The organism is Nocardiopsis sp. NPDC050513, assembly GCF_044457925.1.
Lineage (GTDB): Bacteria > Actinomycetota > Actinomycetes > Streptosporangiales > Streptosporangiaceae > Nocardiopsis.
On the sequence record NZ_JBITHK010000004.1, the window covers coordinates 172238 to 285544 of the forward strand.

At 73.6% G+C, this 113307-nt stretch carries 99 protein-coding genes and 2 pseudogenes (2 of these 101 only partly in view); 62 read left to right on the forward strand and 39 right to left on the reverse strand.

Annotated features, from left to right (window positions below):
• On the forward strand, positions 1-314 hold the end of the coding sequence (locus ACIBFB_RS08685; protein WP_397227823.1) for a cupin domain-containing protein. 547 nt of this gene lie to the left of the window's left edge; 314 of the gene's 861 nt are visible here — the last part of the coding sequence; its start codon lies off the left edge, out of view; its stop codon occupies positions 312-314.
• Between the two features lie 26 nt (positions 315-340).
• On the opposite strand, the gene ACIBFB_RS08690 is transcribed toward ACIBFB_RS08685, so the two are convergent.
• Positions 341-1702, reverse strand: a complete 1362-nt coding sequence (locus tag ACIBFB_RS08690; RefSeq protein WP_397227825.1) for an acyltransferase — start codon at positions 1700-1702, stop codon at positions 341-343.
• Positions 1703-1930: 228 nt separating this feature from the next.
• Here ACIBFB_RS08690 and ACIBFB_RS08695 point away from each other — a divergent pair, with 228 nt between their 5' ends.
• The 3 genes from ACIBFB_RS08695 to ACIBFB_RS08705 are packed head-to-tail and all read left to right on the forward strand — an operon-like array spanning position 1931 to position 5671.
• Positions 1931-3088, forward strand: coding sequence for a CdaR family transcriptional regulator (locus ACIBFB_RS08695; RefSeq protein WP_397227827.1), 1158 nt, complete (start codon positions 1931-1933; stop codon positions 3086-3088).
• A gap of 10 nt (positions 3089-3098) precedes the next feature.
• Entirely contained in the window at positions 3099-4313 is a 1215-nt protein-coding gene (locus tag ACIBFB_RS08700) for a glycerate kinase (protein WP_397227829.1), read from the forward strand.
• Positions 4310-5671 carry a GntP family permease gene (locus ACIBFB_RS08705; RefSeq protein WP_397227831.1) on the forward strand — a complete coding sequence of 454 codons (1362 nt, stop codon included), beginning with the start codon at positions 4310-4312 and terminating at the stop codon, positions 5669-5671. The genes ACIBFB_RS08700 and ACIBFB_RS08705 overlap by 4 nt, the downstream gene beginning before the upstream one ends.
• Positions 5672-5794: 123 nt before the next feature.
• Here ACIBFB_RS08705 and ACIBFB_RS08710 read toward each other — a convergent pair whose 3' ends face one another.
• On the reverse strand, positions 5795-6397 hold the full coding sequence (locus tag ACIBFB_RS08710) for an isochorismatase family protein (RefSeq protein WP_397227833.1): 603 nt from the start codon (positions 6395-6397) through the stop codon (positions 5795-5797).
• A 66-nt stretch (positions 6398-6463) separates the two neighbouring features.
• Positions 6464-7447, reverse strand: coding sequence for a GlxA family transcriptional regulator (locus ACIBFB_RS08715; protein ID WP_397227835.1), 984 nt, complete (start codon positions 7445-7447; stop codon positions 6464-6466).
• A 98-nt stretch (positions 7448-7545) separates the two neighbouring features.
• Between ACIBFB_RS08715 and ACIBFB_RS08720 the strand changes: the two genes are divergently transcribed.
• Positions 7546-7908 carry a VOC family protein gene (locus ACIBFB_RS08720; protein ID WP_397227837.1) on the forward strand — a complete coding sequence of 121 codons (363 nt, stop codon included), beginning with the start codon at positions 7546-7548 and terminating at the stop codon, positions 7906-7908.
• Between the two features lie 43 nt (positions 7909-7951).
• Here ACIBFB_RS08720 and ACIBFB_RS08725 read toward each other — a convergent pair whose 3' ends face one another.
• The 9 genes from ACIBFB_RS08725 to ACIBFB_RS08765 form a co-directional block, all read right to left on the reverse strand.
• Positions 7952-9379 carry a glutamine synthetase family protein gene (locus tag ACIBFB_RS08725; RefSeq protein ID WP_397227839.1) on the reverse strand — a complete coding sequence of 476 codons (1428 nt, stop codon included), beginning with the start codon at positions 9377-9379 and terminating at the stop codon, positions 7952-7954.
• Positions 9376-11211 carry an IucA/IucC family protein gene (locus tag ACIBFB_RS08730; RefSeq protein ID WP_397227841.1) on the reverse strand — a complete coding sequence of 612 codons (1836 nt, stop codon included), beginning with the start codon at positions 11209-11211 and terminating at the stop codon, positions 9376-9378. The genes ACIBFB_RS08725 and ACIBFB_RS08730 overlap by 4 nt, the downstream gene beginning before the upstream one ends.
• 26 nt (positions 11212-11237) lie before the next feature.
• Positions 11238-13061 carry an IucA/IucC family protein gene (locus ACIBFB_RS08735; protein ID WP_397227843.1) on the reverse strand — a complete coding sequence of 608 codons (1824 nt, stop codon included), beginning with the start codon at positions 13059-13061 and terminating at the stop codon, positions 11238-11240.
• The gene (locus tag ACIBFB_RS08740; RefSeq protein WP_397227845.1) at positions 13051-14454 is read right to left on the reverse strand and encodes a hypothetical protein; all 1404 of its coding nucleotides are present in this window, start codon (positions 14452-14454) and stop codon (positions 13051-13053) included. The genes ACIBFB_RS08735 and ACIBFB_RS08740 overlap by 11 nt, the downstream gene beginning before the upstream one ends.
• Positions 14451-15797 carry a lysine N(6)-hydroxylase/L-ornithine N(5)-oxygenase family protein gene (locus tag ACIBFB_RS08745; RefSeq protein ID WP_397227847.1) on the reverse strand — a complete coding sequence of 449 codons (1347 nt, stop codon included), beginning with the start codon at positions 15795-15797 and terminating at the stop codon, positions 14451-14453. The genes ACIBFB_RS08740 and ACIBFB_RS08745 overlap by 4 nt, the downstream gene beginning before the upstream one ends.
• Complete coding sequence (locus ACIBFB_RS08750; protein ID WP_397227849.1) at positions 15794-17377, reverse strand: pyridoxal phosphate-dependent decarboxylase family protein; 1584 nt, start codon at positions 17375-17377, stop codon at positions 15794-15796. The genes ACIBFB_RS08745 and ACIBFB_RS08750 overlap by 4 nt, the downstream gene beginning before the upstream one ends.
• 262 nt (positions 17378-17639) lie before the next feature.
• Positions 17640-18212 (reverse strand): GNAT family N-acetyltransferase, encoded by a 573-nt coding sequence (locus ACIBFB_RS08755; protein WP_397227851.1) that lies wholly within the window; start codon positions 18210-18212, stop codon positions 17640-17642.
• Between the two features lie 116 nt (positions 18213-18328).
• Positions 18329-19627: an alanine racemase gene (locus ACIBFB_RS08760; RefSeq protein ID WP_397227853.1), complete on the reverse strand. Its 1299-nt coding sequence runs from the start codon at positions 19625-19627 to the stop codon at positions 18329-18331.
• Between the two features lie 139 nt (positions 19628-19766).
• The gene (locus ACIBFB_RS08765) at positions 19767-20798 is read right to left on the reverse strand and encodes an ABC transporter substrate-binding protein (protein ID WP_397227855.1); all 1032 of its coding nucleotides are present in this window, start codon (positions 20796-20798) and stop codon (positions 19767-19769) included.
• A 174-nt stretch (positions 20799-20972) separates the two neighbouring features.
• Between ACIBFB_RS08765 and ACIBFB_RS08770 the strand changes: the two genes are divergently transcribed.
• From ACIBFB_RS08770 to ACIBFB_RS08780, 3 genes are read left to right on the forward strand one after another with little or no spacing between them, the layout of a single operon-like run.
• On the forward strand, positions 20973-22073 hold the full coding sequence (locus ACIBFB_RS08770) for a FecCD family ABC transporter permease (protein ID WP_397227857.1): 1101 nt from the start codon (positions 20973-20975) through the stop codon (positions 22071-22073).
• Entirely contained in the window at positions 22070-23176 is a 1107-nt protein-coding gene (locus ACIBFB_RS08775; protein WP_397227859.1) for a FecCD family ABC transporter permease, read from the forward strand. Before ACIBFB_RS08770 ends, ACIBFB_RS08775 begins: the two co-directional genes overlap by 4 nt.
• Positions 23173-24033 carry an ABC transporter ATP-binding protein gene (locus ACIBFB_RS08780; protein ID WP_397227861.1) on the forward strand — a complete coding sequence of 287 codons (861 nt, stop codon included), beginning with the start codon at positions 23173-23175 and terminating at the stop codon, positions 24031-24033. Before ACIBFB_RS08775 ends, ACIBFB_RS08780 begins: the two co-directional genes overlap by 4 nt.
• A 29-nt stretch (positions 24034-24062) precedes the next feature.
• On the opposite strand, the gene ACIBFB_RS08785 is transcribed toward ACIBFB_RS08780, so the two are convergent.
• Positions 24063-24971, reverse strand: coding sequence for a LysR family transcriptional regulator (locus ACIBFB_RS08785; RefSeq protein ID WP_397227863.1), 909 nt, complete (start codon positions 24969-24971; stop codon positions 24063-24065).
• 182 nt (positions 24972-25153) lie between these two features.
• On the opposite strand from ACIBFB_RS08785, the gene ACIBFB_RS08790 reads away from it, so the two are divergent.
• The 8 genes from ACIBFB_RS08790 (at position 25154) to ACIBFB_RS08825 (ending at position 38322) form a co-directional block, all read left to right on the forward strand.
• The gene (locus tag ACIBFB_RS08790) at positions 25154-26332 is read left to right on the forward strand and encodes an NAD(P)/FAD-dependent oxidoreductase (RefSeq protein WP_397227865.1); all 1179 of its coding nucleotides are present in this window, start codon (positions 25154-25156) and stop codon (positions 26330-26332) included.
• 57 nt (positions 26333-26389) lie between these two features.
• Complete coding sequence (locus ACIBFB_RS08795) at positions 26390-27790, forward strand: 2-oxoadipate dioxygenase/decarboxylase family protein (RefSeq protein ID WP_397227867.1); 1401 nt, start codon at positions 26390-26392, stop codon at positions 27788-27790.
• Positions 27791-27816: 26 nt separating this feature from the next.
• Positions 27817-29358, forward strand: a complete 1542-nt coding sequence (locus ACIBFB_RS08800; RefSeq protein WP_397227869.1) for an aldehyde dehydrogenase family protein — start codon at positions 27817-27819, stop codon at positions 29356-29358.
• On the forward strand, positions 29355-30506 hold the full coding sequence (locus ACIBFB_RS08805; protein ID WP_397227871.1) for a Glu/Leu/Phe/Val dehydrogenase: 1152 nt from the start codon (positions 29355-29357) through the stop codon (positions 30504-30506). Before ACIBFB_RS08800 ends, ACIBFB_RS08805 begins: the two co-directional genes overlap by 4 nt.
• A 44-nt stretch (positions 30507-30550) precedes the next feature.
• On the forward strand, positions 30551-32083 hold the full coding sequence (locus tag ACIBFB_RS08810; RefSeq protein WP_397227873.1) for a sodium-dependent transporter: 1533 nt from the start codon (positions 30551-30553) through the stop codon (positions 32081-32083).
• A gap of 39 nt (positions 32084-32122) precedes the next feature.
• The gene (locus ACIBFB_RS08815; RefSeq protein WP_397227875.1) at positions 32123-35050 is read left to right on the forward strand and encodes an FAD-binding and (Fe-S)-binding domain-containing protein; all 2928 of its coding nucleotides are present in this window, start codon (positions 32123-32125) and stop codon (positions 35048-35050) included.
• A gap of 320 nt (positions 35051-35370) precedes the next feature.
• Positions 35371-37392, forward strand: a complete 2022-nt coding sequence (locus tag ACIBFB_RS08820) for a PhoX family protein (RefSeq protein WP_397227877.1) — start codon at positions 35371-35373, stop codon at positions 37390-37392.
• A gap of 96 nt (positions 37393-37488) precedes the next feature.
• A complete protein-coding gene (locus ACIBFB_RS08825) occupies positions 37489-38322 on the forward strand; it encodes a methyltransferase domain-containing protein (protein WP_397227879.1) in 834 nt (277 codons plus the stop codon).
• A 39-nt stretch (positions 38323-38361) separates the two neighbouring features.
• Here ACIBFB_RS08825 and ACIBFB_RS08830 read toward each other — a convergent pair whose 3' ends face one another.
• Together ACIBFB_RS08830 and ACIBFB_RS08835 are read right to left on the reverse strand one after the other, a co-directional pair.
• A complete protein-coding gene (locus ACIBFB_RS08830; RefSeq protein ID WP_397227881.1) occupies positions 38362-39657 on the reverse strand; it encodes a cytochrome P450 in 1296 nt (431 codons plus the stop codon).
• Positions 39658-39738: 81 nt separating this feature from the next.
• Positions 39739-39840 carry a cittilin family RiPP precursor gene (locus ACIBFB_RS08835; RefSeq protein WP_358564091.1) on the reverse strand — a complete coding sequence of 34 codons (102 nt, stop codon included), beginning with the start codon at positions 39838-39840 and terminating at the stop codon, positions 39739-39741.
• A 299-nt stretch (positions 39841-40139) separates the two neighbouring features.
• On the opposite strand from ACIBFB_RS08835, the gene ACIBFB_RS08840 reads away from it, so the two are divergent.
• Positions 40140-41192 (forward strand): DUF2293 domain-containing protein, encoded by a 1053-nt coding sequence (locus ACIBFB_RS08840; RefSeq protein ID WP_397227884.1) that lies wholly within the window; start codon positions 40140-40142, stop codon positions 41190-41192.
• A 71-nt stretch (positions 41193-41263) separates the two neighbouring features.
• Here the strand turns inward: ACIBFB_RS08840 and ACIBFB_RS08845 are convergent, their stop codons facing one another.
• The gene (locus ACIBFB_RS08845) at positions 41264-43720 is read right to left on the reverse strand and encodes a PEP/pyruvate-binding domain-containing protein (protein WP_397227886.1); all 2457 of its coding nucleotides are present in this window, start codon (positions 43718-43720) and stop codon (positions 41264-41266) included.
• Positions 43644-44147, reverse strand: coding sequence for a MarR family transcriptional regulator (locus ACIBFB_RS08850; protein WP_397227888.1), 504 nt, complete (start codon positions 44145-44147; stop codon positions 43644-43646). Before ACIBFB_RS08850 ends, ACIBFB_RS08845 begins: the two co-directional genes overlap by 77 nt.
• Before the next feature lie 157 nt (positions 44148-44304).
• On the opposite strand from ACIBFB_RS08850, the gene ACIBFB_RS08855 reads away from it, so the two are divergent.
• Entirely contained in the window at positions 44305-45531 is a 1227-nt protein-coding gene (locus ACIBFB_RS08855; RefSeq protein WP_397227891.1) for a sulfotransferase family protein, read from the forward strand.
• 3 nt (positions 45532-45534) lie between these two features.
• Here ACIBFB_RS08855 and ACIBFB_RS08860 read toward each other — a convergent pair whose 3' ends face one another.
• The 4 genes from ACIBFB_RS08860 to ACIBFB_RS08875 form a co-directional block, all read right to left on the reverse strand.
• Positions 45535-46464: a ketopantoate reductase family protein gene (locus ACIBFB_RS08860; protein WP_397227893.1), complete on the reverse strand. Its 930-nt coding sequence runs from the start codon at positions 46462-46464 to the stop codon at positions 45535-45537.
• Between the two features lie 91 nt (positions 46465-46555).
• Entirely contained in the window at positions 46556-47596 is a 1041-nt protein-coding gene (locus ACIBFB_RS08865) for a hypothetical protein (protein WP_397227895.1), read from the reverse strand.
• Positions 47597-47764: 168 nt separating this feature from the next.
• A complete protein-coding gene (locus ACIBFB_RS08870) occupies positions 47765-48274 on the reverse strand; it encodes a pyridoxamine 5'-phosphate oxidase family protein (protein ID WP_397227897.1) in 510 nt (169 codons plus the stop codon).
• Between the two features lie 189 nt (positions 48275-48463).
• A complete protein-coding gene (locus ACIBFB_RS08875; protein WP_397227899.1) occupies positions 48464-49063 on the reverse strand; it encodes a helix-turn-helix domain-containing protein in 600 nt (199 codons plus the stop codon).
• Positions 49064-49259: 196 nt separating this feature from the next.
• On the opposite strand from ACIBFB_RS08875, the gene ACIBFB_RS08880 reads away from it, so the two are divergent.
• On the forward strand, positions 49260-50153 hold the full coding sequence (locus ACIBFB_RS08880; RefSeq protein ID WP_397227901.1) for a class I SAM-dependent methyltransferase: 894 nt from the start codon (positions 49260-49262) through the stop codon (positions 50151-50153).
• Between the two features lie 42 nt (positions 50154-50195).
• Here ACIBFB_RS08880 and ACIBFB_RS08885 read toward each other — a convergent pair whose 3' ends face one another.
• A complete protein-coding gene (locus ACIBFB_RS08885; protein WP_397227903.1) occupies positions 50196-50912 on the reverse strand; it encodes a nuclear transport factor 2 family protein in 717 nt (238 codons plus the stop codon).
• Positions 50913-51445: 533 nt separating this feature from the next.
• Here ACIBFB_RS08885 and ACIBFB_RS08890 point away from each other — a divergent pair.
• From ACIBFB_RS08890 to ACIBFB_RS08915, 6 genes are all read left to right on the forward strand, one after another.
• On the forward strand, positions 51446-52213 hold the full coding sequence (locus ACIBFB_RS08890; RefSeq protein WP_397227905.1) for a class I SAM-dependent methyltransferase: 768 nt from the start codon (positions 51446-51448) through the stop codon (positions 52211-52213).
• Between the two features lie 139 nt (positions 52214-52352).
• Positions 52353-52754 (forward strand): molybdopterin-binding protein, encoded by a 402-nt coding sequence (locus ACIBFB_RS08895; RefSeq protein ID WP_397227907.1) that lies wholly within the window; start codon positions 52353-52355, stop codon positions 52752-52754.
• Entirely contained in the window at positions 52747-53589 is an 843-nt protein-coding gene (gene modA / locus ACIBFB_RS08900; RefSeq protein WP_397227909.1) for a molybdate ABC transporter substrate-binding protein, read from the forward strand. Before ACIBFB_RS08895 ends, modA begins: the two co-directional genes overlap by 8 nt.
• Positions 53586-54401, forward strand: coding sequence for an ABC transporter permease (locus tag ACIBFB_RS08905; protein WP_397227911.1), 816 nt, complete (start codon positions 53586-53588; stop codon positions 54399-54401). The genes modA and ACIBFB_RS08905 overlap by 4 nt, the downstream gene beginning before the upstream one ends.
• Positions 54398-55501 carry an ABC transporter ATP-binding protein gene (locus ACIBFB_RS08910; RefSeq protein WP_397227913.1) on the forward strand — a complete coding sequence of 368 codons (1104 nt, stop codon included), beginning with the start codon at positions 54398-54400 and terminating at the stop codon, positions 55499-55501. Before ACIBFB_RS08905 ends, ACIBFB_RS08910 begins: the two co-directional genes overlap by 4 nt.
• A 185-nt stretch (positions 55502-55686) precedes the next feature.
• Positions 55687-56022: a DUF3040 domain-containing protein gene (locus ACIBFB_RS08915; RefSeq protein WP_397227915.1), complete on the forward strand. Its 336-nt coding sequence runs from the start codon at positions 55687-55689 to the stop codon at positions 56020-56022.
• Positions 56023-56046: 24 nt separating this feature from the next.
• On the opposite strand, the gene ACIBFB_RS08920 is transcribed toward ACIBFB_RS08915, so the two are convergent.
• The 3 genes from ACIBFB_RS08920 to ACIBFB_RS08930 form a co-directional block, all read right to left on the reverse strand.
• Positions 56047-58323 carry a penicillin-binding transpeptidase domain-containing protein gene (locus tag ACIBFB_RS08920; protein ID WP_397227917.1) on the reverse strand — a complete coding sequence of 759 codons (2277 nt, stop codon included), beginning with the start codon at positions 58321-58323 and terminating at the stop codon, positions 56047-56049.
• Between the two features lie 850 nt (positions 58324-59173).
• Positions 59174-60520 (reverse strand): FAD-dependent oxidoreductase, encoded by a 1347-nt coding sequence (locus tag ACIBFB_RS08925; RefSeq protein ID WP_397228433.1) that lies wholly within the window; start codon positions 60518-60520, stop codon positions 59174-59176.
• Positions 60521-60855: 335 nt separating this feature from the next.
• Complete coding sequence (locus ACIBFB_RS08930; protein WP_397227919.1) at positions 60856-61542, reverse strand: lysophospholipid acyltransferase family protein; 687 nt, start codon at positions 61540-61542, stop codon at positions 60856-60858.
• Between the two features lie 254 nt (positions 61543-61796).
• Between ACIBFB_RS08930 and ACIBFB_RS08935 the strand changes: the two genes are divergently transcribed.
• Positions 61797-62450 carry a cyclase family protein gene (locus tag ACIBFB_RS08935; protein ID WP_397227921.1) on the forward strand — a complete coding sequence of 218 codons (654 nt, stop codon included), beginning with the start codon at positions 61797-61799 and terminating at the stop codon, positions 62448-62450.
• 64 nt (positions 62451-62514) lie between these two features.
• Here the strand turns inward: ACIBFB_RS08935 and ACIBFB_RS08940 are convergent, their stop codons facing one another.
• Together ACIBFB_RS08940 and ACIBFB_RS08945 are read right to left on the reverse strand one after the other, a co-directional pair.
• Complete coding sequence (locus ACIBFB_RS08940) at positions 62515-64587, reverse strand: FUSC family protein (RefSeq protein WP_397228435.1); 2073 nt, start codon at positions 64585-64587, stop codon at positions 62515-62517.
• Between the two features lie 75 nt (positions 64588-64662).
• Positions 64663-65901: a hypothetical protein gene (locus ACIBFB_RS08945; RefSeq protein WP_397227923.1), complete on the reverse strand. Its 1239-nt coding sequence runs from the start codon at positions 65899-65901 to the stop codon at positions 64663-64665.
• 128 nt (positions 65902-66029) lie between these two features.
• Between ACIBFB_RS08945 and ACIBFB_RS08950 the strand changes: the two genes are divergently transcribed.
• On the forward strand, positions 66030-66884 hold the full coding sequence (locus ACIBFB_RS08950; protein WP_397227925.1) for a S1 family peptidase: 855 nt from the start codon (positions 66030-66032) through the stop codon (positions 66882-66884).
• A gap of 108 nt (positions 66885-66992) precedes the next feature.
• On the opposite strand, the gene ACIBFB_RS08955 is transcribed toward ACIBFB_RS08950, so the two are convergent.
• Entirely contained in the window at positions 66993-67535 is a 543-nt protein-coding gene (locus ACIBFB_RS08955; RefSeq protein WP_397227927.1) for a GNAT family N-acetyltransferase, read from the reverse strand.
• A 314-nt stretch (positions 67536-67849) separates the two neighbouring features.
• Here ACIBFB_RS08955 and ACIBFB_RS08960 point away from each other — a divergent pair, with 314 nt between their 5' ends.
• Positions 67850-68779, forward strand: a complete 930-nt coding sequence (locus ACIBFB_RS08960) for a LysR family transcriptional regulator (protein ID WP_397227929.1) — start codon at positions 67850-67852, stop codon at positions 68777-68779.
• Between the two features lie 146 nt (positions 68780-68925).
• Here ACIBFB_RS08960 and ACIBFB_RS08965 read toward each other — a convergent pair whose 3' ends face one another.
• Positions 68926-69849, reverse strand: coding sequence for a LysR family transcriptional regulator (locus tag ACIBFB_RS08965; protein ID WP_397227931.1), 924 nt, complete (start codon positions 69847-69849; stop codon positions 68926-68928).
• Between the two features lie 71 nt (positions 69850-69920).
• Here ACIBFB_RS08965 and ACIBFB_RS08970 point away from each other — a divergent pair, with 71 nt between their 5' ends.
• The 4 genes from ACIBFB_RS08970 to ACIBFB_RS08985 are packed head-to-tail and all read left to right on the forward strand — an operon-like array spanning position 69921 to position 74445.
• The gene (locus tag ACIBFB_RS08970) at positions 69921-70883 is read left to right on the forward strand and encodes an EamA family transporter (protein WP_397227933.1); all 963 of its coding nucleotides are present in this window, start codon (positions 69921-69923) and stop codon (positions 70881-70883) included.
• A gap of 12 nt (positions 70884-70895) precedes the next feature.
• Complete coding sequence (locus ACIBFB_RS08975; RefSeq protein WP_397227935.1) at positions 70896-72698, forward strand: hypothetical protein; 1803 nt, start codon at positions 70896-70898, stop codon at positions 72696-72698.
• 55 nt (positions 72699-72753) lie between these two features.
• A complete protein-coding gene (locus ACIBFB_RS08980; protein ID WP_397227937.1) occupies positions 72754-73401 on the forward strand; it encodes an alpha-ketoglutarate-dependent dioxygenase AlkB family protein in 648 nt (215 codons plus the stop codon).
• A gap of 30 nt (positions 73402-73431) precedes the next feature.
• Positions 73432-74445, forward strand: a complete 1014-nt coding sequence (locus ACIBFB_RS08985) for a methyltransferase (protein ID WP_397227939.1) — start codon at positions 73432-73434, stop codon at positions 74443-74445.
• A 9-nt stretch (positions 74446-74454) separates the two neighbouring features.
• Here the strand turns inward: ACIBFB_RS08985 and ACIBFB_RS08990 are convergent, their stop codons facing one another.
• Both ACIBFB_RS08990 and ACIBFB_RS08995 read right to left on the reverse strand, forming a co-directional pair.
• The gene (locus ACIBFB_RS08990; RefSeq protein ID WP_397227941.1) at positions 74455-74682 is read right to left on the reverse strand and encodes a hypothetical protein; all 228 of its coding nucleotides are present in this window, start codon (positions 74680-74682) and stop codon (positions 74455-74457) included.
• Positions 74683-75117: 435 nt separating this feature from the next.
• Complete coding sequence (locus tag ACIBFB_RS08995; RefSeq protein WP_397227943.1) at positions 75118-76890, reverse strand: DUF4132 domain-containing protein; 1773 nt, start codon at positions 76888-76890, stop codon at positions 75118-75120.
• A gap of 770 nt (positions 76891-77660) precedes the next feature.
• Between ACIBFB_RS08995 and ACIBFB_RS09000 the strand changes: the two genes are divergently transcribed.
• Complete coding sequence (locus ACIBFB_RS09000) at positions 77661-78467, forward strand: TIGR01458 family HAD-type hydrolase (RefSeq protein WP_397227944.1); 807 nt, start codon at positions 77661-77663, stop codon at positions 78465-78467.
• Here the strand turns inward: ACIBFB_RS09000 and ACIBFB_RS09005 are convergent.
• Positions 78383-78730: pseudogene (locus ACIBFB_RS09005) on the reverse strand (nucleotidyltransferase); the annotation flags it as partial. The gene ACIBFB_RS09000 and the pseudogene ACIBFB_RS09005 sit on opposite strands and share 85 nt — an antisense overlap.
• Positions 78731-78776: 46 nt before the next feature.
• Positions 78777-80090, reverse strand: a complete 1314-nt coding sequence (locus tag ACIBFB_RS09010) for an RNA-guided endonuclease InsQ/TnpB family protein (protein ID WP_397227946.1) — start codon at positions 80088-80090, stop codon at positions 78777-78779.
• 72 nt (positions 80091-80162) lie between these two features.
• Here ACIBFB_RS09010 and ACIBFB_RS09015 point away from each other — a divergent pair, with 72 nt between their 5' ends.
• The gene (locus ACIBFB_RS09015) at positions 80163-80327 is read left to right on the forward strand and encodes a FitA-like ribbon-helix-helix domain-containing protein (RefSeq protein ID WP_397227948.1); all 165 of its coding nucleotides are present in this window, start codon (positions 80163-80165) and stop codon (positions 80325-80327) included.
• A gap of 21 nt (positions 80328-80348) precedes the next feature.
• Here ACIBFB_RS09015 and ACIBFB_RS09020 read toward each other — a convergent pair.
• Positions 80349-80840 (reverse strand): annotated as a pseudogene (locus tag ACIBFB_RS09020) (DNA polymerase beta superfamily protein); the annotation flags it as partial.
• A gap of 212 nt (positions 80841-81052) precedes the next feature.
• On the opposite strand from ACIBFB_RS09020, the gene ACIBFB_RS09025 reads away from it, so the two are divergent.
• Positions 81053-81850, forward strand: coding sequence for an SAM-dependent methyltransferase (locus ACIBFB_RS09025; protein ID WP_397227950.1), 798 nt, complete (start codon positions 81053-81055; stop codon positions 81848-81850).
• A gap of 69 nt (positions 81851-81919) precedes the next feature.
• Here ACIBFB_RS09025 and paaK read toward each other — a convergent pair whose 3' ends face one another.
• Complete coding sequence (gene paaK, locus ACIBFB_RS09030; protein ID WP_397227952.1) at positions 81920-83275, reverse strand: phenylacetate--CoA ligase PaaK; 1356 nt, start codon at positions 83273-83275, stop codon at positions 81920-81922.
• A 235-nt stretch (positions 83276-83510) separates the two neighbouring features.
• Between paaK and ACIBFB_RS09035 the strand changes: the two genes are divergently transcribed.
• From ACIBFB_RS09035 to ACIBFB_RS09115, 17 genes are all read left to right on the forward strand, one after another.
• A complete protein-coding gene (locus ACIBFB_RS09035; protein ID WP_397227954.1) occupies positions 83511-84746 on the forward strand; it encodes a thiolase family protein in 1236 nt (411 codons plus the stop codon).
• Between the two features lie 11 nt (positions 84747-84757).
• On the forward strand, positions 84758-85531 hold the full coding sequence (locus ACIBFB_RS09040) for an enoyl-CoA hydratase/isomerase family protein (protein WP_397227956.1): 774 nt from the start codon (positions 84758-84760) through the stop codon (positions 85529-85531).
• Positions 85528-86409: a 3-hydroxyacyl-CoA dehydrogenase family protein gene (locus tag ACIBFB_RS09045; RefSeq protein WP_397227958.1), complete on the forward strand. Its 882-nt coding sequence runs from the start codon at positions 85528-85530 to the stop codon at positions 86407-86409. The genes ACIBFB_RS09040 and ACIBFB_RS09045 overlap by 4 nt, the downstream gene beginning before the upstream one ends.
• Positions 86406-87194: an enoyl-CoA hydratase-related protein gene (locus ACIBFB_RS09050; protein ID WP_397227960.1), complete on the forward strand. Its 789-nt coding sequence runs from the start codon at positions 86406-86408 to the stop codon at positions 87192-87194. The genes ACIBFB_RS09045 and ACIBFB_RS09050 overlap by 4 nt, the downstream gene beginning before the upstream one ends.
• 96 nt (positions 87195-87290) lie before the next feature.
• Positions 87291-88259, forward strand: a complete 969-nt coding sequence (paaA, locus tag ACIBFB_RS09055; protein WP_397227962.1) for a 1,2-phenylacetyl-CoA epoxidase subunit PaaA — start codon at positions 87291-87293, stop codon at positions 88257-88259.
• Entirely contained in the window at positions 88256-88561 is a 306-nt protein-coding gene (paaB, locus tag ACIBFB_RS09060) for a 1,2-phenylacetyl-CoA epoxidase subunit PaaB (RefSeq protein WP_397227965.1), read from the forward strand. The genes paaA and paaB overlap by 4 nt, the downstream gene beginning before the upstream one ends.
• Before the next feature lie 60 nt (positions 88562-88621).
• A complete protein-coding gene (paaC, locus tag ACIBFB_RS09065; protein ID WP_397227967.1) occupies positions 88622-89500 on the forward strand; it encodes a 1,2-phenylacetyl-CoA epoxidase subunit PaaC in 879 nt (292 codons plus the stop codon).
• Positions 89494-90015, forward strand: a complete 522-nt coding sequence (gene paaD, locus ACIBFB_RS09070) for a 1,2-phenylacetyl-CoA epoxidase subunit PaaD (protein ID WP_397227969.1) — start codon at positions 89494-89496, stop codon at positions 90013-90015. The genes paaC and paaD overlap by 7 nt, the downstream gene beginning before the upstream one ends.
• A complete protein-coding gene (paaE, locus tag ACIBFB_RS09075; protein ID WP_397227971.1) occupies positions 90015-91112 on the forward strand; it encodes a 1,2-phenylacetyl-CoA epoxidase subunit PaaE in 1098 nt (365 codons plus the stop codon). Before paaD ends, paaE begins: the two co-directional genes overlap by 1 nt.
• 44 nt (positions 91113-91156) lie before the next feature.
• The gene (gene paaI, locus ACIBFB_RS09080; protein WP_397228437.1) at positions 91157-91531 is read left to right on the forward strand and encodes a hydroxyphenylacetyl-CoA thioesterase PaaI; all 375 of its coding nucleotides are present in this window, start codon (positions 91157-91159) and stop codon (positions 91529-91531) included.
• 216 nt (positions 91532-91747) lie between these two features.
• Positions 91748-92386, forward strand: coding sequence for a DUF4333 domain-containing protein (locus ACIBFB_RS09085; protein ID WP_397227973.1), 639 nt, complete (start codon positions 91748-91750; stop codon positions 92384-92386).
• A 385-nt stretch (positions 92387-92771) separates the two neighbouring features.
• Positions 92772-93122 (forward strand): ADP-ribosylation/crystallin J1, encoded by a 351-nt coding sequence (locus ACIBFB_RS09090; RefSeq protein ID WP_397227975.1) that lies wholly within the window; start codon positions 92772-92774, stop codon positions 93120-93122.
• A 404-nt stretch (positions 93123-93526) separates the two neighbouring features.
• On the forward strand, positions 93527-94630 hold the full coding sequence (locus ACIBFB_RS09095) for an LLM class flavin-dependent oxidoreductase (RefSeq protein WP_397227977.1): 1104 nt from the start codon (positions 93527-93529) through the stop codon (positions 94628-94630).
• The gene (locus ACIBFB_RS09100) at positions 94627-95247 is read left to right on the forward strand and encodes an FMN reductase (protein ID WP_397227979.1); all 621 of its coding nucleotides are present in this window, start codon (positions 94627-94629) and stop codon (positions 95245-95247) included. Before ACIBFB_RS09095 ends, ACIBFB_RS09100 begins: the two co-directional genes overlap by 4 nt.
• A gap of 406 nt (positions 95248-95653) precedes the next feature.
• Positions 95654-97423: a glycoside hydrolase family 6 protein gene (locus ACIBFB_RS09105; protein ID WP_397227981.1), complete on the forward strand. Its 1770-nt coding sequence runs from the start codon at positions 95654-95656 to the stop codon at positions 97421-97423.
• A 171-nt stretch (positions 97424-97594) separates the two neighbouring features.
• On the forward strand, positions 97595-98953 hold the full coding sequence (locus ACIBFB_RS09110; protein WP_397227983.1) for a cellulase family glycosylhydrolase: 1359 nt from the start codon (positions 97595-97597) through the stop codon (positions 98951-98953).
• A 77-nt stretch (positions 98954-99030) separates the two neighbouring features.
• A complete protein-coding gene (locus ACIBFB_RS09115; RefSeq protein ID WP_397227985.1) occupies positions 99031-99699 on the forward strand; it encodes a maleylpyruvate isomerase family mycothiol-dependent enzyme in 669 nt (222 codons plus the stop codon).
• A gap of 52 nt (positions 99700-99751) precedes the next feature.
• On the opposite strand, the gene ACIBFB_RS09120 is transcribed toward ACIBFB_RS09115, so the two are convergent.
• A complete protein-coding gene (locus tag ACIBFB_RS09120) occupies positions 99752-100345 on the reverse strand; it encodes a flavin reductase family protein (protein WP_397227987.1) in 594 nt (197 codons plus the stop codon).
• 145 nt (positions 100346-100490) lie between these two features.
• Between ACIBFB_RS09120 and ACIBFB_RS09125 the strand changes: the two genes are divergently transcribed.
• Positions 100491-100793 (forward strand): hypothetical protein, encoded by a 303-nt coding sequence (locus ACIBFB_RS09125; protein ID WP_397227989.1) that lies wholly within the window; start codon positions 100491-100493, stop codon positions 100791-100793.
• 63 nt (positions 100794-100856) lie between these two features.
• Positions 100857-101843: a threonine/serine dehydratase gene (locus ACIBFB_RS09130; RefSeq protein WP_397227991.1), complete on the forward strand. Its 987-nt coding sequence runs from the start codon at positions 100857-100859 to the stop codon at positions 101841-101843.
• A gap of 175 nt (positions 101844-102018) precedes the next feature.
• On the opposite strand, the gene ACIBFB_RS09135 is transcribed toward ACIBFB_RS09130, so the two are convergent.
• On the reverse strand, positions 102019-102210 hold the full coding sequence (locus ACIBFB_RS09135; RefSeq protein WP_397227993.1) for a hypothetical protein: 192 nt from the start codon (positions 102208-102210) through the stop codon (positions 102019-102021).
• Between the two features lie 209 nt (positions 102211-102419).
• Here ACIBFB_RS09135 and ACIBFB_RS09140 point away from each other — a divergent pair, with 209 nt between their 5' ends.
• Positions 102420-103625, forward strand: a complete 1206-nt coding sequence (locus ACIBFB_RS09140; protein ID WP_397227995.1) for a S8 family peptidase — start codon at positions 102420-102422, stop codon at positions 103623-103625.
• 111 nt (positions 103626-103736) lie between these two features.
• Here the strand turns inward: ACIBFB_RS09140 and purB are convergent, their stop codons facing one another.
• Positions 103737-105167 (reverse strand): adenylosuccinate lyase, encoded by a 1431-nt coding sequence (gene purB / locus ACIBFB_RS09145; RefSeq protein WP_397227997.1) that lies wholly within the window; start codon positions 105165-105167, stop codon positions 103737-103739.
• Between the two features lie 134 nt (positions 105168-105301).
• Here purB and ACIBFB_RS09150 point away from each other — a divergent pair, with 134 nt between their 5' ends.
• The 4 genes from ACIBFB_RS09150 (at position 105302) to ACIBFB_RS09165 (ending at position 108992) form a co-directional block, all read left to right on the forward strand.
• Entirely contained in the window at positions 105302-106693 is a 1392-nt protein-coding gene (locus ACIBFB_RS09150; protein ID WP_397227999.1) for a sensor histidine kinase, read from the forward strand.
• Positions 106660-107349 (forward strand): response regulator, encoded by a 690-nt coding sequence (locus ACIBFB_RS09155; protein WP_397228001.1) that lies wholly within the window; start codon positions 106660-106662, stop codon positions 107347-107349. Before ACIBFB_RS09150 ends, ACIBFB_RS09155 begins: the two co-directional genes overlap by 34 nt.
• A 128-nt stretch (positions 107350-107477) precedes the next feature.
• Positions 107478-108401: an oxygenase MpaB family protein gene (locus tag ACIBFB_RS09160; protein ID WP_397228003.1), complete on the forward strand. Its 924-nt coding sequence runs from the start codon at positions 107478-107480 to the stop codon at positions 108399-108401.
• Positions 108402-108431: 30 nt separating this feature from the next.
• Positions 108432-108992 (forward strand): GNAT family N-acetyltransferase, encoded by a 561-nt coding sequence (locus ACIBFB_RS09165; RefSeq protein WP_397228005.1) that lies wholly within the window; start codon positions 108432-108434, stop codon positions 108990-108992.
• 18 nt (positions 108993-109010) lie between these two features.
• On the opposite strand, the gene ACIBFB_RS09170 is transcribed toward ACIBFB_RS09165, so the two are convergent.
• Entirely contained in the window at positions 109011-109913 is a 903-nt protein-coding gene (locus ACIBFB_RS09170; RefSeq protein WP_397228007.1) for an intradiol ring-cleavage dioxygenase, read from the reverse strand.
• A gap of 268 nt (positions 109914-110181) precedes the next feature.
• On the opposite strand from ACIBFB_RS09170, the gene ACIBFB_RS09175 reads away from it, so the two are divergent.
• The 3 genes from ACIBFB_RS09175 to ACIBFB_RS09185 all read left to right on the forward strand — a co-directional run.
• Complete coding sequence (locus ACIBFB_RS09175) at positions 110182-111669, forward strand: aminopeptidase P family protein (protein WP_397228009.1); 1488 nt, start codon at positions 110182-110184, stop codon at positions 111667-111669.
• 184 nt (positions 111670-111853) lie between these two features.
• On the forward strand, positions 111854-112489 hold the full coding sequence (locus ACIBFB_RS09180) for a class I SAM-dependent methyltransferase (protein ID WP_397228011.1): 636 nt from the start codon (positions 111854-111856) through the stop codon (positions 112487-112489).
• A gap of 151 nt (positions 112490-112640) precedes the next feature.
• Positions 112641-113307: the 5' portion of an ABC transporter substrate-binding protein gene (locus tag ACIBFB_RS09185; protein ID WP_397228013.1), read on the forward strand. Its footprint extends 818 nt past the window's final position; the window shows 667 of its 1485 coding nt (coding positions 1-667); the start codon lies at positions 112641-112643; its stop codon lies off the right edge, out of view.

The window sequence follows — 113307 nt, forward strand, 5'->3', positions numbered from 1 at the left end:
AGCGGTGCCGGTGGCACCGGCTGCGGTCGGCGCAGATGTGGTCCTTCTGCCGTGGCGGCCCGACCCTGATCGAACTGGGCGGGACCGGGCCCCGACCCGAGGAGCGCGAGAGGTACACGCTGGGACCGCACGCGGAGGCGGGGCAGTCGCTCCAGGTGCTGGTGCCCGCCGGGACCTGGCAGACCGCGCGCACGCTCACGGCGGAGGAGACCCTGGCGACGTGCTTCACGTCGCCCGCGTTCGAGTTCGAGGACCTGGAGGTCGCCGACGCGGGCGGGAGCCTGCGGTTCCCGCTCTTCGACGTCCGTCCCTGACGCGGGCCGTCCGTCCGTCGACGCGCTCAGCCTCCGCACCACCGGTGGCGGGTCAGGCGGAGGACGGAGGCGCCCACCGCGTAGGAGCCCAACACGGCCAGGGTGAACGCGTCCGCCTGGCCCGCTCCGGTGAGGCTGATCCCGGTGAGTCCGGCCAGCGTCGCGGTGAGCGCGAACGCCAGCACGGCGTGCCGGACCGCGGTTCCGGCGGGTGTCGCGGCCAGGATCCGCCCTCCGGCGCCGGAGGGAGCGGTGCGTGCCTCGACGCCGCCGAAGGCGACCACGAGGACCGCCAGCACCAGGGCGACCGAGACCAGCCAGGGCACCCGCTGCAGCAGCCACGCGGCCGATCCCACGGGCCACTGCGCCAGGAGGCCGGTGCCGTACAGGGCGGCGCCGGTGACGACCGCGGCGCTCATGTGCCACAGGAACACGGTCAGCACGACCGAGTTCACCGCCACGACCGCGGTCCAGGGCCGTGGGCGCCGCAGCAGCCGCCGCGCCGGACGCGAGAGCAACAGCACGACCGCGGTCTGGGTCAGGCCGAGGACCAGCAGGGCGAACGTCGGCGGCGAGGTGTTGCCCAGCTCCTGGCCGGGGACGGTCACCATGCTGATCGGGTAGGGGCCCAGCACGGTCAGTCCCAGCAGCAGGGCGAAGCCGCCCAGGGCGGCCGCGGCCGCGACGAGGGGGCGCGGACGCGCCCAGCGGTCCCGCCACACGTACCCGAGTTGGTGCAGGGTCAGCCAGACCAGCAGGTAGTTGGCGACGCCGACGATCGGGACCCCGAGGACCAGCCGTGCGGCGTCCAGGACCAGGACGAGCCCGACGAGCACCAGCGGCACCGCCGCCCCCCACCGGCGGTGCAGCCGGTGGGTCAGGGGGGCGAGGACGACGACGCTCAGGTAGGCGGCCAGGAACCACAGGGGGATGGCGGCGGCCCACACGGCCAGGCCGACGACCTCGGGAGAAGCCCTCAGCAGCAGTGCCGCGAACGCGACCGCCCACACGGCGGCGAGGAACGCCGTGGTCGGTCGCAGCAGGCGGTCCGTGCGCCCCAGCACCCAGCCGAGCGCGTCCCCGCCCCTGTCCCGGTGCGAGGTCAGGGACGCCGCGTTGGCGTACCCGCCGACCAGGAAGAACACCGGCATGACCTGGAAGAGCCAGGTCAGCGGTTGGGTCCAGGCGAGGATGCCGAGGGCGTTGCGCCCGCCGATCCCGTCGTCGGTGCTGACCACCACGGCCAGCCAGTGGCCCAGGACGACCAGCGCGATGGCCAGGGCGCGCAACAGGTCCACGTAGCGGTTGCGGCGCTGCGGGGTCGATCGGGCGGTCTCGCGTATCCGGCGCAGGACCGCCGGTGTTCTGGGACGCCACGTGTGGGGCATGGGACGCGACCACCGATCCGGATCCGAAGGATTGACCCTGTGTAGTCTCACCCATCCGACGGGTGCTCGCCGGTGCGGCCCGCCCGGAGGCCCCGGGTCCGTCGGACGGCACGCTCCGGGGCGGTCCCGGCGGCGTGCGGACCGGGGCGCCAGCTGCGTCGAGGCCGGACGCGCCGCCCCGCCACCGACTGTCCCCCGGGGCTCTGACCAGTCCCTATGCTGTGACGCATGGTCGAACACCCGCGTCGGCCACCGTTGGGCGGTGACCTCGCCCAGCGCGTGGTCGACCTGATCGCGCCCACCATCAGCCACAACATCAATGTCATGGACGAGCACGGCACCATCATCGCCTGCCTCGACCCGTCCCGCCTCGGCACCCTCCACCGGGGCGCCCAGCGGGTGATCGCCGAGGGGCGCGGCGTCCTCGTCACCTCCCCCGAACCCGGCACCTCCGACCGGCCCGGAGCCAACGAACCGCTGATGGTCGACGGGGAGCTGCGCGGCGTGGTCGGCGTGACCGGAGACCCCAACGAGGTCGCCCCGCTCGCCCGCGTCGTCGCGCTCACCGTCCAGCTCCTCATCGCCCAGGAACACGAACAGGACGCCGTCACCCGCCGCCACACCGAGGCCCGCGACCTCATCGCCGCCCTCGGCTCCGGCACCACCGACCCCGACGCCGCGCGGTCCCGCCTGACGTCGGCGGGCCTCGCCCCGCCCTGGTCGCTGGCCCTGTGGGCGGCCGCCGAACCGCGCGCCGACGCCTCCGCCGCTCCGCCCTCCCTCGCCGAGACCGCCGTGGTCCGCATCAACGCCGACGCCGGTCGCCGGGCCGCCGTCCTCCACGGCGCCCTCTGGCTGGTCGGCACCGGCACCGCCCCGCCGCCCCACTCCCTGGGTCTTCCGGCTGACAGCCGCCACCTGGTCACCGCGCCCACCGGCGACGTCGACGTGCTGCTGGCGCACGCCGAGGAGGCCCGCGCGCTGTGCCGGTACGCGGGTCTGATCCCCACCCTGGCCGTCATCGACCCGTGGTCACGGGCGATCGCCGTGGCGGTCGCCCACCTGCCGCCGCGCACCCTCGCGCACCTGGCGGGCCGGGTCGCGTCCCTGACCGAGGCGCAGCGGCGCACCGTCCTGGCGGTGGGCTCCACGACCTCGATGCAGGCCGCCGCCGACTCCGTCTACGTCCACCGCAACACCCTGCTGCAACGGGTGGAACGCATCCGGTCGGCGACGGGGCTGGACCTGCGCCGCGCCGACCACCTGACCACGCTCCTGATGGGGCTGTACGCGCGTGAAGCGGTGGGCACTTCGCACACACGCCGAACACAACCTCACAGGAAGACTGGGCGAAACACCGTCGAAACGCACGAGTGGCGTGCCTAACATCTCCTGCATGTCCCACGCGTTTCCCACAGATGACGAGGTCAGCGCCTTCCGCGTCGCCGTCGTCCCCGACTCGTTCAAGGGCAGCGCCCGTGCCGTGGACGTGGCGGCGGCGATGGCCCGGGGGGTCGAACAGGCCTTCGTCGACGCGGACCGGGAGGTGCGCGTCGACACCCTTCCCTTCGCCGACGGCGGAGAGGGCACCCTCGACGCGCTGCTCGGCGCCTGGGCCACCACCGCGCTCACCGCGGACACCACCGACGCGCTCGGCCGTCCGATCACTGCCCGGTACGGCCTCTCCCCGGACGGCCGTACGGGTGTCGTCGAGGCCGCCGAGGCCAACGGCCTGCCCCTGGTCGCCGACGTCCCGCTCCGGCCGTTGGCCGCGAGCACCCGGGGCGTCGGCCCGCTCGTGACGGCGCTGCTGGACGCGGGCGCCGAGGAGATCCTGCTGTGCATCGGCGGATCCGCCACCACCGACGGCGGCGCCGGCCTGCTCTCCGCGTTGGGCGCCCGGTTCCTGGCCGAGGACGGCTCGGAACTGCCGGACGGGGGAGGCGCCCTCGTCGACCTGGACCGCCTCGACCTCGGCGGACTCGACCCGCGCGCCCGGTCGGCGCGCTGGCGGATCGCCTGCGACGTCACCAACCCGCTCGTCGGCGACGAGGGGGCGGCGGCCGTCTTCGGCCCGCAGAAGGGCGCGACTCCGGACGACGTCCGGGTGCTCGACGCCGGGTTGGACCGCCTGGCCGACGTGCTCTGCCGGGAGACCGGCGTCGACGTCCGCGATCGCTCGGGCACGGGGGCCGCCGGGGGACTCCCCGCACCGCTGATCGCCCTCCTGGACGCCGAGACCGTCCCCGGATCGGAGCTGGTCGCCCAGGTCCTGGACGCCGAGCGGCTGCTCGGCCGGGCCGACCTGGTCCTGACCGGCGAGGGGTCCTTCGACCGCCAGTCGCTGGCGGGCAAGGTCGTCGACGCGGTCCGCCGCCTCACCCCCACGGGCACGCCCGTCGTGGTCATCGCGGGAAGCGTGTCGGTTCCGCCCGAGGACCTTCGGGGATCCGGGATCACCGCGGCCTTCTCCACGGCACGGGGGCCCGCCTCCCTGGAACGTATGAGAAAGGAGGTGCTGCCGAGCATCACCGAGGCGGCGTTCCACTGCTGCCGTCTCGCCGCACACCGCCCCGCACCACCGCACGCTCCGAAGGAACCCCGTCCATGACCTCCCTCATCATCCTCATCCTCCTGGTGGCGGGCATCGTGTTCGTCACCGCCCGCTGGAAGGTCAGCCCCTTCCTGGCGTTGACGGGCGCCGCGCTCCTCGGCGCCTTCGCCTTCCGGCTGCCGCTGGGCGAGATCGTCCCCACGGTGACCACCGCGTTCGGCGGCACCCTGGGCAACATCGGTCTCGTCATCCTCTTCGGCACCATGATCGGCATGATCCTGGAGCGCTCCGGCGCCGCGATCGCGATGGCCGAGGCGCTGATCAGGGTGCTCGGCACCCGGTTCCCGAACCTCACGATGTCGATCATCGGCTGGATCGTCTCCATCCCGGTGTTCTGCGACTCCGGGTACGTCATCCTCAACTCGCTGCGCAAGGCGGTCACCCTGCGCACAGGTGTGTCGGCGCTGGCCACCTCGATCGCGCTGATGACCGGCCTGTACGCGACGCACACGCTGGTGCCGCCGACCCCGGGCCCGCTCGCCGCCGCCGAGAACATCGGCGTCGCCGACAACCTCGGCCTGATCATCGCGGTCGGCGCGCCGGTCTCCGCCGTGGCGGCCCTGGCCGGACTGGCGTACGCACGGCTGTTCGCGCGCAAGGAGTTCACGCCGCTGCCCGCGGAGAGCGAGGAGGACATCTCCACGCAGACCTACGAGGAGCTGCGCGCGAGCTACGGCAGACTGCCCAACGCCTTCCACGCGTTCCTGCCGATCCTGCTGCCGCTGGCGCTCATCTGCGCCTCCTCGATCGTGCAGCTCCCCGCGCGGCCGATCGGCGAGGGCACCGCCTTCGACGCCGTCACGTTCCTGGGCACCCCGCTCATCGCGCTCATCCTCGGTCTGCTGGTCGCGGTGACTCTGCTGCGCGGAGGGGACCGGCTGGCGCTGTTCCACGAGCAGGTGCACGAGTCGATCCGCGTCGCCGCCCCCATCCTGCTGATCACCGGTGCGGGCGCCGCCTTCGGCGCCGTGCTGGCGGCCTCGCCGCTGACCGGCTTCCTCTCCGACCACCTGACCGGCCTGGGCATCGGGCTGGCCGTGCCGTTCCTGATCGCGGCGGCGCTCAAGACGGCGCAGGGGTCGTCGACGGTGTCGATCGTGAGCACGTCCGCGCTGGTCGCGCCGATGCTCGCGGCGCTCGGACTCGGCTCCCCGGAGGGCATGGTCCTGACCGTGCTCGCCATCGGCGCGGGCGCGATGGTGGTCTCGCACGCCAACGACTCCTACTTCTGGGTGGTCTCCCAGATCAGCCGGATCCCGGTGCCGACCGCCTACCGGACCCTGACGGTGGCGACGGCCGTCGAGGGCGCCGCGGCGTTCGCCGCGGTCCAGGTGCTGGGGTTCGTCCTGCTCTGACCTGAGCGGGCGCGTCCCCGGGAGCCCCTCCCGGTTCCGTTCCGTCCTCGGAACCGGGAGGGGCCGTACGCTGTCACCGACCGGGCGTCGCCGCCGACACCGGCCGCTGCTCTGTCGTCCCGGTCAGGCGGTGAGAACGTCGATCGAGCGCGCCACCGTGCCGAACAGGTCGGCGATCGTTGTCAGGCTCGCCGTCTGGAGCGCGGCCGCGGGCACCGTGCTCCCGTCGGGCGCGGGCAGGGAGCGGGTGGCGGTCGCCTCGGCCACGACCGTGGGCCGGTAGCCGAGCTTGAACGCGCCCTGCGCGGTGAACGTGACGCACATGTGCGTCATGAACCCGGCCAGCACCAGGTCGGGCCCGGCGTCCAGGTCGCGCAGCGTCTTCTCCAGGTCGGTGTCGTGGAACGCGTCGGGGAACCGCTTGACCACGACCGGTTCGCCGTCGGCGGGCGCCACCTCGGGGCTGATAGCGCCGATCTCGGCGCGGATGTCGTAGGGAGTGCCCTCCCCTCCGTCGTTGACGACGTGGACGACCGGCGTCCCCGCCGAGCGGGCGGCGGCGAGCAGTCGGGCCCCGGCGGCCAGCGCCGGTTCGGCCCCGTCGAGCGCCATGACGCCGTCGCGGTAGGTGTTCTGGAAGTCGATCATGACCAGGGTGCTCTCGCCGAGGCGGGGCAGTGTGGCGTCGAGGCCGATCACGTCGCGCAGGGTTCTGGAGGCAGGCATGAGGGGTTCCTTTCGTCGGAGGGAATTCGGGCATGGCGAAGCCGCTCTGGGCTCGCGTGCCCGGGATCAGGGGGTGGTGCGGAAGCGCCGTCGGTAGGCCGCCGGGGTGGTGTTGAGCTGCCGGCGGAAGGCGCGGTGCAGGGTCTCCACCGAGCCCATCCCGGTGGTGGCCGCGACCTGTTCGAGTGGCGTGTCGGTGGTCTCCAACAGGCGCCGGGCCGTCTCGACCCGGGCGGCCTGCACGTAGGCGGCCGGACTGGTGCCGGTCTCCTGGCGGAAGACCCGCGCGAAGTGGCGCTCGCTCAGGCACATGCGCTCGGCGAGGGCGGGTGCGGACAGGTCGTCGTCGAGGTGTTCGGCGATGAACGCGCGCAGTTCGTCGATGTCCCTGCGGGCCGTCGCGGGTTGGCTCAACGGCACGCTGAACTGGCTCTGGCCGCCCTGCCGCCGGAGGTACACGACCAGCTGGCGGGCCACGGCCAGGGCGAGGTCCTCGCCGTGGTCCTCGGCGAGCAGGGCGAGCGCCAGATCCATGCAGGCGCTGATGCCCGCGCCGGTCCACACCCGGCCGGAGCGGACGAAGACCGGGTCGGGGTCGACCCGGACCTCGGGGTGGCCGGCCGCCAACTGCGCGGCCGTCGACCAGTGCGTGGTCGCTCGGAGACCGTCCAGCAGCCCGGCCGCCGCGAGCACGTGCGCTCCCACGCAGACGGACGCGATCCGCCGTGCGTGCGGCGCCGTCGCCCTGACCCACTCGACCACGGTGTCGTCGACCAGGGCCACCGGGCCGTCCGGGCGCACGTCCACCGCGCCGGGCACCAGCAGGGTGTCCACCGCCGCGCCCACCTCGGCGAAGGAGAGGTCGGCGACGAGCCGGACACCGGCCGAGGTGAGGACCGGTCCGGGGTCGGGGGCCGCCAGGCGGACCTCGTAGCCCGCCCGGCCACCGCTCTCCCGGTTGGCCAGGGCGAACACCTCGGCCGGGCCGGTGACGTCGAGCAGGTCGACGTCCGGGAAGAGCGCGATGACGACGCGGTGCGGAGTGGGCATGCGTCCATCGTCGCGGCCCCACCTCGTGGCCGCAATGACGGTGTTCTGTCGCATCCGGCCACCGGCCCCGTGTCGTACCGCTGGGGCACAATGCCGCCATGACCCATCGCCACCACGGCATCGACTACGTCGAACTGACCGTCACCGACCTCGACCGGGCCAAGCGCTTCTACACCGAGGCCTTCGGCTGGAGCTTCAACGACTACGGGCCCCAGTACGCGGGCATCCGCAACCCCGCGGGCGGGCAGGCCCCCGAGGTCGGCGGCCTCGCTCTGGGCGAACGGCCCCGACCGGGCGGGCCGTTCGTCCTGCTCTACTCCACCGACCTGGACGCGTCGGCGGAGGCCGTCCGCGAGGCCGGAGGCGAGGTGGTCGACGGCCCCTACGCCTTCCCCGGCGGGCGGCGGTTCCACTTCACCGACCCGAGCGGCAACGAGCTGGGCGTCTGGTCGGAGCGGTGACCCGGGGGCCCCGCCGCGGTCCGCGGCGGGGGCCCGCCTCAGGTCAGCCGCGCTCGAAGTGGCGGCGGCGCTCGAAGTCGGTGACCGACGCCGAGAACGCGGCCAGCTCGGAGCGGGCCGCGGCGGCCTGGTGCCGCACCACGTCCGGGCCGAAGCAGGCGCGGGCGATCCCGCTGCCCTCCCACGCGAGGACGGCCTCCTCCAGGGAGGTGGGCAGCCGGGGCCCGTCCTGGGCGAACGCGTTGCCCACCGTCGGCTCCGGCAGGGGAAGCGCCTGCTCGATCCCGTACAGCCCCGCCGCGACGATCGCCGCCACCGCCAGGTAGGGGTTGGCGTCCCCGCCGGGCACGCGGAACTCGATCCGCGCCGACTCCCCGGAGCCCACCACGCGGACCGGGCACGTCCGGTTGTCCAGCCCCCAGGCGATGCTGCTCGGCGCGAACGCGTCCGGCGCCAGCCGCTTGAACGAGTTCATGTTCGGCGCGTACATCAGCGCGAAGTCGCGCATGCACGCCAGCTGCCCGGCCACGAAGTGCTCCATGTACTTCGACATGCCGTGCCGGCCGGTCCCGTCGTCGGCGAAGACCGGCGTCCCGTCCTCCTCGCGCAGCGACAGGTGCACGTGGCAGGAGTTGCCCTCACCGCCGTCGTACTTGGCCATGAACGTCAGCGCCACCCCGGCCTGGGCGGCCAGCTGCCGGGCGCCCGCCTTGTACACGACGTGGTTGTCGCAGGTGCGCAGCGCGTCGTCGTAGCGGAACACGATCTCGTACTGCCCCGGGTGGCACTCACCGCGCGCCGACTCCACGGTCATCCCCGTGCGCTCCATCGCCGTGCGGATCCGGCGCATGAGCGGGTCGATCCCGGAGACCTCGGGAACCGCGTAGTCGGAGTTGAACCGCGTCGCCGGGGTCAGGCCCCGGTAGTCGGCCTCGAACGCGCTCTGGTAGTCGTCCCGGAACACCAGGAACTCCAGTTCGGTCCCCGCCAGGGCCCGCCACCCGCGCTCGGCCAGCCGCGCGAGCTGGGTCCGGAGCACCTGCCGGGGCGCCACGGCCACGGGCGCGCCGTCGGCGCCGTGCGCGTCGCCCAGGACGAGCGCCGTCCCCGGGTCCCACGGCAGGTACCGCAGGGTGGACAGGTCCGGCACGATGTCGAAGTCGCCCAGGCCGCCGCCCCACGGATCCGTCGCGTACCCCGGGCGCGCCTCCATCTCCACGTCGGTGGCCAGCAGGTACAGGCACGCGCCGAACCCGTCCCGGACGATCCGGTCGGTGAAGTCGCGCGGGTTGACCCGGCTGCCCTGCACCCGGCCCTGCAGGTCCGGCAGGGCGACCAGCACGTCGGCGATCGCCCCCGAGGCCGCGTCCGCGCGCAGCTGCTCCAGCGGGACCGGGAAGGGCGGCGGCGGGGGGGACGGCGGCAGCGTCTCGGTCAGCGGCGGCAGGTCGGCGCCGAATGCGGCGGTCACTTCTCCCCCTCCGCACGGTGCAGCGGGTTGGGGATCGGCGGCGCGTCGAGGTGGAACTCGGCGTCGCGCTCGGCCCGCTCGTGGTACCCGCCGCCCAGCAGGCGCTCCCGGTTCAGGCACACCCGCTCGAACTCCGGCTGGAGCAGGTCGAAGGCGGCGAACCGCTCGGCCAGCTCGGGGAACTCCTCCTGGTAGCGCAGGATCTCGGCGCGCACCAGCCCCCAGAACCGGTCCTCGGCCACGCCCAGCTGCTCCTCGACCAGCGGTGCCAGGTACCGGAAGTGCCCGATGAACAGGGACTTGGCGATCGAGGAGGTCAGCTCCCGGGCGTCGAAGCGCATGAGCACGCCCAGCGCCGCCTCGGGCAGGTCCGCGTACTCCGGCAGGTCGGTGTCCAGCAGCTTCATGTCGTCCACGAAGTCCTTGACCGCGAGCCGGGTCGGGCGGTCGCGGTCGTCGTAGACCACGATCGCGTTCTCCCCGTGCGGGTTGAACGCCAGCCCGTAGCGGTAGAGCAGGTGCAGCACGGGCGGCAGGATCGCGCCGAACAGCGCGCTCAGCCACTCCTCGGCGTCCAGCCCCGAGCGCTCGACCAGCTCGGCGGTCAGCGCGCGCCCGCGGCCGTCCACGTGCAGCAGGGCGGCGAGCGTGCGGGCGGTCTCGTCCTCCCGCAGCCGCTCGGTGACGGGCTCGCGCCACAGCGCGCCCAGCAGCTGGCGGTGCCGGTAGGGCGCGTCGGGGATGTCCTCCAGCACGGGGTGGCGCACGGCGACGGCGGCCACCTCGCCGGGCAGGATGACCTCGCAGCGCTCGGACAGGAAGGCGTCCTTGTCGCGGAGCTGGTGCACCCACGTGGTGCTGGCGGGCGCGGCCCGGCACAGCTCGGTGGGGATGCCGCGGTAGACCATCGTGTTGAGGATGGCCAGCGACAGCTTCACGTTGAGCCGGTCGGGGCGGGTGAGGTTGGTGAAGGTGCGGATCGACTGCTGGGGCAGGTAGGCGTCGGGGGCGGTGCCCAGGGAGACGATCAGCCCGGCGGCCACCTCGGCGGCGAACAGCGGCACGACCACCTCGTCCCACTGCCAGGGGTGGACGGGCATCCACACGTACTCGTCGGCGCGCTCGCCGGTCTGGTCCTCCAGGCGCGCGGTGAACCGCTCCAGGACCTCGGGGTCCAGCTCCTGGGCGCGCAGCTCGGGCTGGGACAGGCCGGGCACGCCGTGGTGTTCGGCCAGCGAGCGGTGGACGGCGATCCACGGCAGGCGCTGGGCGCGGCGCTCCTCCGGCGGGTACAGCGCCCGGTCGCCCGCCGAGAAGCCCACCCGGCCCTTGTTGGCGAAGATCCACGGGTGCCCGCCCTGGTGCCCCTCCAGGTGGGCGTGGTCCAGGTCGGCCAGGTGGGCCGCGGTCGCCCCGTCCTCGGCCAGCCGGGTGTCGGAGGAGAGCGTGGACATCAGCTCGCCGACCGTGAACGCCTCCACGGCCGGGTCGACGACCCCGGCCGCGCCCAGGTCGCGCAGCAGACCGAAGGGCGTGGCCGGGGCCGCCGCGCCGTCGGGGGCGTGCCGCTCGACGCTGCCGGGCTCGACCCGCCAGGCGTCCATGCCGGTCCGGCGGCCGGTGAACGTGTAGGCGGCGCCCGCGCCGGTCTCGGCCCGCCACCGGCCCTCCCCCTCGGGGGCGGGCCGCAGCGCGTACTCGAAGCACAGCTCGGCGACCATCTTGGCGGTCAGGTGCTCGCAGGCGCGGTCCCACCGCTCCCGGGAGAGCTCGGTGGGCGCGGGCAGCGGATCGGGCGGCGTGACGGGCGGCCGGGTGACGTGCGTGTTCATCGTGTTCTCGCTTACGGGAGAGTGGTTCAGGATCGGGCGAGCGGGTTGTCCACCATGCCGTGCATGACGTCGAACTCGGCGTCGCGCTCGGCGCGGTCGTGGAAGCCTCCGCCCATGAGCTGCTCGCGGTTGAGCGCGACCCGCCCCACCCGGGGAGCCAGCAGGTCGAACCACGCGAAGCGCTCGGCCAGCTCGGGGAAGCGCCCGTGGTAGGCGACGACCTGCTCGCGCGCCAGTGCCCACAGGCGCTCCTCGGAGACGCCGAGCTGGCGCTGGGCGATGTCGGCGAGGTAGCGCAGGTGTCCCGCGCAGATCGCCGACAGCACCGAGTGGGCCAGCTCGCCGGGCTCCCAGCGGTGCAGCATCGCGCGCACGTGGTCGGGGATCTCCGCGTACTCGGGCAGGTCGAAGGGGAGCAGTTCGACGTCGGAGCCGAAGTCCTTCAGGGCGATGCGCACCGGCACGTCGGCCTCGTCGAAGATGAGCACGACGTTCTCGCCGTGCGGGGTGAACGACGCGCCGTACCGGTACAGGTAGTGCAGCACGGGCGGGAACAGCGCCGAGACGAAGCGGCGCAGCCACTCCTCGGCGTCCAGCCCCGAGCGCGCGACCAGCTCGGCGACCATCGCCCGCCCGTCGGTGCCCTCCAGCAGCAGGCACGCCATGGTGCGGGCGCGTTCGCCCTCCTCCAGGCTGTTGTGCACCGGCTCGCGCCAGATGGCGCCGAGCAGCTCGTTGAACCGGTAGGGCGCCTGGGGGAGGCGGTCGAAGACCGGGTGCGGGACGGTCGCGGAGGCGGCCTCGCCCAGCATGACGACCCCGCACTCCTCGCGCAGGAAGTCGTCGCGCGCCACCAGGGACTGGAGCCAGGCGCTGGTGTGCGGCGCGCACGCGGTCTGGGTGCCCGACAGCCCCCGCCACACCAGGGTGTTGCGGATCATCAGCGGCACCTTGACGTTGCGCCGGTGCGGCCGGTCCAGGTTCATCAGGGTGCGGATGGACTGGAAGGGGCGGTAGCGGTCCCGGCTGCGGCCGAGTTCGACCACCCGCCCCTGGGCGATCTCGGCAGCGAACAGCGGCGCCACGACCTCGTCCCACTGGAAGGGGTGCACGGGCAGCCACAGGTAGGCGTTCGGGTCGCCGCCGCGGGCGCGCACGGCCTCGGCGAAGTCGGCGCGCTGGTCGGCGTCGAGCTCCTCCTCGACCAGGCGGAGCCGGTCGGTTCCGGGCATGGTCTGGAAGCGGCCCAGGTCGGGGTGGACGGCGATCCACACCAGGTGGAAGGCCCCGCGCGCCTCGGGCGTGTACAGGCCGGCGTCGGAGGCGGAGAAACCGAGCCTGCCCTTGTTGAGGAACATGCACGGGTGCCCGGTCTGGTAGCCCTCCAGGTCCTCGTAGGCCAGGTCGGCCAGGGCGGCGGCGCCCGGGGTGGCGGCCAGCAGGCGGGCGTCGGCGGTGTGGGTCGCCAGAAGGTCGCGGACGACGTCGGCCAGGGAGTCGCCGGGCAGGCCCACGGTCTCCTGGGCGTCGGTGACGAACACGGTCGGGTCCCACGCCCGCGCGGTGCCCTCCGGGGTGGTCCGGGTCAGGGAGCCGGGGTCGACGTGCCAGGAGCCGAACCCGCCCCGGCGGGCGGTGAACCGGTACTCGACGCCGCCGTCGACCGCCAGCGACCACGCGGGGTCGCCGTCGCCGTCCCGCTCGGCGGGGGCGGGCACCACCATCTCCTCGTAGGCGGTCTCGGCGATGACCCGCGCGAGCAGGCGGCGTCCCGCCTCGCGCCAGACGCGCGCGTCGGGGTGGTCGGCGGCTCCGGTCGCCTCGGGCGGCGCGGTGGTGTCAGTGGACATGCTGGTCCTCCTCCTCGCGGTCCCGCGCGGACGGCTGGTGGTCGCGCGGGGCGGCGGGTGCGGGGTCGGCGGCGGTCGGGTGTGCGGGGACGGTCGGGGTCGCGTGGGCGGTGTGGGACGTGCGGTCCCCGTGGGGCACTGGGTCTTCCTCCGGGACCGCGGCCTCCGGTGCTGCGGGGTCGCCTGTCGTCGCAGGGTTGCCGGACGGCCCCTCGGGCAGGGCGATGAGCAGGAGCGACAGGACCGCGAACAGCGCTGCGCCGACGGCCAGCGGCAGCGCGAGTCCGGTGGTGGCCAGTCCGGTCGCCAGCAGCGGGCTGATCAGGGTGGCGCCCACGCGCACGGTCTCCACGGCGGCGAAGGCCGGGCCGCGCGCCCGCGTGACCGCGAACACCCGCAGGTCCAGGGCGACGTGGCCCAGACCGAGTCCGACGCCGAAGACCACCCGGCCCAGGGCGAGGAGGGCGAGGTCCGGCGACAGGAACTGGACGAACAGCCCCAGCGCCGCGATCGCGCACGCGATCGGCAGCAGGGCCCTGCCCAGCAGGGCGTGGACGCGACCGGCGAACGGCAGCACCGCGAGCACGGTCAGCTGCGGCAGGAGGAACAGGGCGGCGGCCACCGCGGGGTCGATCCCCGAGCCCTCGGCGTAGAGGGTGAAGAACGGCCGGACCACCAGGCGGGCCGACTCGGCGGCCAGCACGGCGGCGCACACCGCCACCAGCGGCAGCAGCAGGGCCGGGCGCGCCCGCAGGCGGGCGGGGCGCGCGCCGTCGGCCGACCGGGACGGGGCCGCGCCGTCGGTCCGGGGCTCCGCGTCGTCCCTGATCGCGGGCTCGGCCGCGCGGCCGCGCGGCAGGTGGCGGTGGCACAGCACGGCCAGCGCCACGTACAGCAGCGCGCACGCGGCGATGCCCCAGCGCGGGTTGGGCAGCGCCATGATCCCCGCGCCCAGGACGGTGGCGGTCACCGTCCCGACGTTGATGATGTAGGTGTGCGCCGTGACGTCGCGCATCCGGTCGTTCCCGCTGCCCACGAAGGCCGGGTAGGCCAGCGCGAAGGACATGGTGACCGCCACCTGCACCGCGGACAGCACCGTGAAGACCGTGTAGGTCGGCGCGGCGGCGATCATCAGCTCCAGGGCGGCCGCGACCACCAGACCCCAGGTGACCAGCGACGCCATCGAGAAGCGGCGCGCCACCAGCCCCCACAGCGGCATCGCGGCCAGGGCGGTGACCCGGCACACCCAGATGTAGGTTCCGGTCGCGGACATGTCCGTGACGCCGAACAGCCGCTCGAAGAGCTGGGGGTAGAAGGGGCTCAACGCCACGTCCGACACCAGGTGCAGGACGATGACGAGCAGGTACAGGCGGCGGAAGGCGGGGGCCGTCACTCGCGGTCCTCCGGGGCGTCGGGCGCGCCGAAGGACGTGAAGGCGGTCCTCTCGGGCAGCCGGTACACGGTCCTGCCGGTGACGCTGTTGAGGATGCCGGCGGCCCGCCACGCGCCCAGGCCCAGGTCGGGGGCGCCGACGCCGTGCGTGTGCAGCTCGGCGTTCTGCACGTGGATCGGCGCGGTGATCGCGGGGTCGGTGCGCAGCCGGTGGTCGGCGTCGATCGCGAACCGGCCCCGCCCGTCGGTCTCGATGAGTTTCAGGACCGGCTCCAGGAAGTCCGGTCGGCGCTGGGCGTACCCGGACGCGGCCACGACGCCGTCGGTGCGGGTGGTGAACACCCGGTCCTGCTCGCGGTGGCGGAAGGTCAGCGCCAGGCGGTCGCCGTCCTCGCGGGCCTCCAGCAGTTCGCAGTGGGCGCGCAGGGTCGCGTCGACCGGCGCTCCGGCCACGCCGCGCTCGTACAGCGCGTCGTGGATGTCGGAGATGGTGTCGGCGCTGATGCCCTTGTACAGCTGCCACTGGGAGGGCACCAGGCCGTCCCTCACCGGCTGGGGCAGGGCGTGGAAGTAGCGGGTGTAGTCGGGGGTGAAGTGCTCCAGGCCGAGCTTGGAGTACTCCATCGGCGCGAACGCGGGCGAGCGGGTCAGCCAGTGCACGCGGGTGCCGGCGTGCGCGGGGGAGCGCAGCAGGTCGAGGAAGACCTCGGCGCCGGACTGCCCGGACCCGATCACGGTCAGGTCGCGCGCTCCGGCCAGACCCGGGACCCGGTCCAGGTACTCGGCGGCGTGGAACACCCGCTTGCCCGCCAGGTCGCGCAGCGCCTCGGGCAGGACGGGCTCGGTGCCGATGCCCAGGACCAGGGCGCGGCCGCGCACGGTGTGCACGGCGCCGGAGGAGTCCTCGTGCTCGATGGCGAACACGCCGTCGTCGTGGTGCACCGAGCGCACCCGGGCGTCGAAGCGGCACGAGTCCAGGCTCCCGGCCACCCAGCGGCAGTAGTCGTCGTACTCGCGGCGCGGGACGTGGAAGTTCTCGGTGAAGTAGAAGGGGAAGAGCCGGTCGTGCTCGCGCAGGTAGGACAGGAAGGACCACCGGCTGGTGGGATCGACGAGCGTGACCAGGTCGGCGAGGAACGGAACCTGGAGGCGGGCGCCCTCCAGCAGCAGGCCCGGGTGCCAGGAGAAGCCGGGGCGCGCCTCCAGGAAGCGGGCGGTCAGCCCGGGGACGGCGTCGGCCAGAGCGGCCAGGGCCAGGTTGAACGGGCCCAGGCCGACGCCCACGAGGTCGTGGACCTCCGGCGCGGCGCCGGTTCGGTCGGTGGGGTTCCGGGCGGCGGTCATCGGGCGTCCTCCGGGTTCTGGACGGCCGCGGACTCGGCGTCGCCGGCGGCGACGACGAGGTCGAGCAGGGCGGCGATGTCGTTCGGGGTGGTCTCGGGGTTGAGGAGGGTCAGCTTGAGCCAGACCCGTCCGTCGATGTGGGTGCGGCCCACCACGGCCTGCCCGTGTTCCAGGAGGCGGCGGCGCAGCCGTGCGTTGACCGCGTCGGTGTCGGGGCCCGCGTCGTAGCGGAAGACGACGGTGGTCAGGGAGGGGGCCGCGGCCAGGGTCAGCTTCGGGGCGGCGATCACCTGGGAGCTGGCCGTCAGCGCCAGGGAGCGGCAGGCGTCCACCATGCGGCCCAGGCCCTTCCTGCCCAGGGCGCGCAAGGTGACGGCGATCTTGAACACGTCCGCGCGCCGGGTGGTGCGCAGCGAGTATCCGAGCAGGCTGGGGTAGCCCGCCTCCTCGTCGTCGGTCGGGTTGAGGTAGGACACCGACCGCGACAGCGGCGCGAACGAGGCCCGCTCGCGGGTGAGCAGGACACCCGCCGCCACCGGCTGCCAGCCGAGCTTGTGCAGGTCCAGGCTGACGGAGTCGGCGCGCCCCAGTCCGTCCAGCAGGCCGCGCAGCCGGTCGGAGAACAGGAGGCCGCCACCGTAGGCGGCGTCGACGTGCAGCCACACCCCGTGCTCGGCCGCGATGTGCGCGATCGAGGCCAGCGGGTCGATGCCGCCCAGGTCGGTCGTGCCCGCGGTGGCCACGATCGCGACCGGGAGGTCGCCGTCCTCGCGCAGGCGGCGCAGGGTCCGGCGCAGGGCCTCGGGACGCATGCGGTGCTCGGAGTCGACGGGGACGGTGACGACCGCCTCCTCGCCCAGGCCGAGCAGGGCGGCGGCCCGCTGGACGGAGAAGTGCGCGACCTCGCCGCACAGGATGCGGGGGAGCGCCCCGTTCGCGGCCGCGGCCACGCCCGTGCGGGTGGCGTCGAGGCCGGAGCGGGCGGCCAGCGCGTGGTCGCGTGCCAGCAGCAGCGCGGTCAGGTTGGACTCGGTGCCGCCGGAGGTGACCACGCCGCCGGCCCGCTGCCCGTCGTATCCGGCCAGGTCGGCCAGTTCCGCGATGATCCGAGTCTCCATGGCGGTCGCGGCCGGAGCCTGGTCCCAGGAGTCCAGGGACTGGTTCAGGATCGAGGCGACGGTGTCGGCGGCCACGGCGACGGCGAGCGGGGGGCAGTGCAGGTGGGCCGCGCAGTGCGGGTGGGCCGGGTCGGCGGTGCCCGCGGCGAGGGCGGTGGTGAGGCGGTGCAGTACCTCGGCGGAGCGGTCGGGGCCGTCGGGCTGGACGGTGTCCAGCGCGTCGGCGACCATGGCGGCCACCTGCTGCGGGGTCATGGCCGGCAGGGGGCCGCCGCGGCGGGCCGAGGAGTCGACCAGGGCTCGGGCGGCGGACTCGACGAGGGAGGCGACGGTGGCCGGTCCGCTGGCCGCCCCGGCGTGCCCGAGGGATCCGGCGAGAGCGGAGGGGGTGAGGTCGGGGAGGGGGCGGTCGGCGGCGTCGGTGACGGTCGTCGGGGGCCCGGTCCTGGGCGTGGTGTGCATGAGGCGTCAGAACTCCGTTTCTGTGACGGGTCGGTAACGCGCGGATGGCGGGCACGGACAGGGGCGTCCGCCGTGGACGGAGGCCGGCTGGCGTCGTCGGGATCGGGTTGTCGTGGTCGTGCTGGGGGCGGTCCGCTTCGGGCGGGTGGGCTCGGATGCCTCTGCGGGCTGGCCCACCCTGGCTGGGCGGGTTCGGCCGAGGCGGTCGGCGGGGGCGGGCCGCTGGCCCGGCCGGTTCCGGCCCGGACCCCGAACCGGACGGTCAGCCGCGCAGCGGCATGATCAGGCAGTGGTGGCGCCGCCAGCCGTCGTGCGGGGCCAGGTCGCCCACGTGCCGCCAGCCGCTGCGCAGACTCAGGTTCAGGGCCTGGCTGTTGCCCTCGGCCACCAGGGACGCGGCGCGCTCCTCGGGCCGGCCGGAGAGGAACAGCGGAAGGCCCCGCTCGACGAGTCCGCTGCGCCGGAAGGGGGCGCGGATGAGCGCCTCGCACACGGCCAGGGTGCGGCCGGGGCGCTCGTCGGTCATGTCCTGGGCGTCCACGCCCGGGGCGGGGGTGAAGCCGTCCCACCAGCCGGTGGCGGCGGGGAGGGTGTAGCCGTAGACGAACCCGGCGAGCTCGCCGTCCACGTGTCCGGCGGTCAGCCGGAAGCCCGGTCTGGCGGCGCTGAAGGCCAGCCGTTCGCCGAACGAGGGGTCGTTGTGGTCGGGAAGGTGGAGGGCGTGGGCGTAGACCTCCTCGTAGGCCGCGACCCAGGGGCTGGGATCGGCCAGGACGTCGGCGCCGGCGAGGTTGCTCAGGTCCAGCCGGGTGGCGGTCGGGGCTGAGGTGGCCATGGGGTCTCCTCGTTGGGGGATGGATCGTACGGATACGGGGGGCACGGGCTGGTCCGATGCGGGGTGACCAGCACGTTTATTAGGGCAGGCTTACCTAAGTATGTCAACCCTGTGAACTAGAGGGTGTTCGGCGCCACAGCCCGGACGGGCGCGTTCCGGGTGCTCACCGTCACGCGCGGTGCCCCCGGGTGGGCCAGGAACGCGGGCATCGCGAACTCGTGTCCGTAGGCGCCCGCGTTCGGGAACACCAGCACGTCACCGGCGTGGACGGACTCCACGCGCACGTCGCGCGCCAGCACGTCCTCGGGCGTGCACAGTTCGCCGGAGACGGTCACCGGCGCACCGGCCACCCCCGGTCGGGGCAGTGACGACGGCCATGCCCGGCCGGGCAGCACCGCGAAGTTGTGGCGGATCTCCCAGGAGGTCGGCAGCTGGAAGTGGTTGATCCCACCCCGCACCACCGCGAAGTGGCCGCCGTAGGCCGACTTCACGTCCGTCACACGGGCCACGTACCAGCCGGTCGGCGCGGCGATCCACCGCCCCGGTTCGAACACGACCTCCACGCCCGGGTCGTCCAGCTCCGCGAGCGCGGCGCCGAACGCCGCCAGGTCGAAGTCCGTGTCGCCCTCCTCGAAGGGCACGCCCAGCCCTCCGCCCACGTCCACGACCCGCAGGTCCACGCCGTGCGCCCTCGCCGTCGCGCGCGCCCACTCCAGGCACCAGCGCACGTACGCCGCGTGCGCCACGGCGTCGGTGTTGCCGCTGACCGCGTGCACGTGGAAGCCCACCAGGTCCAGACCGGGCAGCAGGGAGGCCGTGCGCAGCGCCGAGGGCACCAGCGGTTCGGGCACGCCGAAGGGGCCGGGCGTTCCGCCCATGGTCAACGCGCCGCTCACCGGCACCCGCTCCGGGTTCACCCGCAGCGTGACCGGAACGACCGTGCCCGCGTCCCGCGCCGCCGCCGAGATCCGGTGCAGCTCCAGTTCGCTCTCGGCGTTGACGACGACGTCCGCGCCCTCCTCGGCGCGCAGCCCGGCCAGACCGGCCAGCAGTTCGGGCGTCTTGCCCGGGCCGCTCACCGCGATCCGCCCCGGTCGCGGGCCGTGGCGGCGCTCGGCCAGCGAGGCGAGGCAGGCGCGCGCCTCGTACAGCGAGGCGGCCTCGAACCCGTCCACCGCCTCGGCCAGGTGCGCGAGCACGGGGGCGAACCCGTTGGACTTGGCGGCGAAGTACACCCGCGCCCAGCCGGGCAGCGCGGCGCGCAGCGTCCGCGCGCGCTCGGCGGCCAGGGCGGGGTCGTAGACGTAGCCGGAGCCGGGGGAGGCGGCGAGCCCGTGGGCGGCCTCGCGCACCCGCTCGGGGATCCGGTCGGCCGTCAGGCAGGGGGCGTTCTCGAAGGAGCGGGGCGGTTCCACGGCGGATCCTTCCGGTGCGGTGTGCCGTCCCGGACACCCGGGGTGCCCGGGGTCCGACACGACGGAGGGGCCCGTTCGCCGACCGACGGACGGGCCCCGTAGACGGTCTCGTCTGGTGTGCTCTGTCGTTCGGGTGCCGCTAGCGCTGCGGGTCGACCCCGAAGGTCTCGGCCAGGTCGTCGAGCACCGCGTGGGCGGCGATCAGGCCGACGCCGGAGATCCAGTGGGCGTCGTCGACCTCGGTCTTCTCGCCCTCCAGCTCGTCCCACAGCGGGCTGTTCGAGTACTCCTCCTGCTGCTCGGCGACGCCGTCGGCGCCGTCGTCGTCGTAGGCGGCGACGAAGATGCGGTCGGCGTCCAGGTCGAGCAGGCGCTCCTGGCTGTGGTAGGTGACGATGTCGTCGGCGTTGGTGGAGGTGCCCTCGCCGGACGGCAGGCCCAGGTCGTCCAGGATCACGCCGATGTAGGAGTTGCGGGTGTACAGGCGCACGCCCTCCGCGTCGCCGGCGAAGCGCACGATCGAGACGGTCGGCGCCTCGCCGCCCTCGGCCTCGACGATGGCCTCGCCGATCGCGGCGGCCCGCTCCTCGAACTCGGTGATGAGGGCCTCGGCCTCCTCCTCGGCGCCCAGCGACTCGGCGGTCAGACGCAGGTTGTCCTTCCAGGTCGCGCCGGTGGTCTCCGACATGACGGTCGGCGCGACCTCGCTCAGCTGGTCGTAGCCGTCGCCGTGGCGCACCTCGGCGGACAGGATCAGGTCAGGCTCCGTCTGGGCGACCAGCTCGGGGCTGATGTCCCACAGCAGGCCGACCGGCGTGGCCTCGTCGTAGGTACCCGTGTTCCAGTCGCTGTCGACGAGGTAGCCGGGCAGCTCCTGGGTGTCCTCGGAGAAGGTCGTGAAGCCGACGACGTTGCCGCCCAGGGCGAGCGTGGCGTCGACGTAGGTGGAGTCCAGGGGCAGGACCCGCCCGGGGGCGTCCGGGATCTCGGTCGATCCCATGGCGTGCTCGACGGTGCGCGGGAAGCCCTCGGCGGAGCCGCCCTGGGTCGCGCCGTCGTCGGACGCGTCGTCAGCGGGCCCGGCCGCACCGCAGGCGGTGAGCAGGCTGACGGCGGCGGCGACGGCCACGGCGGGAAGTCCCGCGCGGCGCAGGAGGGTGGAGGATGTCATGAGGCAACTCGCAATCGGGGTCGGGACGCGTCCTGGCGACCGTGCGAACGGGGGAGGCACTGCCGCCGACGATGTGTTGTCCCAGGCTGGGACGTGGCAAACTTAGATCATCATCGTATGGCTAGGCAAACCTAAGTTAGGTTTACCTGGCCCTCGTCATGAGGGGAGCAGTGGGTGAGTGACACCCCCGGGGCCGGAACGGTCGGCCCCGTCACCACGGCCGGGGGCCCCTCCGCCTCCGGCGCCGACGACCCTCCGCGCACGGGGGTGATCGGCGCCCGCCGCGCCCGCCGCATCGCCGGTCTGGGCCTGCTCGCCGCGGTGCTCGCGCTCGCGGCGCTGAGCAGCGTCCTGATCGGAGCGCGCACACTCGACCCCGGCACCGTGTGGCTGGCGCTGTCCCACGCGGCCGGTGACGAGGCCGACATCATCGTCAACGAGATCCGCCTGCCCCGCACCGCGCTCGGCCTGCTCGCCGGGATCAGCCTCGGTCTGGGCGGCGCGCTCATGCAGGGGCACACGCGCAACCCCCTGGGCGACCCCAGCATCCTCGGCGTCACCTTCGGCGCGGCCTTCGCGGTGGTCCTCGGGATCTACTTCCTGGGCATCACCGACCTGCGCACCCAGGCGTGGCTGGCGTTCGCGGGCGCCGGAGTCGCGGCCCTGGTCGTCTACCTCATCGGCTCCGTGCCAGGCCGCGGACCCACACCCATCACCCTCGCCCTCGCCGGAACCGCCGTGAGCTGGCTCATGTACTCGCTGGTCTCCGGGATCGTCCTGCTCGACCAGGCCACCATGGACGACTTCCGCTTCTGGCGGGTGGGCTCCCTCACCGGCCGCGACCCCTCGGTCATCCCCCAGATGATCCCGTTCGTGGCCGTCGGCGTCGTCCTGGCACTGGCCAACGCCCGCGCCCTCAACGCCCTGGCCCTGGGAGAGGACACCGCCCGCGCCCTGGGCTTCCGCGTCGGGCGGGCCCGGGCCACCGGCCTGGTCGCCATCACCCTGCTCACCGGCGTGACCGTCGCCGCCTGCGGCCCGATCGCGTTCGTCGGACTCATCGTCCCGCACCTGGCCCGGGCGATGGTCGGCTCCGACCACCGCTGGCTGCTGCCCTACTCCGCCCTCCTCGGCGCCATCCTGCTCATGGCCGCCGACGTGCTCGGCCGTTTCCTGGCCCCGCCCGGGGAACTCCAGGTCGGTGTGGTGCTCGCCCTCCTGGGCGCCCCGTTCTTCGTCTACGTCGTCCGACGCAGGAGACTGCTGACTCTATGAGTTCCACCCTCGTCCCCACCGACCCCCGCACCCAGGCCCCCGCGCGCCTGCGCACGGTACGCGCCCTGCGCGTGGGACCGGTCGCGCTCCCCGTGCGTCCGAGGCTGCTCACCGTCTCCCTCCTGGCCTGCGCGGCCATCCTCGTCCTGGTCAGCCTCAACCTGGCCATGGGCGACACTCCCGTCTCCGTCCCGCAGGTGTGGGCCAACGTCGTCGGCACCAGCAGCGACCAGTACTTCACCATCTGGCGGGTGCGCATGCCCCGCGTCGTGGTCGGTCTGCTCGCCGGAGCCGCCCTCGCCGCCGCCGGCGCGATCACCCAGACGATCATGCGCAACCCGCTGGCCAGCCCCGACCTGCTCGGCGTCACCCACGGCGCGAGCGCGGGCGTGGTCGCGGTCATGGCCTTCGGGGGCAGCTACGGCATCGTCACCGGACCCCTCGCCGACATCGGCGTGCCCGCCGTCGCCCTGGCGAGCGGCCTGGCCGCCGGAGTCCTGTGCTACGCGCTGGCCTGGCGCTCGGGCGTGGACGGCTACCGGCTGCTCCTGGTCGGCGTGGGCATGTCCGCGGTCCTGATGAACATCACCCTGTGGATGCTCACCCTCGGCGAGGTCAGCGACAGCGGTCGCGCCATGGTGTGGATCGCGGGCAGCCTCACCATGCGCACCTGGCCGAACGCGGTCCCCGTCGCCCTGGCCCTGCTCGTGTGCCTGCCCGCCGCCCTGGTCATGGCCCGCACCCTGGACGCCCTGGCCTACGGCGACGACGTCGCCCGGGGACTGGGCGTGCGGGTGGAGCGGAGCCGGACCGCACTCCTGGTCCTGGCGGTGCTGCTCGCCGCCTTCGGCACCTCGGCCGCCGGCCCCATCCTGTTCGTCGCCCTGGCCTCACCGCAGATCGCCCTGCGGCTGGCCCGCGCGCCCCGCCCGCCGGTCCTGCTGTCCGCCCTGGTCGGGGCCGGGCTCGTGTGCGGCGCCGACCTCATCGCCCGGAACCTGTTCGCGACCATCCAGCTCCCCGTGGGCGTGGTCACCGGCAGTCTGGGCGCCCTCTACCTCATCTACCTGCTCGTCCGCGGCAACCGAAAGGTCCAGGCGTGACCACGACCCACGGCAACACCACGCACGTCGACGCCCCCGCCGTCCAGGCCGGCCCCGGCGCCCGGGCCCGGCTCAGCGCCCGCGGCCTGACCCTCGCCTACGACGACCGCACCATCGTCGACGGCCTGGACGCCGACATCGTCGAGGGCACCATCACCTGCGTCATCGGCCCCAACGGATGCGGCAAGTCCACGATGCTGCGCGCCCTCGGGCGGCTCATGCGACCCCGTGCGGGCGTGGTCGAGCTCGACGGACGCGACATCCACCGCGCCCCCACCCGGGAGGTCGCCCAGGTCCTGGGGATCCTGCCGCAGCAGCCGACCGCCCCCGACGGCCTGACCGTCGCCGACCTCGTCGCCCGGGGCCGCCACCCCGCCCAGCGCTGGTACCGGCAGTGGTCGGGGGACGACCACCGCGCCGTCGCCGACGCTCTGGCCCAGACCGGTCTGCTGGAGTTGGCCGACACGCCGCTGGACGAGCTGTCCGGCGGGCAGCGCCAGCGGGCGTGGATCTCGATGGTGCTGGCGCAGGGCACCGACCTCCTGCTGCTGGACGAGCCCACCACCTTCCTGGACCTCGTCCACCAGGTCGACGTGCTGGACCTGGTCCGCGACCTGCACCAGCAGGGCGGGCGGACGATCGTCATGGTGCTGCACGACCTCAACCTGGCCGCCCGCTACGCCGACACCGTCATCGCCATGCGCGAGGGCAGGGTGGTGGCGTGCGGGCCGCCGGCCGAGGTGCTGACGCCGGGGCTGCTGGCGGAGGCGTTCGGGCTGGAGGCCGTGGTCGTGGAGGACCCGGTGACCGGGGGGCCGATGGTCGTGCCCGTGGGCCGGAGCGGCGGCGTGTCCTAGGGCGCCGAGGCGGAGCTGCGTCGCGGGGATCAGGTCCGGGAGGTGCGTTGGCGTACCTCGTGGACGACGGCGGTGAACAGGTCCGTGAGGGCCGCGACGGCCACCGGCTGGACCGGCTGGGTGCGGCGCACGAGCACGATGTGGCGTTCGACGGGGGCGCTCAGCTCGATCCGGCACAGCCCGCTGGGGTGCAGGAGGTCCTCCATCAGGGAGGTGAGGGGGGTGACGCCGAGCCCCTGGGCGGCGAGTTCCAGGGAGGTGCGGGTGTCGGTGACCTCGTGCACCACCCGCGGTTCGAAGCCGGAGAGCCGGCAGGCCGCGTAGATCGCCCGGGCGTACTGGGTCTCCTTCGGCGGCAGGATCCACTGCCACTCGCGCGCCGCCTCCAGCGGGATCTCGCACGGTGAGTGCAGGTGCGCCGTGACGGCCAGGCCGAAGCGCTCCGTGTCGAGCCGGACGATCTCCGTCTGGGAATCCCTGGGTATGGGCGCGTGGGGGTAGTCGATCCCCAGGGCGAGGTCGACCTCGCCGTCGCGCACGGCGGCCGGTGTCGCGTCGACGCTGAACTCCCTGCTGGTGACGGTCAGCTTCGGGTAGTGCGCGAGGGCCTTGGTGATCGTGGGGACGAGCAGGGCGGCTGCGGTCGTGGCGAACGTGCCCACGCGGACGACACCGGCCACCTCCCGCTTCTCGGTGTCCAGCGCCCGCCTGGCGTCGGTCACCGCCTGGAGCACCCGTTCGGCGTGTTCGGCCAGGATCATGCCGCCGCGGGTGAGCTGGACCCCGCGCCCCACCCTGGCCGTCAGCGCGGTGCCGGTCGCCTTCTCCAGATTGGCGAGCTGCTGCGAGACGGCGCCCGTCGTGTAGCCCAGCGACTCGGCGGCCGCCGCCATGGTGCCGCACCGCGCGAGTTCGCGCAGGGCGCGGAGCTGACCCATCGTTACATCCATTGAGGAAACCTAAACAATCAGCCCGAAGAACATTCGATAGACCTGATTCGTCATGGAGCGTAGCTTATGGGGACAGCGGTCGAGTGACCTGGGTCACGAGGGTCCTCACCTGTGAGAACTCCGCCGCCGCTGTGATGGTTCCGGGTGCGGTCGACGCTGAGGGGTGACTCATGCACGCTGACGTTGCTGGTCGGGGCGGGCTTCCGGAGAGCGCGGAGGCCGTCGTGGTCGGCGGAGGGATCATGGGCGCCAGCATCGCCCACCACCTCGCCGAGGCGGGCGTCACCGACGTGGTCGTGGTCGAGCGCGACCGGGTGGCGTCGGGGTCCTCCGGCAAGCCCGTCGGCGGTGTGCGGGCGCAGTTCTCCGACCCGGTCAACGTCGCTCTGGGGGCCCGGAGCCTGGAGGCGTTCGCGCGGCTCCGGGAGACCACCGGCGCGGACATCTCGATGGAGCGGGTGGGATACCTCTTCCTGCTGCGCGACCCGGAGGACGTTCCCCGGTTCGAGCGCAACGTCGCATTGCAGAACGAGTTGGGCGTGCCCACCCGGATGGTCTCCGCGGCCGAGGCGCGGCGCCTGTGCCCCTACGCCACCGGCGAGGGCATCCTCGGCGCGGCGTTCTCCCCCGACGACGGGCACGCCCGGCCGGCGGAGGCCGCCTGGGGCTTCCTGCGCACCGCGGCCAGCCGCGGGGTGCGTCTGTTCGAGAACACCGCCGTCCTCGACATCACGACCACCGGCGCGGGCGACATCCGGGGCGTGGTGACCGACCGGGGCACGGTGCGGACCTCCGCGGTGATCGTGGCGGCGGGGGCCTGGTCGAAGCAGGTGGGCGCGATGGCCGGGGTCGACCTCCCGGTCGAGCCGCTGCGGCGGCAGATCGCGATCACCCGGCCGCTGAGCCCCACACCGCCCCGCGTCCCGTTCACCATCGACTTCACCACGTCGATGTACTTCCACAACCACGAGGACGGGCTGCTGCTGGGCATGTCCGACCCCGCGCAGGAGTACGGCTTCGTCACCGACTACTCCGGGGAGTGGCTCGCCGGATTCGACGACGCGGCCCGTGTCTGCGCCCCGGACCTGGTCGGCCTGCCGGTCGACCACGGCTGGGCGGGGCTGTACGAGATGACCCCGGACTGCAACGCCCTGGTCGGGCGGAGCCGTTCGGTGGACGGCCTGCTCTACGCGACGGGGTTCTCCGGGCACGGCTTCCTCCAGGCGCCCGCGGTCGGTGAGGTGATCCGCGACCTGTACCTGGGCGTGCCGCCGTTCGTGGACGTGGCATCGCTGTCGGTGGAGCGGTTCGACACCAGTCCGCTCCGCCGGGAGTTCAACGTGGTCTGACCGGATCCGCCCGCTTCCGGGCACAGCGGACACGACATGGGGACAGGGAGGAAGCACATGACCGATGCACAGCCATGGCAACTACGCACCGAATTCGCCAGACGACTATCCGTCATGTACGGCACGGAGGTGCCCGCGTACACGACCCTCGTGGACATCTCCCACGAGGTCAACCGGGACCTGCTCGACAAGGACCCCGAGCGGGCCCAGCGGCTGGGCGGCATCGACCGCGTCACCGCCGAGCGCCACGGCGCGATCCGCGTGGGAACCCCGGAGGAACTGCGCCAGGTGGGCCAGGTCTTCGCGGCCCTGGGCATGCACCCGGTCGGTTTCTACGACCTGCGCGAAGCCGCCGCCAGCGCGGTCCCGGTGGTCTCCACCGCGTTCCGGCCCATCGACGAGGACGAGCTCGCCCGCAACCCGTTCCGCGTGTTCACCTCGGTCCTGACGCCCTCGGACCGCCGCTTCTTCGACGCCGATCTCCAGCACCGTCTGGAGGGGTTCCTCGCCCGGCGCCGCCTGTTCCCGCCGGAGCTGATCACCCTGGCCGAACGCGCCGAGCACGACGGAGGGCTGGCGCGGGCCGACGCCGAGCGGTTCCTCGACCTGGCCGTGCGCGCCTTCGAGCTGTCCTCCGCACCCGTGGACCGGGCCTGGTACGCCGAACTCGAACGCGTCTCCAGCGTCGCCGCCGACATCGGCGGAGTGGCGAGCACGCACATCAACCACCTCACGCCGCGCGTGCTCGACATCGACGAACTGTACGAGCGGATGGCGCGGCTCGGCGTCACCATGATCGACGACATCCAGGGTCCGCCCCGCTGGGAGGGGCCGGACGTGCTGCTGCGCCAGACCTCCTTCCGCGCCCTGGCCGAGCCGCGCCGGTTCCGCGAGGCGGACGGCTCCGTGGCCGAGGGGGCGCTGCGGGTCCGGTTCGGCGAGGTCGAGGCGCGGGGGATCGCGCTGACGCCGCAGGGCCGCGCACTCTACGACGAGCTCGTCGACGAGGTGGACCGCCGACGGCGCGGGACGGGACGCGGGCGCGCCGACGTCGCCGTCGAGGTGTGGTCCGAGCGCCTGCCCCGGTCCGAGCACGCGCTGGCCCGGGAGGGCCTGGCCTACTTCACCTACTCCGCCGCCGCCGACCGCCCCGCCTCCCCGGCCCCGCCCCCCGAGTCCCTGTCCGACCTGGTCGACCAGGGCTGGGTGCGGGCCGAGCCGATCGTCTACGAGGACTTCCTGCCCCGCTCCGCGGCCGGGATCTTCCAGTCGAACCTGACCGGCGACGGCGCCAAGGACACCACCCAACGGGCCGCCGCGCTGGACGCCCGGTGGATGTCCGGCGTCCTGGACCGCACCCTGCACGACCCCTACGACCTCTACGCACGACAGCGGGAACGGTCCCTGGAGACCGTACGCGGCGAACTCGCCGCCCCGCGCGCCGGATCACGGCCGTGACCGACGGAGAAAGGACGACGAACTCCATGCCCGACATCCCCGCCCTCACCACCACCGACGAATTGGCCGAACGGGCCCGCAAGGCCCTGAGCGCCTGCGGCGCCTCCGACTACGAGGGCTCCGGCCCGCACTCCCTTCCGGCCCGCTCCCCGATCACCGGCGGCACCCTGTTCACCGTGGCCGGGGCCTCCCGGGACCGCGTACGCGACGCGATCACCGAGGCCGGGGAGGCCTTCCCCGCGTGGCGCGACACCCCCGCGCCGGTGCGCGGCGCCCTGGTCAAGCGCCTGGGAGAACTGCTGGCCGAGCACAAGCAGGACCTGGCGGACCTGGTGACCGTCGAGGCCGGGAAGATCGGCTCCGAGGCACTGGGCGAGGTGCAGGAGATGATCGACATCTGCGACCTCGCCGTGGGCATGTCGCGGCAGCTGGAGGGGCGCACTCTCGCCTCCGAGCGGCCGGGGCACAAGCTGCTGGAGACCTGGCACCCGCTCGGGGTGGTCGGCGTGATCTCGGCCTTCAACTTCCCGGTGGCCGTGTGGGCGTGGAACACGGCGGTGGCGCTGGTGTGCGGCGACACGGTCGTGTGGAAGCCCTCCGAGCTCACCCCGCTGACCGCCCTGGCCTCGGCGGCGCTGCTCGACCGGGCCGTCGCCGACACCGGAGCCCCCGAAGGCGTCCACCGGCTGGTGCTCGCCGGGCCCGCCGACGCCGCGCCCCTGGTGGACAGCCCGGACGTGCCGCTGGTGAGCGCGACCGGCTCCGAGCGGATGGGCCGCGAGATCGCCCCCCGCGTCGCGGCCCGGTTCGGCCGGACCATCCTCGAGTTGGGCGGCAACAACGCCGCGATCGTCACCCCCTCGGCCGACCTGGAACTGGCCGTCCGGGGCATCGTCTTCTCCGCCGCGGGCACCGCCGGGCAGCGGTGCACGACCCTGCGCCGTCTGATCGTGCACGAGGACATCGCCGACGACGTCGTCACCCGGGTGGCCGGTGTGTTCGCGAACCTGGACATCGGGGACCCGTTCTCCCCCGACACGCTCGTCGGGCCGCTGGTCGACGAGCGTGCCCACGCGGCCATGGGCACCGCGCTGGAGCGGGCCGTCGCCGACGGCGGCGAGGTGGTCGCGGGCGGAGGGCGGCGGCTGGCCGACGCGGCGGCCGACGCCTACTACGTCGAACCCGCCATCGTGCGCATGCCCGCCCAGACCGAGGTCGTCAAGCAGGAGACGTTCGCGCCGATCCTCTACGTCCTGACCTACCGGACCTTCGACGAGGCCGTCGCCCTGCACAACGACGTACCCCAGGGCCTGTCGTCGAGCGTGTTCACCACGGACCAGCGGGAGGCCGAGCGCTTCACCGCCTCCTCCGGCTCGGACTGCGGCATCGCCAACGTCAACATCGGCACCTCCGGCGCCGAGATCGGCGGCGCGTTCGGCGGCGAGAAGACCACCGGCGGCGGCCGCGAGTCGGGGTCGGACGCCTGGCGGGGCTACATGCGGCGCGCCACCAACACCGTCAACTACTCCACCGAACTCCCCCTGGCCCAGGGGGTGAACTTCGGATGAGGCTGGACGACTTCTCCCACGCCGACGCGTGGGGGCCGGAGAAGATCGTCACCGTCTCCGACACCCGCACCGGCATGCGCGGCGTCCTGGTGATCGACAACACCGCCCGCGGCATGGGCAAGGGCGGGACCCGGATGAGTCCGACCCTGACCATCACCGAGGTGGCGCGCCTGGCACGGGTCATGACGTGGAAGTGGGCGGCCGTCGACGTGTTCCTCGGCGGCGCCAAGGCCGGCATCAGGTTCGACCCCGCCTCGGCCGACAAGGAGGCGGCCCTGCGCGCCTTCGCGCGGGCCCTGTCCAGCGAGGTGCCCGAGGAGTACGTGTTCGGCCTCGACATGGGGCTCACCGAACACGACGCGGCCGTCGTCCAGGACGAGTTGGGCGACCGCCGCACGGCGGTCGGCAGCCCGCGCGAACTCGGCGGCGTGCCCTACGACCAGTGGGGCGTCACCGGATACGGAGTGGCCGAGGCCGCCGAGGAGGCCGTCCGGCACCGCGGGCTGGACCTGCGCGGCGCGCGCGTCGTGGTCCAGGGGTTCGGGGCCGTGGGGGCCGCGGCGGCCGGGCGCCTGCACGAGCTGGGGGCGCGGGTCGTCGCCGTCTCGACCGCCGAGGGCGCGGTCCACGCCCCCGACGGCCTGGACGTGCCCGCCCTGCTCCGGTCGAGGGACGAGTGGGGCGACGCCCTGGTCCACCACGTCGACGGGGCCGAACTCCTCCGCACCGGCGAGGAGCTCACCCTGCCCGCGGACGTGCTCGTCCCCGCGGCCAGACAGGACGTGGTCGACGTCGGCACGGCCCGCGAGCTGTCGGCGTCGGTCGTCGTCGAGGGCGCCAACCTCGCGCTGACGCCCAAGGCGCAGACCATCCTGGCCGAGCGCGGCGTCAGCGTCGTCCCGGACTTCATCGCCAACGCGGGCGGGGTGGTGGCCGCCGCCTACGCCATGGACGCGCGGTCGTCGGTCTTCCCGGTGGAGCCGGACCCGATCCGCGCCGCGGTGTCGGAGCGGTTGCGGGCCAACACGGCCCAGGTCCTCGACGAGAGCGCGCGCGACGCGCTCACCTCCCACGCGGCGGCCCGACGGCTCGCCGAGCGGCGCGTGCGCGCCGCCATGGAACTCAGCGGGCGCGTCCGGTCCGCCTAGGGCTCCGCACCTCCCATCCCCCTTCACCATCGAAGAGGTTCGCAATGAGCACTGAGAGATTCGGATCGAGGTTCGCCTTCCTGGCGGCGTCCATCGGCATGGCGGTGGGCGCGGGCAACATCTGGCGGTTCCCCCGTGTCGCGGCCGAGTGGGGCGGCGGCACGTTCGTGATCGCCTGCGTCCTCATCAACCTGGTGTGGGCGGTGCCGCTGCTCATGGCGGAGTCCTTCATGGGCTCCAAGAGCCGTTTGGGCACCGTCGGCGCCTTCCGCGACTTCGTGGGCCGGCGGTTCGCGTGGATGGGGGGCTTCATGACCCTCGTCACCCTCGGCATCGCGTTCTACTACTCGGTCGTCTGCGGCTGGGCCCTGCGGTACTTCGTCCACTCGCTCACCGGCGCGTTCGCCGACCCCGCACTGGACACCCAGGCGACCTGGGACTCCTTCACCGCCAGCCCGGCGCAGACCATCGGCTTCCACCTCCTGGCGATCGCGCTGATCGGGGTGATCGTCGCCCGGGGCCTCAAGGGCGGTTTCGAGAGCGTGCTCAAGATCGCGCTGCCCGCGCTGTTCGTCATCATGGCGATCCTGGCGGTCCGCGCGCTCATGCTGCCGGGCGCCGCGGACGGCGTCGCCACCATGTTCGCCGTCGACGGGACCGACTTCCTCGACGTGCGCGTCTGGCTGGAGGCGGCCTCGCAGGTCGCGTTCTCCACCGGTGCGGGCTTCGGCCTCTACCTGACCTACTCCGTCTACTCCCGGCGGAGCGAGAACGCGGCCGGCAACGCCCTGATCGTGGCCGGCGGCAACTACCTCGTGTCGCTCTTCGCCGGTGTGGCGGTGCTGGGCACGCTGTACGCGCTGGGCTCGGCCGCGGCGGCCGAGGAGGCCGTCGCGGGCGGCAACGAGGGGCTGGCGTTCATCTACTTCGCGCGGCTGTTCCCCGAGATGTCGGGCGGGGTGTTCTTCTCCGTGCTGTTCTTCCTGGCCCTGGCCATGGCGGCGCTGTCCTCGCTGATCGCCTTCGTCGAACTCGCCGCGCGCAACCTGATGGACATGGGCGTGCGCCGTCCGGTCGCGGTCGGGTCCGTCGTGGCGGCGTCGGCCCTGGCCGGGATCCCGTCGGCGGTCGACCTCGACTTCCTCGCCAACCAGGACTTCGTCTGGGGCATCGGCCTGCTGGTCAGCGGCATCATGGTCGCCGTCGCCATGCTCAGGTACGGGCTCGGCAGGGCCCGTGCCGAGATCCTCGGCTCCGCTCCCTCCGGAGTCCGCGCGTGGTGGACGGTGTCCATCGTCGGCGCCCCTCTCCTGCTCGCGGTGCTGCTGGGCTTCTGGGTCTACCTGTCGGTCGCGGTGTACGCCCCGGACACCTGGTGGAACCCGTTCGACCCGTTCAGCCTGGCGACCATGCTCGGCCAGTGGGCGCTGGCGCTGGCCGTCGTGCTGGCGCTCAACGGCTTCCTCGCCCGGAGGATCAAGGCCGGTCCCATGTCGGGCGCGCCCGAGCCCGGGGAGACCACCGACGCCTCCGCGGCCCGAGCGGGATCCGTGCCCGAACCCGAGTCCGACCGCTAGACACGCGGTCCGTCACCACCCAGGAGTCGGAGGCAACAGATGCCGATCAGCGGTAGCCAGAGCGAGGCCGTCCACCAGTGCGAACTCGACCTGCGGCGGGAACTCGGTCCCGGTGCCGAGGAGACCGTCGACTTCGGACCGGGACGCCGCGCCCAGTACTCCGGTGACGCGTCCAACTACCGGGTGGTCCCCGCGGGGGTCGTCACCCCGCGTACGGCCGACGAGGTGGTCCGCGCGGTCCGGGTGTGCCACCGCCACGGGGTGCCGCTGGTACCCCGCGGCGGCGGCACCAGCGTCGCGGGGAACGCCGTCACCGAGGGGGTCGTCCTCGACCTGTCACGGCACATGGACCGGATCCTGGAGCTGGACCCCGAGAACGGCCTGGCGCGGGTGGAGCCGGGGGTCGTCCTCGACGACCTGCGGGCGGCGGCCGCTCCCCACGGGCTGACCTTCGGCCCCGATCCCTCCACCCACAGCCGCTGCACCCTCGGCGGCATGATCGGCAACGACGCCTGCGGCTCCCACTCGGTCGCCTGGGGCCGCACCAGCGACAACGTCCTGGAACTGGACGTCGTGCTGGCCGACGGGACGCGGATGACCGTCGGCCGGCACACCCCACAGGAGATCGAGGACGCCGTCGCCGCCGGCGGCGAACGCGGCCGGATCCTCTCCCGGCTTCGCGCCCTCGTGGAGCGGAATCTGGCCGACATCCGACGGGAGCTCGCGCGGTTCCCCCGCCAGGTCTCCGGCTACCCGCTGCACCGCCTCCTCCCCGAGAACCGCTTCGACCTCGCCAAGGCGCTGGTGGGCACCGAGGGCACCTGCGTGATCGTCGTGGCGGCGACCGTCCGACTCGTGCGCCTTCCACCGCACCGCCGCCTCACCGTGGTGGGGTTTCCCGACGCGGTCGCCGCGGCCCGGGCCACCCCCGCGATCCTCCGGGAGCGACCGCTGGCGGTGGAGGGCATGGACGTCGCCCTCGTCGACGCGGCACGAAGGAAGAGCACGGGCCACCTGGACGCCATCGAACGGCTCCCGCCCGGCAAGAGCTGGCTCTACGTCGAGACCGGAGGGCGGACGGCCGAGGAGGCCGAGTCCGCGGCCCGGTCCCTGGCGGACCGGTTCGGCGAGCGTTCCGCGAACGCGGTGATCGTGGCCGAGCCGACGGCCCAGCGGCGGTTGTGGAGCATCCGGGAGGACGGGGCGGGACTCGCCACCCGCCTGCCCGACGGCGGGGAGGCCTGGCCCGGATGGGAGGACGCCGCCGTCCCTCCCGAGAACCTGGCCGACTACCTGGAGGGGTTCGAGGACCTGATGCGGCGCCACGGTCGGCGCGGCGTCGTCTTCGGACACTTCGGCGACGGGTGCCTGCACGTGCGTATCGACTTCCCCTTCGCCTTCGAGGGGGGAGCGCGGGAGTTCCGGGACTTCGTGACGGAGGCCTGCGCGCTCGTCGTCCGCCACGGGGGCTCGTTCTCCGGGGAGCACGGCGACGGCCGGGCCCGCGGGGAGTTCCTCCCACTGATGTACGGTCCCGCGATCATCGAGGCGTTCGCCGAGTTCAAGGCCGTCTTCGACCCGGAGGACCGGCTCAACCCCGGGGTCGTGGTGCGGCCCCGACCCGTCGACGCCGACCTGCGCGTCCGACCGCGTCCGAGGCTGGACGTCACACCGGTGTTCTCCTACGGGGACGACGGCGGCGACATGGCCGCCGCCCTGCGCAGGTGCGTCGGCGTCGGCAAGTGCCGGACGAAGCACTCCGCGGGAGTGATGTGCCCCAGCTACCAGGTCACCCGCGACGAGAAGGACTCCACCCGGGGGCGGGCGCGCGTGCTCGACGAGATGCTGAACGGCGGCGTCATCGAGGACGGATGGCGCTCGACCGAGGTACGCGACGCACTCGACCTGTGCCTGTCCTGCAAGGGGTGCAGCCACGACTGCCCCACCCAGGTGGACATGGCCACCTACAAGTCCGAGTTCCTCCACCACCACTACCGCTGGCGTCCGCGCCCGGCCTCGCACTACTCGATGGGATGGCTGCCCCTGTGGGCCCGGCTGGCCCGCCCCGTGGCCGGGCTGGTGAACCGGGTGACCGGATCCCCGGCCGCGGGCCCGCTCAAGCGCCTCGGCGGGATCGCCCCCGAGCGGTCCATCCCCCCGTTCGCCCCGGAGTCCTTCTCGACCTGGTTCCGCGGGCGCTCCCCGGCGCCCGGCGCGGGTGAGCGCGGCACCGTCCTGCTCTGGGCCGACTCGTTCGGCAACGCCCTCAACCCCGGTCCGCTGCGCGCGGCCACGGAGGTCCTGGAGGACGTCGGCTTCCGCGTGGTCGTGCCCCCGGGCACCCAGTGCTGCGGCCTCACCTGGATCACCACGGGCCAACTCGACGTGGCGCGCCGGGTCCAGCGCCGCACCCTGAGGGCGGTAGCGCCTCACCTCGACGAGGTGTCCGCGGTCGTGGGAGTCGAACCGAGCTGCACGGCCGCGCTGCGCACGGACCTGCCGGACCTGCTCTCCGGCCACCCCGACGCGAAGCGGCTCGCGGGGATGACGAGGACGTTCGCCGAGGCGCTCCGCGAACTCGCGCCGGACTGGGCTCCCCCGGAGCTTCCCGTGAGCACGCTGCGGCAGACGCACTGCCACCAGCACGCGGTCATGGGCGACACGGCCGACGCGTGGCTGCTGGCCCGCATGGGCGCGGACGACACCAGGCTCGACTCCGGCTGCTGCGGCCTCGCCGGGAACTTCGGGTTCGAGAAGGGGCACTACGAGGTCTCCGTCGCCGCCGGGGAACGCGTGCTCCTGCCCGCCGTCCGCGCGGCCGAGGAGGACGTGCGCGTCCTGGCCGACGGCTTCAGCTGCCACACCCAGATCCGGCAGGGGACCGGGAGACGCCCCCTGCACCTGGCCGAACTGGTCCGCGAGGCCCAACTGGGCGCCCGCCGGGCCCGGCCGTCGTCCCCCGGATGACCAGCCCGGAGGACAGGCGGCGGGACGGTGCGCGGAGAACACGGCCTCCGGGGGCCTGGCGCGGGACGTTCGGTTGCGCGAGGATCACGTTCGGTGTCGATCGCGAACGCCCCGGGCACCCTGGGTCCCGCCCACACAGGGATGTGCGGGTGTTGTAGGGGCGTTCATCCTGGTTTCACCGTGGCGTGTGGAATCTCGGACAGGGTCGAGACCGGCCGGTGGCCTCGTCCACCGGTTGACCAGCACCGTCCTCCGCGTCGGCCACCGGATTCCCCGCCCGGTGCGGCTCGGAGGAGCAGTCACGATCCCGAGGAGAACGTGTGTCCGAGTCCGCGCCCCGCCGCCGCACGCTGCCGTTGATCGGCCAGGTCGGAGGCGGGCGTTCCCGCGCCACGTGCAGACTGCGCTGTGGCGACGCCTGCTTCCACCCCGCCCCCAACACGAGCGACAACGCCTACTTCGGCGACATCTTCCAGAACGTGGTCTCGCGCCGCGCCGCGCTCCGGACCAGCGCGGTCACCGCCGGAGCCGGCGCCCTCGGATTCGCCGCCCTGAGCCCCGCCCACGCCGACCGGCGCCCGGGCCGCCCCAAGCGCAATCCCCGTGCCACGTTCCGCAGCGTGCTGCCCAACAACGACGACCAGATCACCGTCCCCCGCGGGTACGAGCAGCACGTCGTCATCCGCTGGGGCGAGCCGGTCGTGCCCGGCGCGCCGGAGTTCGACGTCCACAACCAGTCGGCCGAGGCCCAGGCGCAGCAGTTCGGCTACAACTGCGACTACGTCGGCTTCCACGAGCTCGACGACGACCGCGCGCTCCTGTGGGTGAACCACGAGTACACCAACGAGGACATCATGTTCCCCGGGTACCCCGGCGGCGACGAGGCCGACCCCGAGCTCATCCGGATCGCCATGGCCGCGCACGGCGGCTCCCTGATCGAACTGCGGCGGGTGGGCCGCACCGGTCAGTGGAAGCTCGCCGGGGGCGAGCGCCCCTTCAACCGGCGCGTCACCGCGACCACGCCCTTCCGCATCGCGGGCCCGGCCGCCGGGCACGAACTGCTGCGCACCGAGGCCGACCCGGCGGGCACCGAGGTCCTCGGCATGCTCAACAACTGCTCGGGCGGCATGACGCCGTGGGGCACCTTCCTCAGCGCCGAGGAGAACTTCAACCAGTACTTCAACTCCGCCCCGGGCACCCGCGAGACCAACCGGTACGGGCTGTCCACCGGCGCGTCCGACCGTCGCTGGGACCGGGTCGACGAGCGCTTCGACCTGTCCCAGCACCCCAACGAGGCCAACCGGTTCGGGTACGTCGTCGAGATCGACCCGCTCGACCCGGAGTCCGCCCCCGTCAAGCGCACCATGCTCGGCCGCTTCAAGCACGAGGGCGCCAACACCCGCCTGACCGAGGACGGGCGCGTCGCCGTCTACATGGGCGACGACGAGCGCTTCGACTACATGTACAAGTTCGTCAGCGACGGCCGCTACGTCGAGGGCTCCCGCCGCCGCAACCTCACCCTCCTCGACTCGGGCACGCTGTACGTGGCGCGCCTGGAGGGCAACAGCCCCGCCGAGGAGATCGACGGCTCCGGGGCACTGCCCTCCGACGGCGAGTTCGACGGCACCGGCGCGTGGATCCCGCTGTGCAACGCCACCGAGAGCTTCGTCGACGGGTTCAGCGTCGCCGAGGTGCTCGTGTACACCCGCCTGGCCGCCGACGCCGCGGGCGCGACCAAGATGGACCGGCCCGAGGACTTCGAGGCCAGCCCGGTCACCGGCAAGGTCTACTGCGCGCTGACCAACAACTCCGCCCGCGAGCCCGGCCAGGCAGACGAGCCCAACCCGCGCGGCCCCAACCGCTACGGCCACATCCTGGAGATCGTCGAGGCCTACGACGACGCCGGGGCGACCTCCTTCACCTGGAACGTCCCCATCATCTGCGGCGACCCCGAGGACGACGACACCTACTTCGCGGGCTTCGACAAGTCCAAGGTCATGCCGATCTCCGCCCCGGACAACCTCGCCTTCGACGCCCAGGGCAACCTGTGGATCTCCACGGACGGCCAGCCCGGCAGCCTGGGCCACAACGACGCCCTGCACGTGGTGCCCGTCGAGGGACGCTTCCGCGGCGAGCTCAAGACCTTCGCCACCGTCCCGGTGAGCGCCGAGGCCTGCGGTCCGTTCGTCACCCCGGACAACAAGACCGTCTTCCTGGCGCCGCAGCACCCCGGTGACGACGGCACCTTCGAAGCGCCCACCAGCACCTGGCCCGACGGCGACTTCCCGCGCCCGTCGGTCGTGTGCATCTGGCACTCCCGCCGCCACGACGTCGGCAGGTAGTCCCGGTCACGGGTCCGGCCACCGCACGCCCGGTGGCCGGGCCCGCCCGCGTTCCCGGTGTTGACAACCGTCTCCGCCCTGTCCGCAGAATGGTCCATGGCCACCTACCCCTCAGTCCCCGACGGGGGCGCCGCCCCCGTCGACGCCGCCCCCGTCTCCGACTCCGCCGAGGCGACCGACCGGCTCCTCGCCCGCCTCGACCTCTTCGACCAGCGTCCCGACGCCCGGGCCCTGCGCGCCCGGATCACGGAGCTGCTCGACATCGTGCCCGGCGTCCGCGCGGTCGACGTCGGGTGCGGGTCCGGCCTCGCGGTCGCCGAGCTCGCCGACCTCGGGCTGGCGGCGGTCGGGGTCGACCCGGACCGGAACATGCTCGCCCGCGCCCGCGCCCGCCGCCCCGACCTGGACCTGCGTGAGGCGGGCGCCTACGAGCTGCCCTTCCCTGACGGCTCCGTGCACCGCTACCGGGCGGACAAGGTCTACCACGTCCTCGACGACCCCGCCCGCGCCCTGGCCGAGGCCCACCGGGTGCTCGCTCCGGGCGGCCGCCTGGTCCTGGCGGGACAGGACTGGGACGCCTACGTCATCGACTCCGACCACCCCGGCACCACGCGCGCGATCGTCCGCGCCAGCGCCGACGCCCTGCCCGCACCGCGCGCGCCCCGGAGCCAGCGGGCGCTGCTGCTGGACGCCGGGTTCGAGCGGGTGGGCGTCGAGGGCCGCGTAGTGGCCTTCACCGAGAGCGACGTCCTCGGGATGCTGCTCGGCATGGCCCGGGCCGCCGCGGCCGCCGGGGCGATCAGCGAGGAGCGGGCCGAGGAGTGGACGGTCGACCAGCAGGACCGCGCCGAACGCGGACGGCTGTTCGTCGCCGTCCCGTTCTTCCTGGTCAGCGCTGCGAAGCCGACCGAGGAGGCGCTCGTCTCGTAGTCGGCCTGGCGGGTGGCGGCCGTCCCGGCCCGCCCGCGCTCACGGCACCGGGACCGGGCGGTCCCTGCGCACGACCGCCCGGACGCCCACCGGCTGGAGCGCGAGCGCCGGGCGGGGCCGGACCCGCTCCGCCCCCACCAGCTCCAGGCGGACGCGCGCCCGCAGCGCCGAGGCGATCACCTCGATCTCGCGCAGGGCCATCGCGGCCCCGACGCACCCGCGCTGACCCCCGCCGAACGGGAAGTACGCGTAGCGGTGGGCGGGACCACCGCCGTCCAGCCAGCGCCGCGGCCGGAAGGCGGCGGGTTCGGCGAACCACCGCTCGTCCCGGTGGGTCACCCACTGGCTCAGTCCCAGCACCGTCCCGGCGGGCAGCGTGTAACCGCCCGCCTCGAAGGGGCGCACGGCCTCCCGGCTGATCACCCACGCGGGCGGGTACAGCCGCATCGCCTCCTTGGCGGCCGCCCCGGCGAAGCCCGTCCCCTCTCCGCCGGGGCGCCCGCCCTCGGCCACCCGGCCATCCGCCTCGGCGTCCCCGCCCAGGGCGAAGAACAGCCAGGTCAGAGCGTCGGCGGTGGTCTCGTATCCCGACATCAGCAGTGTCGCCAGTTCGTCGCGGACCTCCGGGAACGGCGCTGGGGGATCGGCTTCCAACAACCGGCCCAGCGCCGTGGCCCCGCCGTCGGGACGGTGCCCGTCGACCAGCTCCGCCAGCACTCCGTCCAACGCCCGCAGCGATCGGCGCAGCTCCAGGTTGACCGGGGTCGGCACCCAGCGGGGCAGGCGCGGGGCCGAGGTCAGCCGCATGATCGCCCCCACCGCGTCGGACAGGGCCCGCCCGCGCGCACCCAGCTCCCTCCCGGCGACGTGCTCGGCGCCGACCCGCATGGCCAGGTCGGACATCGCCTCGTGCACGTCGATCTCCTGACCGTCGCGCCAGGTGTCGGCCAGACGCGCGACCGCCTCGCGCGCCGCCGCCTCCAGATCGCCCAGCCGCCCGCTGCGGAACGCCGGCCGCAGCCGGGCGCGCTTGCGCTCCCAGTCGGCGCCCTCACTGTTCATCGTGGCGAGCGGGAAGCCCGTCCCGCCCCGACGCCGGGCGCCCGGCCGGAGCTTGACGACGGTCTCGCCCCGGTCGACGAGGACGCGGCCGATGTCGTCGGGGTGGGCGAGCAGGACGTTCGAGGGGGTGAGCGCGACCACGTCGCCGTGCTCGCGCGCCGCGCGGGTGAGGAAGCCGAGCGGGTCGAGGGCGTAGTCGGCGACGTTGGCGGTGCCGCGCCCGTCGTGCGGGCCGGGAGGAGTGCGCCCCGGAGCGGTCGGGGAGGCGGTCACGGCGTGCGCCTCCGCCGCGGGGCGGACCCGCGCCGCGGCGGCGGCACGGGTCCCGGAGTCCGATTCGCCAAGGCGTCGGGCCTAGTAGTAGATGTAGGGGGCGGTCAGGCGCTGGTCGTCGACGAGGCCGAGCCTGGCGGCGATGCGGTAGGCGACTCTCTTCACAGGGCGGGTCCCTTCCACGCGGTTCCGGACCCGAGCGGGGCCGGATAACGGCGGAATCTACCGAGCGCCGCTCTGGCGAACAACTGTCCGAGGGGTGAGGCGCATCTGTCGCCGCGGTGGTGTGGACGTGGCGGCAGGGGGCGTACGCCCGGTCTGAATTGCGCCGTCCCGCCACTGGTGGCCGACTGTTCGGAATATCGGAGTCAGAGGTGACACCGTGTTCACACGGCCCGGGCCGTTAGGGCCCTGCGTCCAGGGCGGAGGGCGGCGCTAGGGTGGGTCCGCCGGGACGGACGAGCACGGAGGGACGGACGGACGTGGCCGATCTGGGGACCAGGCTGGGGCGCCGGGTGACGGCGGCCGCCGACGCGGCCGTCGCGCGGCGCGGAGCGGTGTCGGTCCTGGACACCTTCACCGCGCTGGGCTGGGTCACCGACCGGGCGGTGGACACCTGGCGCCAGGGCCGGGTCGACGCGCTCCAGGAGCTGGTCCAGGCGCCGCTGGACACCCAGCGCGCCGCGATCGGACTGCTCACCGCCTGGGCGGGGGAGCGCGGTATAGAACGGCGCGAAGGCGAGTACCTGGCCGCGGCGCGCGACCGCAGGGAACTGCGCTTCACCTCCGACGCCGCCCCGGACGACGAACGCGGGTTCCGCGGCCACTGGGTCTCCCCGACCGCGACCGCCGCCCAGCGGGGCAGGGAGGAGCGGCGTCGTACGAAGGCCCCCGACCTGGAGGTCCAGGAGGCGGAGGGGCCGTGGGAGTGCGCCTCCTGCGGACTGGCCGACGAGGGACCGAAGCTGGTCGAGGACGGCGCGCCGCACTGCCTGACCTGCGTGGACCTGGACCATCTGGAGTTCCTGCCCGCCGGAGACGCCACCCTGACGCGCCGCGCGAGGAAGGAGAGCGTGCTCTCGGCGGTGGTGGTGCGCTGGGTGCCCTCGCGCCGCCGCTTCCGCCGCCTGGGCCTGCTCGTCGAGGAGCGCGCCCTGGCCACGGCCGAGGAGCAGTGCCTGGCCGACGACGACGCCCGCGCCCGCCGCCGCGAACGCGACGCCGTGCGCAGGGCCGCCCGGGACGTGGTCTTCCAGGAGCGCTTCGCGGCCGAGATCACCCGGCTCTTCCCCGGCTGCCCCCACGACCGCTCCCGGCGCATCGCCGAGCACGCGGGGGCACGCGGCAGCGGTCGGGTGGGGCGCTCCGCCGCCGGGCGCGACCTCGACCCCGGGGCGGTGCGCCGCGCGGTCGTGGCCTCCGTCCGGCACGAGGACACGCCCTACGACCGGCTGCTCATGGAGGGGGTGCCCCGGGAGGAGGCCAGGGCCCGGATCGCCGACGGCATCGACCGCGTCCTGGCCGGGTGGGCCTGACCGTCCGGGGCCGGTCGCCGTTCGTGCCCCACCGCGCGGCGGCGAACGATCACCGCCCCGGGCGGTGCGGTCTACTCTTCGGACCCCTCCGACTCGACCGTGACCGTGCCCGCCGTGCCGTCGACCGTGATCACCTGACCGGTCCGGATCTCGCGCGTGGCGTCGCGCACGCAGATCACGGCGGGGATTCCGTACTCGCGCGCCACCGTGGGACCGTGCGCGACCGGCGAGCCGGTCTCGGTCACCAGCCCGGCCGCCGTCATGAACAGCGGCGTCCACCCGGGGTCCGTGGTCGGCGCGACCAGGATCTCCCCGGGCTCGATGTGCGCGCCGGTCGGGTCGCGGACCACCCGTGCGCGCCCGGTGGTCCGACCCGCGGCCGCGGGCATCCCCGGCAGCGTCCCCTCCTCGGCCTCCGGGCGCGGCAGGACCGCCTCCACGTCGGTGCCGTCGGACATCAGCAGGGCCGGAACACGGGGTCGGCGCACCTCCCGGTCGTGGACGGCGCGGCGCGCGGTGACGGCGGAACGGTGGTCCGCCCCGTCGTGCACGGCCGTGCGCACCTCGTCCAGCTTCAGGAACACGACGTCGTCGGCCCGCTCCAACAGGCCCCTGCGGACGAGGTCCCCGCCGATGAGCAGGAGCTGGCGACGCATCTCGGCGAACGGGATCAGCCAGGAGAACTTGGCGAGCTCGCGCGATCCGGTGAGCTCGCGCGAGCGGCGCATGGCGAAGGAGGCGATCCGCCCGCGGACCGGGCGCCTGGCGCGTCCGCGCAGCGACAGCTGGCCGATCGTCCTGCGGGCCCGCAGCGCCGCCCTGTCGAACCTGCGGTCGGGAGCCTGCTCGGGGTCCTCGACCCGCAGGTAGTTGGCGATGGTGGCGAACAGCGGGGAGGGGTCCTCCGCCCAGCGCGGCGTGCCGATGTCGACTTCGGCCGCGGCGCGGTGGCCGTACACGTCCAGGAAGTCAGCCAGCCCGATGTCGGGCAGTGCGCCCCGGCGGTACATGCCGGTGAGCTCGACCGGGTCGGTCTCCAGGAAGAGCGCGCGGTGCTCCCGCGCGTTCCCGGCCACCCGCCACAGGGCCAGGTCCATCTCCGTGGTGACGTTGTGCGGCATCCCGCCGAGGACGGCGTCGAGTTCGTCCTCGGTGGCCACACCGTGGAGGAGGGCCGAGGGGAGCGTGCCGAGGATGATCCCGGCGAAGGTCGGCCAGGTCACCGCCAGCATGGGGGCGCCCAAGATGGGGGCGTAGGCGTCCTCGCCGACGAAGTCGAGCCGCTCGGCGGCGGTGGCCTCCGGGCCGGGGCGGGGCTGGTTCCGGAAGGCGTGGAGCGCGCGGTCCACCCTGGCCCTGGCCCTGTCCGGACGGGCGATCGTCGCGGCGATGTGCGCTGCGGCGGTCGGCAGGATGCGCGCGCCGAACCTCAGGGCGGGGCCCGGGGCGAAGGGCAGGCCGGGGCGCGGGGCGAACCGCGGGTCGTCGAGGAGGTGTTCGATCGCGCGTTTGACCTGCGGCCCGTAGATCTCCATCGCCTGGGGGAGCCGTCCGCGCACCGGCGCGCTGCGCATGAAGTCGGTGAGGTCCAGGTACAGGCGCCCCCCGACGGGTGTGAGGACCGAAGCCCCCTCGCGCGTGTCGACGTCGATGCCGTGGAACGAACACCACTTCACCCAGATGTGCGTCAGGCGGTCCATGCCCATGGGGGTGAACGGCCGGAGCATGCCCTGCATGTGCCCGGCCTCCATGTACAGGCGCGGGCCCGGCTTCCCGGTGTCCGGGGGCAGGGGGAAGAGGGTGGTGATCGGTCGGGACTGGAGCAGCCACAGGACGCCGTCGGCGTCGTAGGCCCACTCCACGTCCTGCGGGGAGCCGAAGTGCCCGGCCAACCGCCTGCCCGCCGCGCGCAGCTCCTCCAGCCGCGCCGCGGTCAGGCACCCGCCCTCGATCGCGGCGGCCGGTTCGCCCTCCACCAGGACGTGGTGGTCGGGGGTGACGCTTCCGTCCACCACGGCCGTGCCCAGCCCGGGGGCGGCGTCCACGACCATCCGGGACCGGCTGCCGGTGAGCGGGTCGGCGGTGAACAGGACCCCCGCGACCGTCGCGTCGACCATGCGCTGCACGACGACCGCCATGCGCGTGTCCGCGCGGTCGATTCCGGCGGCCTCCCGGTAGGCCACCGCGCGTTCGGAGTCCAGCGACGCCCAGCACCGGCGCACGGCCTCGACCAGGGCGTCGGTTCCGCGCACGTCGAGCACGGTGTCCTGCTGCCCGGCGAAACTGGCGTCGGGCAGGTCCTCGGCCGTGGCGCTGGAGCGCACGGCGACCGGTCCGCCGCCCAGCCGCCCGTAGGCGGCGGTGAGCTCGTCGGCGGGAACCGTCCCGGAGGCGTGCGCGGCGGTGGTCAGGCAGAAGCCCGGCGGCACCCGCTCGCCCGACGCGATCATCTCACCGAGACCGGCGGCCTTGCCGCCCACCGTCCCGATCATCCCCGCGTCGATCCGGTCCAGTCCGATCACGTTCATCCCGAAACCTCCTCGCGGCCTTGGCGAACAGCTCCATCGCGTGGAGCACCGCCGCGCGCTCGTCGTCGTCCAGGTGGTCGAGCAGCTCCAGCTGGGTTCCGGCACGGACGGCGTCGATCCGGCGCAGGACGGCGTGGCCGTCGTCGCTGATCCGGACACGCCGCACCCGACGGTCGTCGGCGTCCTCGCGGCGTTCGACGAGGGCCCGGCGGACGAGCTGGTCGACCAGTCGGCTGGTGCGCGACTCCGAGCGGCCGATGAGCGCGGCCAGCTCCTTGACGGTCGGCCCGTCGCGGCGTTGCAGCACCTGGAGCAGGGCCAGGTGCACGATCCGCAGGTCATCGTCCTCGCTCACCCGGAGAGTGGTCGGGAGCAGGTCGCGCCGCATCTCCCCGAGGACGCGCATCAGACGTTCGTGGTCGTTCATGTGCCTCAACGCAGTAGCTGCTGATGAGCAACTAATATACGCCCCCGCCCAGAGCCCGTCCAGGGATGGGCGACCGCCTGAACACGCCCTTTGCGACGCCTGTTCCGGCATGGTCGAATCGTGGTGCCCCGTCCGATCCGAGCGTGGAAGGACCCCCGTGAACGTTCGCCCCCAGTGGTGGGTGCATCCGGTCAACACCCTGATCGCCCCGGCGGCCGGGAGACCGCCACGCTCCCCCGAACGGTCCTTCGACGCCGCGATGCGCGCCGCCTCCCGGCGCAGCGGACTGCCCTGGCTGCCCGACGAGCCCTTCCTCTCCGACCTGCGCGTCCTGCACGAGGCCTGGCACGCGGTGCCCGACCTCACCCCGATCGGCCGGATCAGCGTCCAGGCCGAGATCGTCCGGCGGCTGGAGACCCGCCTGCGCGTTCTCCACCTGCTCGACGTCCACCCGGAGGTCGCCGAGGAGCCGATCGACCGGCCGGTGGTCATCACGGGCCTGCCCAGGACCGGCACCACCTTCGGACACGGCCTCCTCGCCCAGCACGCGGACGTGCGCGCCCCGCAGCTCTGGGAGCTGTGGAGCCCCGTCCCCGACACCGGTCGGCCGGGGGAGCGCACCCTGAGCCGACGCGAGCGCCTGGCCAGGGCGCGCACCCTGGTCCGGTCCATGGACGCGATGATCCCCGGCTTCCAGACCATCCACCCGATGCACCCGCTCGAGCCGGAGGAGTGCGTCTTCGCCCTCCCGCACGGCTTGAGCCACCACGTGCGCGCGCCGGTCCCCGGCTACCGGGCGTGGTTCGAACGTCGCGACGCCGTGCCCGACTACCTCCACCTCAGGCGGCAGCTCCAGGCTCTGCAGTGGAAGAGGCCGCGGCGGCGCTGGGTGCTCAAGTCGCCGTTCCACCTGCTGACGCTGGAGGCCCTGCTCACGGTCTTCCCCGACGCCACCGTGGTGCTGACCGACCGGGACCCGGCGCGCGCGATGGCGTCGTGGGGCAGCCTGGCCGAGGCCGGGATGAGCGTGCACTGCGCCGACGTGGACCCGCGGTGGATCGGCCGGGAATGGCTGGAGATCTGGTCGCGTGGCGCGGAGCGGGCCAGGGCGCTCCGCCGCGCGCACGACCCCGGACGCTTCCTCGACATGCCCTACGGCGAGCTGACCGCCGACCCGGTCGGGACGGCCGAACGGCTCTGGCGGCGGATGGGCGAGGACTTCGACGCCGAGTCCCGCGCGCGGGCGCTCGCCTACACCCGGCGCGACCGCAGGAAGGACCCGGGCGGGCACCGGTACGGCCTCGACCGCTACGGGCTCGCCCCCGACCGGGTGCGCGCCGCGTTCGGGCCCGACCCGGTGGGGGCCGGGGCCGCGCGCGGCTGAGCCTCAGGCGTCCGCTGCGAGGGCGGCGGCGTACACGCTCAGGTGTGTGCGTGCCAGGGAGAACAGGGGAGCGGGCACGCCCAGGTCGCGGGCGCGGTGGACCAGGTCGCCGATGATGTGGTCGGCCTCCACCGGGTTGCCGTGCGTCAGGTCCCAGTACAGCGTGGTGCTGTTGGCGGCGGTGGTGTCGGAGATGACGGACCGGGCCCAGCGCAGGAACTCCTCGCCCGGCGGGAACCCCGACGCGGTGGCGATCGCGACGGCCTCGTCGGTCATCGCGGAGGTGAACTCCGCGCCGCCGGGCGCGCGGTTGACCGGGCCGATCGTGCCGCGCATGAGGCAGGTGCAGGCGCCCAGGGTGGCCAGGAAGACCCACTTCTCCCACATGCGCTGCCGGATCGCGGGGGCGGGTGTCGCGGCGAACCCGGCGCCGTCCAGGGCCGCGTGCACACGTTCCAGGGGTTGGACTGGGGTGTCGGAGAGCGGCCCGTAGACCAGTTCGGCCAGGTCGCCGACCCGCTCGACCTCGCCCTCCGCGCCCAGGCGCGTCTGCACCAGCCCGACCCCGCCGTACACGCGGTCGGCGCCGAACCGCTCGACCAGGGCGTCGACGTGGCGCATGCCGTTGAGGAAGGGCACGACCGCGGTGCGCGGGCCCACGGCGGGGGACAGGTCCTTGATCGCGGCCTCCAGGCCGTAGGACTTCACCGCCAGCAGCACGAGGTCGTAGTCCGCGCCGAGCCGGTCGGCGGTGACCACGGACACCGGCGTGCTCTCCACACCGCCGTCCAGGTCGCGGACGCGCAGGCCGCGTGCGCGCAGCAGCTCGGCGCGCGCGGGACGGACGAGGAAGTCGACGTCGCGACCCGCGCGCGCCAGGCACGCGCCGAAATAGCCTCCGAGCGCACCCGCGCCCACGACCAGAATCCGCATGGTTCTCCCACCCTTCGTCGGCCAGCGCCGCACAACGTATGACGACGGGACGTCTCCCCGCAAGGGAGATCCCCACCGCACCGGGGGACGTTCAGGGCGTGTACCGGCCCACCCGGCGCCCGCGCTCGGCCCGGTGCCGGTCGAGCAGGGCCCCGTTGAGCAGGTGGGCCAGGTCCGCGCGTTCCATCCGGGTGACGAGCCCCGAGCGGTCCGTGCCCAGCGCCCGCGCCGTGTCCTCCAGCGACCAGTCGGCCCCGTCCAGTGCCCTGAGCAGACTGCCGCGGCGCACCTGGGAGTGGGAGAGGCGGAACGTCTTGAGGTAGGCGACGCGGCCGTCCTCGGCGGTGACCACCTCGCCGATGTGGTGGTCGCGGTCGCCCCGGAACGAGGGCAGGAACCGGCTGAGCGTGAACCCCGCTCTCGTGTACAGGTGCTCGAACGCGTAGGCGCCGCCGGTCAGCGACGGGAGCATGAGCTCGTCGTGGCCCCGGACCGAGGCGGCCCGGCTCGCCTCGACCGCACGGCGCAGGTCGGCCAGGTCGCGGACCGAGCGGGGGGCTCTGCTGTGGGCGCGCAGCAGGGGCGAGGCGTAGGGGTGGCGGCGGCGCGCGACGGGCCGCGAGAACAGGAAGTGCGCGACCTCCTCCGGCAGGCGCACGCGTGCGTGGCGGGTGGCCGTGCGCAGCCCGGAGCGGTACTTCAGCGCGTCCAGGGCCAGGTCGGGCCGCGCACCGATCCACGCGCGCATCGTCGCGCGGGTGCGGCGGTTGTTGACGCGCCGCGCGGCCAACCGCGCGAACAGCCTGTAGACGCGCTGGGGCGGCATGAGCGCCAGGCGGCGGCGGATGAGCGCGTTCTCCCGTGCGCGCTCGTGCGCGGGGGCGTCCGGCCGGGGGCGGGCGAGCAGGTTGGCGATGACCAGCGCCGCGTTGTGGTCGTTGACGTGCAGCGCCAGGGTGGCCGGGTACAGGTCGGGGAGCGTCTGGTGGACGTACGCGTGCAGGAAGTCCAGGGACAGCCGCTGCCGCCCCGCCGCTGGGTGGAACTCGTGCTGCCCGGAGGAGGACATGGCCGCACCGGCGAAGAGGAGCAGGTCCTCGCAGGCGAGCAGGTCGGCGTAGGTGCCGGTCACGGAGGCTCCAGGGGACTGACGGGGGGACGGGCCGGGGAGTTGCGGCGCGAACGGCGTGAATGATGCTTGCAGAGCAGTTCTCGGAAGTCGCGGCCTGAGTCCCACGGCCCGTCGGGCGCCGACGGTAGCAGGGGCGACCGACAGCGCGGAAACGGATTTCCCGGACGCTCAGGGGTCGAACCGCCACCGGGTGGGGCCGTGCGGCGCGTCGTCGGAGGGGAAGGCGTAGACCGTCGTCGGCACCACGGTGTACACCGCGTACGGCGGAGGACCCGCGGTCGGCGCCCCCTCGGCCCCGGTCAGCGTTCCGTCGCCGGCCTCCGGAGCCCAGCCGTACCGCTCGGCGTAGGCGCGCGCGACGCGGCGCACGCGGTCGCGGTCGGCCACCCGCTGGGCCGACCCCTCCACCACCAGGTCCATGCCGCCCGCCTGGAAGGCCAGACTCACGTGGGGTGCGGCCGACAGCAGCCCCGCCTTGACCGTGCCCTCGCCCGAGGCGAACCACGGCTGTCCGGACACCCACACCGCGAGCACCGGCCGGGTGTGCGGGCGGTGGTCGGCGCGGGGCACCGACAGCCAGTAGGTGCCGGTGTGGCTCTCCAGCAGGGGCAGGGTCTCGGCCCACGATCCGGGCGCGCCGCCCGTCAGGGCCTCGGCGCGGGGGGTCTGGGGTGTCACGGGGTCTCCTTGTCGGTCGCTCCGGCGTGTGCGGACCACGCTAGTCCGGGGCGCGGACACCTTCGGGGATCCACGCTGGGCGCGTCGGTCAGCGCCCCCGTCGGCGGACGGCGGAGGCGGACAGGACGAAGGCCCCGAGCGCGCCGGGAGACGCCGGGTCCGCGGGGTCGGTGGGGAGTGCCGCCCGGCTCAGTGGCCCCGCGGGCCCCCCTTCCCGGGCCGGGCGCGGACGTGGACGCGTTCGCCCTGTCTGCCGAAGAGGCTGAGGATCTCGGCGGGGCCCTCACCGTCGGTGCCGAACCAGTGGGGGAGGCGGGTGTCGAACTCGGCGGCCTCACCCGCGGTGAGGACCACGTCGTGGTCGGCCAGGACCAGGCGCACGCGCCCGGAGAGCACGTAGAACCATTCGTAGCCCTCGTGCGTGCGGGGCTCGGGCGTGCTGCGCCGGGCGGGCAGGACCATCTTGAAGGCCTGCAACGGCCCGGGGACGGTGGTCAACGGCACCACCGTGCTTCCGTGGACGCGTCTCGGCCGGAGCCGCACGCGCGGATCGCCGACCTCGGGCGCGCCGACCAGCTCGTCCAGGGGGATCTGGTGGGCCTGGGAGATCGGCAGCAGGAGTTCGAGGCTGGGACGGCGTTGGCCCGACTCCAACCGGGACAGGGTGCTCCGGGAGATGCCGGTCGCCTCCGACAGGGCGGCCAGCGTCAGGCCGCGGTCGGTGCGCAGCCGCCGCAGCCGGGGACCGACCTCGGACAGGGCGCGGGTGGTGGTGGCGGGATCGTGCACGCTCCCATCCCACCCGCCCGGCGCGGGAGTGGCAAGCGGGCGTGCCGTTTCCGGGAGAACGGGACGTCGCCGGGCGTGGACGGCGGTCCGCTTCCCGGAAACGGCAACGGAAGTTGCCCCGCTCCGGGTGCCCGCGCACCCTGGTCCCGGCCCCGGCGGTCGGGGCGGCACCGTGCTCCACGAAGGCAGGGCAGACATGAGCGCGCACCACGCACACCACGGCGACGACATCGACTGGGAGGGCATGGCCACGCACCTGGAACGCAAGGCGGAGGTGAACGCCCCCTACCTGCGCGCGGCGGCCGACTGGCTGCACGGCCTCCTCGGCGCCGACGGCCGTTCCGGCGCCGTGGACCGCGTCCTGGACGTGGGCAGCGGACCCGGCGCCGTCACGTGCCTGCTGGCGCGGCGCTTCCCCTCGGCCCGCGTGGTCGCGGTCGACCAGTCGGAGCCGCTGCTGGACCGCACGCGCTCCCGGGCCGAGGCGGAGGGGCTCGGCGGGCGGGTGGAGACCCTGCGGGCGGACCTGCCCGACGACCTGGGGGCGCTGGGGGCCGCGGACGTGATCTGGTCCAGCCAGGCCGTCCACCACCTCGGCGACCAGCAGGGGGCCCTGGACGGGCTCGCCGCGGCGCTGCGCCCCGGCGGGCTGCTCGCGATCGCCGAGACCGGCCTGCCGCCGCGCTTCCTGCCCCGCGACATCGGCATCGGCCGCCCCGGGCTCCAGGCCCGTCTGGACGTGCTGTGGGAGGAGTTCTTCGCGGACATGCGCGCGGGGCTGCCCGGGTCGACGGAGGTCGTGGAGGACTGGCCGGCCATGCTCGCACGGGCCGGTCTGGTCCCGTCGGGGACCAGGACGTTCCTCACCGAACACCAGGCGCCGTTGGACGGCCGGGTGCGGGAGTTCCTGCGGCTCCACCTGACCCACGTGCTCGGCGCGCTCGGCGAGGGGCTCGACGCCGGGGACCGCGCCACGCTGGAGCGCCTGGCGGACCCGGACGCGCCCGCCGGGGTGCTGTGGCGCCCGGACGCGTTCTACCTGTCGGCCACCACGGTGCACACCGCGCGCGCGTGCACCGCGCGCGGCTGACCCGGGCCCGAGGACGGTGGGCGGGGCGCCGCGGACCGGATCCTAGTTCCTCGCCTTCCAGTCGATGACGACCACGGGCTCGTCGCCGAGCACCCGCGCGTCGTGGCCGGGCGGGACGCACGCGATCTGGCCGGCCTCGAACGTGGTCTCGGCGCCGTCCTCCATCCGGCAGAGCAGCGAACCGGAGACGACGTAGCCGCAGTGGTCCAGCATGCACAGGCCGGTGCCCGCGAGCGGGCCGACGTGCTCGGTCCAGTGCCAGCCCGGTTCGAGGGTGAGCCGCATGACGTCCGTCCCGCCGACGTGCACGATGTCGACGCGGCTCAGTTCCATCTCCTCGCTCTCGGCCGGTGCGGCGAAGTCTCCCGTCTCGGCCCGCGTCGCGTGCTCCTCGTCGAAGGCCTGCACGGTGGCCTGGTGGACGATGCGGCCGTCCCTCAGGTCCAGCATCGTCATGCTCATGACCTGGCTGCCGTCGGGGTAGGAGCACCGCTCGGTGTAGGCGGCGTGGTCGCCCTCGACGACGCACTGGAGCACCTCGTGGGTCATGTCCCTGGCGAACAGCTCCCGCACGGTCGCTCCGATGGCCGCCCGGCCGTGCAGCACGGTCGGGGCGCTGGGCGGGGTGCGCCGGTCGAACATCTCCAGCTCCGCGTCGTCGGAGAACTGCGCGAGGAACGTGTCGGCGTCGCGCGTCTCCACGGCCCGCTTGAGCAGGTCGGCGTCGAAGGGGCGGGCGGTTTCGGCTGCGGCGGACATGATCCGCCTCCTTCCGGACGCGGGCGTGTGCGCTTCCACTCCCAGCGTGCGCCCGACGCCGGTACGGGTTCAGCCAAGGCCCGGTCATGTGACGGTCTGCGGCGGTCCGGCGAGTGAGAACGGCCGGGAAATGGTCCGGGGCCTTCCCTTTTTCGGCGGCGTTTCCGCGGTGCGGCGGATCGGTTTCGCCGCGGTCACGCGTTCCCGGGCGCGGTCGTGCGCCGCGGGATTTCCGCGTTCCGAGCCGGTCGTCCCACGGGTCGGAGTTCTCCCCGCCCGCGTGTCCGGATTCGGTCAAATCCCACCGTATAAGTGTGCGGGCTCGGACTTTCCAGACAGAAGGGGCGAACGGGGTCCGCGGATTCGGTACGTGCGGGTGGAGCCGGGGCACCGGTCGGGTACGGTGGTCGTCGTCGAGATGCGTTTCCCGTTCGGTTTTTCGCACATCTGCTGATCGCCGGGTGGGGTCCCGTGGCATTTCCTGTTCGTTCTGGCCAAGGGGCTTCGCCGGCCATTTCGGAAGGTACCTGGGCATGGGGACGAAACAGAAGTTCGACGGCCTGAGTGAAGACTATGACCGGTATAGGCCCCGATACCCGGAGGAATTCTTCAGGACCGTCGCGGCCGAGATCTCGGCCTTTCCCGAGATGACGGTCGTCGACGCGGGCGCGGGCACCGGAATCGCGCTGGAGGGGCTGCGCCCCGTCCTGGGGGAGTCCGCCCGCTACCTGGCCGTCGACGTGTCCGAGGACATGGTCGACCGCGGCCGGGAGAAGTTCCCCGACGTGCGGTGGACGGTCGGCGCGGCCGAACCGTTCATCGAGGGGCTCGACGCGCCCGTCCAGCTCGTCGTGGCCGCGCAGGCCTACCAGTGGATGGACCGGCCCCGGTTCGTCGCGGCCTGCGTACGGGCGCTGGCTCCGGGCGGCCTGCTCGCGGTCATGCAGAACAACCGCGACTACACCCTCAGCGCCTTCCTCGACGCCTACGAGACCCTGCTGGAACTGCACAGCCCCGGCTACACCCGCCGGTACCGCGACTTCGACATCGCCGGTGAACTCGCCTCGGGTTTCGACCCCACGGGCGGCCACGTCGGCGTCTCCGTCCTCACCTGGCGCAAACGCGTGGAGGTCGCCGACTTCGTGCGCATGGCCGCGTCCTCGACCCAGGTGCGGCGGGCGGTCGACCGCGAGGGCGCCGGGTTCCTCGACCGGGTGCGCGCACTGTGCGAGGCCCACGCACGGGACGGCCGCCTGGAGATCGCCTACCGTTCCGAGCTCTTCCTGGGCAACCGCGGCTAGTCCCCGGGGGACCGCGGGGACGGACGAATCCACAAGGAAGCGTCGATCCTGCACATCCGAGTCGAAGATCCATACAAGATCGCAGATGCGACCCTGATTGCCATGGAAGGGTCGCTGAAGCAAGTGCTACGTTGACCCCATGCCCACGTACCAGATCAGTGACGCCGCGGAGCTGCTCGGCGTCAGTGCCGACACAGTCCGGCGCATGGTCGACTCCGGTCGGCTGCCCGCCACGCGCGACGAGTCGGGCCGGCGGCTCCTCGACGGCGCCGCGCTCGCCCAGCACCTGCGCGCCGCCCCCGAGGACGACCCCGCCCGCGCTTTCTCCTCCGCGCGCAACCGCTTCCGGGGACTGGTCACCGGTGTCACCCGCGACGGCGTCATGGCCAGCGTGGAGATCCAGGCCGGACCCCACCGCGTGGTCTCCCTGATGAGCCGTGAGGCCGCCGACGAGCTCGGTCTCCAGGTCGGCGGCCTGGCCACGGCGATCGTCAAGTCCACCAACGTCGTCGTCGAGACCGGCGGAGGCCGCCATGCCTGAGACCCCCGTCCCCCGACGCCCCCGCGCCGCGGCCCTCCGCTGGGGCGCGCCCCTCATGGCCGGAACCCTCGCCCTGACGGCCTGCTCCCCGGCCGGGGACACCGGCCAGGCCGCTTCGGGCGCCGACGCGCAAGGCGCGGTCTCCGGCACCCTCACCGTCCTGGCCGCGGCCTCCCTCACCGACGTCTTCACCGACCTCGCCGAGGAGTTCGAGGCCCGCAACCCCGGCGTCGACGTCGAGCTGAGCTTCGCGGGCAGCAGCGCCCTGGCCACCCAGATCAACTCCGGCGCCCCCGCCGACGTCTTCGCCGCCGCCAACACCGACACCATGGCCCTGGTCGTCGACGGATCGGGGCTGGACGCCGCCTGGGCCGCCGACCACACCGGGGACGGCGCGGTCTTCGCCACCAACACGCTGCGCATCGCCGTGCCCCCGGGCAACCCCGCGGGGGTCGAGGACCTGGCCGACCTCGCCGACGTGGCCACCGCCCTGTGCGCGCCGGAGGTCCCGTGCGGCGCGGCCACCGCCGCCGTCACCGACGCGGCGGGCGTCGAGATCGCGGCGGTCACCCTGGAGGAGGACGTCCGCGCCGTCCTGACCAAGGTCGAACTCGGCGAGGTGGACGCCGGGCTGGTCTACGCCACGGACGTCGCCGCGGCCGGGGACGGCGTCGAGGGCGTCGACTTCCCCGAGTCCGCCTCCGCGGTCAACGAGTACCCCATCGGCGTCCTGGCCGACGCCCCCGAACCCGAGCTGGCCGCCGCCTGGGTCGACCTCGTCCTGTCCGGCACCGGCGCCGACGTGCTCACCGCCGCCGGTTTCGGAGCGCCGTGACCACCCCCACCCCCACCCGCGGGCGCGCGCTGCGCGCCCGCTCGGGGCGTCCGCCCTGGATCCTCGTCGTCCCCGCCCTGATCGGCGTCGCCTTCCTGGTCCTGCCCCTGGCCGGTCTGCTGGTCCGCGCCCCCTGGGCGACCATGGGAGCACGGATCGGCGACCCCGCGGTGCTGTCCGCGCTGTGGCTGTCCCTGTCCACCGCGACCGCCGCCACGGCCGTGTGCCTCGTTCTGGGCGTGCCCCTGGCCTGGCTGCTGGCCCGCACCGAGTTCCCCGGACGGCGCCTGGTCCGCGCCCTGATCACCGTCCCCCTGGTCATCCCGCCGGTGGTCGGCGGTGTGGCGCTGCTCCTGGTCCTGGGACGCAACGGGCTGGTCGGCCGCCACCTCGACGCCTGGTTCGGACTGACGCTGCCGTTCACCACGGCCGCCGTCGTGATCGCCCAGGTGTTCGTGGCGATGCCGTTCCTCGTCGTGACCGTGGAGGGCGCGCTGCGAGGGGCGGACCGCCGCTTCGAGGAGGCCGCCGCCACCCTGGGGGCCAGCCGCACCACCGTCTTCGCCCGCGTCACCCTGCCCATGGTCCTGCCGGGCGTCGGGGCGGGCGCGGCCCTGTGCTGGGCCCGCGCCCTGGGCGAGTTCGGCGCCACCATCACCTTCGCCGGGAACTTCCCCGGCACCACCCAGACCATGCCCCTGGCCGTGTACATGGCCATGCAGCGCGACCCGGAGGCCGCCGTCGTGCTCAGCCTGGTCCTGCTGTTCGTCTCCCTGGCCGTCCTGGCCGGGCTGCGGGGGAGGTGGACATGACCGCGACCGACGACCGGCACGACGCGTCCGCCGGGCCCGGAGCCGACGGCCCCGCGCTCGACGCCCGCCTGCGCCTCACCCTGGGGGCCTTCGTCCTCGACGTCTCCCTGGAAGTCGCCCAGGGGGAGGTCCTGGCCCTACTCGGCCCCAACGGCGCGGGCAAGTCCTCGGCCCTGCGCGCCCTGGCCGGGCTGCTTCCGCTCGCCGACGGGCACGTGCGGATCGGCGGCCGGGACGAGACCACCACACCGGTCGAACGCCGTCCCATCGGCATGGTCTTCCAGGACTACCTGCTCTTCCGCCACATGAGCGCCCTGGACAACGTCGCCTTCGGTCCGCGCTGCCAGGGCCTGTCCACGTCGGCGGCGCGCGCACGGGCGGCCGAGCTGCTGTCGGGCATGGACCTGGCCGCCCACGCGCGCTCCCGGCCTGGCCAGCTGTCGGGAGGCCAGGCCCAGAGGGTCGCGCTGGCCCGGGCGCTCGCGGTGCGCCCCCGGCTGCTGCTCCTGGACGAGCCGATGGCGGCCCTGGACGCCAGCACCCGCGTCGACGTGCGTGCGCGCCTTCGCCACCTGCTGGAGGGGTACGACGGCGCGGCGGTCCTGGTCACCCACGACCCGCTGGACGCGATGGTGCTGGCCGACCGCGTCGCCGTGGTCGAGTCGGGCCGGATCGCGCAACACGGGACCCCCTCCGAGGTCGCCCGACGGCCCCGCACCCCGTACGTGGCCCGCCTGGTCGGGCTCAACTTGTTCCGGGGCTCCGCCAGGGGGACCGAGGTGGCCGTGGAACCGGCGGGCACGGAGGAGTCCACGGTGGTCCACGTACACGAGCCGCACACCGGCGAGGTCATGGTGGCCTTCCCGCCGAGGTCCGTCGCCCTGTACGCCGAGCGGCCGCACGGCAGTCCCCGCAACCTGTGGCGGCTCACCGTGGACGGCGTCGAGCGGTTCGGGGACCAGGTCCGGGTCCGTCTGACGGGGCCGATGCCGCTGGCGGCCGACATCAGCCCGGCCGCCCTGGCCGAGCTGGGACTGGTCCGCGGCGCGGTCGTGTGGGCCGCCGTCAAGGCCGCCGAGGTGGAGTGCTATCCGGGCTGACCGCCGGGGCCGCTCACCGGCGGGGGCGCGGCGACGGAGGCCGCGACCAGGGCATACGTCCGGTGGGGGAATGCCCGAATCCGTCCGAGGAAAACCTGCGGACCCTGGATATCCGACCCCGACCCGGGGGAGACTGAAAGCACCCGGTGATGACAGTCCTTCCCCCGGCGGCTGAGGAGGGTGCTATGTCGTTGAGAGAGCATGAGCGAAGAATCCTCGCGGAGATCGAACGGCAGCTCAGCGAGGAGGCTCCGGATCTGGCCGGACGCCTGTCGGCGTTCGGGTCGGACGATCCCGACGCCCCGCTCGACCCCAGCCTGAGCGGGTGGCGGCCGTGGGTGGCGTGCGCCGTGATCGCGGCGGTCACCGCCGGGTTGTTGGTGCTGCTCTTCGTCCTCACCCCGAGCGCGCCGCCGCCCTCACCGCCCGAACCCGCCGAGACGACCGGGACGAGCGAGCCCGCCGACACGCCGGTGGCTCCCGCCCCGGTCGGGATGGACCCGGCCGGGACGATGCCGTGAGCCACGGCGCGCCGGAGGCTCCGGTCAGAGAGCGTTGGTGAACCGCGCGGCGATCGGACCGGCCACGGACCCGCCGCCACCGCCGCCTTCGACCACCAGGGCGAAGGCGACGTCGCCCTTGTATCCGACCATCCACGCGTGGGTGGGCAGCTCCTCGTCCTCGCCCTCCGCCGTGCCGAACTCGGCGCTGCCGGTCTTGCCGTACACCTCGCCCTGGAATCCGGCCTCGCTGGCCGTGCCGTCGGTGACGACCGCGCGCATCATCGGTCGGATCGCCTCGGCGTTGGGGATCGGGGTCGGTTCGGGCAGGTCGTCGCGGACGGGATCGGCCACCAGCACCGGGTGGCGCCAGGAGCCGTCGGCGATCGCGGCCGGGACGGTGGCCATGTGCAGCGGCGAGGACACGACCTGGCCCTGCCCGATGCTCTGCGCCCCCAGCATGACGGCGCCGTCCGGGGTCGGGAAGCTGGGTTCGAGGGTGGGCACCCCGACGTCCATCGGCGCGTTCATGCCGAACTGCTCCGCGCTGGCCGTCAGCGCGTCCGGTGAGGAACGCTCGATGATCTCGGCCACCAGGGCCGTGTTGCAGGAGGTGGCGAACGCCTCGGTCATCGTCTGCTCGCCGTAGCCGGCGCCGCCCGCGTTCACGAAGTTCCAGCCGCCCGGGTTGTACTCCTCCGGGCACTGCATCGCCGCGTCGCCGGTCAGACCGGCGTCGAGCAGCGCGCTGTAGGAGATGATCTTGAACGAGGAGCCGGGCGGGTACTGGCCCTGGAAGGCCCGGTTGAAGCCGCCCGGGACGTTCACCGCCGCCAGGATCTCGCCGGTCGAGGGACGCACGGCGACCATGCCGGCGGGGTCGTCCGCGGTGAGGATCGCGGTGGCCGCCGCGTCCTGCACGGCCAGGTCGATGCTCGTGGTGACGTCCTGGCCGTCGCTGCCGTCCAGGGTCGCGAGCGTGTTCTCCTCGGTGGCCTCCAGCGCGTCGGGATCCTCCGCCGCGGCCGCGTCGACCCGCAGGACGCTCGTGGCCGCCTCACCGGCCAGCCGCTCCTCGTACGTCTGCTGGAGCCCCGAGACGCCGATGGTGTCGCCGACGCGGTACGCCGGGCCGAGCCGCTCGACGTCCTCCTCGGTGGCCTCGCCCAGGGAGCCGACGAGCATCTGGAGCGAACCGGTCGCGTCGTCGAGCTGGGTGCCGTCGGCGGCCAGGACATGCCCCCGCTCGCCCCAGACCGCCGTGCGGGCCAGGACCTGCCCCTCCCCGAGTTCGGGGTGGGCGACCTCGGGGGCGAACGCGATCCGCCACTCGCCGTCCTCGCGCAGGAGGGGGAGCTCGCCCTCCCAACCCCAGTCGCTGGCGTTGGCCAGGCCGACGGTGACCTCGTAGGGCGCGGTGCCGCCGCCTCCGTCGACGGTGGGGGCGCCGACCTCGACGGAGACCGACTCCAGGCCGAGTCCCTCGTCGACCGCGGTCATCACGGCGGCGGCGTCGCCCCCGGTGGTGACGGCGGCCAGGCGTTCGTAGTCGCGCTCCTCCCAGGCGGTGGAGTACTCGGCGAGCGCCTCCTCCGGCCGGGGGCGGGTCAGCACGAACCAGGACACGCCGCCGCCGACCAGTGCCAGCACGACCACCGCGGCGACCACGCCGATGACCAGGCCGCGACGGGAGCGGCGCTTCGGCGGCTCGGGGGAGGCGGGATCGCCGGGACCGTAGGGCCCCTGGGGCCCCTGGGGGCCGTCCGGGCCGCCCGCACCGCTGTAGAGGTACTCGAATCCGCCGGCGCCCGGACCGCCCGCGGCCGACCCGGGCAGGTCCGGACGCCGGGGGCCGTCCGGACCGTCGGGGTGCTCGGGCCGGTCCCAGCCTTCGGAGTGCGCGGACGACGGGACCGGGTAGGGCGTGTCGCCCTGGTGCGCGGGATGGTCCTGACCCGAGGCGACGTCCGGGTGGAACGGCTCCGCGCGGTGGTCCCGGGCGTCGTCCTCGGGGACGCCCGTGTACGGCTGGGGAACCGGAGTGCCCCAGGCGTCGTGGGGACCGTCGGGGATCTGGGGTGCCCCGGAGGCTTGGGCGGTCTCGGGAACGTGGGGAGCCTCGGGGAGCTGGGAGGCGGGCGGGGTCTCGGGGGGAGCAACGGGTCCGGCGGGGCCGGGCGGCCCTGGCGCGGGTCCGCGGGGTTCCTCCGACCGACTCGGGATGCGGTAGGGGTTCCCGGGCCGGGGGCCCTGGGATCGCGCGCCGGCCGCGTCGTCGGGCGGTCCGGAGGAATCCGGCTGCCTGTGGGACCAGTCATCCACGCCTGATCGTCCTTCGCTACGTCGTCAGCTTCTCGGACCTGAGGGACCGAACTTGCGGTCGGAGACCCGACTGGCCGCCGGGAACACCCACCACGTCCTACAGGATCCTAGGACCCCGGTACCGCGGGAGAAGTTCCGGTCCGTGCGCGGACGACGCTCCCCGGGTGGGGCGGTGTCGCGGGAAGAGGAGGGGGAGGAGGTCCCCGCCGAGTCGGGTCGACGACCCGTACAAACCGCGCGCCCCGCCCCCACCGGGGTGGGAGCGGGGCACTGATGCGTAATGGCCGGTATGGCGGTCGCCTCTCGGCGCGGGGCACAACGGGGCTCCTGGCCGTACGGTCACCCACCCGGAGGGCGGGGCCGTACGCGGTATTCCGCGAAGGCAATAGTTGAGGCCCGGGGGACACTTGCTACCACACCGACCAACAGTGACTCTAACCGTTCCTGGGGGAGTTAGCCATGTTGGCAACATCACCGTGTCGCGGACCGGGGGTCCGTTGCCCCGCGAACGGTCCTCGGGGGCACGGGGCCGGATCCCTGTTCGGCGCGACCGCGTCCGCTGAGCGGTGCGCGCCGTCCTCCCGGATCCGGGAGGACGGCGCCGACCGCGGCCCTCCGCCCGGGGATCTCCCCGGTCACGCCCAGCCGCACCGCGGCGATGGCGGCCCGGCCCTGGGACCGCGATCGGCGCAACGGGCGATCCCACGGTGGGAACCGGTGAGCAGGGGGAAAGGAGGGGCCGGTCCCGCAGAGGGGCGCGGGACCGGCCGGGGCGCTCGCGCGCGGAGCCGGAGCGTGTGCCGCGGACACGTGCCCAACCGCGCGGCGGGCGGCGTCCACGGCGGACGGCCTACTCCTGGCGCGCGATGCTGGTCTGTTCCTCGCGGGAGAGCAGTTTGAGGCGCTTGCGGCCGCGCTCTGCGCCCAGCTCCTCCTCGCGGGCCTCGATCCGCTGCCACCCCTCCCAGGTGGTGTAGCGCACGCCGCGCTCCTCCAGCAGGGCCCGGAAGGCGACCGGGTCGGGTTCTCCGGCCGGGGTGAGGGACGCGCGGTCGGCCACGAGGTTGGTGACGGTCTCCAGCGCGTCGCCCTTGGTGTGGCCGATCAGGCCGACGGGGCCGCGCTTGATCCAGCCGGTGGCGTACACGCCCTCGATCGGCTGCTCGTCCAGGTCCAGGACGCGGCCCTCGGCGTTGGGGACGACACCGCGGTCCTCGTCGAAGGGCAGGTCGGTCAGGGGCGAGCCCAGGTAGCCGATGGCCCGGTAGACCGCCTGGACCTCGTGCTCGACGTACTCGCCCGTGCCCGTGACGTTGCCGTCGCCGGTCAGCTCCATGCGCTCGGTGCGCAGGCCGGTGACGCGGTCCTCGCCGAGGATCTCCACCGGGCGGTGCAGGAAGTGCAGGTGCAGACGGCGCTCGGAGCCCTTGGGGTCGCGGATCGCCCAGTTCTGGAGGACCTTGACGTTCGTCTTGACCTGGTTGGACTCCTCGCACGCCTGGAGGCTGCCCTCGTCCATGTCGAAGTCCTCGGCGTAGACGATGACCTCGACGCCGGGCTGCTTGTCCAGTTCGCGCAGCTCCATCGGGGTGGCCTTGCACTGGGCGATGCCGCGGCGCGCGAAGACGTGGACGTCGGTGACCTGCTTGGCGCGCAGACCCTCGTAGACGTTGTCGGTGATGTCGGTGTCGAGGAGGTCGTCGGCGCTCTTGGCCAGGATCCGGGCGACGTCGACGGCGACGTTGCCCGCGCCGATCACGGCCACGCTGGTGCCCTCGACGTGCCAGGAGGGGGAGACGTCGGGGTGGGAGTCGTACCAGAAGACGAAGTCCGCCGCGCCGTGGCTGCCGGGCAGGTCCACGCCGGGGACGTCCAACGGCCGGTCGCGGTCGCTGCCGGTCGCGAAGATGACGGCGTCGTAGTGGTGGCGCAGGTCCTCGAGCTTGAGGTCGACGCCGTACTCGACGTTTCCGTAGAAGGTGATCTCGGGCTTGTCCAGGATCTTGTGCAGCGCGCCCTGGATCTGCTTGATCCGGGGGTGGTCCGGGGCGACGCCGTAACGGACCAGCCCGTAGGGGGAGGGCAGCTTGTCGAGGATGTCGATGCTGACGGACGTGCCGCACGCGGACAGGGTCTCGTCCTTGGTGAGCAGGTCCGCGGCGTAGATGCCCGCGGGCCCCGCACCCACGATTCCCACTCGCAGTGGTCGCGTCATCGCACAGCTCCAAGTCTTCGCGCCAAGGTCGGACGCCATTGGTTAGGCTTACCTAATCTAACCGGTGGTGGCACCGGGAAAACCTACTATAAAGGTAGGCAATTGCGCTCACCGCCCCGAGGGGGCGCTGGGCGCGCGGGCGGGGCCGCGTGTGCGACATCCCAGGCCGGGGCCGGGTCCGCGGCCCCTTCGGCGTGCCCCGCAGGGGGGCCTCACCGGGGGTCAACGCCCGGTCAAGGGCGGATCAGCCCACGGTGGAGTGTGGGGAAAGTCACCGTCCGACACCGGGGTGCCGGGTCGGACCGCGGGGGCCGGGGTCAGCTCCTCCGGGGCAGTTCGGCCTTGACCGACGCGGCGAACCGGGGCACCTGCTCCTGGCCGGACAGCTTGGCGATCGCGGCCATGATGGCGTCCGTGGCCGCGCGGCGCGACCCGGCCCTGTGCGCCTGGCCCTCCCACGCGGACAGGTCCACGGGCTCCCCGAAGCGCACCCCGACGCGGTTGAACGAGGGGATCCGCCGCCCGCCGGGCAGGATGCGCTCCGTCCCGGCCAGCGCCACCGGCACCACGGGGGCGCCCGTGGTCAGCGCGAGCCAGGCCAGTCCGGTCTGTCCCCGGTAGAGGCGACCGTCGGGGGAGCGCGTTCCCTCGGGGAAGATCCCGAAGACCTCGCCGCCGCGCAGCACGTCCAGACTGTTGTCCATGGCCTCCTGGGCGCTCTGTCCAGGGCGGCGGTCGACCGAGAGCTGTCCGATGGCGCGCAGCGCGCGGGCGAGGGCCCGCTTGGGCAGCGTCCCCTCGTCGAAGAGCTCCTGCTTGGCGATGAACCGCACCGGCCGCGGACAGGCCACCCCGATGAAGAGCGGGTCGATCAGGGCGAGGTGGTTGGCGGCCAGGATCACCGGTCCCCGCGCGGGGACGTGGTGGACGCCCTCCACGCGCTGCGGCCAGACCAGGCGTGTCGCGGGCGCGATGACCACCTTGGCGGCTCCGTACAGTGACACGATGGGGTCGCCCCTTCTCCATGGTTGCCGGGTGGTGCGGGGAGAGGAGCCGAAGGCGCCGCGGTCCACCGCCGTGTTGCCCCAGAGCCTATCGGGGTCCGGAGGCGGGCGGTGTGTCCCGAGCCAGCACCTTCGCTCCGGCTTTTTCCTTGTTCGTCCCTCTGCCGTGACGTGCGCCACACGCGCTAGGCTCTTGGTCTAGACCTCTGGCGAGGGCCCGGAGGTCGCGCCGACGCTGAGCGAGGAAGACAGCCATGCGGAAACTGGTCGACGTCAGCCATCAGATCACCGACGGGATGACCACCTGTCGTGGCCTGCCGGAGCCGGTCGTGGAGGAGGGGAGCGCGTCCTGGGGCGCCGAGGCCGGCCACGAGACCAGCAGCGGCCGGGTCACGATGGTCGGCGCCACGGGGACCTACGTGGAGATGCCCTCCCACCGGTACCAGGACGGAGCCGACCTGGCCGACCTGGACCTGGAGCGCGTCGCCGACCTGCCGGGCGTGGTCGTCGCCCCGGCGGCCGCCCGCGCGATCGGCCCGGACGCCTTCTCCGGCGTCGACGTGCGCGGCAGGGCGGTGCTCGTGCGCACCGGCTGGGACCGGCACTGGCGCACCGACGCCTACGCGGGGTCCGACCACCCGCACCTGACCGAGGACGCCGCCAAGGTCCTCGTCGACGGCGGCGCCGCCCTGGTCGGGATCGACGGGCTCGGCGTCGACGACACCTCGCCCGCCGCCGAGGGCGCCCGGCCCGCGCTCGCCGTCCTGCTGGCCGCGGGCATCCCGGTCGTGTCCCACCTGTGCCTTCTCGACCAGCTGCCCGAGGAGGGGTTCGCCTTCCACGCCGTGCCCGCCAAGGTGCGCGGGATGGCGGCCTTCCCGGTGCGCGCCTTCGCCGTGCTCCACTGACCACAGCCCGGCCGGCTCGCGGAGCGGCCCCGGACGCCGGCCTCTCCCCGGGAACGGGGACCCCTCAGAGGTCGGCGTCCACGTCCTTCTGGGCGCGCCGCCTCTCCCTCAGGGCGCGCCGCTCGGCCTCCTGCTGGGCCGCGCGCTCGTCCTGGGCGACCGCGTTGGTCATCGAGTTGGACAGCGCCCGCAGCTCCATGTTGATCCGCGGGTAGGCGGGCAGCCTCGGCAGCGCGCCCAGCCGCGGTGTGCGCCGCTCGTCCATCGACGCGACCAGCTCCTTGAAGGCCAGGTCCACCCGTTGCAGCGTGATGATGCCCACCGGCGTGGGGTGCTCCAGGGCCAGGGCGGACAGCGCCAGGTACCCGGTGCGCTGCGTGGCCACCACCACCGGCCACAGGGGGCGGGTGGAGGCGGCGCGCGGTACGTCGCCGATCGCGCTCTCGTAGACGCCGCGCAGGTTGACCAGGGTGGCGCGCATGTCGCGGCGCAGCTGGTAGCGGCGTTCCGGGCCGAGCGGAAGGTCCTGGTCGAGCACCGCGACCACGCACTGGCGGGCGGTGTCCAGGACGCCGCTGATCGCCTGCGGCAGGCGGGTCGCCGACGCGCCCCGCCACAGCAGCAGCGCCCCGGCCAGTCCGAACACCGAGCCGATCACGGTGTCGATGATGCGCGACTCCGCCAGCGCCGTGATCGGGTGCGGCGAGGCCGTGTAGGACAGCAGCAGGGCCATCGGGGTGAGCGCCACCGAGGCGTAGAAGAAGCTGCGCCCCACGACCAGCTGCGTCAGTCCCTGGAATGCTCCGGCCAGGACCACGACCACGGGGAGCGGCAGGTCGAGCGTGAGCAGGAACGCGCCGACGACCACGCCGACCAGGGTGCCCAGCGAGCGTTGCAGCGACCGGTTGGTGGTCAGGACGACGTTGCCGCCCTGGAGGACGGCGGTCGCGGTGATCGCCACCCAGTAGTAGTGGTCCAGGCCGATCCACAGACCGAACGCGCCGCCCAGGGTCACCGTGATCCACATGCGCAGCGCGGTCGGCCGGATCAGGGACTCCGCGCTCAGGCTGGAGCGCAGCGCGCCCCACAGCGCCGGGTAGCGCTGGTCGTCCAGGACGCGGGCGCGCTCGTCCTCCTCGTCGGGGCCGGACCGGTGCGCGGACTGGGCCGTCCTGGCCAGCAGCCCGTACAGCCGGGCCTCCAGGGAGCGGGGACGCATGCCGCGCCGCAGCTCGTCCAGCGCGGCGGGGTCGGGCGACAGGTCCGCGTCGGCGACCGCGGGCACCAGTCGGTCGGCGAACGCGGCGGCGCCCTCCGGCAGGGGCGCGGTCCGCGCCATGGACACCTGGGTGGCGGCCAGGTGGATGTCGGACACCCAGCGCAGGAGCGAGCGCAACCGGGCCGCTTCCGGGGTGGCGCGGTAGCCGCGCGTCTGCGCCAGCAGGACGATCCGCCAGGCCTCGGCGACCGCCACCGACGCACGGTGCTGGGCGTGGTCCAGTTCGGGGGTCCCGACCGCGCGCAGCAGGGCGGCGAGCTGCCGGTAGGCCTCCGCGACCGCTCGGTACTCGGGGTGCCGGGCTCGGACGGGCGCGCCCGACATCGACACCGCCCAGCCGATCGCCGCGCCCATCGCGGCCACACCCGCGTGCAGCGGCACGTCGGACAGCCCGCCTGGGGCGATGGTGGAGATCGCGCACACCAGGACGAAGAAGAGCGCACCGGGCTTGTCCACCCGCCAGGCGGCGCAGACCCAGGTGGCGAGCCCGGCGATGAGCCCGATCACCGCGACCGACGCCCACACCGAGAGCGCCGAGGCCAGCGAACCCAGGGCCACGCTGGCGACGAACCCCAGCCCGACCAGGGCAAGGGCGGCCGACCGGTAGACGTAGGGGGTCTTCTTCTCGTAGAGCACCGTCATGGAGCCCAGGGCCGCCAGGGTGCCGATCTCGGGGCCGAGCAGCCACGCGGCCAGCCCGAAGGACGTGGCCATCGCGACCGCCGCCTGCACGGCGGTGGTCCACGCCCAGGCGCCCGGCTCCAGGCCGAACACCGCCTTGAGGTCGACCCTGGGCCTGGGCCGCTCCGCCACGCGGGCGCGCTCAGGTCCCTGACCGGGTGGCCCGCCCAGGTGCATCGGGCCGGTTTCGCCGGTCGTTCCCAGATCTCGCACGACTTCCATCCTAGAACGGGACAAAGGGGAGATTTGTGACTACTGGCGGGTGCCGGTGGCGCGTTCGTCCGCATCGGCCGGTGCTGACCCCGCCTCGCCGCGCTCCCGGAGTGCGGACTCGGCGCGCTCGGCGCGTTCCTCCGCGCGCCGGGCGCGCTCCTCGGCGACGGCCAGACGGGCGGCCGCGGCCGTGCGGGACTCGTCGAGCGTGATCTCCGCGTTGCGGCGCTGGGTCTCCAGCGCGGCGGCCAGGCGGGCGCGTTCGGCGTCGGCGCGCTCCAGTTCGGCGGTCAGCCGCGCGCGCTCGGCGTCGGCCGCGGCTCGGTCGGCCTCGCGCCGCTCGTGGGCGCGCTCCGCCTCGGTGTCGAAGCGGGCGCGTTCGGCGGTCAGCGCCTCCGCGGCCTCCCGGGCGCGCGCCTCGGCGCCCTCGGCGCGGGCGGTGGCCCGTTCGGCGGCCACGGCGGCCCCGTCGCGCAGCCGGGCGTACTCGGCCGCCTCCGCCCGGAGTTGCCCGGCCTCGGCGTGCGCGTGCTGGAGGCGGCGCGCCGCCTCGGCGCGGGCCCGCTCGAACTCGGTCCGGGCCCGCTCCGCGTCCGCGCGCGCCCGTTCGGCGGTCTCGGCCATCCGGCGTTCGGCGGCGGCCAGACCGGCGTTGGCCTCGGCGACGGCGGCGTCGCGTTCGGCCGCCGCCCGAGCGGCCGCGTCCCGCAGGAGGTCGCGCTCCGACTCGGCCGCGTTCCTGCGCTCCAGCGCCTCCTCGGCGATACGCTCGGCGGCCTGGGTGGCGGCCACCGCCGACGCGGCCGCGTCCTCGGCCAGGCGCAGGGACGCCTCGGCCCCGCGGCGCCGGTTCTCGGCCTCCAGACGGGCGGCGTCGGCCTCGGCCGCGCGCCGGGCGCCCGCGAGCCGGGCCGCCTCGACCTGGGCCTCCGCCTCGGCGGGGTCGGTCATGGTGCGGAAGGCCTCGGTCGCCGAGCGCAGGGTCTGGGCCATCTGCTCGCTCTGCACGGCGAAGCGGGTGAGGAGGTCGTCCGCGCGCAGTCGCGCGGCGGTCACCGGCTCGGCGGGGGCGGCGGGGGCGTCGCCCGTAGCGGCGGCCACCGCTTCCTCCTCGCGGCGTTCCGCCTCCTGCGCCAGCCGCTGCCGTTCGCGCCAGGCGCGCCACCGGGTGTGCTCGGGCAGATCGCAGTACTCGGGCGGGCGGCCCGGGGAGGAGCCGCGGGGTACGGGCCGGTCACAGCCGGGGAAGTTGCACGTGTTGGAGTCGGAGGTGGCCACGGGGGTGAGCGTAGCGGTTCGGCCTCGTCCGTGCCGGGGCGTGTGCGCCCCGGCACGGGAGGCGCCCGTGTGATCGCTTCGGGTGACGGTGTTGCTACTCTGGGTTTTCGACGGGTGGAGGCGGGCACATGGGCGGACGGTGCACGGTGGAGGCGACGGACGGCGGTGGCCGCACGGTGCGGAAGCGGGCGGCCGTCGTGTTCGGTCTCCTCACGCTCATCGCGGCACAGGCCGCGCCGAGCGGAGCCGTCGTCGGGGGCGTCACCGCCAACACGGCCGCCGATCGGTACGTCGTCGACCGCATGGGGACACTCCTCGGGCCCGAGCTCGGACCCTTCTGCGGGGGGACGGTCCTGGACGCGTGGACGGTCCTCACCGCCGCGTCGTGCGTGGTCGGGCTCCCGGAGTCCGCGGACCTGTACTTCAACCGCGGCGACTACGACCTCTCGACCGAGGCGGAGACCGAGAACGAGGTGGTAGGAGTCGAGCGGGCCATCCCGCATCCCCGCTACGCCGCGCACAGCGGAGTGAACGACATCGCGGTCCTCAAGGTGGCCGGACCCATGGGACTCGCCGACGAGGGCGCGTGGGAGCACATGTGGTCCCTGGGGGACACGTCCCTGGAGCGGGCCGGAACCCCGGTCGTCATGTACGGATGGGGGGCCGTCAGCAGCGGTGGAGCCCTGCCGAGTGTTCTCAGGAAGGCGGAGACGCGTGTGGCCTCGCACGACGCGTGCGAAGCCGGCCACGGGAGCCCCGTGACCGACGACATCCTGTGCCTTGCCGCCCTCGATGCGCAACGGGGCTCATGCCAGGGAGACGAGGGCGGTCCGGTGCTCGCCGCGGACGCCGACGGCAGGAGGTCGTTGATCGGCGTCCTCGGAACTCAGGGGATGCGTTGCGGCCTGCATCCCTACGAGTCCACGACGCGTGTGTCCGGATACCGCGCGTGGATCGTGAACCGCATGGGCGCCCCGACGTAGCACTCCGGCAGCGGATCAGGCTCGTCGCGGCGGTCCCGCGGTGCGGACGGGGCTCCGCCCCCGTGCCGGGGGCCGCACGGGGGCGGAGCGAGGGCGGCGGACCGCCGCTCAGTCGTGCGCGCCGAACCCGTCGACGCGGCAGACCATCGTCGTCACGAAGGGCCGGAAGCCCTCCTGCTCCAGGAAGCGGATGTCCTCGGAGCTGGTCGCCAGCGCGGAGAACTCGATGTCGCGCACGCCCATCGCGGAGAGCTGGCGGCGCATCTCCTCCAGGAGCATGGAGCCGACACCGGCGCCGGAGTACTCCGGGTCGATCGCGAAGGTCTGCACGACCGCGACGCGCTCGCCGCGGTCCCAGCTGCCCTGGGCGTTCTCGCGGATGGTCACCATCGCGTACCCGGCCGGGTCGTCGCCGCTCTCGGCGAAGATCGCCATGGTGTCGGGGTCGGCGAGCCAGGAGACGTACTGGGCGCGGCGACGGCGCCACGACTCGTCCAGGCTCACCGCGCTGATGATGTCCGCGAGATGCGGGGCGGTCACCGTGTGCTGCTGGTGGAGGGCTCCCCACAGGTCCACGAGCTCGTCCACCTCGTGGGCGCCCAGGTAGCGAAAGCTGAGAACGCCGACGTCAGACGGCCGAGGTTTGGTCATCAGCGAAGTTTGCATGTTCTTTCCACCCGTTCCACCAGCATTGGGTGCTGATCCCCTGGGGGCGCGTGTCCCACGGCCCCGTGGTTGAACTGTGCGTCTGACTGTACGTGCCGGTACTGACCGGGACATCGCCGACACGAGGAAAGACAGTCATGAGATAGCCATATGGAAAGAAGTGTGGAAATTCTTTGATCGATCGCGGCGGCGCACCCCATGGTCGCCCCTGGACGGTGTGCAACGAATCACGCGACCAACTCGCGCGACATGTCGGAAACCTCCGCGAAACGCGGCGGTCCTGCCATAAATTGGGGCACATGATCGACGTTCGGCGGTTGCAGCTCCTCCAGGCCCTCGACCGCCACCGCACGGTGGCGGCCACGGCGGAGGCGCTCAACGTCACACCGTCGGCGGTCTCCCAACAGCTCGCCGCCCTGGCCCGCGAGACCGGGGTTCCCCTCGTCGAACGCTCGGGCCGCCGATTCCTGCTCACCGGTGCCGCGCGGGTCCTGCTGGAGCGCGCCCCGGCCATCTTCGCCGAGATGGAGCGCGCCACCTCCGACCTCGCCGAGTACGTCGCGGGCGACCGCGGCGTCGTGCGCGTGGGGTCCTTCTCCACCGGTATCAGCGACCTCGTCGCCCCGGCCCTGGCCCGGCTGAGGGGCAGCCACCCCGGCTGGTCCTTCGAGGTGGTCCAGGCCGAACCCGAGGAGTGCACCGAGATGGTGCGCTCGGGCCGCCTCGACATCGCCGTCACCATGTCCTCGGAGGACCTGCCCTCCGCCGGCGATCCGGAGTTCCGCACCGACCCCGTCATGGTCGAGCTGTTCGACGCGATCCTGCCCTACCAGCACCCGCTGGCCACCCGTACCAGCCTCCACCTGGCCGAGGACCTCGCCGAGGAGGACTGGATCATGTCCGCTCCGGGCAGCGCCTGGCACTCGTGCGTGGCGGCCGCCTGCAACCGGGTGGGCTTCCAGCCCCGTGTGGTGCACACCGTCGACGACTTCAGCGCCGTGTTCGGCATGGTGCAGGCCGGACTGGGCGTGACCCTCATGCCGCGCCTGGCCTGGACCGGGCTGAGCACCCCGCACATCGTCGTCCGGGGGGTGCGCGAGACCGCCCGGCGCCACGTCGTCGCCCTGTCCAGGGCCGGGGCCAACCCCGAGCCCCTGCTCACCGCCGTCCGCGAGGCCGCCAGCAAGGTGCCCGTGCCCTCGGTGGGGCCGTTCGCCGTCGCCGGATAGGTTCGGGCGCCGCCAGGGTGCTGCAAGACGAGGCGAGCCGCTAGCGAGGAACGAGCGTCAGGCGCTGCCGAGGATGAAGCATCCCTGGCTTCGCGGGCGCCCGAACACGGGCCGCAGCGGAGCGGAGGCCCAAGGCGGGCGTCGCCTCACGCCTCCGGGAGCGGCGGCACCTCGTCGAGGACGCCCCGGGCGGCCTCGTGCAGGTACCGCGCCACCACCCCGATCGGCCGCCAGGCCCACCCCCCGGTGCGCCCGGCCAGGAAGATCCGGCGCACGCCGCCCAACTCCCCCAGGGGAGCGTGGGTCACGCCGCGCCGGGTCGAGACCGACAGCCGCGACATCACTCCCACCGCCACCCCGGAGGCGACCAGCTCCTCGCACAGCTCCAGGTTCTCGATCCGGTGCGTGATCCGCGGCGTGAATCCGGCGTCGGCGCACATCCGCTGCACGAGGGCCTCCTCGTCACCCCGGTAGGGGCTGGCGAACCACGACGCGTCGGCGAACTCGCGCAGCCGCCGCCGCGTCAGCGTCCGGCTGTCGCCCCGGTCCGACGGCTGGGACAGCAGCAGCCCTTCCGTCCCGATCGGCCGTACGGTCAGTGTCCCCGGAAATTCCCGGGGCAGCAGGCTGTACTGGTACACGACCCCCAGATCCGCCTGGCCGTCCTGGAGGAGGGCCAGCGCCTGCTCCGACTCGTACTCGGTCAGGCGGACCCCGATGCCCGGGTGGTCGTCACGCAGGCGACGCAGAGCGGGCAGTACCACGGGTGCGGCGCTGGTGTACATGACCAGGTGAACGCGGCCAGCGGGCGCGCCCTCGCCCTCGAACTCCGCCTGGGCCGCCTCCACGCGGGCCAGGATCCCGACGGCGTGTTCCGCCAGCCGCCGACCGGCCGGGGTCAGCCGTACCCGGCGTCCGTCCGGCGCGAGCAGCGGTACACCGGTCTCCCGTTCCAGGACCGCGAGGTGCTTGGAGACCGCCGAGGTGCTCATGCCCGTGACCTCGGACACAGCCGCCATGGTGCCCAGACGCTCCAGTTCGACCAGGAGGCGCAGGCGGGTGAAGTCCATCTACCAAAACTACATGGTTCGTCAACCACTGGTTCGTGGACAGAAACGGAGGAGGTCGATCCAATGGTCGGGTGATCCCCTCATCCATCTCCTCGCTGCGCCGTGCCGACGTCCGGGTCCCGGCCCCGTTCCTGCTGCTCATCGGCATGTTCACCCTGCACTCCGGCAGCGCACTGGCCGTCACCGCGTTCGACCAGGCCTCCCCCGCAACCGTCACCTGGCTCCGGCTCACCTGGGCGGCGGTGCTGCTGCTCGCCCTCGGCGGTCGCTCGCTGTGGCGGGCCGTGCGCGAGGCGACGTGGCGCGAACGCGGCTCCGTGGTGATCCTGGGCACAGCGAGCGCGGGGATGATGCTGTTCTACTCCGAGGCCACCGCCCGGATCGAACTCGGCACCGCGACCTCGATCGAGTTCCTCGGCGCCCTCGTGGTGGCCGTGGCCGCCATGCGCCGCCGCCGCGAACTCGTGTGGATCGCCGCCGCCGGAGCCGGCGTGGTCTGCCTCACCCGTCCCTGGCAGAGCGGCCTGGACGTGGTCGGCCTCGGCCTGGCCCTGGCGGGCGCGGTCTGCGTCGCCGCCTACATCGTGCTCACCCAGCGGGTCGGCGCGGGCTTCGGCGCCGTCCACGGCCTGGCCCTGGCCATGACCGTCGCCGCCCTGGTCAGCGCCCCTCTCGGCGCCCCCGCCGCGATCGCCTCCCCCGACCTCGGCCTCATCCTGCTCACCCTCGGCATCGCGCTCCTGTTCCCGCTCGTGCCGTTCCTGCTGGAGATGGTGGCCCTCCAGCGCATGAGCCGTACCGCCTACAGCACCTTCGCCAGCCTCGAACCCGCGGTCAGCCTCGTCATGGGACTGCTCATCATCGGCCAGGCGCCCGCCGCGGTGCAGGTCGCGGGTATGGTCCTGGTGGTGGTGGCCGGTGTCGGCGCCTCCCGGGGCGACGGCGGACGGCGTCCGGCCCCATCCCCGGATCCGGACACGCCTCACTCGTGTCACGACGGCTCCGCGGCACGAAACGACGCCACGATGCACTAATTTGGTCCGATCATGGCCGCGACATCTGATCTCGAACTCCTGCGTGCCCACGAACCGGTGCTCGTGTGCACCAAGGGGGAACTCTTCTTCCCCACCCGCGTGGACAGCTACGTGCGCAACTGCAGCCTCTGGATCGAGGAGCCGGGCGGACGCGAACGCGTCCTGGTCCCCGCCGGGGAGCTGACCCTCGAACGCCTCGGTCGGGCGGAGGAGGAGTGGCCAGGCCGCCACAAGCACCTGCGGTTCGTCCAGGAGGAGACGATCCGCGAGGAGGCGCGCCGCTTCCGCGGCATCGCGCGCACGGTCATCCCCAAGAGCGGGCGCCTGGCCGCCGTCGGCGTCCTCGGCCGCATCCTCGACATCCTCATGAAGTTCTCCCTGCTCATCCGGGGCGCCGTCCCCGGCGGGGTGACCTTCGCGGCCGTGACCCGGTACCGCGAGCGCGTCGACGACGGCGGCGCCGCCTACTACGGGCGCGTCACCCGCGAGGGCGGCTACGTCATCCTCCAGTACTGGTTCTTCTACGCGATGAACGACTGGCGGACCATCTACGGCGGCGTCAACGACCACGAAGCCGACTGGGAGCGCGTCACCGTCTACCTGGCGGAGAACGCCGACGGCACCCACCGCCCGGTCTGGGTGGGCGCGTCCTCGCACGAGTACCAGGGCGACGACCTGCGCCGCAGCTGGGACGACCCCGACCTGCACCGGGTCGGAGACCACCCCGTGGTCTACGTCGGCGCCGGATCGCACTCGCACCAGATGCTCCCCGGCGACTACCTCATCCAGGTCGACCCCGCCGTCCTGCGCGGGGCCGTGCGCGCCTACCGGAACGTCACCCGCTTCCTCTTCCGGGCCGACAGCGCGATCAACCGCCACGGCATCGGCGTGCCCTTCGTCGACTACGCCCGCGGCGACGGCATGCGCCTGGGACCAGGCGGCGACCGCGAGTGGAACCCCGTCCTCATCGACGACGACACCCCCTGGGTCCGGGGCTTCCGCGGCCTGTGGGGACGCGACACCGGCGACTTCTTCGACGGCGAACGGGCCCCCAGCGGCCCCCGTTACGAACGCGACGGCACCATCCGCCGCTCCTGGGCCGACGTGCTGTCCTGGGTCGGCCTGCACAAGGTCGCCCCCACCGAGGCCGCCGCCCGCGCCGAACTGCGCACGCATGTGAACACCCTCGACGACCGCCTGCGCGCACTCGACGCCGACATCGTCGCCCGCCGCGACCGCCTGCGCCAGCTCGACTCCGCGCGCATGGTCCTGCAACGCCGGGCCAGCTCCCGCCCGCTCGCCCGCGAGCACGCCGAGCGCATGGAGACCCTGGAGAAGGAGCTCGCGGAGCGCTACGAGGAGCGCGTCCTGACCGCCGACGAGCGCGACACCCACCTGCGGGCCCTGGCCGACGACACCCCGCTCGTGCCCGAACCCACCGGCCACCTCAAGGCCCCGCACCTGCCCTACTCCTCGGGCAAGCAGCGCAGCACCCGCTTCCTCCACCTGTGGGTCGCCCTGAGCACCCCGCTGCTGCTGATCTCGCTCGGGCTGACCCTGTTCCTGCTCACCGGGCAGATCACGCTGTACGCCATGCTCGGCGTCGTGGTGGGCTTCGCCGCCGTCGACGCCCTGGCCCGCCGCAAGTTCCTCCAGTTCCTCACCGGGCTGGCGATCCTCGCGGTCGTGGTCGGGGTCGTCGTGGGCGTGGTCGCCGCCTTCATCGCCGACTGGCGGATCGCCCTCGCCGTCCCCATGGCCGTGGTCGTCGTGGTCCTGCTCGTGGTCAACGTGCGCGACCTGCTCCGCCGCTGACCCCGCGCCGGTGCGCGCCCCGGGGCGGGGAGGCGGAGTCGGGGACAATGGAGCCATGACCGACCCGCTCTTCGGCGCCCCGCGGGTGACCGTCGCCCCCGGCGCCGTCCACCTGCCCGGCTGGCTGTCCCCCGAGGACCAGGCCGACCTGGTCCGGCGCTGCCGCCGGTGGGCGCGCGCCGGGATGGTCCGGCACGCCATGCCGCGCGGCGGTCTCATGAGCGTGCGGATGCTGAGTCTGGGCTGGTTCTGGGAGCCGTACCGCTACTCCCGCACCCTGCCTGACGGGACCCCCGTCCCTCCCTTCCCCGGCCTCCTGGGCGCGCTCGCCGAGCGCGCCGTCGCGGACGCCCTCGGCGCGCCGCCCCCACCCGACGCCGACCCCTACGACGTCGCCCTCGTCAACTTCTACGACGCCCGCGCCCGCATGGGCATGCACCAGGACCGCGACGAGCGCTCCGACGCCCCCGTCGTCTCCCTCAGCCTCGGCGACGCGTGCGTGTTCCGCTTCGGCAACACCGAGACGCGGGCCAGGCCCTACACTGACGTGGAGCTGGGCAGCGGCGACCTGTTCGTGTTCGGTGGCCCGTCCCGCACGGCCTACCACGGCGTCCCGCGCACCCGCCCCGGCACCGCGCCGCCCGCGTTGGGCCTGCGGGGACGGCTCAACATCACGATCCGCGCCTCCGGCCTGACCCCCTGAACCCCCGACACCGTGAGGAGAGGCCGACCGGTGCACGACGACGAGACCGCCTCACGCGAGCTGATCCGGCTCATGACCGGCCCCTGGGTGGCCAGATCCGTCGCCGCGGCGGTGCGACTGGGCGTCATCGACCACCTCGACGGCGAAGCCCGACGCGCCCCGGAGCTGGCCGAGGCGCTCGGACTGGACCCCGACCGCCTGGGCCGCCTCCTGCGGCTGCTCGCCGCCGTGGGGGTCGTGCGGCGCGGCCCGGACGGCTGCACCCTGACCGCCACGGGCGAACGGTTGCGCCGCGACCACCCCTCCGGCCTGCGCGACCTCACCCTGCTCTACGACAGCGACCTGTTCGCCCGGGCCTGGGAGCACCTGCCCGAGGCCATGCGCACCGGGCGGACCGGGGTCGACCTCGCCCACGGAACCGACGTGTTCTCGCTCCTGGAGGCCGACCCCCACGAGGCGGCGCGATACGCGGCGGGCATGGCGGCCGGTGCGCGCTTCGTCCGGGAACTGCCCGCGGTGTACGACTTCACCGGCGCGCGGACCGTCGTCGACCTCGGCGGAGGCAGCGGGGAACTGCTCGCCGCCGTCCTCGACCACGCGCCCGACGCGAGCGGTGTGCTCGTCGAGCGGCCGTCCGCCCTGGCGGCCGCCCGCCACCGCCTCGCGGCCCACGCCGACTCGGGCCGCTGCGACCTCGTCGAGGGGGACTTCCTGGCGGCGGTGCCCCCGGGCGGCGACGTCTACGTGCTCTGCCGGATCCTGCACAACTGGTCCGACGCCGAGGCCGGGCGGATCCTGCGGCACTGCCGCGAGGCCATGGCCCCCGGAGGGCGCGTCCTGGTGGTCGAGCGCGTGCTCCCCGACGCCCACGACCCCTGGCTCTCCCTGGTCTTCGACGTGCACATGATGGTCATGACCACCGGAGCCGAGCGCACCGAGCGCCAGTACGAGGAACTCCTGCGCGGCGCCGGTCTGACCACCGATCGGATCACCGACCTGCCGCTGGAGATGCGCGTCCTGGTCGCCCGGCCCGTCGGCCCGTAGCGGGACCGGTCAGACGCCCTGGCGCGCGACGGCGCCGAAGGCGCCCACCACCGCGCCGAGCGCGAACATGGACGCCTCGTCCTCGTCCATGTGCACGATCCCCGCGGGGACGCGGACCCGGTACGGCTTGGCCTCGGCGCGGAGGATCTCCAGGCCGTCGATGATCCTCTGGCCCTCCAGCATCAGGAGTGCTTCCTCGACCCTGCCCGTGCGGTCGCCGCGTGACCAAATCGACATGTGCTCACCCTAGCGACCGCCCGGGCCGGGGACAACGGCGCGTCGGGCGGGGTATCGCCCGTGGTCGGGACGGTTCCGCGCGTGAGCTGCCTGGAACCGCGCGACCTGCGCGGCGGGCGGGGAGGGGCCGGTCGCGGGGTGGCGGCGGTTGTCCCGGAGGGCGGCGGCGGTGCATGCTGGCCGGGCTCTCCGGACCGGTGGGGCTGGGTGCGGTACCCGTACGCCACCGTGAGTCGGAACCCGACCCAGCCACGCCAACGAGCCTCGACCGTCTCCTGCGAACCCGAACGGACCGTGGCCGACCGGGCCGCAGGCACACCGGGACACGGTCCCGTGTCCCGCCGTGTCACGCGGCCCGGGTCGTCCCGGATACGGCCCTCGACGGGCCACAGCGCCCCCGGGCCTGGTCTGGCGTGCCCGGGACCCCGGCGGATGTCAGTCCTGGCCGGGCGGGGGAGCGAGGCGGACGCGGGCGTCGGGTGCGGCGCGGCCGGTGTGCAGCAGGGTGTCGCCGCCGGGGGAGACCAGGCGCCAGTGGCCGCCGTCGGCAGCCAGGGCTCCGGTGTCCCACGCGACGCCGTCGGTGGTGACCTCCCAAGCCAGCTCCCGGGCGACCAGACCGGTCAGCGGGTGGTTCACCAGGTGGGGGAGCCAGTCGGGCAGGTCCCAGACGCGCTCGCCGCCCCGGAGGTCGCCGAGGCGCGCGTGCTGGGCCTTGAGCTCGGTCCGGACGAGCCTGGCGAGCCCCTGGAACTCCTTCATGCCGTCCGGGTGGTCCTCACGCAGGGCCTTGGGGGCGCGCTTGGCTCTCCTGCCGTCGGGGCCGGTGAAGGTGAGGGCGGCGCCGTCGGCGGTCGCGGTCAGGGTCACGGTGTGCTCGCCCAGCCGCCGCGAGAGCGTGCCGTCGGGGCCGAGACCGAAGTCGGGGACGGACCGGTCGGCGAGTTGTGCGGCGGACAGACCGTTGGTCCGCGCGGCCAGGTGAAGGGAAGCGTCGACCTTCCTGCGCTCGTCCCTGGTGCCGGGGGTGGAGCGGACGCGGGTACCGATCCGCACGAGCGCCGGGATCGCGGTCTCGTCCCTCACGCTGTCCAACACGCCCACGTAGCCCTCGTAACCCCACACCAACTGCCAGGTGTCGCGGGACTTCCCGGGCCACAGACGGGTGAAGGAGCGTTCCAGCAGGCCGACGGCCCACGGGACGTTCCGGGGCGGTCGGGTCAGCAGGATGCGGAGGACGCCCCTGATCAGCACGCTGGCGTGGACGGTGAGATGGATCGTGTGCCGGGGGTGTCCGAGCCAGCCCCCGGCGCCCGCGTGGCCGTGTTCGCCGTCCACGTCGGGGAGATCGAGGACCAGTTCGAGGACGCGGCGGAGCACGTCGTCGACGTCGGGAACGGCGTCCAGGTACGTGGGCAGGGCGGTCTCCCACGCAGGGCCTTTCAGGGGACGGAGGCCATGTACGAACAGCGCGGTGATGGCGGGGGAGGAGGTGATGTCGGGGTGAGTGGAGCTCAGGAGGTCGAGGAAGCGGTCGCCTCGGTAGCCCAGGACCTTGTCGGTGGGCCCCAGGGGTCGCCCCAGGTCGAGCAGGAGCGCCAGGAGTTCGTGGTGGTTCCGCTCCCGCGGCCAATGCTCGCGGGGCGAGTTCGAGAACAGGGCCGCGATCCGGTCGGCCATGGCGTGTGCCTCGTCGGCGACCGCGTCCAGTGTGGCCCGCTCCGCCCCCTTGCAGGCTCTGACCGCCAGGTCGAACGAGGACATGCCCAGCGGAACCGACCTCAGGAGCAGGGGGAGGGTGGTGGCGTTCCACACCTCCGGATGTTTCTCGAAGTGGCTGCGCACCCGGTGGTGGTACCGGCGGGGGCTCCCCGCGCGCGTCGTGTCGTCACCGTCGGAGACCGGCGGAAGGCTCGTGTTGGACCACACCACGAGCCGGGCCACGTCGTCGGTGTCGAGCCGCTCCAGGAGTTCGTCCAGGCCGGATTCGGGCCTGCGGCTCTTCACACCCCAGGACAGGAGTGGCGAGGTGGCGGGCAGGGCCGCGACCTCGCGCTCGAACTCGGTGACGAGGCCGGGCAGGTCGGGGGTGAAGAGGTCGGCGACCAGGCCGGTGGCCTCGGGGAGCAGGTCGTACTCCTCGGCCATCCGGTCAGCCCAGGCGCGGGCCTCAGGGGTGGGGGTCGGGGTCGGGGCGGTGTGGTTCATCGGAGCATTCCGTCTGGGCGGTCGGTGTGGCAAGGGACCCTAGCGCGGACCAGGGACACGTGTTCGACGCGCGAACGGGTGGGGGCGCTCCTCTTCCCGGCGGACCACTTGTGAATCTACGACGTAAAGGTGGTCCGTGTGTTCGCCACCACGGCAATTCACCAAAACCCCACCAGTCCCCAGCCGACCTCCGTACAGTGGTCCCACGCGGCTTCGCGCGACCGCCGGTGTGGGGCGGGTGGACGGTTGCCCCACACCGGTTGACCGATGGAGCCGCGCGCCCGGACCGAATCCGGGCGGGTGCGGCCCCGGTGGGCGCACCCGCGCGGGTGTCAGCGCGTCTTGACGATCGTGGCGATCAGGCCGGCGATGATCATCATCGACAGGCTCACGATCATGAGCACGACCGCGACGGTTCCGACATCGATCATGGAGTGTCCTTACGTTCGTCGTTTCCGGGCACCGTGCGTACGCGCGCCGACGCCCGACGCGCCAGTGCCGTGAACGGGTGCGGCGCGTACCCCTTCGTGGGGTCACCCTATCCCGGTGTCGCGGGGGTGGCGTGTCGGGGCGGTCGCGCTGACCAGGGGGCCCGGGGCCGACGGTGTGAGCCACGGCATCGGCGGGAGGAGTCGCCCCGGTGGTCGCGCAGGCGATCGGCTGGGGGCCGTTCCAGGGGTTCCGTCGACGTGCGCGGGTGGCCGGGGAGGTGCCCGGCCACCCGCGTGCCGGGTCTGGCCGCGGCGGGGCTTCCGTGGTGCGATGGAGGCATGGGCACACGCGGAGTCCTCATCGACATCGACGGCGTCCTCACCGTGTCGTGGCGGCCGATCCCCGGCGCGGCGCGCGCGCTGGAACAGCTGCGGAGCGCGGGCCTGCGCACCGTCCTGCTCACCAACACCACCTCCTGTACGCGCGCCTCGATCGCGCAGGCCCTGCGCGGTGCGGGGTTCGACGTGGCCGAGGACGAGGTGCTCACCGCGCCGACCGCGCTGGCCGCGTACCTGGCGGGGCACCATCCCGGAGCGCGGTGCCGTCTGGTCAACGACGGTGACATCCGGGCCGACCTGGAGGGCGTGGAGCTGGTCGAGGAGGACCCGGACCTGGTGGTCACCGGAGGGGCCGGGCCCGGGTTCGACTACGCCACGATGGACGCGGCCTTCAACGACCTGCGGTCGGGCGCGCGCCTGGTGGCCATGCACCGGAACATGTACTGGCGCACGGAGGAGGGCATGCGGCTCGACGCCGGCGCCTTCGTGGTGGCGCTGGAGCGGGCCGCCGGGGTGTCGGCCGAGGTGGTGGGCAAGCCGGCGGAGGCCTTCTTCACCGCGGCGCTGGAACGGTTGGGCCTGTCGGCGAAGGAGACGGCCATGGTGGGCGACGACGTCGTCAGTGACGTGCTCGCCGCCCAGCGGATGGGGATCAGGGGCGTGCTGGTGCGCACGGGGAAGTTCGAGGAGGGCGTGCTGGACAGGGTCGAGGGGGTGCCCGATCACGTGGTGGGGTCGTTCGCGGACGTGCCCGCGCTGCTGGGGGCGGACGAGGCTCCGTCCGACGCCGAGGCCCAGGACCGCTGATAGGCGTCGACCAGCCACCGGTCGGCCCAGGCGGTGTCGGCCGCCGGGGGAAGCTCGGAGGTCTCGCACAGTGCGGCGAGGCGTCGCTCCAGGTCGCGGGCGCGCTCCAGCGCCTCCCGCCGGGTGTGCTCGCCCCGGCGCAGGGCGCGCAGCCAGGACCGGTCGGGCTCGGGGATCGGCAGGGTGAGGCCGCCGGTCTCCATCAGTTCCACGCCCTGGAGGCCGAGTCGGACCATGTGGTAGGCGTACTTGGTGTCGAAGCCTTGACATCCTCCCCCGCCTGAAGGGCAGGGGATTCCAGCTACCGACTCAGGGCGAGTTGGATCGCTGGGGTTCACGGACGCTCGCAGACGTGTGTCTGGTCGTCCCTCCGGCACGACCCCCGAGGGGGTCGGAGCTTACGCCCTGCCCTGCCGCGACGTTGTTCGATGCGTTCAGGTCCGCGTTGCAGGTGAAACCGCAGTGGGAGCAGACGAACCGGGCTTGGCTCTCGCGCGAGTTCTTGTCGATCCACTTGCAGTCGCTGCACTGCAGACTGGTGTAGGCGGGCCGGACGTCCTCGACCCGCCCGGGAGCCTTGTGACCGGTGCGGGTACGCAGCATCCCCCACCCTTGGGCGAGGATCGCCCGGTTCAGCCCGGCCTTGGCGCGGACGTTGCGCCCCGGCTCGGCGACGGTTCCCCTGGCCGAGGCCGTCATGTTCTTTATCCGCAGCCCCTCGAACCGGATGGTGTCGAAGCCCCGGGCCAGGCGGGTGGAGGTCTTCTCCACCCAGTCCTTGCGCCGGTTCGCCTCCTGACGCCGGATCCGATTGGCCTTCGCCTGCTCGGCAGTCCGTTCGGGGCTGTTCCTGGGGGCGCGGGCGGCGCGGCGCTCGTGCTTGCGACGCCTGGTCCGCTCCTTCCCCGACAACTGGGGACAGTTCAGCGTTTGGCCGGTGGACAGGGCGGCGGTGATCACCACTCCCCGGTCCACCCCGACCACCGACCCGTCCCCCGGGGCGGGCGTGGGGTCGGGGACCACGGCGAAGCCGATGTGCCACTGGCCGTGCCGGTGGGTGACCCGGAACGACTTGGCGTCCGGCAGTCCGGGGCGGGTGTTGCGGAACTTCACCCACCCGCATCCGGGGATCTTGGCTTGTGCCCACTTCTTGTTGAGTCTCTGGACTGTCACACGGCGGTGGTGGACCTGCTTGCCTTTGGCGTTCAGGACCGGCTCGCCCTGGGGGGTGAACGCTGGGACGCGTCCGGTGCCGATGACGCGAAATCCCTCGTGGCGGTGCTTCTTACGCCTGCCCGGGTACCCGTGCGACCCGCCCAGGAAGTTAGACAGCGCCTGGTCGAAGTCCCGGAGGGCCTGCTGCTGGATGTCGGCGTTGCCGGAGGCCACCCAGTCGAAGTACTCCGCTGTCGTGGGGTCCATCCCGGTGGTGTCGGTCCGGCGGACCTCGGACATCATCCGGCACAGCCCAGCGGCGCGCGGCGGACGCTGGGTGCGGGCGCCGCCCTTGCGGTAGGTGGTGTTGACCTCCCAGGCCAGGTTCCAGGCGTGCCGGGCCTGCGCGCAGTGCTCGAAGAGTTGAGCTTCCTGCTCGCGGGTCGGGTGCAGCCGGAACCTGGACATGGCATCACTATAGCATTATTTTAGAATCAGTAAGGTTCTCTTTCGAGTCCGAACCGGGTTACCGTGGGGTCCATGAAGCAGATCTCGCTACGTCTGCCTGACGAACTTCACGCCGCGCTCAAAGACCTCGCGGAGCAGGAGGACCGGTCGCTGCACGCCCAGATCATCCGTATCCTCCGCCAGGCCACCGACAGTCCGCGCACCGCTCCCGTGGGGCGCGATTCACCCTCGGCCTGAAGGCCGGGGCACCCTCGCCCGAAATCGGTGGACGGCCTCCAGTTCGGGGCGGTTGGTGTGTCGGCCGCCGCGGGTGCCGTCCAGGCGTTCGCGTTGGGCGCGCAGGTAGCCGAGGAAGCGGCGGCCCGCCCGGCGGGAGAGCAGCCGGTGGCGGTGGGCGCGCAGTTCGCGGCCGAGGTCGGTGAGGGTGACGATCTCCGTCTCGGGGACGAAGAGCGGCAGCAGCACGGTGGGGTTGCCGTCCAGGGCCAGGCGGGTCCACTTGCGCAGGGAGTACACGGTCAGTTCGAGGTCGTCGGCGGCCGAGCGGACGTGGTCGGGCTGGGCGCGGTACATGTACTGCTCGAAGGTCCGCAGGCCGATGACGTACTCGGGTGGCTCCACACAGATCCCCATCTCGTCGCGGTCGCTGGCGCCGTCGACGGCGAGGCCGTGGACGGTGGAGCCGACCTGGCAGCGCAGGATGGTGGCGTGCTCGGCGATACGGGCGAAGGCGGGGTCGGAGTGCTTCACGGTCCTCCTCCACGGGTCCGGCGGCGAGCGGGGCGTGCGCACGGTAGCGCGGCCGGGTGGCCTGGCGCGACGGGTTTTCAGCGGTGTCGTGTGGGGCGTTTGTGCCGATATCGGCCACCGCGGACCCTTGCCGGGCGGGGGACCGGGGCCGTTTACTGGTCGGGCGCCGCCGGGTCCGGCGGCACCGCCGATCGACCGCAGAAAGCAGGACCGTGTCCGCCGATACCCCCAAGATCGACACCTCCATCCCCCACAACGCCCGTATCTGGAACTACTGGTTGGGCGGCAAGGACAACTACCCGGTGGACCGGGAGATGGGTGAGCAGATCCGTTCGTTCTTCCCCGAGATCGTGGACAACGCGGTGGCCGACCGCGGTTTCCTCGTCCGCGCGGTGACCTACCTGGCCAAGGAGGAGGGGGTGCGGCAGTTCCTCGACATCGGGACGGGGCTGCCCACCCACAACAACACCCACGAGGTCGCCCAGTCGGTGGCGCCGGAGGCGCGGGTGGTCTACGTGGACAACGATCCGCTGGTGCTCGCGCACGCCCGTGCCCTGCTGACCGGCAGTGAGAAGGGCGCCACCGCCTACGTGGACGCCGACCTGCGCGATCCCGACACCATCCTGTCGGAGGCGGAGCGGACGCTGGACTTCTCCCAGCCGGTGGCGCTCATGCTGCTGGGCGTGATCAACTTCGTCGACGACGACGCCGAGGTCCGTTCGATCCTGGACCGTCTTCTGGCCGCCCTGGCTCCGGGCAGCTTCCTGGTCGTCTCCCACCCCGTCGACGACATCGACCACGAGCGCGCCCACGAGGTCGCGGCGGCGTGGAACGAGAAGGGCACGCCCAAGCTGACGGTCCGGTCGGCGGCGGGGGTGCGGACGTTCTTCGACGGTCTGGAGCTGCTGGAGCCGGGTGTGGTCTCGTGCTCCCTGTGGCGGCCGGAGGACACCGAGGTGGGCGAGGTGCGCCCGGTGGCCGAGTACGGCGGCGTGGCCAGGAAGGGCTGACGCGGCGCCGTGCGCGTCCCCGCGCCGGCGGCCGGGGGCGGGCCGGGGTCGGTGGCCCGCCGGGTCCGGTCAGCGGGGGCGCTGGTCGATGATGCGGCGGAACTTGCCCACCGACCGTTCGATGCCCTCGGGGCCGACGACGTCGACGGCGACGCTGACGCCGACCCGGTCCTTGATGGCGGCCGCGAGGCGCTGGGCGAGGTCGGCGCGCTGCCGGTCGGTCCGGTCCGGGCGGGCCTCCGCGCGCACGGCCATCCGGTCCAGGCGTCCCTCGCGCGTGAGCACGAGCTGGAAGTGCGGGGCCAGGCCGTCCAGGCCCAGGACGATCTCCTCGATCTGGGTGGGGAAGACGTTGACGCCGCGCAGGATGATCATGTCGTCGCTGCGGCCGGTGACCTTGTCCATGCGGCGCATGGGGCGGGCGGTGCCGGGGCGCAGGGTGGTCAGGTCGCGGGTGCGGTAGCGGATGACGGGCATGGCCTCCTTGGTGAGGGAGGTGAAGGCCAGTTCGCCGTACTCGCCGTCGGGCAGGACCTCGTGGGTGACGGGGTCGAGGATCTCGGGCAGGAAGTGGTCCTCCCACACGTGCAGTCCGTCCTTGGTCTCCACGCACTCGTTGGCCACGCCGGGGCCCATGACCTCGGACAGGCCGTAGATGTCGACGGCGTGCAGGTCGAAGCGGTCCTCGATCTCCAGGCGCATCCGCTCGGTCCAGGGTTCGGCGCCGAAGATCCCGACCTTGAGCGAGGTCGTGCGCGGGTCGACGCCCTGGCGTTCGAACTCGTCGAGCAGGGTGAGCATGTAGCTGGGGGTGACCATGATGACGTCGGGCTGGAAGTCCTGGATGAGCTGGACCTGTTTGGCGGTCTGGCCGCCGGAGGCGGGGATGACCGTGCAGCCGAGCCGCTCGGCTCCGTAGTGGGCGCCCAGGCCGCCGGTGAAGAGCCCGTACCCGTAGGCGACGTGGACCTTGTGGCCGGGGCGGCCGCCCGCGGCGCGGATGGAGCGGGCCACGACGTCGGCCCAGTGGTCGATGTCCCGGCGGGTGTAGCCGACGACGGTGGGGCGTCCGGTGGTGCCGCTGGAGGCGTGGATGCGGCTGACCCGCTCCTGGGGCACGGCGAACATGCCGAAGGGGTAGTTGTCGCGCAGGTCGGCCTTGGTGGTGTGCGGGAAGTGCCGCAGGTCGGCCAGGGCCCTCAGGTCCTCGGGGCGGACCCCGGCCTGGTCGAACTTCTTCCGGTACAGGGGCACGTTCGTGTAGGCGTGCTCCAGGGTCCACTTCAGCCGCTCCAGTTGCAGGGCGCTCAGCTCGTCGACACTCATGCGCTCGGCCGGGTCCAGCAGGTCGGGCGCGGGCGCCTGGCCGAGGCGGGTGCGGGGGGCGGAACCGGTCGACCGCCGGATGGTGTCGTCGCTGGCCATGTGGGACTCTCCGTGTACCGTGCGCGGCGCGCCGCCGGATCGGACGCCTGGACGGGTGCGGCGGCGCGCGAGATGGGCGGTGGCCCGCCGCGGGGCGGGCCGACTTGCTTACTGACCGAACGTTCGGTTACTAATGCATTAAGGCAGTCTCCGGGCGGCCGTGTCAAGGAGAGGTGCCGATGAGTCCACACGTGGCGGTGGCGCACACCACCGCACTCAACATGGGAGGCCCCGCGTGAGCGACGTCTACCTGGTCGACGGGGTGCGCACCCCTCAGGGCCGCTACGGCGGCGCGCTGTCGGCCGTGCGACCGGACGACCTGGCGGCCACGGTCGTGGCCGAGGCCGTACGCAGGTCCGGAGTCCCCGGCGGCGCCGTGGACGAGGTCGTCCTCGGCGCCGCCAACCAGGCGGGCGAGGACAACCGCAACGTCGCCCGCATGGCGGCGCTGCTGGCGGGGCTGGACCCGAGCGTCCCGGGGTACACCGTCAACCGCCTGTGCGCCAGCGGCCTGACCGCGGTGGCCTCCGCGGCCCAGGCGATCCGCGCCGGTGAGGCCGACGTGGTCGTGGCGGGCGGCGTGGAGTCGATGACCCGCGCCCCCTGGGTCATGGCCAAGCCCGGCAGCCCCTGGGCCAAGCCCGGCGAGGTCGCCGACACCTCCCTCGGCTGGCGCTTCACCAACCCGAGGTTCGCCGCCCACGACGCCCAGGCGCCGACGGACGCCGCGCCGAACGACCTGCGCTACACCCTGTCCATGGGCGAGACCGCCGAGGAGGTCGCCGTCCTGGAGGGGCTGACCCGCCAGGAGTGCGACGCGTTCGCGCTGCGCAGCCACCGGCGGGCGGTCGCCGCGGCCGAGGCCGGGCGCTTCGACCGCGAGATCGTCCCCGTGGCGGTCACCGGCCGCAGGGGCGCCACCCACGAGGTCACCGCGGACGAGGGCCCCCGCCCCGACACCGACGAGGTCTCCCTGGCCAGGCTGCGCCCGGTCTTTCGCGAGGGGGGCATCGTCACGGCGGGCAACTCCTCGTCCCTGTCCGACGGCGCGTCCGCCCTCGTACTGGCCAGTGCCGAGGCGGTCGAGCGGCACGGACTGACCCCGCGCGCCCGCGTCGTGGCCTCGGCCTCGGCCGGGGTGCCCCCGCAGATCATGGGCCTGGGTCCGGTGCCCGCCACGGAGAAGGTGCTCGCCCGCGCCGGGTGGGCGCTCGACGAGGTCGGTTCCGTGGAGCTCAACGAGGCCTTCGCCGCCCAGTCCCTGGGCGTCGTGCGGCGGCTCAAGCTGGACCCCGAGCGCGTCAACGCCGACGGGGGAGCGATCGCTCTGGGCCACCCTCTGGGCAGCTCCGGCGCCCGCATCCTGGTCACCCTGGTGAACCGCATGGAGCGCGAGGACACCCGGCGCGGTCTGGCCACCCTGTGCGTGGGTGTGGGCCAGGGAGCCGCCCTCCTGGTCGAGCGGGTCTGAGGGGGAGTCCGATGAGCGACGTCGACGACGGCATCGCGGGCGGGGGCGGCGACTTCGCGACGCTGCGCGTGGACTGGCGCGAGGACCGCGTCGTGGTGGAGCTGTGCCGCCCGCGGGCGCGCAACGCCATCAACGGGACGATGATCGCCGAGCTGCACGAGGTGTGCGCCCGGGTGGAGGCCGACCCCCGGCCCCTGCTGCTCACCGGGCACGGCGACGTGTTCGCGGGCGGCGCCGACATCGCCGAACTGCGCGAACGCGGCCGGGAGGAGGCCCTGGCCGGGATCAACAGCCGCCTGTTCGAACGCCTGCACCGGCTGCGGGTCCCCACCGTCGCGGCCGTGCACGGCTACGCCCTGGGCGGCGGCGCCGAACTCGCCTACGCGTGCGACGTCCGTCTGGCCACGCCCGCCGCCGTGTTCGCCCAACCCGAGCCGGGCCTGGGCATCATCGCCGGAGCGGGCGCCTGCTGGCGGCTGCGGGAGCTGGTCGGGCTGTCCGTGGCCAAGCAGGTCCTGCTGGGCGGGTTCCGGCTGGACGCCGGGGCGGCCCTGAGACACGGCCTGGTCGCCGAGATCGTGCCCGCCGAGGAGCTGAGGGACCGGGCACACGCCCTCATCGACCGCATGGCCGCCTCCTCCGCGCTGGCCCTGCGCCTGACCAAGATGGTCCTGGACGCCGACGGCGCCCACCCGATCGCCGACGACCTGACCCAGGCCGTGCTGTTCGAGGGCGCCGACAAGCACGACCGGATGACCCGTTTCCTGGAGAGGAAGAAACCTTGAGCAGCACCGACACGGGCGTGCCCGGGACCGTCGCCGTCATCGGCGGCGGCACCATGGGCGCGGGGATCGTCCAGCAGTTCCTCACCGCGGGCGCGGACGTGGTGCTGGTCGAGGCCACCGACGCGGCCGCCGAGGCGGGCCGGGGCCGGGTGGCCGCCGGGCTGGACAGGGCGCGCGAGCGCGGCCGGATCGACGCCGAACCCGCGGCCTACCTGGCGCGGCTGTCCACCGCCGCCGACACCGCCCGCATCCCCGCCGACGCCGGGCTGGTCGTCGAGGCGGTCCCGGAGCGGACCGACCTGAAGATCGCGGTGCTCACCGCCGCCGAGGCCGCCGTCGGCGGGGAGACCGTCCTGGCCTCCAACACCAGCTCGCTGTCGGTGACCGACCTGGCCGCCGCGCTCCGGCGGCCCGGCCGGTTCCTGGGCACCCACTTCTTCAACCCCGTCCCCGCCTCCAGGCTGGTGGAGATCGTCACCGCCCCGGACACCGACGCGGCGGTCGTGACCGCGGTGCGCGGCTGGGTGGCCGCCCTGGGCAAGACCGAGATCGTGGTCCGCGACGCGCCCGGGTTCGCCACCAGCCGTCTGGGCGTGGCGCTGGGCCTGGAGGCGATCCGCATGGTGGAGGAGGAGGTGGCCTCGCCCACCGACATCGACACCGCCATGGAGCTGGGCTACCGGCACCCGATGGGCCCGCTGCGCCTGACCGACCTGGTGGGCCTGGACGTGCGGCTGGCCATCGCCGAACACCTGGCCGAGGAACTCGGGGACCGGTTCGAGCCGCCCGCCCTGTTGCGCCGTATGGTCGCCGAGGGAAGGCTCGGTCGCAAGACGGGGCGCGGTTTCCACACCTGGGACGAGGGAGACGAGGCGTGAGCGAACACAGGGCGGCGGAGTTCGACGAGGCCGACGGGCTGGCCACGGTGCGCCTGCACCGACCGGCGCTGACACGGCGGGTCAAGGAGGACCTGCTGGCGGCGCTGCGCGCGGCGGCGGACTCCGGGACCGCGCGGGCGGTGCTGCTGCTGGGGTCGGACCGGGCGTTCTGCGTCGGCCAGGACCTGGCCGAGCACGCGCGGACCCTGAAGGAGGCCCCCGGGCAGGCGCTGACCACCGTGCGCGAGCACTACAACCGGATCGTGCTGGCGATGGAGGACATCCGCGTGCCGGTCGTGGTGGGCGTCGGCGGGGCGTGCGTGGGCGCGGGGCTGGGTTTCGCGCTGGCCGGGGACGTGCGGATCAGTGCCCGCCGGGCGAAGTTCGGCACGGCGTTCACCGGGATCGGTCTGGCCTCGGACTCGGGGCTGGCCTACCGTCTGGTGCGCTCGCTGGGCCAGGCGAGGGCGATGGAGCTGATGCTGCTGGGCGAGACGGTCGGCGCCGACCGCGCGCTGGAGCTGGGGCTGGTCACGGAGGTCGTGGACGACGACGCCTGGGAGAAGCGCGCCCGCGAGGTGGCCGCGCGACTGGCGTCGGGCCCCACACTCGCGTTCACGGCGGCCAAGCGCGAGGTGCGCGCGGCGGCCGCGGGCACCCGTGAGCTGCCCTCCCTGCTGGAGGAGGAGGCCGAGTTGCAGAACCGGCTGGGCGTGACCGCCGACCACGTCGGCGCGGTGAACTCCTTCCTCGACAAGGAGGCGCCGGCCTTCACCGGTCGCTGACCTGCCCGGTCCGGCCGTCCGGGGGCTTGCCCGGGCGGCCGGACCGGTGGATACTAATTACTGACCGAACGTTCGGTTATGAATGGGGAGCCAACCATGTCCACCGTGACGGCCCAGGCGCCGCCCGAGGGCGCCGACGTCCGCCAGGCGGAGTTCGACGGCAGGATCGCCGCCGACCAGCGCATCGAACCGCGCGACTGGATGCCCGACGGGTACCGCAGGACGCTGGTGCGCCAGGTGTCCCAGCACGCCCACTCGGAGATCATCGGCATGCAGCCCGAGGGCGACTGGATCGCGTCGGCGCCCAGCCTGCGCCGCAAGGCGATCCTGCTGGCCAAGGTCCAGGACGAGGCCGGGCACGGCCTGTACCTGTACGCGGCCGCCGAGACGCTCGGCGTGGACCGCGCCGATCTGACGCGGCGGCTCATCGAGGGCCGCCAGAAGTACTCCTCGATCTTCAACTACCCGTCGCTGACCTTCGCCGACGTCGGCGTGATCGGCTGGCTGGTGGACGGGGCGGCGATCTGCAACCAGGTGCCGCTGTGCCGCAGCTCCTTCGGGCCCTACGCCCGCGCCATGGTGCGCATCTGCAAGGAGGAGTCCTTCCACCAGCGCCAGGGCTACGAGCTGCTCATGCGCATGATGGAGGGCACGGAGGCCCAGCGCGCGATGGTGCAGGACGCGGTCGACCGCTGGTGGTGGCCCTCGCTGATGATGTTCGGCCCGCCCGACGCCGACTCGCCCAACACCGCCCAGTCCATGGCCTGGCGGATCAAGCGCGACACCAACGACGACCTGCGCCAGAAGTTCGTCGACATGACCGTCCCCCAGGCCGAGCGGCTGGGCGTGAGCCTGCCCGACCCGGAGCTGGTCTGGAACGAGGAGCGCGGCCACCACGACTTCGGCGAACCCGACTGGGTGGAGTTCAGACAGGTCGTCTCCGGCAGCGGACCCAGGAACGCCGAACGGATCGAGCGCCGCCGCGCCGCGCACGAGAAGGGCGCGTGGGTCCGCGAGGCCGCCACCGCCTACGCCCGCAAGCACGACCAGGAGGCCACGGCATGAGCAGCGACACGGTCCCCGCGCGCCCGGAGTGGCCGCTCTACGAGGTCTTCGTCCGGGGCAAGCGCGGACTCAACCACGTCCACGTCGGCTCCCTGCACGCCCCCGACGACCGCATGGCCCTGCACAACGCGCGCAACCTCTACACGCGCCGCAACGAGGGCGTGAGCATCTGGGTCGTGCGCGCCGAGCACATCACCGCGTCCAGCCCCGACGAGAAGGACCCCTTCTTCGACCCCAGCGGCGACAAGGTGTACCGGCACCCCACCTTCTACCCCATCCCCGACGATGTCCCGCACATCTGAGCGGACGCCCGGGCGGGCGCCCGCCGAGGCCGGGGGCGACGGGACGAGACCGAGGAAAGCATGAGTGGCGACAACATCTACACGGCCCTGAGCGAGGAGCACGGCGGCGACGCCCGCTGGGCCTTCGGGACCGGGTTCACCGACGCCCTCGCGGGCGTGGACACCACCCTGCCCGAGGGGGTGGACGGCGCCGACCTGGCGCTGTACTGCCAGATGCTCGGTGACGACGCGCTCGTCCAGGCGCAGCGGCTCGTGCACTGGGTGACCGACGCCCCCGAACTGGAGGAGGAGGTCGCCCTGGCCAACATCGCGTTGGACCTGCTCGGCCAGGCGCGGCTGCTGCTCTCGCGGGCCGGACAGGCCGACGGCACCGGCCGCGACGAGGACGCCTTCGCCTTCCACCGGTCGGTGGGCGAGTTCCGCAACGTGCACCTGGCCGAGGCGCCCCGGGGCGACTTCGCGCGGGCGATCGTCACTCTCCTGGTGCTCTCCAGCGCCCGGCTGGCCGTGTTCACCCGCCTGGCCGACAGCCGCGATCCCGTCCTGGCCGCGATCGCCGCCAAGGCCGTGCACGAACTCGCCTACCACCGGGAGTACGCGGTGTCCTGGGCTCTGCGCCTGGGCGACGGAACCCCCTACTCCCACGAACGCGCGGCCGAGGCCGTGGCCGACGTGTGGCCGCTGACCGGCGAGCCGTTCGCCACCCACCCCGTCGAGGCGAGGCTGGCCGCCCAGGGAGCGGCCGTGGACCCGGCGACCGTGCGCGCCGAGGTGCACGACGTCCTCACCCAGGTCCTGACGACCGCCACCCTCGACGCGCCGCCCGCGTTCCCCGAGCCCGCCGTGGCCGGGCGCGACGGCGTCCACACCCCCGACCTGGCCCCCCTCCTGGACGAGCTCCAGAAGGTGGCCCGCGAGCACCCGGAGGCGACATGGTGACCACGACCAGGGAGCAGGCGCGCGACCGCGCCCGGGCGGCGGCCGCCGCGGTCACCGACCCCGAACTGCCCATGCTCACCCTCGCCGACCTGGGCATCCTGCGGGAGGTGGCGGTGGAGGGCGACGGCACCGTCGCGGTGTGGATCACGCCCACCTACACCGGCTGCCCGGCCATCGCCGAGATGCGCGCGGACGTCGACCGTGCCGTGCGCGCGGCCGGGTTCGAACGGGTCGAGGTGCGCACGGCGCTGGCCCCGGCCTGGAGCACCGACTGGATCACCGACGAGGGCAGGCGCAAGCTCGCCGAGCACGGCATCTCGCCGCCCGGGAGCGCGCCCCGCCGCGCGTCGGGGCCGGTCCCGCTGACCCTGTCACCCACCCGGACCGTTCCGCGCTGCCCGCGCTGCGGGACCGCCGACACCGAGGAGCTGTCCCGGTTCGGTGCGACCTCCTGCCGGTCGCTGCACCGCTGCCGTTCCTGCCTCGAACCCTTCGAGCACGTCAAGGAGGTCTGATGACCACGACCGCCACCGAGACCGCGCCGCCGCGCCGGGGCGCCGCGTTCCACCGGCTGCGGGTGGCCGACGTCGAGCGGCTGTGCGACGACGCCGTCGCCGTCACCTTCGACGTGCCCGACCACCTGGCCGGGGAGTACGCCTTCGCTCCCGGGCAGTCGCTGACCCTGCGCCGCGTCGTGGACGGGGTGGAGGAGCGCCGCAGCTACTCCGTCTGCTCGGCCGCGGGCCAGGCTCCCCGGGTGGGTGTGCGCCTGGTGCCGGGCGGACTGTTCTCCTCCTGGCTCGTCAACGAGGTGCGGCCGGGGGAGGAGATCGAGGTCGGCGCCCCCACGGGTCGGTTCTGCCCCGACCTGACCGTCTCCGGGCGGCACGTCATGGTCGCCGCCGGGTCGGGCGTCACGCCGATGCTGTCGATGGCGGCTTCCCTGCTGCGCGCCACCGACTCCCACGTGGTGCTGCTGTACGGCAACCGGCGCAGCGACACCGTGATGTTCGCCGACGATCTGGCCGACCTCAAGGACGCGTTCGGCCCGCGCTTCGAACTCGTCCACGTACTCTCCCGCGAGCCGCGCGAAACCGAGCTGTTCACCGGCCGGTTGGACGCCGCCAAGCTGGAGGAGCTGCTCGACACGGTGGTGGCCGCCGACCCCGGCGACCACTGGTGGCTGTGCGGGCCCTACGCGATGGTGACCGACGCCCGGAAGGTGCTGCGCGGGCGCGGTGTGCCGGGTGAGCGCGTGCACCAGGAGCTGTTCTTCGTCGAGGGCGACGAACCGCCGCCGCGGACGCGCCACGAGGAGCCCGGTGTGGAGGGCCCGGCCAGCGAGGTCACGGTCGTCCTGGACGGGCGCACCACCACCCTGACCCTGCCGCGCGGTGTGCCGGTCCTGGACGCGGCCCAGCGCTACCGCCCGGACCTGCCCTTCGCCTGCAAGGGCGGTGTGTGCGGGACGTGCCGGGTGAAGGTGTGCGACGGACGGGTGCGGATGCTGCGCAACTACGCCCTGTCCGAGGAGGAGGTCGAGGCCGGGTACGCGCTCTCCTGCCAGTCGCTGCCCGAGACCGACGCCGTGACCGTGGACTTCGACTCGTGAACGGAATCGGGGAGGCCCCCGGGGGCAACGAGACCGCGCGGCGGATGTTCGAGGCCGACCAGGCGTCCAAGAACCTGGGGATGCGGCTGGTGGAGGCCGGGCCGGGCACGGCGACGGTCGAGATGACCGTGGGGCCGCTGATGGTCAACGGGCACGGCATCGCGCACGGCGGGTTCGTGTTCACGTTGGCCGACACCGCGTTCGCGTGCGCCTGCAACCGGGACGGGCGCGGGGTGACGGTGGCCTCGGGCGCCGACATCACCTTCGTGGCCCCGGTCCACGAGGGCGAGGTGCTGGTGGCCACGGCCGTGGAGCGGGTCGCCTACGGGCGCAACGGCGTGGTCGACGTGACCGTCCGCCGCGGCGAGGACGTCGTCGCCGAGTTCCGGGGACGCAGCCGCACGCTCAACGGCGGGTGAGCGACCGCGCGCGTGGGGCCGGGCCGCGAGGGCCCGGCCCCACGGGTGTCCCGGGAGCGAACGGTGCGCGAGGAGAGGCCCCGCCGGTGCGGCGGACATGCGCCAGGAGGCGAACACGAGGTCACGGCCGCGTATCGAAGCCCCCGGCCCCGGAACGCACGCGCCGTCCCCGTCGTCTGTCCACGTGGCATGTCACCGCACACCGAGGAGGCCGCGATGCGGCGGATCCCACGTCATCGCATCATCGCCGGAGTGGCACTGGGAGCGCTCCCCCTGCTCCTGTCCACCGGCTGTTCGTTCAACTTCAGCGTCGGCGGCCCCTCCGCCGTCGACGCCGACCAGGTCGCCGAACGTTCGAGCGAGATGCTCGCCGAGGAGATCGGCCAGACCCCTGACGACCTGACCTGCTCCGAGGACCTCCCCGCGGAGGTGGGCGCCGAGATCCGCTGCGAGCTCACCCACGGCGGCGAGACCCTCGGCGTGACCGTCACGACGACCTCCGTCGACGGCGACGACGTCCAGTGGGACGTGCAGGTCGACGAGGCCCCCACCCACGACACCGCGAGCGAGGGCACCTCCGGTGATGAGACCGCTGGCGGCGACACCGGCGTGGCGAACGGTGGCACCGTTCCCGCCGAACAGGTCGCCCAGCAGTCGTCCGCCCAGCTGGAGGCGACGGTCGGTCAGGCCCCCGACGACTTCACCTGCCCCCAGGGCCTCCCCGCGCAGGTGGGCGCCGAGATCCGCTGCACCCTCGTGGACGGCGGTGTGAACTACGGCGTGACCGTCACGACGACCTCGGTCGACGGGGACAACGTCCAGTGGGACATCCAGGTCGACGAGCAGCCCATGTAGCGCCCGGCGGCATCCGGGCTCTCCAGCCCCCCGGACATAGCTGTGGCCCGCGTCCCCCAACGCGGGCCACAGCGTGCGCGGCCAGTGTGCACTGAGTGCGGTCCGGCCGCTGGGAAGGCGGGTGGGCGTCTGAGTACGTGTCGGTAACCCCCATTGCCGACACGGGCACCAGCACCCGCGCATGGATTGTGTGAGCGCCTCGTGAAGAGTGGGTGGACGGGGTCTTCCGGGGTCCTGTGGGGCGCTTCACCTGTGAGAACGCTTCGTACAGGTCCAGTGTTCCCTACGCCGGGGCCGATTTTCGTCCCCGACGGTAAAAACGGGGTGCGGAGTGGTCCACGGCTCCCTATGCTGCTCATCCGATCGGTGTGAGGGAGGTGGCGGTGTGCGCGACGTGTTGACGCTGTGGCGTCCGACGGGCCCCGAGGAGTTGGCTCTGGTCCGGGAGTCCGGATGGCGCCAATGGCCCCCTCGCCTACCGGAACAGCCCATCTTCTACCCTGTGCTGAACGAGGACTACGCGGTCCGCATCGCCCGCGACTGGAACCTGCCCCGCGACGGCGAGGGCCACGTCACGCGGTTCCACGTGGACGCGGCCTTCGCCGCCCGGTATCCGGTGCGTCAGGCCGGCGGCCGGACGATCCTGGAGCTGTGGGTGCCCGCCGAGGAGCTGTCCGAGTTCAACGCGCACCTCGTGGGGCCGATCGAGCTGGTGCGTTCGTTCCTGCCCGGCTGAGGACGTCGAGGACCTCGCCGAGGGCGTCGGCCAACACGACGGGCTCGCGGTCGGCCGGAGCGCGGTCGGTGTCGTCGTGGGTGTTCCGGTGCTGGTGGGGGACGTGCCGTCGAGGGTCGAGGGTGGTGGCCATGGGGGGTGTCGGGCGCCCGGTCGGGCGGTCGGCGCCCTCCTCCTTCTCCTGTGCTCTCCAGCCGCGCTCGGCCGCGATGACTCCCGGTGACCGTCGCGGTATCCGCCACTGTCAGGGATAGCACGTTTCGGTGACGTTCAGTGGATACGGAGCGTGCCTGTGGGTGAACGCCCGCCCGCCGGCCCGTGGGGAATACCGCGGTGGGGGCCGCTGTTCGGCATGATAGTTTCGCTAGAAACTACTTCTTTGGAAGCTAACTTGGGAGCGGGCCATGCAGTTCGGAGTCTTCACGGTCGGCGACGTGACCACCGACCCCACCACCGGGCGCACGCCCACGGAGGCCGAGCGCATCAAGGCCATGGTCACCATCGCCCTCAAGGCCGAGGAGGTCGGCCTCGACGTCTTCGCCACGGGTGAGCACCACAACCCGCCGTTCGTGCCCTCGTCGCCGACCACCATGCTCGGCTACGTCGCCGCGCGCACGACCGACCTCGTCCTGTCCACGTCCACCACGCTGATCACCACGAACGACCCGGTCAAGATCGCCGAGGACTTCGCCATGCTGCAGCACCTGGCGGACGGACGCGTGGACCTGATGATGGGCCGGGGCAACACCGGCCCGGTCTATCCGTGGTTCGGCCAGGACATCCGCCAGGGCATCCCGCTGGCCCTGGAGAACTACAACCTCCTGCACCGGCTCTGGCGCGAGGACGTCGTCGACTGGGAGGGCAGGTTCCGCACCCCGCTGCAGGGCTTCACCTCCACCCCGCGCCCGCTGGACGGCGTGCCGCCGTTCGTCTGGCACGGCTCCATCCGCAGCCCGGAGATCGCCGAACAGGCCGCCTACTACGGCGACGGCTTCTTCCACAACAACATCTTCTGGCCCGCCACCCACACCAAGCGGCTCATCTCCCTGTACCGCCGCCGTTTCGAGCACTACGGCCACGGCACCGCCGACCAGGCCGTCGTCGGGCTGGGCGGGCAGGTGTTCATGCGCAGGAACTCCCAGGACGCCGTCCGCGAGTTCCGGCCCTACTTCGACAACGCGCCGGTCTACGGCGGCGGCCCCTCCCTGGAGGAGTTCACCCGGGAGACCCCGCTGACCGTGGGCAGCCCCCAGGAGGTCATCGACCGCACCCTGGGCTTCCGCGACTCCTTCGGCCACTACCAGCGCCAGCTCTTCCTCATGGACCACGCGGGCCTGCCGCTCAAGACCGTCCTGGAACAGCTGGACCTCCTCGGTGAGGAGGTCGTGCCCGTGCTGCGCCGCGAGTTCGCCTCCGGCCGACCCGCCCACGTCCCCGACGCGCCCACCCACGCCTCCCTGCTGGCCGCCCGGCAGGAGGCCGACCCGACCCAGGAGGCCGTTCGATGACCGTCCGCTCGATCGTCACCGTCACGGCGGGGCTGAGCACCCCGTCCTCCACCCGCCTGCTCGCCGACCGGCTGACCGCCGCCACCGCGGAGGCGCTGGACGAGCGCGGCGTGCGGGCCGAGACCCGCCTCGTGGAGCTGCGCGAGGTCGCCCACGACATCGTGAACACCATGACCACCCGCGTGCCCACGGGGCGACTGCGCGAGGTTCTGGAGCGGGTGGCCGCCGCCGACGGCGTCATCGCGGTCAGTCCGGTGTTCAACGCCTCCTACAGCGGTCTGTTCAAGTCCTTCTTCGACGTGGTCGACCCCGAGGCCCTGGACGGAAAGCCCGTGCTGGTCGGAGCCACCGGGGGCAGTCCCCGGCACTCGCTGGTCCTCGACCACGCGCTGCGGCCGATGTTCACCCACACGCGTTCGACCGTGGCGCCGACCGGGGTGTACGCGGCCTCGGAGGACTGGGGATCGGGCGAGGGCGGCGGCCGTGAGCTGACCGAGCGGATCGGGCGCGCGGCCCGCCAGCTGGCGGCGCTGGCGATCGACCACGCGCCCGCGGGCCGCGACGGCTTCGAGGATCCCGTCTCCTTCGACGAGCTGATGAGCGGCCTGGGCCGGTGACGGCCGCCCAGGCCCCCCGGGCCGGGTAGGGGAGCCACGACCCTGCCCGGCCCGTTCCGCCTCCGGCCTCCGCCGGGGACGGTGCTGGACGGACGGCCTACCGGACATCACTTCTTCATGGGGTGTTTACACGCGGACCCATCGTGACTACGCTCATGGGAGCGCTCCCGAACGTGGGGCGAATCACAGGCGACGCCATGGTCCTCCGTGGGCGCCTGTCCTCGCCTTTCGAATGGGAGCGCTCCCAGGACCTTCTCCCCATGCCGACTCCGAGGCCGCCGCCATGCCCCCTCCGCCCGGAACCGTCGACGACCCCCGGCCGATCAGGCCCACCGCCCGCGCGCCCCCCGTGCCCGTGCTCGCCCGAAACCTGATGGAACCACCCCCGACCATGAGGAAAGAGCAGATGAGCACATCCAGACGCGCACCGGCGCCAGGTCCGGTCGCACGACGCGGCATCGCCGCGACGACCGCCGTCCTCCTCGGCGGCGCACTGGCCGCTGTCACCCTCCCCACGTACGCCAGCGCCGCCACCGAGTGCGAGGTCGACTACCGGATCGCGAACGACTGGGGTTCGGGCTTCACCGCGGACGTGGAGATCTCCAACCTCGGCGACCCCGTCGACGGCTGGGAACTGAGCTGGGACTTCGACGGGGACCAGCGGATCACCAACATGTGGAACGCGACCCACACCCAGTCCGGCGCGACCGTGACCGCCGCCAACGTGGGGCACAACGGCTCCGTCGGCACAGGGGCCAGCGTGTCCTTCGGCTTCCAGGGCACCTACGGCGACGACAACCCGGTTCCGACCGCGTTCACCCTCAACGGCACGGTGTGCCAGGGCGAGGTCGACCCGGACCCCACGGACGACCCCACCGACGAGCCCACCGACCCGGACCCCACGCCGGGTGAGCGCGTCGACAACCCCTACGTCGGCGCGGACGTCTATGTCAACCCGATCTGGTCGGCCAACGCCGCGGCCGAGCCCGGCGGCGACGCCGTGGCCGACGAGCCCACCGGGGTCTGGCTGGACCGGATCAGCGCCATCGAGGGCAACGACAGCCCCACCACGGGCGAGATGGGCCTGCGCGACCACCTCGACGAGGCGCTGGCACAGGCCGGCGGCCAGCCCCTGGTCTTCCAGCTCGTCGTCTACAACCTGCCCGGCAGGGACTGCGCCGCGCTCGCCTCCAACGGCGAGCTCGGCCCCGACGAGATCGACCGGTACAAGGACGAGTACATCGACCCGATCGCCGACATCCTCGCCGACTACGAGGACACCGAACTGCGCGTCGTCACCACGGTCGAGATCGACTCGCTGCCGAACCTGGTGACCAACGTCGGCTCCCGGCCCACGGCCACCCCCGAGTGCGACGTGATGCTGGCCAACGGCAACTACGTCGAGGGCGTGGGGTACGCCCTGGCCACGCTCGGCGCCATCGACAACGTCTACAACTACGTCGACGCCGGCCACCACGGCTGGATCGGCTGGGACGACAACTTCGGCGCCTCGGCCCAGCTGTTCCACGAGGCGGCCAACGCCGCCGGGGCCACCCCCGACGACGTGCACGGATTCATCGCCAACACGGCCAACTACTCGGCTCTGGAGGAGCCCTACATCGACGTGGACGGAGTGATCGGCGGCGCGCTGGTCCGCCAGTCCTCCTGGGTGGACTGGAACCGCTACGCCGACGAGCTCTCCTTCGCCCGGGCGCTCCGGGAGGAGCTGGTCGGCCTCGGGTTCGACGACGGCATCGGCATGCTCATCGACACCTCCCGCAACGGCTGGGGCGGCGACGGGCGTCCGACCGCGCCGAGCTCGTCCAACGACGTCGACACCTACGTGGAGCAGAGCCGGATGGACCGGCGCATCCACGTCGGCAACTGGTGCAACCAGGCCGGAGCCGGGCTGGGGGAGCGCCCGCAGGCCGCTCCCGCGTCGGGGATCGACGCCTACGTGTGGATGAAGCCGCCGGGTGAGTCCGACGGCTCCAGCGAGGAGATCCCCAACGACGAGGGCAAGGGCTTCGACCGCATGTGCGACCCGACCTACGAGGGCAACCCGCGCAACGGCCACAGCATGAGCGGCGCCCTGCCGAACGCCCCGCTCTCCGGCCACTGGTTCTCCGAGCAGTTCCAGGAGCTGCTGGCCAACGCCCACCCGTCCGTCGACTGATCCCGCCGGGGTCCGCGCTGGCCCCGGCACATCCCGGGTGAGCCGCTCGGCCGCGGGCGGCTCACCGACAGGGACCCGGCCCCCGGGACACGAGGCGGCCGCGGATACCGCCCGCGGCGCCTCCGTCTGGTCAGACGACGTCGTCCCACCGCCTTTCCGAAGGGAGACGCCTTGCCACCCCCCACACCCCCGCGCCTGCTCGCCGTCCTCAGTGCGGTCCTCGTCCTCGTCGCGGCCCTCGTGGTCCACGCACTGCCCGCGCGGGCCGACGCGGGATTCCGTGTCGAGGACGGCCGCCTGGTCGACGCCGCGGGCAACGACTTCGTCATCCGGGGCGTCAGCCACGCCCACACCTGGTACCCGCAGGAGGCCGGATCCCTCGCCGACATCAAGTCCCTCGGCGCCAACGCGGTGCGGGTCGTGCTCAGCAGCGGCGACCGCTGGACCGAGAACGACGCCGGGGACGTGGCCGACGTCGTCGACCGGTGCGTGGCCAACCGGTTGATCTGCGTCCTGGAGGTGCACGACACCACCGGGTACGGGGAGCAGGCGGGCGCCGCCACCCTGGACCAGGCGGTCGACTACTGGCTGCGCGTCCGCGACGCCGTGGAGGGCCGGGAGGAGCACGTCCTGGTCAACATCGGAAACGAGCCCTTCGGCAACGACGAGGCGGCCAACGAGCACTGGGCCGGTGACACCAGCCGGGCGATCGACCGCCTGCGCGACGCCGGGTTCGACCACACGCTGGTGGTCGACGCCCCCAACTGGGGCCAGGACTGGCGGGGGACCATGCGGAGGGAGGCCCAGGGCGTCTTCGACTCCGATCCGCACGCCAACACCGTCTTCTCGGTGCACATGTACGGCGTGTACGAGCAGGAGTCGACCGTCGTCGACTACATGGAGTCCTTCGTCGACGCCGGGCTGCCGCTGATCGTCGGCGAGTTCGGCCACGACCACAGCGACGGCGACCCCGACGAGGCCGCGGTCATGGAGCACGCCCAGCGGCTGGGGCTCGGCTACGTCGGCTGGTCCTGGAGCGGGAACAGCGGCGGGGTCGAGTACCTGGACATGGTCGAGGACTTCGACGCCACCCGGCTCACGCCCTGGGGCGAGCGGATCTTCCACGGCCCCGACGGCATCGCCGAGACCGCGGTCGAGGCGCCGGTCTACGGAGGCGGGGGCGGACCCACCGATCCGCCCACGGACGGCCCCACCGGTCCTCCGGCCGACGCGGACTGCACGGCCGCGTACGCCGTGGTCCGCGAGTGGCAGGGCGGCTTCCAGGCGGAGGTCGCCGTCACCGCCGGCGCCGACCTGGACGGGTGGACCGTGCGGTGGTCCCTGCCCGCGGGGGAGGGGATCGCACAGGTCTGGAACGCCGCCGTCTCCACCAGCGGGTCCCGGGTCACGGCGGTCGACGCCGGGTACAACGCCGTCCTGCCCGAGGGCGCGACCACCGCCTTCGGCTTCACCGGAACCCGGCAGGGCCCCGCCGAGGTCCCTGGACTCGCCTGCGACGCCGGTTCCTGACCGGGACCGCGACCGCCCCGGACCGGCGCTCCAGGGCGGTCCGGCGGTGTCCGAACGCTGTTCGGTAGCGTGTGCGCATGGACTCAGTCAGCGTGTACACCAGCTGCCAGAACAGGCTTCTGGACCTGGCCGCCGAACTCACGGCCGACCAGCTCGCCACCCCCGTTCCCGCCTGCCCCGCCTGGGACGTGCGCCAGACCTACGCCCACCTGGCGGGGATCAGCGTCGACGTCGCGCACAGGGACCTGACTCCGCCCTCCGACGACGAGGCGACCGCCCGCCAGGTCGCCGAGCGCGCCGACGACGACCTGCCCGCGATCTGCGACGAGTGGCGCGCGGCCACGCCCGCCCTTCTGACGGTCGTCGCCCGCCAGACCGGGGCGCGCTACGCCCTGCCCGCGCTCGACGTGTGGCACCACGAGAACGACCTGCGCGGTGCCCTGGGGATGGCGCCCCAGACCGAGTACGCCGACCAGCTCGCCGACTTCGTCCTGCGCGGCCTCGCGCGCGCTTGGGACGACGCCCTTCCCGGGGTGCGCGTGGTGGGCGCCGACACCGGTCAGGAGTGGCGGCTGGGCGGTGGGGAGGAACTGGAGCTGCGGGCCGGCGTCTTCGAACTCGCCCGGGCTCTGACCGGCCGCCGCAGCATCGCCCAGATCACCGCCATGGACTGGTCCGGCGACCCGTCGGCCGTGGCCGGTCGCCTGCCGACCCTGCCCGCGCCGGACCGGGACCTGGACCTCTGACCGCGCGGCCGCCCGGGCGGGGAACCCTCGCTCCGGGCGGTTCGGCGGTGGCTCAGGGGCGGTAGGGCAGGCGTTCGAGCGCGCTGACCTCGCCCAGCGCGGACCACTCGTCGCGGCCCAGGCGCGCCAGCGGCCGCAGCCGCGTGGCCTCCGGGTGGCCGTCGACCAGGACCTCTCCGGCCACGGCGGCGTGCACCACGCGGCCGAAGACCACCGTCGAGTCGCCCAGGCGCACGGTCGAGTGCAGCACGCACTCCAGGGCCACGGGCGAGTCGGCCACGCGCGGCGGCCGTACGGCCCTGCTCGTCTCCCGGGCGAGGCCGACCGCGTCGAACTCGCTCACGTCGTGCGGGTAGGGCGTGCCGGTCGCGTTCACCTGTTCTCGGAGCCCCTCCGGGGCGAGGTTGACCACGAACTCCCCGGTCGCCTCCGCGTTGCGCAGTGAGTCCTTGCGCCCCACCGACGTGAACTGCACGATCGCCGGATCCGTGCAGGCCACGGTGAAGAAGGAGTGCGGCGCCAGGTTGTCCACACCCGACTCGGAGGTGGTCGAGACCCACGCGATGGGCCGCGGCACCACCACGGCGGTCAGCAGTCGGTAGAAGGCCTGTCCGGGCAGGTCCTGGGGAGTCCATTCAGTACGCATCGGGTTCCGCAATCTACCGCACGGCCTCGCGCGACGCGCGGCGGCCCCGCCGCGCGCGGTGAGTGCGCGCCGGGGCCGCACGTGGTAGATGTGCTCTCAAGTCAATTACGGACAGTTGCGACATGCGTTCTCAAAGGAGTCAATCATGCGTCGACCGCTCTGCGCCGCCGGAGTCCTCGCCGCCGCCGTGCTCGCCCTGGGCGCCGCATCGCCCGCCGTCGCGGCCAGGGGCGAGATCGTCTTCGTCAGGCTGGACGGCAATTCCGTGCATCGCGCGAACCCCAGCGGCTGCCTGCGCATTCCCGCGGAGACGGCGGGCGTGGTCAACTCGACCAACGCCCGTATCAAGGTGATGAAGGGCTCGTGCCAGTCGGCCGACGCGCGGGTGGTGGAGGCCAATGACGACGGCGTCGTCTTCCCGTGGGAGAAGTACGTCGTGGTCATGTGAGGTCCGGCCGCGCACCGGGACGGGGGCCGGTGTCGGCGCGCCGGTGCGGGGCATACCGGACGGATGGAACTGGTCACCGCCGACGACGTGCGCGCCGCCGCCACCCGGCTGGAGGGCCGCGTCGTGCGCACGCCCCTGACGGTCGGTCCCGCCGGGGGGCCGCCCTTCCTCGTCAAGCCCGAGAGCCTGCAGCCGACCGGGGCGTTCAAACTGCGCGGCGCCGCCAACGCCGTCGCGCTGCTCGACCCGCACCGGCGTGCGGCGGGCGTGGTCACCCACTCGTCCGGCAACCACGGTCTGGCGCTGGCCCACGCGGCACGGGAGCTGGGGGTGGCGTGCACGGTGGTCGTCCCCGAGGGCGCGCCGAAGGTGAAGGTCGACCGCATGCGCGCGTGCGGCGCGCGCCTGGTCGTGGTGCCTCCGGAGCGGCGGTCGGCCGTCGCGCGGGAGTTGGCGGAGGGGGAGGGGCTCGCCCTCGTCCCGCCCTTCGACGACCCCCGGGTGATCGCCGGTCAGGGGACGGTGGGTCTGGAGATCCTGGAGCAGTCGCCCGAGGTGACCACGATCGTGGTCCCGGTGGGCGGGGGCGGACTCGCCTCCGGGGTGGCCACCGCCGCGATGACCGTGCGGCCGCGCCCGGTCCGGGTGGTGGGTGTGGAACCCGAACTGGCCGCCGACGCGGCCGAGAGCCTGCGCGTCGGGCGCAGGGTGGCCTGGCCGACCGAACGCACCGGCCGGACCATGGCGGACGGGGTGCGGGTGTGCCTGTCGGACCTGACCTTCGCCCACCTGTCGGCGCGGGTGACCGAGGTGGTGACGGTCAGCGAGGAGGAGATCGCCCGTGCCGTGGCCGCCCTGGCGCACGGCGCCCGCCTGGTGGCCGAGCCGAGCGGCGCCCTGGCCGCCGCCGCGGTCATGGCGGGCCGGGTGGCCACCGAACCGGGACGGCCCGGGGCGACGGTCGCGGTGGTCTCGGGCGGCAACGTGGATCCGGTCCTGTTCGCCCGCCTGGTGCGCCCGGAACGGGGCCCGGCGATGTCCGGGGACTGACGTCCCGTGCGGCGGGACCTCCGGGCGGTCCTGGGCGCCTGGCCGCCGCTGAGCGCGCTGCCGCTGTTCGGCGACGCCTCCGCGTCACCCGTGCGCGGGCCGGGGCGGTTGAGGAGGACGCCGGGGCGCGGAGGGATCCGCGACCGGGCGGGGCCCCGGGTGCGGGGCTCCGGGGTCAGTGGGCGGCCGGGTGACCGTTCCGTTCGGCGACCTCGGCGCTCTCGGTGGCGCGGCGGGCCGCCGCGGCGCGGTCCTCGCGTCGGCGCAGGGCCATGTCGGAGATGATCGCCAGCCCGAGGGCCAGAACGAACGCGGCACCGGTCAGCAGGGTCCACAGGGCGGTGGTGAAGGACGCGGGGTCGGTCATAGGGGCTCCGGGGGGTCGGGTGCTGACACCAGAATCGTAATACCCGTTAACTTCCGCGCCCACTGTTAGCGGGAGTGAACTGGCTCATACGGGCGGGAGGGATCTGTACCCCGAAAGGCACTGGCGTCACCGCGTGTCACGGGTGTACTCCGGTGGGGCAGGCCTGAAGACTGATTCGGGTCACGTCGTCCGAAGGTTGGGAGAACTCGATGCGACAGAAGTGCACGGTCCTGCGTGACACAGGAAGCCCCTCGACCACCGGCCCCTTCGACCTCGGCGGCCTCAGGCGTCCCTCGTCGCTCGCCGCGACCATCGAGGCCGTCGGTGAGCCCGTCGTCGAGGTCCTGGAGATGAACAAGCGCGAGCTCGACGACGCCGTGCGTGATCCACGGGTGCGCGCCGTCGCCCCCGTCATGCCCACCCTCCTCATCGAACCCGCCCCCCACGACGCCGAAACCGGCACCACCGTCAACCACACCCACACCTGGGGCGTGGCCGCCGTGGGCGCCGACACCTCCTCGGCGACCGGCGCCGGGGTGACGGTGGCCGTCCTGGACACCGGCATCGACGCCGAGCACCCGGCCTTCGCCGGCGTCGACCTCGTCCAGAACGACTTCACGGGTTCCGGGGACGGCGACCGCCAGGGCCACGGAACCCACGTGGCGGGCACCGTCTTCGGCCGCGACGTCGACGGCACCCGCATCGGCGTGGCCCGGGGCGTCGAACGCGGCCTCATCGGCAAGGTCCTCGACGACCAGGGCCGGGGCGACTCCGACATGCTGCTCAAGGGCATCCAGTGGGCCGCCGACCAGGGCGCGCACGTGGTGTCCATGTCGCTCGGCTACGACTTCCCCGGACTGGTCTCCAGCCTCGTCGACGAGGGGTGGCCCGCCGACCTGGCCACCTCCTCGGCCCTGGAGGCCTACCGCGCCAACCTGCGGATCTTCGACTCGCTGCTCGACCTGCTGCGGGCACGCGCGGCGTTCGGCTCGGGGACCGTGGTCGTGGCGGCGGCGGGCAACGAGAGCCGTCGCGACGTGCACCCCGACTACGAGATCGCGGTCTCCCTGCCGGCCGCCGCCGAGGGCGTGGTGTCGGTCGGTGCGCTCGGCGAAGGGGACTCGGGGCTGACCATCGCCCCGTTCTCCAACACGTTCCCGCAGATCAGCGCGCCAGGCGTGGGTGTGCTCTCGGCTCGCGCGGGCGGCGGGCTGGTCGCGTTCAACGGCACCAGCATGGCCTGCCCGCACGTGGCCGGGGTGGCGGCCCTGTGGTGGGAGCGCGTGCTGGCCGACTCGTCCCCGCACGCGGCCGCGACCGTGACCTCCCGCCTGCTCGCCAACGCGGACGCCAAGGCGATCGACTCCGGCGTGGCCGCCGCCGACCGCGGGGTGGGCATCGTCCGCGCTCCGTGACCCGCTGCGCGAGACCGCTGGACGAGGGACGCGACGCCAGTGGTCCGAAGAGGGCGGCACCACCCATCACCCCGGTGGTGCCGCCTGTCGGACCGTCCTCTCCGGAACGCGCTAGAGGATGGCCCCGGGCGTGTAGGCGGCCGCCGCGGGGTGCTCCTCCGTGATCCGGGCGACGCGCTCCACGATCGCCGCCACCTGGTCGGCCGCCGCGCCGGTGAACGTGATCCGGTCGTCCAGCAGCGCGTCCAGCTCCGCCCGGTCCAGCGGGAACCGCCCGTCCTCGGCCAGCCGGTCCAGCAGGCGGTTGCCCGACCCCTCCTGGCGCATCGCCAGGGCGGAGGCGACCGCGTGCTCCTTGATCAGCTCGTGCGCTGTCTCGCGCCCCACGCCCGCGCGCACGGCGGCCATCAGCATCTTGGTCGTGGCCAGGAACGGAAGGTAGCGGTCCAGTTCGGCGGAGATCACCGCGGGGAAGGCGCCGAACTCGTCGAGCACGGTCAGCATGGTCTCGACCAGCCCGTCGAAGGCGAAGAACGCGTCCGGCAGCGCCACGCGGCGCACGACCGAGCACGACACGTCGCCCTCGTTCCACTGGTCGCCCGCCAACTCACCGGCCATGGACGCGTACCCGCGCAGGATCACGGCCAGCCCGTTGACCCGCTCGCACGAGCGCGTGTTCATCTTGTGCGGCATCGCCGAGGAGCCGACCTGGCCCTCCGCGAACCCCTCGGTCACCAGCTCGTGCCCGGCCATCAGCCGCACCGTCTTGGCCAGCGACGACGGACCCGCGGCCAGCTGCACCAGCGCGGTCAGCACCTCGAAGTCCAGCGAGCGCGGGTAGACCTGGCCGACGCTGGTCAGGCGGTGCTCGAAGCCCAGGTGGGCGGCGACCCCGTCCTCCAGCGACGCCAGCGCCGCGCGGTCCCCGCCGAGCAGGTCCAGCATGTCCTGGGCGGTGCCGACCGGGCCCTTGATCCCGCGCAGCGGGTAGCGGGCGATCAGCTCCTCCAGCCGGCCGTGGGCGACCAGCACCTCGTCGGTGACCGACGCGAAGCGCTTGCCGAGCGTGGTGGCCTGCGCTGCGACGTTGTGCGACCGGCCCGCCATCACGGTGTCGCCGTACCGGGCCGACAGGTCGGCCAGCCGCGCCAGCAGCGCCACCACCCGGTCGCGCACCAGCAGCAGGCTGTCGCGGATCTGGAGCTGCTCGACGTTCTCGGTCAGGTCGCGCGAGGTCATGCCCTTGTGGACGTGTTCGTGGCCCGCCAGGGCGTTGAACTCCTCGATCCGGGCCTTGACGTCGTGGCGGGTGACCCGCTCGCGTTCGGCGATGGAGGCCAGGTCGACCTGGTCGAGGACCTTCTCGTAGTCGGCCACGACGCCGTCGGGCACGTCGACGCCCAGGCGCGCCTGCGCGCGCAGGACCGCCAGCCACAGCCGCCGTTCGGCGACCACCTTGTACTCGGGGGACCACAGCCGGGCCAGCTCCGCGGACGCGTACCGGGCAGCCAGGACATCGGGGATCAGAGGTTTCGCGCTCACGTCGTCCCACCCTACCGTCCTGAGCTGGGACGGCCGCGCCGGGACCAGGGGCGCGGGAGGTAGGGCTGGGCCTACCGCGCAGACGGTGGCGGGACCGATTCCCGCCCCGATGCCCGACTCCTAACGTTGGGGGCATGACAACGATCGACACCGCGTCGCGGCGTCCGGGGTCCCTCGCCCAGGCCATGGCCCGCCCGCGCTTCCTCCTCACCGTGTGGCCCTGGCGGGCCCTGGCCCACTCGGCGACCACCGTGCTCGTGGGCGCCGCCGTCGCCGTGGCCGCCTTCCCCCTGTACCTGCCCTGGGTCCTGGTCCTGGGCACGGTGGCCACCCGCCCCTGGGACACGGCGCGGATCGGTGAGCTCTCCCTCGCCGGGTTCGCCGTGGGGCTGGTGATGATCGCGGCCTTCTCCCCGTGGGTCGCCCTTCCCCTGGGCGCCTTGGAGCGCCGCCGCCTCGGGCTCGTCTCCGCCGGGCCGTTCAACGGCGGCCACCGTCCGCCGCCGCCGGGCCTGTGGGGATGGATCCGGACGCGGTACACCGAGGGCGCGACCTGGCGCGAGGTCGCCTACATGTTCCTGCTGCTGCCGGTGAGCTGCCTGGTCCTCGCGGTCCTGAGCACGCTCGCCAGCACGGGCGCGGTGATGGCGCTCGCCCCGTTCCTGCTCCACACGGAACCCGACTCGGCCATCGCCCTGGGCGCCTACACGATCACCACACCGGAACAGGCGATCCCCCTGGCCGTCGTCAGCCCGGTGCTCCTGGTCCTGCTGCTCTACACCTCCGGCATACTCGCCCAGGGGCACGCGGTCATCGCGCGCGCCCTGCTGGTCGGGCCGCCCCGGGAGGAGCTGCGCGCCGAACTCACCGAGGTCACCGAGTCCCGGGCCCGCCTGGTCAACGCCTTCGAGTACGAACGCCGGCGCATCGAACGCGACCTGCACGACGGCGCCCAGCAGCGGCTCGTCGCCCTGTCGATGGACCTCGGCCTGGCCCGGCTCGACCTGGACGAGTCCTCCGAGGCCGACCAACGGGTCGCCGCCGCCCAGACCACGGCCAACGACCTCATCGACGAGCTGCGCGGACTCGTGCGCGGCATCCACCCCCGGGTGCTCACCGACCGCGGACTGCCCGCCGCGCTGGCCGAACTCGCCGACCACGCCCGCGTCCCGACCCGCGTGGACACCGAGATCCCCGGCCGGCTGCCCGCGCACGTGGAGGGCACCGCCTACTTCGTCGTCGCCGAGGCGCTCACCAACGTCCACAAGCACGCCCGGGCGTCCGCCGTCACCGTCCGCGCGCTCATGGTGCCCGACGACGGCCCGGGGCCGGGCGCGCTGGTCGTCGAGGTGACCGACGACGGCGCGGGCGGCGCCGACCCGGCCGGGGGCAGCGGCCTCACCGGCCTGCGGGACCGGGTCGCGGTCATGGGCGGCATCATGGACCTGTCCAGCCCCGCCGGGGGACCGACGCGTATCAGAGTGGAGCTGCCGTGCGGCCCGATCCCGCCGACGCCGGGGCTGTGACCACCGTGCCCACCGTCCTGGCCGAGGACGGTGTGCTGCTCCGGGAGGGGCTGGCGGCGGTCCTGGAACGGTTCGGGTTCCCCGTCGTCGCCGCGGTGGGCGACGGGGACGCGCTGGTCGGGGCGGTCGCCGAGCACCGGCCCGGCCTCGTGGTCACCGACATCCGCATGCCGCCGGACCTGACCGACGAGGGGTTGCGCGCCGCCGTGCGCCTGCGCCGCAGCGACCCCGGGCTGCCCGTCGTGGCGCTGAGCCAGTACGTCGAGCTGAGCTACGCGTCCGACCTGTTGGACTCGGGGGACGGCCGGGGGGTGGGCTACCTCCTCAAGCAGAGGGTCGGCGACGTGCGGGAGTTCGCCGCGGTGCTGCGCCAGGTCGTGGCCGGGGGCACCGTCGTGGACCCCGAGGTGGTCCGCCAACTGCTCCGCCGCAGCGCCGATCCGCTGGAGCGGCTCACACCGCGGGAACGGGAGGTGCTGGGCCTGATGGCCGAGGGGCACTCCAACGGCGCGATCGCCCGCCAGTTGACCGTGAGCGACGCGGCGGTCGGCAAGCACGTCGGCAACATCCTCGCCAAGCTCGACCTGCCCCCGGACGAGGGGGTGCACCGCCGCGTCCGCGCGGTCCTGGCCCACCTGCGGGGGCGCGGCGGGTGAGGGCCGCCGCGGTCGGGCCCGGTCCTGGGACGACCAGCCGCAACGGGTACTTCGGGCACCCGGCCAGAAGGCCGGCGAATCCGGTCGTATCGTGGATGCGGAGTCCGCGAGCCCCGTGAGGAGACCGGATGCAGCCGACCGTCGCCGCCCCGGAGAGCGTGACCTGGAAGATCCACCTGGACCGCGCGATGTGGGTGGCGGGAGTGCGCGCGCTCATGCTCCAGGCGCTGCACCCGGTGGCGATGCAGGGCGTGTGGCAGCGTTCGGACTTTCGCTCCGACCCCACCGGACGGCTGCTGCGCACGGCGCACTTCGTGGCGGTCACCACCTACGGCAGCCCCGACGAGGCCGAGGAACTGGGCACGCGCATCCGCCGGGTGCACCGCGCCCTGCGCTTCACCGACCCCGCCACCGGCCGCGGCCACCGCGTCGACGAGCACGACCTGCTCGTGTGGGTGCACTGCGCCGAGGTCTCCTCCTACCTGGAGACGACCCACCGCGCCGGCCTCGCGCTGACCGCGCGGGAGATGGACCGCTACGTCGAGGAGCGGTCGCGCGCGGCCGTCTACGTCGGCCTGGACCCCGACGACGTGCCCCGCGACCTCGCCCAGATGCGCCGCTACCTGGCCTCGGTCCGGCCCGAGCTGCGCGTCACCCCCGAGGCGCGCCAGGCGGTGCGGTTCCTGCTCTGGCCCACCGTCCCGGACCGCCTGTCCTGGCTCGCCCCGCTCCGGCCGCTGTGGTTCCCCGTGGGCGCCCTCGCCTACGCCACCCTGCCCGCGTGGGCCCGACGCGCCTACGGCGTCCTGCCCGAGGCGCCCGGGGCGGACACGGCGGCCACCGCCGCGCTGCGCGCCCTGCGCTCGGGGCTGAACCGCGTCCCCGAGCGCTACTACAACCTCGTCTTCGACGAGGCGACCGTGCGCAGCGCCGACGCGGCGCGCCAACGCCTCCTGGCCGCCGGGTACCGGGTCGAGAACGGTTTCCGGTCGCTGCGAGCCCGTACCCTCTTCACGTCACCGCCGGTTCCGGAGCCCCGTGCCCCGGCCTGACCGGCGCCCAGGCACGCGAGGAGGACGAGGGTGGCACAGGCGCACGGCACGGGTGCCGGGACGGGAGCCGCCGCGGCGACGGAGGCCGGACCCGGCGGGTCGATCCGGATCACGCGGGTCCGCCACGACGACCCCCGCATGGACGGGCTGCTGGCGGGGCTCCTGCGGGAGTACACCGAGCGGTACGGCGCGCGGGGCGCCGCCGAGGAGCTGGCGCGCTACCCGGTCACGGAGTTCGCCGCGCCGCGCGGTCGGGTGGTCCTGGCCGAACTCGACGGCGAGGTCGTCGCCGGGGGAGCGCTGCGCCCCTACGAGGACGGCCCCACGGCCGTGCCGGACACCGCCGAGTTCAAACGGGTCTGGACCTCGCACCGGCACCGTCGCCGCGGCCTGGCGCGCCGGATCATGGCCGCGTTGGAAGGGGCCGCGCGCGACCTCGGCTACACCCGGGTCCGGCTGTTCACCGGCCCCTCCCAGCCCGAGGCGATCGCCCTGTACGACCGGCTCGGCTACCGGCGTCTGGAGCGGCACGAGGTGACGGAGTGGCCCTACGAGTCGGCCATCGGCTTCACCCGGGACCTGGGCCGCTGAGCGCCCGCACCGTGCCGGTCAGGGCTGCTCCGGCGGCGTGGCGCCCTCGGGGGCGCCATCTCCGGGACCGCCGCCGCCGGCCATGCCGCCTCCGCCGCCGCTGGCGGACTCCTCGGGTGTGACCCCCACGACCACCGCGAGCGTGTACCCGTCCTCCGGCGTGCCCTCGGTCACCGGGGCCGGGGTCACCACCATGCTGTCGGGGTCGCCCTCGGCCGACTGCGCCTCCCGGTACACCTGGTCCTCCTCGATCGCTGTCAGCTCCAGGACGTGCTCGGAGTAGGGTTCGCGCTCGGCGACCTCGGCGCAGAACGCGTCGGAGAACAGCAGCTGGCCGGTGTGCACGGTGGTGCCGCCCTCGTAGGTGGTGTCCACCTCGCCCTCGGTGTGCACCTTGAGGTGGATGTGGGTGACGCGCGGGCTGTACCACCCGGGAACGATGGTGCGGAAGCGTGCCGTGCCCTCCCCGTCCACCGGCTGGACCCCGCGCAGGAAGGAGTCCTCGTCCCCCTCGCCGTCCTCCGCCGGCACCTGGCCTCCGGGGCTGGCCTCGGTGTAGCCGGAGTAGTAGCCCCACGCGTCGCAGTGCCAGATCTCGACGGCGACGTTCTCCCCGGCCAGCGGGGCGCAGCCGTCGGCGTAGTCGACCACGGTGACGGCGAGCTCCAGCGGGAAGCCCTGCTTGCCCTCGGTGATGTCCTCCCGGACCAGTTGTCCGTCCAGGTAGTAGGGCCCCTCGGTCACTTCGGGGCTCAGCACGCACACCTGCTCGCCGGTCGTGGGGGAGGAGGACGCGGCCGTCGTGCCGCCGCCCCCGCCGTCCCCCGTCGTCGCGCATCCGGCCATCGCGGTGGTCGCCAGGGCGGCGCCTCCGCCGAGCGCGATCGCCTGCCGGCGTCCCATCGCGGGTGTCGTCTCCACGCGTTCCCCCTCGTCGCGCGGTCGCTCCCGGTGAGCGGCCGCGTGACGCGAACGTTACGTGCTATGCCTGGGAGAAGTGTGTGAGTGGCCTGTGAACCTTCTGGGACAGGCGATACGCGCACGCACGGGCCCGTCCACCACCCCGGTCCGACGTTATGGGCGTCGCTATGTCCGTGGAGCGGTCAGGAGGTCGGCCCCGCCGTACGATGGGTCACACGGGCCGCCGCGGGCGGCCGACCACCCCGCGACCGACGAGGAGAGCCACGACGTGAGCGACCAGCAGCGCCCCGAGCAGGACGGCTTCGTGTTCACGCCACGCAAGAACGGCCAGGCGCAGTCGGTCTCCGACGAGCTCGCCGCGTGGATGCGCACGGGGTGGGCCGACACGGAGCGCCGCGACCTGGAGCCCGTCGAGCAGGCCGAGCACACCGCCCGCCGTCGCGCCGCGATCAGCGCCGCCTTCCCCGGCGACCGCCTCGTCGTCCCCGCCGGACAGCTGCTGACCCGGTCCAACGACACCGAGTACCCCTTCCGGGCCGCCACCGACTACGCCTACCTGACCGGCGACACCTCCGACGGCGGCTGCCTGGTGCTGACCCCGCGCGCGGACGGCGGCCACGACGGTGTCCTCTACCTCAAGCCGCGCTCCGACCGCGACAACGGCGAGTTCTGGCTCGGCCACTACGGTGAACTGTGGACCGGCCGCCGCAACAGCCTGGACGAGGCCGCGGACCTGCTGGGCGTGGCCACCGCCGACGTGCGCACGCTGCCCGATGCCCTGCGCTCCGGCGACGTCACCACGCGCATCGTGCGCGGCCACGACGCCGAGCTGGACGCGATCGTGGACGGGCTGCGCGCCGACGCCGACGACGAGGCCCGCGCCAAGTCCGCCGAGCTCGACGAGGACCTGGGCGTCGCCCTGGCCGACCACCGCCTGGTCAAGGACCGGTGGGAGATCGACCAGCTGCAGCTGGCCGTGGACGCCACCGTGCGCGGCTTCAACGACGTGGTCGCCGCCCTGCCGCACGCCAAGGACACCTCCGAGCGCTTCATCGAGGGCACGTTCTTCCTGCGCGCCCGGGTGGAGGGCAACGACGTCGGCTACGGCACCATCGCCGCCTCCGGTGCCAACGCCACCACCCTGCACTGGACCCGCAACGACGGTCCGGTGCGCGACGGCGACCTGCTGCTGCTGGACGCGGGCGTGGAGACCACCACGCTGTACACGGCCGACGTCACCCGCACCCTGCCGGTCTCGGGCGCCTTCACCGACCTCCAGCGCGAGGTGTACGACCTCGTGTACGCCGCCCAGGAGGCCGGGATCGCCGCCGTGGCGCCGGGGCGGCCGTTCACCGACTTCCACCGGGCCGCCCAGCGCGTACTGGCCGAGGGCCTGATCGCGTGGGGCCTGCTGGAGGGCCCGGTCGACCGGGTCCTGGAGCAGGGCCTGCAGCGCCGGTACACCCTGCACGGGACGGGCCACATGCTCGGCCTGGACGTGCACGACTGCGCGGTCTCCCGCCAGGAGGTCCACCTGTACGGCGAGCTGAAGCCGGGCATGGTGCTCACCGTCGAGCCGGGCCTGTACTTCCAGCCCGACGACCTCACCGTGCCGGAGGAGTACCGGGGCATCGGCGTGCGGATCGAGGACGACGTCCTGGTCACCGAGGACGGTCGCCGCGTCATGTCGGCGGGGCTGCCGCGCACCGCCGCCGACGTCGAGGCGTGGCTGGCCGACCGCATGCCGCGCGCCTGAGGTCCCAGCGCGCGACAGCCGGGGGAGGCGCCCGTTCGGGTGCCTCCCCCGCGCGTGGGGGACCGGTCTCCGCCAGTGGGGGCGGATCCCCGCCGCCCAGGAGGACCTGGCCACGGCCGAGCGGCTGCTGCCGGATCGCGATGACGTGTGGCATTCCCGAGCATCCTGTGTTCTTGTGAGGAACATGAGGGACGACCGGATCCGGCATCCGCTCTTCGCCCGCTTCTACACCTGGGTGGCGGGGGCGATGGACGACGCCGGACTGGTCGGACACCGCCGCGCGCTCCTGGCCGGGCTCAGCGGCCGGGTCCTGGAGGTCGGGGCGGGCCACGGGCCCAACTTCCCCCACTATCCGCGCACCGTCGACCACCTCACCGCCGTGGAGCCCGAACCCCACCTGCGCCGCACCGCCCAGGGCCGGATCGCGACCGCGCCCGTGCCGATCACCGTCCTCGAGGGCCGTGCCGAACGCCTCCCGTTCCAGGCGGGCCGGTTCGACGCCGTCGTGGTGGCGCTCGTCCTGTGCTCGGTGGCCGACCAGGGCACCGCTCTCGCGGAGATCCGCCGGGTCCTGGTCCCCGGCGGCCGGTTGCGCTTCCTCGAACACGTGCGCGCCGACACCGCCCGGATGTGCCGCACCCAGAGGTGGATCGACGCGACCGTCGGTCCGCGCCTGCTCGGCGGCTGCCACTGCGCCCGGGACACGCTGACCGCGATCGAGCGCGCCGGGTTCACCGTGACCGCGCTGGAGAACTTCCTGTTCCCCCACGCCCGCACGCCGCACTCCTTCCACGTCCGTGGCGAGGCGACCCGATCCTGACCCGTGCGGACCACGAGCCGGTGTGACGTGTGTCCTGATCTGAGGCGATGTGTCGTGGCAATGAAAACGGTTGTCATATGCTGTCGGTCGTCGCTCCGCGCCGCGCGCCGGAGCGCGCCCCCTCCCGCACGTCCCCTGGAAGAAGTCTCCCGTGCACGTCAGCAGACCCCTGACCGGCGCCTGCCTGGTCCTCGCCACCGCCCTCACCCTCACCGGCTGCTTCCCGTCCGGCGAGCCGACCGCCGCGACCGACGACCGCGTCTCGGTCGCGATGCTCCAGCCGCCCCGGTCGGCGCTGTCACCGCTCAGCGACGACGCGTTCAAGCTCTCCCGCTGGAGCACCGCCGAGACCCTCGTCGTCCTCGACGAGGACGGGGACCCCCAGCCCGCGCTGGCCACCGACTGGACGCAGGTCGACGACACCACCTGGGAGTTCACCGTCCGCGACGGCGTGCTCTTCCACGACGGCACCGACCTGACCGCCGACGCCGCCGCGCACGCCCTGGAGTACGCCGCCCAGGCCGCACCCCAGCCCCGCATCCTCGACGGCGTCGAACTGACCGTCACGGCCGAGGGCGACACCCTCACCGTCGCCACCGCCGACGAGGACCCCCTCGTCCCGCACCGGCTGTCCTCCCCGCAGCTGTCGATCCTCGCCGAGAGCGCCTACGACGGCGACACGGTCAGCCCCGTCGGCACCGGCACCGGCCCGTTCGAACTGGTCGAGGTCAACGGCACCACCTCGGCCCGCCTGGAGCGGTTCGACGACTACTGGGGAGACCCCGCCGAGCTCTCCGGCATCGACGTCACCTTCGTGC

Excerpts from the sequence above, each read along its gene's own strand:
- ACIBFB_RS08690 (WP_397227825.1), bottom strand. The coding sequence starts at position 1,702 with ATGCCCCACACGTGGCGTCCCAGAACACCGGCGGTCCTGCGCCGGATA.
- ACIBFB_RS08695 (WP_397227827.1), top strand. The coding sequence starts at position 1,931 with ATGGTCGAACACCCGCGTCGGCCACCGTTGGGCGGTGACCTCGCCCAG.
- ACIBFB_RS08700 (WP_397227829.1), top strand. The coding sequence starts at position 3,099 with ATGTCCCACGCGTTTCCCACAGATGACGAGGTCAGCGCCTTCCGCGTC.
- ACIBFB_RS08705 (WP_397227831.1), top strand. The coding sequence starts at position 4,310 with ATGACCTCCCTCATCATCCTCATCCTCCTGGTGGCGGGCATCGTGTTC.
- ACIBFB_RS08710 (WP_397227833.1), bottom strand. The coding sequence starts at position 6,397 with ATGCCTGCCTCCAGAACCCTGCGCGACGTGATCGGCCTCGACGCCACA.
- ACIBFB_RS08715 (WP_397227835.1), bottom strand. The coding sequence starts at position 7,447 with ATGCCCACTCCGCACCGCGTCGTCATCGCGCTCTTCCCGGACGTCGAC.
- ACIBFB_RS08720 (WP_397227837.1), top strand. The coding sequence starts at position 7,546 with ATGACCCATCGCCACCACGGCATCGACTACGTCGAACTGACCGTCACC.
- ACIBFB_RS08730 (WP_397227841.1), bottom strand. The coding sequence starts at position 11,211 with ATGAACACGCACGTCACCCGGCCGCCCGTCACGCCGCCCGATCCGCTG.
- ACIBFB_RS08735 (WP_397227843.1), bottom strand. The coding sequence starts at position 13,061 with ATGTCCACTGACACCACCGCGCCGCCCGAGGCGACCGGAGCCGCCGAC.
- ACIBFB_RS08745 (WP_397227847.1), bottom strand. The coding sequence starts at position 15,797 with ATGACCGCCGCCCGGAACCCCACCGACCGAACCGGCGCCGCGCCGGAG.
- ACIBFB_RS08750 (WP_397227849.1), bottom strand. The coding sequence starts at position 17,377 with ATGCACACCACGCCCAGGACCGGGCCCCCGACGACCGTCACCGACGCC.
- ACIBFB_RS08755 (WP_397227851.1), bottom strand. The coding sequence starts at position 18,212 with ATGGCCACCTCAGCCCCGACCGCCACCCGGCTGGACCTGAGCAACCTC.
- ACIBFB_RS08765 (WP_397227855.1), bottom strand. The coding sequence starts at position 20,798 with ATGACATCCTCCACCCTCCTGCGCCGCGCGGGACTTCCCGCCGTGGCC.
- ACIBFB_RS08775 (WP_397227859.1), top strand. The coding sequence starts at position 22,070 with ATGAGTTCCACCCTCGTCCCCACCGACCCCCGCACCCAGGCCCCCGCG.
- ACIBFB_RS08785 (WP_397227863.1), bottom strand. The coding sequence starts at position 24,971 with ATGGGTCAGCTCCGCGCCCTGCGCGAACTCGCGCGGTGCGGCACCATG.
- ACIBFB_RS08790 (WP_397227865.1), top strand. The coding sequence starts at position 25,154 with ATGCACGCTGACGTTGCTGGTCGGGGCGGGCTTCCGGAGAGCGCGGAG.
- ACIBFB_RS08795 (WP_397227867.1), top strand. The coding sequence starts at position 26,390 with ATGACCGATGCACAGCCATGGCAACTACGCACCGAATTCGCCAGACGA.
- ACIBFB_RS08800 (WP_397227869.1), top strand. The coding sequence starts at position 27,817 with ATGCCCGACATCCCCGCCCTCACCACCACCGACGAATTGGCCGAACGG.
- ACIBFB_RS08805 (WP_397227871.1), top strand. The coding sequence starts at position 29,355 with ATGAGGCTGGACGACTTCTCCCACGCCGACGCGTGGGGGCCGGAGAAG.
- ACIBFB_RS08810 (WP_397227873.1), top strand. The coding sequence starts at position 30,551 with ATGAGCACTGAGAGATTCGGATCGAGGTTCGCCTTCCTGGCGGCGTCC.
- ACIBFB_RS08815 (WP_397227875.1), top strand. The coding sequence starts at position 32,123 with ATGCCGATCAGCGGTAGCCAGAGCGAGGCCGTCCACCAGTGCGAACTC.
- ACIBFB_RS08825 (WP_397227879.1), top strand. The coding sequence starts at position 37,489 with ATGGCCACCTACCCCTCAGTCCCCGACGGGGGCGCCGCCCCCGTCGAC.
- ACIBFB_RS08845 (WP_397227886.1), bottom strand. The coding sequence starts at position 43,720 with ATGAACGTGATCGGACTGGACCGGATCGACGCGGGGATGATCGGGACG.
- ACIBFB_RS08850 (WP_397227888.1), bottom strand. The coding sequence starts at position 44,147 with ATGAACGACCACGAACGTCTGATGCGCGTCCTCGGGGAGATGCGGCGC.
- ACIBFB_RS08860 (WP_397227893.1), bottom strand. The coding sequence starts at position 46,464 with ATGCGGATTCTGGTCGTGGGCGCGGGTGCGCTCGGAGGCTATTTCGGC.
- ACIBFB_RS08880 (WP_397227901.1), top strand. The coding sequence starts at position 49,260 with ATGAGCGCGCACCACGCACACCACGGCGACGACATCGACTGGGAGGGC.
- ACIBFB_RS08885 (WP_397227903.1), bottom strand. The coding sequence starts at position 50,912 with ATGTCCGCCGCAGCCGAAACCGCCCGCCCCTTCGACGCCGACCTGCTC.
- ACIBFB_RS08890 (WP_397227905.1), top strand. The coding sequence starts at position 51,446 with ATGGGGACGAAACAGAAGTTCGACGGCCTGAGTGAAGACTATGACCGG.
- ACIBFB_RS08895 (WP_397227907.1), top strand. The coding sequence starts at position 52,353 with ATGCCCACGTACCAGATCAGTGACGCCGCGGAGCTGCTCGGCGTCAGT.
- modA (WP_397227909.1), top strand. The coding sequence starts at position 52,747 with ATGCCTGAGACCCCCGTCCCCCGACGCCCCCGCGCCGCGGCCCTCCGC.
- ACIBFB_RS08910 (WP_397227913.1), top strand. The coding sequence starts at position 54,398 with ATGACCGCGACCGACGACCGGCACGACGCGTCCGCCGGGCCCGGAGCC.
- ACIBFB_RS08915 (WP_397227915.1), top strand. The coding sequence starts at position 55,687 with ATGTCGTTGAGAGAGCATGAGCGAAGAATCCTCGCGGAGATCGAACGG.
- ACIBFB_RS08935 (WP_397227921.1), top strand. The coding sequence starts at position 61,797 with ATGCGGAAACTGGTCGACGTCAGCCATCAGATCACCGACGGGATGACC.
- ACIBFB_RS08940 (WP_397228435.1), bottom strand. The coding sequence starts at position 64,587 with ATGCACCTGGGCGGGCCACCCGGTCAGGGACCTGAGCGCGCCCGCGTG.
- ACIBFB_RS08950 (WP_397227925.1), top strand. The coding sequence starts at position 66,030 with ATGGGCGGACGGTGCACGGTGGAGGCGACGGACGGCGGTGGCCGCACG.
- ACIBFB_RS08955 (WP_397227927.1), bottom strand. The coding sequence starts at position 67,535 with ATGACCAAACCTCGGCCGTCTGACGTCGGCGTTCTCAGCTTTCGCTAC.
- ACIBFB_RS08960 (WP_397227929.1), top strand. The coding sequence starts at position 67,850 with ATGATCGACGTTCGGCGGTTGCAGCTCCTCCAGGCCCTCGACCGCCAC.
- ACIBFB_RS08965 (WP_397227931.1), bottom strand. The coding sequence starts at position 69,849 with ATGGACTTCACCCGCCTGCGCCTCCTGGTCGAACTGGAGCGTCTGGGC.
- ACIBFB_RS08975 (WP_397227935.1), top strand. The coding sequence starts at position 70,896 with ATGGCCGCGACATCTGATCTCGAACTCCTGCGTGCCCACGAACCGGTG.
- ACIBFB_RS08980 (WP_397227937.1), top strand. The coding sequence starts at position 72,754 with ATGACCGACCCGCTCTTCGGCGCCCCGCGGGTGACCGTCGCCCCCGGC.
- ACIBFB_RS08990 (WP_397227941.1), bottom strand. The coding sequence starts at position 74,682 with ATGTCGATTTGGTCACGCGGCGACCGCACGGGCAGGGTCGAGGAAGCA.
- ACIBFB_RS08995 (WP_397227943.1), bottom strand. The coding sequence starts at position 76,890 with ATGAACCACACCGCCCCGACCCCGACCCCCACCCCTGAGGCCCGCGCC.
- ACIBFB_RS09000 (WP_397227944.1), top strand. The coding sequence starts at position 77,661 with ATGGGCACACGCGGAGTCCTCATCGACATCGACGGCGTCCTCACCGTG.
- ACIBFB_RS09010 (WP_397227946.1), bottom strand. The coding sequence starts at position 80,090 with ATGTCCAGGTTCCGGCTGCACCCGACCCGCGAGCAGGAAGCTCAACTC.
- ACIBFB_RS09015 (WP_397227948.1), top strand. The coding sequence starts at position 80,163 with ATGAAGCAGATCTCGCTACGTCTGCCTGACGAACTTCACGCCGCGCTC.
- paaK (WP_397227952.1), bottom strand. The coding sequence starts at position 83,275 with ATGGCCAGCGACGACACCATCCGGCGGTCGACCGGTTCCGCCCCCCGC.
- ACIBFB_RS09040 (WP_397227956.1), top strand. The coding sequence starts at position 84,758 with ATGAGCGACGTCGACGACGGCATCGCGGGCGGGGGCGGCGACTTCGCG.
- paaA (WP_397227962.1), top strand. The coding sequence starts at position 87,291 with ATGTCCACCGTGACGGCCCAGGCGCCGCCCGAGGGCGCCGACGTCCGC.
- paaB (WP_397227965.1), top strand. The coding sequence starts at position 88,256 with ATGAGCAGCGACACGGTCCCCGCGCGCCCGGAGTGGCCGCTCTACGAG.
- paaC (WP_397227967.1), top strand. The coding sequence starts at position 88,622 with ATGAGTGGCGACAACATCTACACGGCCCTGAGCGAGGAGCACGGCGGC.
- paaD (WP_397227969.1), top strand. The coding sequence starts at position 89,494 with ATGGTGACCACGACCAGGGAGCAGGCGCGCGACCGCGCCCGGGCGGCG.
- paaE (WP_397227971.1), top strand. The coding sequence starts at position 90,015 with ATGACCACGACCGCCACCGAGACCGCGCCGCCGCGCCGGGGCGCCGCG.
- paaI (WP_397228437.1), top strand. The coding sequence starts at position 91,157 with ATGTTCGAGGCCGACCAGGCGTCCAAGAACCTGGGGATGCGGCTGGTG.
- ACIBFB_RS09085 (WP_397227973.1), top strand. The coding sequence starts at position 91,748 with ATGCGGCGGATCCCACGTCATCGCATCATCGCCGGAGTGGCACTGGGA.
- ACIBFB_RS09095 (WP_397227977.1), top strand. The coding sequence starts at position 93,527 with ATGCAGTTCGGAGTCTTCACGGTCGGCGACGTGACCACCGACCCCACC.
- ACIBFB_RS09100 (WP_397227979.1), top strand. The coding sequence starts at position 94,627 with ATGACCGTCCGCTCGATCGTCACCGTCACGGCGGGGCTGAGCACCCCG.
- ACIBFB_RS09105 (WP_397227981.1), top strand. The coding sequence starts at position 95,654 with ATGAGCACATCCAGACGCGCACCGGCGCCAGGTCCGGTCGCACGACGC.
- ACIBFB_RS09115 (WP_397227985.1), top strand. The coding sequence starts at position 99,031 with ATGGACTCAGTCAGCGTGTACACCAGCTGCCAGAACAGGCTTCTGGAC.
- ACIBFB_RS09120 (WP_397227987.1), bottom strand. The coding sequence starts at position 100,345 with ATGCGTACTGAATGGACTCCCCAGGACCTGCCCGGACAGGCCTTCTAC.
- ACIBFB_RS09125 (WP_397227989.1), top strand. The coding sequence starts at position 100,491 with ATGCGTCGACCGCTCTGCGCCGCCGGAGTCCTCGCCGCCGCCGTGCTC.
- ACIBFB_RS09130 (WP_397227991.1), top strand. The coding sequence starts at position 100,857 with ATGGAACTGGTCACCGCCGACGACGTGCGCGCCGCCGCCACCCGGCTG.
- ACIBFB_RS09135 (WP_397227993.1), bottom strand. The coding sequence starts at position 102,210 with ATGACCGACCCCGCGTCCTTCACCACCGCCCTGTGGACCCTGCTGACC.
- ACIBFB_RS09140 (WP_397227995.1), top strand. The coding sequence starts at position 102,420 with ATGCGACAGAAGTGCACGGTCCTGCGTGACACAGGAAGCCCCTCGACC.
- ACIBFB_RS09150 (WP_397227999.1), top strand. The coding sequence starts at position 105,302 with ATGACAACGATCGACACCGCGTCGCGGCGTCCGGGGTCCCTCGCCCAG.
- ACIBFB_RS09160 (WP_397228003.1), top strand. The coding sequence starts at position 107,478 with ATGCAGCCGACCGTCGCCGCCCCGGAGAGCGTGACCTGGAAGATCCAC.
- ACIBFB_RS09180 (WP_397228011.1), top strand. The coding sequence starts at position 111,854 with ATGAGGGACGACCGGATCCGGCATCCGCTCTTCGCCCGCTTCTACACC.